Here is an 87,572-nt window from a genome sequence, read left to right on the forward strand (position 1 = left end):
TTTTTTTTTTTTTTTTTGGGGTGGGGTGGTTTTTTTTTTTTTTATATGACCCCGGCTCCACCCCCCACTCTTACCGGGGGGGGGGCCACCCCCGGCCCCCCCCACCCCCACCACCAGGGACCACCACCATGACCAGCACCGCCCCCACCGACCCCGCCACCTCGATCCCCGGCTTCACCGGCCACTTCGCCTGGGTCGACCCGTACGACCTGATCGTCGACCCCTACAACCACCGCCGCCACCACGAGGAAGGCCAGGCAGACGGCACCGAACCGGACCCGGACCTCATCGCGTCCGTCGAAGAGGTCGGCGTGCAGTCCCTTCTGCTGCTGCGCCCCCAGACCGGCGACAACGAAGGCCGTCTCGGCATCGTCTTCGGGCAGCGCCGCAACAGGGCCGCCGTCCTCGCCGCGGACAAGGCCAAGGCCGAAGGCCGCCCCTACCGGCTGGTCCCCGCCCTCATCCGCGACGACCTCACCGGGGTCGACGACCAGGCCCTGACCCTGTCCGTCCTGGAGAACAAGCACCGCCAGGACGCACACGCCCGCGACTACATCGACGCCGCCCGCCAGCTCTCCCTCATGGACCTCCCGCCGGCCGTACGCGACAAGCACGCCCGCACCATCGGCATCACCACCGCACAGATGGCCGCCGCCGACAAGGCCGCCCAGCTCACCGACGCCCGTCTGAAGGAGGGCATCAACGCCGACTTCGACCTCCTGGAGCTGGCCGACTTCCAGGAAGTGGAGACCGTCGCCGAAGCCCACCGCAAGCTCACCCTCGCCAAGCGCCGCGATCAGGCCGACGGCTGGGCCGGGGGGAACTGGGCGCACACCATGGCCGAGCTGCGCGAGCGCAAGGCCGAGACGGCACGCCGGGTACAGCTCCTCGCCGAACTCACCGCGTCCGGGGTCACGCTCCTGGACTGGAAGTGGAGCTGGCGCGACAGCCCCGCCCGCCCCCTGGAAGACCTCCTCTCCCAGCTCGGCACACCCCTCACCGCCGACGTCCACGCCCGCTGCCCCGGCCACGCCGCCGCCCTCCACCCCCGCGAGCCGGACGTGACGTGGCTGTGCGCCGACTACAAGAAGCACCAGCACGAACTTCCCGGCGCCGACGGCACTACCGACGCCAAGGCCAAGGAACTCGCGAAGGAAGCCCGCCGCAAGGTCATCCGCTACAACAAGGCGTGGCGCTCGGCCCGAGAGGTCCGCCAGGAGTTCATCACCGCCCTGTGCGACAAGCCCGGCGACGCCCCGGACGACATGTGGGCGCTGATCCTCGACGTCATCACCGGCACCTCACACGAATACTCCCGCTACCTCACCCGCCACCGCACCGACCTGATGTCCCGCTTCCTCAAGGTCGAGGACCCCAACCACGACCTCACCCAGTGGAACCGGGTGTCCAAGCCATTCCAGCCGCTCATCAACCGCACCGGCAGGACGAGGCGTTGGCGGCTGCTCTTCGCCCAGGTCGCGGCGATGTTCGAGCACGAACACATGAGTGACCGGCACTGGGACATCCCCGACCGGGCCACCGCCGTGTGGCTCGAACTCCTGAAGAACCACGGCTACGCGCTCAGTGAGATCGAAACCGAAATCCTCGCCAAGCGCCGGGAGATGGACGACGCAGCCCGCAAGGCCGAGGACGAACGAAGCGCCACAGCCACCGAAGCCGAAGCCGCCTGACCTTCACCTCGCCACCGGGGCGGCCCCGCGCACGACGCCGGGCCGCCCCTCACCACCACCGGAGAACAGCGCCATGCACCAGCCCACCCGCACCGACATTCTGAACGTCCTCACCGCCCACGACCACCCCATGCAGCGGTTCGACCTCGCCCTGCGCACCCTGTGGACCACCGGCTACGACCCGCAGGCCTACCAGCACATCCGCGACATCAACACCGCCCACGTGTCCGCCACCACCCGCCTCATCGACACCATGCGCGCCGAAGGCACCCTGGTCCTCCAGACCGCCAACACGTGGCGCTCACTCCTGGGAACAAAGCACTTCACCACTACTTCCCTGCATCACCGCAGCGGCTACTACTGGTACGCCACCCCCAAGCAGTACGCCCTCTGGGGTGGGCAGGCCGACGAGAACCGGGCCCGCATCGACCGCATCCGTGCCCGCCTGAGCGCAGCAGCTCTGCCCACCCTGTTTACCGATTCCGTCACCTGGGACGAGACCGGCAACGAGGTCGAGGACACCAGCCCGCAGGCGGTGCGGACGCACCACAGCATCGTCACCGCAGAAGGCCTCGTCGTAGCCGAAGTCGACTGCAACCACGACCCCGAGGAATGCGTGGACCAGGCGCAGGCCGACGAGGACCGAAGGCTCGGAGCTGCCGCGGCTGCACTGCTCACCGAAGCCGCCTCCGACCTCGCCTTCCTCCTGTCCCTCCTGGACAACCAGAACGCGGCGGACGCGAAGTGACGAACAGCACCCACGGCACGGGGACCTGGCTCCGCCCGGAGTTCATCGGTCGCGAGAACGAGCTGATCCACCTCAGCGCAGCCGCGAAACTCATAGGCGTCGTCCGTGCCACCGTCTCCAACTGGGCAGCCCGGCACGAGGACTTCCCGAAGATCGCGTTGCTGACCGGGACTCACGCGAAGCCGGTGAAGTTCGTTCCCCGGCAAGAGTTCCTGGACTTCGCCGCCGAGCGGATGAAGCCCCGACAGTACGGGCCGGCGGCCGGGCGGGAGCGGAGGCCGCGAGCGGAGATCAGGGCGGCCCAGGTGGAACACCATCGGCGTCAGGTGGAACGGCTGACCGCACTGAGGACGGTGCAGGCCAAGCAGCTCGCCAAGACCACGAAGGCCCTGAAGGTCTCCCGGGCCAGGCTGGAGGCGGCGCAGGCGGGGTTGGCCGCCGAGGTGGAGGCGGTGCGGTCCGCAGTCGCACGAGGGCTGTACGACTGACCTGGTGAAAGGCATCGGGGAGGTTGACCCTCCCCGCACCCCTAGTAGAATGTAGATAACAAGGGAGGGGGCACCACCCCCTCCCACCCCACCCACAGAAAGAACCCCATGCCCCAGCCCCAGGAACGCACCATCACCGCCGGCGGCACCGCTCACCATCCGCACCACCAACCGCACCACCCTCGACCTCTACGTCACCGCACAAGCCGACGTCGTCGTACGAGCCCCCCACGGCACCACCGACACCGAAGCCATCGACCTCGCCAAACGCCGACGCGCCTGGATCTACCGCCGCCTCACCCACATAGCCGAAACCACCCCCGCGAACCCGACCCTCCACCTCGCACAAGGTGAGACCTTCCACCTCTTCGGCCACCCCCACAAGCTCCGCATCATCCCCGACAGCCCCGACAGCAAGCCCGCCACCAGATTCCACTTCACCCCCAACCGCAGCGAGATCCACCTCCACCGCAGCCACGCCCTCAACCCCGACAAAGCACGACGAACCCTCACACGCTTCTACGCCGAACAAGGCCAAAAATGGCTGAAAAATCACGGAGCACACATCACCCGTATCACCCAAAACCCTGCAATAAAGCTCACCACCTCAACTCGCCTCCGCACCACCTGGACCACCCGCCACCCCACCCACGGCGTCACCCTCCACTGGGCAACCGCCCAACTCTCCACCCCCCTCCTCCGCGAACTCATCCACCGCACCCTCGGCCTCCACACCATCGCCGACACCCAAGAACTGGACCATTCCCTCATCAACCTGTGGACCGGCAGCCTCACCACAGCCACACCCATCCCCACCCCCGCCACGCCCGGCGACCACTGCCCCGACTGCCTGACACCACCCCACACCTTCCACGCCGACCACTGCGACATAGCCCGCTGCGCCCTCACCGGGGGGCAGCGGTACAACTGCCACCCCGACTGCAACACCATCTGGACCGGCAAGTACCCCGGCCAGGAAGAATGCGAGGAGTACGGCTTCTACTGGCGCATGGGCCCCAACGGATACGAACAGTGCAACGCCGACGACCCCGGCGCCGACCACGACTTCAACCGCCTCTACGCGCTGTGCACCTGGGACATCGCCACACAGCGGATGTTCCTCCCCGCCTGAGCAGCACACGCCCCCGTCCCAGGCCGCCAGACGGGGCCAGCCGTCCTCCGCTGGGACGACTTTGCGCGACCGCCTGACAGCGGAGCGGCTGTCCCGGTAAATCTGTCCCCGTGACTGACTCCGCAGAGGACGGCGAGACCGCCTCCCCCACCGCCGAGACCGCCCCGGCCACCGCGGGCATAAAGAGCCGCTACGAGAAACACAAGCCGAAGATCCGCGCCGTCGGCGGAGTCCTCATCACCATCGGCGGAGCGATCCTTACCGTCATGGCACGTGAAGCCCTCGCCAGGGAGGCCAACCGCGTCGAAGAACCGGCCCTCAACGAGGGCCAGTGGCCCACCGGCCTCGACGCCTCCCCGGAACCCACGCAGGCCGAAGACCCCCAGCCAGCCGGGGACGAGAAGCGTAAGTCCCCCGTCAGGCACACGGTCAGACAGTTCGAGAGGACACTCAGGGACGGTCGCGTCATCACCATTCCGGAGCACGAGCGGGGCAGCGAGGAAGCGGCCTGAACCCGGAAGAAGTACCGCGCTCCTGCCAACTGTCCGGTTTCGTAGGCGCTGCATAGGCACCGCTTAGCCCTGACGAGAACGAAGTGATTGCGGCACTCCTCGAAACGTTTCGCCGGCATGACCAGCACGTCTGTTGCCGATGGGGCATAGCTCCCGAGCTCGGACCCTCTGCGGGGGACGAGCGGGGGACGGAGGGGGACGCGGGGGACAGGCGGGGGACAGAAGGGCGCAGACGGATCAGGGAAGCTCGGGACAGGAAGGGCCAGGGGAGGGCTGCCGCGATTGCCTCATCGAGGTCACGCAACGTCCCTGACCTGCTATTTCACGCGGCTTCCGGTCTCGACCGGACACGTCTCCCACGCTGATCCCGCAGGGCCGAAAGCCCTCCTGGAAGGGTGAAACCATACATGGATGGGCCGTGTGCCCTGAGGGTCGCTCTCCTAAAGCTGGTGTCGCAGGTTCGAATCCTGCCGGGGGCACGGACGCGAAGCCCCCCGGACGTGATCGTCCGGGGGGCTTCGTGGTGTCCGGGGGGTGCGGTGCGCGCGGGGTCAGGAGGCCCTGCGCACCGCCGCCGCCTTGCGGGCCGCTGCCAGCTCCGCCGACTCGCGGCGGCCCCGGGAGGGGGCCGGGGAGCGGCGGGCCCGGGCGGGGCGGCTGCGGGACTCGGTGTCGGCGGCGGCCTTGGGAGCGCGGAGCGGCACGCCCGAGGGGGCCTGGGCGCCGGTGATGCGGGAGAGTTCGGCGTCGCCGGAGCGGACCGAGGCCGTCTGCGGGGTGACACCGGCCTCGCGCAGCAGCCGGGAGAAGTCGCGGCGCTGGCCGGGGGTGACCAGGGTGACGACGCGGCCGGACTCGCCGGCCCGGGCGGTACGGCCGCCGCGGTGGAGGTAGTCCTTGGGGTCGGTGGGGGGGTCCACGTTGACCACGAGGTCGAGATTGTCGATGTGGATGCCGCGGGCGGCGACGTTGGTGGCGACCAGGACGGTGACTTCGCCGGTCTTGAAGCGGTCGAGCGTACGGGTGCGCAGCGGCTGCGACTTGCCGCCGTGCAGGGCCGCCGCGCGGACGCCGCTGGCGAGCAGGTCGGTGGTGAGGCGGTCCACCGCGTGCTTGGTGTCCAGGAACATCAGGACACGCCCGTCGCGGGCCGCGATCTCGATGGTGGTGGCGTGCTTGTCGGCGCCGTGCACCTCGAGGACGTGGTGCTCCATGGTGACGACCGCGCCGGCGGAGGGGTCGACGGAGTGGACGACCGGGTCGGACAGGAACGTGCGCACCAGTTTGTCGACATTGCGGTCGAGGGTGGCGGAGAAGAGCATTGTCTGGCCGTCGGGGCGGACCTGCTGCAGGAGTTCGTTGACGTCGGGCATGAAGCCCATGTCGCCCATCTGGTCCGCCTCGTCGAGCACGGTGATGCGGACCTGGTCGAGGCGGCAGTCGCGGCGTTCGATGAGGTCCTTGAGGCGGCCGGGGGTGGCGACGACGATGTCCGCGCCGCGTCGCAGCGCCGAGGACTGCCGGCCGATGGACATGCCGCCGACGACGGTGGCCGTGCTCAGCCGCAGGGCCGTCGCGTACGGCGCGAGTGCGTCCGTCACCTGCTGCGCGAGTTCACGCGTCGGTACGAGGACCATGGCGAGCGGCGCCTTGGGCTGTGCCCTGCGTCCGTACGCCGCCGTACGCACGAGCATCGCGAGCCCGAAGGCGAGGGTCTTGCCGGAGCCGGTGCGTCCACGGCCCAGTACGTCGCGCCCGGCGAGGGAGTTGGGGAGCGTCGCGGCCTGGATCGGGAACGGCTCGGTGACGCCCTGGGTGACCAGCGCCCGCTGCACGCTCTCCGGCATGTCCAGCTCGGTGAAGGCCGTGACCGGGGGCAGGGCGGGGGTGACGGTGACCGGGAGGGCGAATTCGCCCTTCAGGGCTACCGGGCGGCGCGAACGCCCTCCGGTGCCGGAACCGGAGCGGTTGCCCGAGGTGGAGCCGGAGCGGTTGCCGCCGGCGTATCCGCCACCCGTACGGCCGCCGGAGCCGCGCTGGGCGGAGCCGCTACCACTTCCACTGCCATTTCCACGCTTTCCGGCACTGGTGTCGCGATTTCCACCGAAGCGGGCATAGTTCGTACTCAGGGGATTCCTCCTCGATACCGGCACGTATCGAGGAAATCCCGGACCCGCAGAGGGGCCGCATTTCAAGAACGAGCCGAAATGAATGAAACGCAAAGATGGCCCGGGAACTCGGGCCGTACTCGTTGTAACAACGAGCGGCCCCGGTTCATTCCCGGGCGCAAAAACGGGCTGGGACCTGCACCCGAGGTGCAGGTCCCAGCCGCGCTGTCACCGCTGATCAGGCACGGAGCCGATGATCAGGCGGGGACGATGTTCTCCGCCTGCGGGCCCTTCTGGCCCTGCGTGACGTCGAAGTTCACCTTCTGGCCTTCCTGGAGCTCACGGAAGCCAGAGGTGGCGATGTTCGAGTAGTGGGCGAAGACGTCGGCGCCGCCGCCGTCCTGCTCAATGAAGCCGAAGCCCTTTTCCGAGTTGAACCACTTCACGGTACCAGTAGCCATGTCAAATCTCCTTCGGGGTAAAAACCCGGAGAACACACACTGTGCGTGTTCCACGTCGCGCGATGATGACCCCGTCCGGGAGAAAAGCACCGGAAATACAAAAGAAAAGTGCGCCCACCGGAAAACGCTCGTATTCCGAGGAGAGCACTTGTAAGTCTTTTCGGGAACCACAACTGCAACTGCGAATAACCGTAGCATGCCGAGGGCATTCCGGCACGGCGAGTATTCACCTGACTCCGCTCGGGTCGCTCCGGCGCGTGCGCACCGGGGCTCCGGGGTGGAGTGCGGTGGGAAGGTACCCCGGTGATCCGGGCGGTAACCGCCTCCGCCCGAAAATTTTCCCGGTACGGCGTGGCGCGGCGCAACCCCCGGCGTGGCGCGGCGCAGCACGACCCGGCGTGGCGCGGCCTGGCGTGCCGTAACGCGCCCCCGCTCGGCGCGGCCCGGCGCGGCACGACCCGGCGCGGCGTGGCGTAACACGACCAGCTCGGCGCGGTTCGGCCCGGCGTGGCGCGGCCCGAGGCGCCGGGAAGCGGGGACGCCGGGCGGGCCGGTGGTCCGGCCCGCCCGGCGTGCCGCACCGGATCCCCTGCTCCCGCCACCGGCCGCTCCCACCGGCGGCGTACCCGGCCTCAGCCCAGCCGCTGGAGCTTCGCGCCGAAGCCCGGTTCCACCAGGTCGGACTTGAGCGCCACCGGTGCCTGGACCTGGCCGGGGCCGGTGCCGACGGTGACCTGACCGACCACGTCCCCGGCCTTCGCCGTGTGCGGCACCGTCTTGCCCGCCGCGGGGCCGGCCGCCAGGTCCACCTTGAGGCCGGGCCAGCCGACCGCCTTGAGGTCCTGCGTCGCGACGACCGGGGTCCGTCCGCCGAGCCCGTCGTCCACGTACCCGACGACATCGCCCTTCTTGACCACCTGCGCCGAGGTCACGACCTCCTGCGCCTTCTTGATCAGCTTCAGGCTGTCGAAGATCGCCTTGTCCAGCTTGTCGTTGAGGATGGCGCCGGTGGTCTGGTTCATCACCGCGCCGATGATCCGGCGTTCCTTGCCGTCGATGATCGTGCTCGCCGTAAACAGCAGGTTGCCGCCCGCCGGGGTCGTCGAGCCCGTCTTGATGCCGTTCACGCCCGGGCTCAGCAAGATCTTGTTGTTGTTGTAGATCTTGCCCGGCAGCCCCGGGATCTCGACCTCCGGCATGTCCACGATCTCGCGGAACACGTCGTTCTTCATCACTGCCCGGCCCAGCTTGATCTGGTCGACCGGCGTGCTCACCGTGCCCTTGTCGAAGCCGCTGGAGTCGGTGTACTTGGTGTTGGTCATGCCGAGGTCCTTGGCGGCGGCGTTCATCTTCTCGAGGAACTTCTCCTCGGAACCCGCGTCCCAACGCCCCAGCAGCCGCGCCACGTTGTTGCCCGACGGGATCATGAGCATCATCAGCATCTGGCGCTGCGTGAACTCCTGACCCTTCTTGATCTTCGCCGTGGACTCGTCGCCCTTCTTGCCGTCATCCTCGGCAGGCTGGTCGACGGTGATCTTCGGGCCGTTCTCCTTGCCCTTGATCGGGTGGTCCTTGAGGATCACGTACGCCGTCATGGCCTTGGCCATGCTCGCGATCGGCTTGGGCTGCTGCGCGCCCTCCGTGCCCATGCTGCCGACGCCCTCGACCTCGATCGCCGACTGGCCCTCGCCGGGCCACGGCATCTTGAGGCTGCCGCCCTCGAAGGTGTACGAGGGCGAAGCGGTGAGCGCGACCCTCGGATCGGGCAGCGGGCGGAACATCTGAACGGCCGCGAAGACCACCAGCAGGAGCAGGACCAGCGGGGTCCAGATCTTGAACCGGCGCACCGTCGTCCGTACCGGGGTCTCCGGCGGGGCGGGCTTGTTGGTCAGCTCGGCGAGCAGGTCGAGCGGCGGCTTGGGCGGCAGCGGCTGCTGCTTGGTCCGCTCCGCCTCCGGAATCCCGCCGGTGGCGGCGGCCTGTGCCCCCGCGGCACTCCCCGTACCGGCCCCGGCCTGGGGCAGCGGCGCACCGGGGCGCCCCTGCTGCGCGCCCGTCGCCCCGCTCGTCCCCGTCGCACCGGGCCGGCGCGGCGGAGCGGGCGGCCGTACGCCGTCGGGCTTGAGCGGTACGAAGGTGCTGGTGCGCTCCGTGTCCGACTCGGGCCTGGCCACCTTGGAACTCGGGCCGCCCTTGGGCGCCCTGGGCGCCTGCGGGTCGGTGGGCGGCAGCTTGAGCATCGCCGTCGGCTGGTCGACCTCGGACGCGGAGGGACGCACGGTCGTGAAGACGGCGGTGGCCTGGTCGATGCCCTTGCCGTCGCTGCCTCCGTCGCCCTCGTCCGAGGCCTTGCCACTGGTCCCGCTCCGCGCACCGGCGGGCTTGGCTCCGGCAGGCTTGGGCTCTGCGGACTTCGGGGCCACGACCTCCGGGGCCGCAGCCTTCGGGCCCGCGGCCTTCGGACCCGCGGCCTTCGGGCCAGCGGACTCGGCCTCTGCGGCATCCTCGTCATCGGGTACGGGGTCGCCGGCGGCAGCCGCGGCCGACGGCTGGGCGTCGGCGGGGCTGCCGCTGCTGCCGGAGGGGTTGGCTCCGGCGTTCTTCGTCCCCTTGGCGCCTGCCACCTCGGAGGAACGGTCCTGCTCGCCTCCGTCGGCCTCACGGACCGCACGGGCGGCGCGGGCGCCCGAGAACGCGGCAGCGGCGATGGCGGCGGATGTCGCCGCGCTGGACTCCCCCTCGGCTGACTCCGAGTCCGAGTCCGAGTCCGAGTCCGAGGCCGAGGCCGAGTCCGAGGCCGAGCGCGAGTTCAGGCCCGAGTCCGCATCGGCGTCGGTGCCTGCGTCCGCGTCCGACTTCGCGTTCCGCTTGCGGGATTCCGGGGTGCTCGGAGCGTCCGCGGGCCCGCGGCCCCCGGCACCGTCCGTGCCCTCGGGGTCCGTACCGGTTCCGGTCTCCGCCTCGGGGTCGTCCGTCGTGGCGACCCAGGCAGCGACGGCCTCACGCAGCCGGGAGTCGCCCGGCTCGGAGCCCTCGGAGCCCTCGGAGACCCCGGAGCCCCCGGAGCCCTCGGAGACCCCAGAGCCCTCGGCGGCCGCGGCCGCCGGCCCGGATTCCGGCCCGTCGTCGTCCTGGGAGCGGGATTCCGTTTCGGGCTCGGGCAGTTCGTCGGCACCGGGAGCGGTCCCGGATTCCGGCACCCCGCCCGATTCCGCTTCCGCCCCGGAGTCCGATCGCGATGCCGCCCCGGAGTCCGGTGCCGGTTCGGTGGCGTCCTTCGCCCCGGCCTCCCGCTCGCCGGCGGGCCCCTCCGCGGCCCTCGGCCGGGTTCTGAAGATGCCGGTCGGCTGGTCCACCCGCTGGGTGTCCCGGCCGGCGGTGTCGGCGGATTCCGCGTCCGCCGCCCCGTGGGAAACCTCGTCGGGGGCGCCGTCGGCCGACCCCCCGGACGCGTCCGGCTTCGCCTCCGGTGCAACCGGCTTCGACGCCTGGGGCGTCCTCTCACGGAACACCGCGAGCCGGGGATCTCGTTCGCCCGCCGTCTCCCCCGACGACTTCCGCTGCTCCGACCTGCCGGGGGACTCGCCCGCCACCGATGCCTCCTCAACGCGTACGTCTACGCCACCACACCGCAACGGGGCCCGCCCCCGTTGTCCGATCCATGAACCAGTGTCCTGCTACGAGCACCGGACCCACGTGCTAGACGAGAACGACATACCTACTGGTTCCCGCTCAAAGCACCCAGGCACCCTCGACAGATGAATGTGAGAGGGGTCACCCTGTCATTCATCCACGCGGGGAGGCATGGATGGGCAGGAGCCGAAGAACAATTCCGGAGGAGCTTCTGTTGCTCGCTCTGGACCCGGCAACGGGTACCACAGCGCAGCCGCAGTCGCTCGACCTCGGCCTGGCCGGGGCACAGCTAGTGGAGCTGGCTCTGGCAGGACGGATAGCCCCTGACGGGGATCGTATCGCCGTGGTGATGCCACGGCCGACCGGAGATCCGACACTGGACTCCGCACTGGAACTGCTGCGCCGTCGCGGCAGCCCGGTCCGGGCCGTCCACTGGATCGGCGGGCCCCGGCTGGGGCTGCGCCAGATCTACCTCGCGCACCTGGAGCGGTGCGGCATGGTGCATGCCGTATCGGGTCAGATGTGCGGGGTGCTGCCGACGACTCGCTACCAAGCGACGGAAACGGCAATCAGCCGGGACATCCGTGCCCGGCTGGACAGTGCGATCCGCACCGGCGTACCGCCGGACCCGCGGACCGCGGCGCTCGCCGCGCTGGCCCACGCGGTCGGACTCGGCAAGCACCTGTACCCCGGCAACGAGGGCCGGTCGTCCAGATCCCGCCTGCGGGACCTGATTCGGCACGACCCCATGGGCGGACTCGTGGCACACGCCGTGATGGACGTCCAGAACGGCGTGGCCGCCGCGCCGCGCCGTGCCGCACCCGGCACCTCCGCCGCTCCGGGCACCCCGGGGCCCGGCGGGGGCGGCGGAGCACGGCATGCCACTTCGGTGCCCGTGCAGCCGCACCGCGGCAGCATGGCCCGGGCCGCGGCGCACTGAAACACGCACGCGCACGGAAACACGCATTCCCACAGAAACACGCACCACAGGCAGAAACACGCACCACAGGATCGCCGCACCGAAGTCCCCAAGACCCGGTTCGGGAGCCGCAGCACACGCGCGGGGCAGTGGACCGGCCGTCGGGACGAGGGCCGGGCCGCCGCCCCGCGCGTCTTTCCCCCACCGGCATGCCAGGGGCCGCAGCCCGTACCGGCTGCCGTCGCGGGCGTGTCGTACGCGTGCCCGTCGCACCACCCTGTGTGGCCGTTTACCCGCGCGGCCAGGCCAGTTGGTGGCAGTCTGCTGAACAGTAGACAAGCGCAGCACGCAGCCGGAGGTGCAGTTTCCGTGGCGTCCCCCAATGTCAATCCCACCGTCAGGCGACGCCGACTTGGCCAGGAGTTGCGTCGCCTCCGAGAGCTCAAAGGCATGACGGCGGAAGGCGTCGCCGAGCGGCTCCTGGTCTCCCAGTCCAAGATCAGCCGGCTGGAGAACGGCCGTCGCAGCATCAGCCCCCGCGACGTGCGGGACCTGTGCGGGGTCTACGAGGTGGAGGACCCGAGGGTCGTTGAGTCGCTGATGCAGATGGCCAAGGACTCACGCCAGCAGGGCTGGTGGCACGCCTTCGGCGACATCCCGTACAGCGTCTACATCGGTCTGGAGACCGACGCCGACAACCTGCGCGTGTACGAGCCCCAGGTCGTGCCCGGGCTGCTCCAGACGCCGCAGTACGCGGAGGCGGTCATCGCCGGCGCGCTGCCCGAGAACCCGCCCGAGGAGTGGGCGAAGCGGGTGGGCGTCCGGTTGCGCCGGCAGGAGCGCATCACCACCAGCACCTCCCCGCTGCGCCTGTGGGCGGTGATCGACGAGGCGGCACTGCGCCGGGTCGTCGGCGACCGGCACCTCATGCTGGCGCAGCTGGAGCACCTTCAGGAGCTGGCCCGGCTGCCCCATGTGACCATCCAGGTGCTGCCGTTCAGGGCGGGTGCCCACACCGGGCTCAGCGGGCACTACGCGATCCTGGAGTTCCCCGAGACGACCGACTCCAGCGTGGTCTACATCGAGGGCGTGACGAGCGACCTCTATCTGGAGAAGACGCCCGACGTGCAGAAGTACACCGGCATGTACGAGCACCTGCGCGCGAAGGCACTGAGCGTCGAGGACTCGCACCTCTTCATCGAGAAGATCGCCAAGGAGTACGCAAGCGCCGAACACGAAGGCTGAAACCGGCACCGTGCACGAGGAACGAGAGCGCCCTCCGCGAGGGACGGCGACGCGACATCGGCCCCGTCCGGCTGAGGCCGCGCACCGTACACCCTCTGCATGCGCTGGTGGAAGACCCACCGGTATATGCCATCCGGTCGAGTGAACGCCCGCTGTGGGCAGTCGAGTTCCGGCGTAGCGTCGATCACGCCAAGCAAGAACGTTGGCAGCTCACAACGACTGGTGAAGGCGGAACGGACATGGCAATTCTCAAGGGCGCGACGGCCGAGTGGACGAAGTCCTCGTACTCCGGCGGAAACGGCGCGTGTGTCGAAGTGAAGTCTCCGGTACTGCACGCCATCGACGTACGGGACTCCAAGGCACCGGAGGGTCCCTCGATCTCCTTCGTCCCGGGGTCGTGGACGTCGTTCATCGCCGAGGTCGGCCAGGGAACCTTCGGCCGCTGAGACCGTGTGCGTCGCGCCCGCGGACCCCGCGCACGTCGCGCACGCCCAAGCACCACCCCGGAGCCCTCTCGACCGGCCCGCCGTCCTGGCCGAGGGGGCTTTCTCCACGCCCCGGCGCGACCTCCGGCCGCCACTCGTCGGCCGGAGCTTCCCTGGCCCACTCCGGTCGCCTCCGGTCGCCTCCGCCTAGCGCAGTTCGTCGACGTACCGGTCCGTCCCCACCACGGTGGGGATGAACGGGGCCAGCAGTTCCATCCGGCCGAGCCCCGCGACCGCCACGGCGTCGCCGAGCCCGCCGAAGCGTTCCTCCCACCGCTCGCGCGGGTCCTCCTCCAGGAACCACAGCAGCGTCAGCCGGGTGCCGACTCCTTCGACCTGCTTGACGTACGTCATCCGGTCTCCGGGCAGCGGGGTCGGGCGGAAGACGGTGACCATCGCCGTGGTCGACCCGGCGAGCTGCTCGGGCAGGTGCGAGGAGCGCAGCCACTCGGCCAGTTCGTCCCGCTGCCCGGGGCTCCGCGCGTCGATGACCTCCAGTACCAGTCCGCGGTACGGGTGGTCCAGGGCGTGGAAGTCGCGGGGCCCCGCCGCCCCGTCGCGGTAGACGGTCATCACGTGGTCCTGGAACGCGGTGAAGACATGGGTGCGGGCCTGGTGGACGCGGCCGTCCCGGTTGAGCCGCTTGTTGATGCCGACGGTCCACTTCATGTGCTCGTCGTAGCGGCCCTCGGTGATCCAGTACGTACTGAGGTAGCACCCGGCGGTGACCGGGTCCGCGACGGCCGAGGCGGCGGGTCTGCGCAGCAGTTGGAGGTCGCGGGTGGCCACCCAGCGGCGTCCCGCGTACATCCAGGGCATGGCCATGGCGCCCGCCATGAAGTGGTCGTCCTCGTACCAGCGGTTGTAGGCGTACTCCTGGCCGGGGTGCGGTTCGACCATGGTGATCAGCGCGTGTCCCGGCCGCACCCCGTACGGTCCGACGGCCGCCAGCTCCGCGTACACCTCGCTCCGGGTGTCCTCGCTCACGACGCCACCTCCCTTCCGTGTCACGGACGATGCCCCTACTCTGACGCCCCGTCAGACATTCGGCCAGGGTCCGGAGGCAACCGCATGGGGCTCCTCGAGGGAAAGACCGTCGTCGTGTCGGGGGTCGGTGCGGGGCTCGGTAGGCAGGTGGCCGCCGCGGTGCTGCGCGACGGCGGGAACGCCGTGCTCGGCGCCCGGTCGCAGGCCCGGCTCGCCAAGACCGCCGCCGAGCTCGACCCGGACGGCGCCCGCACCGCCCATCTGCCGGCCGACATCACCGACGAGCGGAGCTGCGAGCGGCTGGCGGCGCTGGCCGTGGAGCGGTTCGGCCGTCTCGACTCGATCGTGCACGTCGCGGCGTACGACACCCACTTCGGCGGGCTGCGGGACGCCGACTTCGACGCCTGGCAGCAGGTCCTGGACGTCAATCTGCTCGGCACGCTGCGGATGACCCGTGCCTGTCTGCCCGCCCTGAAGGAGCGCGGCGGCTCCGTCGTGTGCATCGGTACGCAGTCGGCGATCGCCAGCCCGAGCGAGGTCGAACAGGCGGCGTACGCGGCGTCGAAGGGGGCGCTGACCTCGGCGATGTACTCGTTGGCGCGCGAGCTGGGCCCGTTCCGGATCCGGGTCAACACGGTGCTGCCCGGCTGGATGTGGGGCCCGCCTGTACAGGGGTTCGTGGCGTACGCGGCGCAGGCCGAGGGCGTGCCGGAGGCGCGGGTACGGGAGCGGCTCGACGCGCGGATGGCGCTGCCGGAGATGGCGACGGACGGGGACGTCGCCGACGCGGTGGTCTTCTTCGCCTCGGACCGGGCGCGCTCGATCACGGGGCAGCAGCTGCTGGTGAACGCGGGCGAGCTGATGCGCTGAGCGGTACGGGCCGGGAGACCGCCGGGGTCCTCGTACGGCACCCGGAGCGCTGCCGGCTCCCGGACCGCTGCCGGGTCAGGCGCGCGGGTCCTCGGCGGGCACCCGGAGCACTGCCTGCTCCCGGACCGCTGCCGGGTCAGGCGCGCGGGTCCTCGGCGGGCACCCGGACCGCTGCCCCGTCAGGCGCGCGGGTATCTGGCCAGCCAGCCCGGTGCGCTCGCGGTGGGGCCGTGCAGGGCGGGACCCTGGGTCATCTCCATCGCGAAGTCGTCGGCGAGTGCGAGCACGGTCGGCCGGCCCTCCACTTCCACGACCCAGCCGGGCGGCAGCGCCGTCTCGCCGTGCAGGGCGCCGAGCAGGGCCCCGCACAGGGCGCCGGTGGTGGCGGACGCCCCGTCGTGGTTGACGGCGAGGCGCAGCCCGTGCCGGATGTCCTCGCCGACGAGCGCGCAGTACAGGGCCACCGCGAGCACCCCCTCGGGGGTGCGGGCGTCGCCGAGCGCGGCCACCCGCTCAGGGGTCGGTGTGCCTTGCCGTACGGCGTCCAGCGCGGCGTGCAGGGCGTCGGTGACGGGCTGGTGGCCGGGGCGGGCGGCCAGCAGGGCGAGGGCGCGCTGGACGGCGGCGGCGGGGCCCTCGCCCCTGGCCAGTCCGTGCACGAGGACGGCGAGCGCTCCGGCGGCGAGGGTGGAGGCGGGGCTTCCGTGGGTCTGAGCGGCGCATTCCGTCGCGAGCTGGAGAACGAGCTGCGGCTCCCAGCCGACGAGCAGGCCGAAGGGGGCGGAGCGGGCGACGGCGGCCGGGTCGGTGGAGTCCGGGTTCTTCGGGTGGTCGAGGGTGCCCATCACCGGGTCGCGGAGGGCGAGCAGGCATTCACGGCCGGGTGACCTGCGGACGTACAGCCACTCCTCGCGGGCCAGCCAGCCGTCCTCGGCGCGGCGTTCGTCGGGGCCCCAGTCGTGCTGGGTGGCGGACCAGCGCAGATGGGCGCGGTGGACGTCGGTGGGCGGGTGCCAGGCACCGGTGTCGCGGCGGACCTGGGCCCGTATGAGCCCGTCGACGGTGAAGAGGGTGAGCTGGGTGACGGCGGTGACCGCGCCCCTCCTGCCGTGGGCGGGTGCCAGGTCGAGCACTCCGGCGGACCCGTACGTCGCGCGTACGTCGCTCAGCGTCAGCTGGTCGACCGGGGCGCCGAGCGCGTCCCCGATGGCTCCGCCGAGCAGTGCGCCGCGGACCCGGCTGCGGAAGTCCTGCTGCTCGGCGCGGCCCCAGAGGGGTGTCGCGGAGCCGGCAGTGTCGGCGGGGGCGGCTGTACTGCTCATGGCGCGACACGCTACTCGATGGGCATCCGAACGACTTGTGGCTCCTCAGGTCCCTTACAGGTCCCAAAGAGCCACAAGTGGGTCGGCTATGGACATTTACGGTCGATCGGTCGGGCCACCAGTCGGCCCACCGCCCGGGGCAGCCGATCAGTCGGCCGTCCGGTCGGTCCGTGACCGGGATCCGGCCGTCCGGTCGGTCCGTGGCCGGATCCGCCCCTCCGGTCAGGCCGTGACCCGGATCCGGCCGTCCGGTCAGTCCGTGACCGGGATCTGGCCGTTCGGCGTGCCCGCGGCGGCGGGCTGCCCGGGCACCCGGGGGCCGCTCTGCCCCTTGGCGGCGATTCCCTTCAGCAGCTCCGCGAGGTCGACGCCGGTGGTGGAGCTGAGCAGCTCCAAGCCCTGGGCCACGTTGTCGGTGACCGTGCGGGAGAGCTGGGAGGCCCCGTCCGTGGAGATCACCGTCATCTTGTCGATGGCGCTGAGCGGTTCGGCCGCCTTGGCGACCACCTGCGGCAGTGCCTCGACGAGCATCTGGATCACGGCCGCGTCGCCGTACTGCGCGAACGCGTCCGCCTTCTTGCGCATCGCCTCCGCCTCCGCCGCACCCTTGGCGGCGATCGCGGCGGCCTCGGACTCGCCCTCGATACGGACGGCCGCGGCGAGTGCGGCACGGCGCAGCTTCTCGCCCTCACCGGTGAGCCGGGAGCGCTCGGCGTCCGCCTCGGCCTCCTTGACCTGGCTGACCTTGCGCGCTTCTGCCTCCTGTTCGGCCTGGTAGCGGGCGGCGTCGGCGGGCTTGCGGACCTTGGTGTCGAGTTCGCGGTCGGTCAGGGCGGCCTGCCGCTGGGCGACCTTCTCCTGCTCGGCGAGCACTTCCTGCTGGCGGGCGGCGTCGGCGAGCGGGCCGGCGGCGTTCGCCTTGGCGGCGGCGGCCTCGGTCTCGACGCGGATCTCGGCCTGCTTCAGATAGAACGTCCGTTCCGCGATGGCGATCTCCTCGGCCGCCTTCAGCCGGGCCTGCTCGGAGGCCCGCTTGGCGATGGCCTCGGCGATGTCGGCCTCCTGGCGGGCGCGGGCGGCCTCGGGCCGGCCCAGGTCCTCCAGGTAGGAGCCCTCGGTGGTGATGTCCTGGATCTGGAAGGCGTCCAGGATCAGGCCCTGCCCGGAGAGGCTGGCCTCGGCCTCCTCGGCGACCTGCCCGGCGAACGCGGCCCGGTCCCTGATGATGTCCTCGACCGACATCCGGCCCACGATGGCGCGCAGCGCACCCGAGAGCACTTCCTGGGTGAAGCCGACGATGCCGCTCTGCTGCTTGAGGAAGCGCTGGGCGGCGGCCCTGATCGCGTCCTCGTTGCCGCCGACCTTGACGATGGCGACGCCTTCGAGGTTGGCCTTCACCCCGCGCAGGGTGACCGCGCCGCGCACGGCGATCGGGATGTGCCTGCTGGACAGGTCGAGGGTGAACTTCTGCTGGACGAACGGGACGACGAAGACGCCGCCGCCCACCACGACCTTCTGGCCGCTGTTGTCGGTCATGGTCCGGCCGGTGACCGGATCGGTGGACTTCTTGCCGCGCCGGCCGGTGATGATGAACGCCTCGCTCGGCCCGGCGACCTTGTAGCGGGTGACGACGACGAGGCCGAGCAGGACGAGGAGTACGACGACTCCGGCGACCGCGAGGACAACTGGGCTCATGGGCAAATCCCTCAGGGTGGTGGTGCGGTGGTGTGCGTGAAGGAGGGGTTGGTGGGAAAAGCGCCGCGCCGGGGAGCGTGCGGTCCTTCGGGGGCGCGACTCAGCGTTCGACGGGGCGTACGGAGACCGAGGTGGACGACAGCGTCGCCTCCACCCACACCTCCGCGCCCCGGGCCACCGGGGTCTCGCTCTTCGCCGCGTACTTCACCGGCTGGCCGGCCAGGCGCACCAGCACTTCGCCGTACCCGCCGGCCGGGATGGCGGTGACGACCGACGCCGACGTGCCGACGAGGTCTTCCCCGCGCGGGGTCGCATCGGTCTGGTCCCGCATCAGTGCGCGGGTGAACTTCCAGGTCAGCCAGGCAGCACCGACCCCGGTCACGGCGCCGACCCCCGTCGCGGCGCCGGCACCGAGGCCGGTGGTACCCAGCGTGATCGCACCGCCGAAACCGAGCATCGCGAGGAATCCGGCGACGACCGGCAGGGAGATCAGCCCGTCGAACAGCCCCTCCAGTGCGGAGAAGCCGCCGAACAGTCCCTCCAGCAGCCCGTCGAGGACCAGCGCGAGGACCAGGAGCACCAGACCCGCGATGCCGAGCCCGAGGAACAGTGACATTCCCACTCCTTCCCCCGTGTGCGCCCGCCCGTCGACGTACCGGAAGAGTCGCACACCGCACTGACATTCGTCATTGCCGGACTCCGGCAGTCTTTACGCGTTCTTGATGCCGGGCGTCCGTGCTCTGCGGCAGACCGAAGGGGCGTCGCCGCACCTGCGACGACGCCCCTTTCCCTGCCGTTGGTTCCGCCGGGGTGACGGCCTTTCAGTCGCCCAGCACGGGGAGCAGTTCCGGAAGATGCCCGTCCGAGGCGCGCGCGGTGGCGACGCGCTCCTCGGGCACGTCCTCGTACAGCGTCGTACGGGGGCGGGAGGGCCGGCCCGCCGCTTCGGCGATCGCGATCAGGTCCTGGATGGAGCGGTAGGAGCCGTAACTCGATCCGGCCATCCGGGAGATGGTCTCCTCCATCAGCGTGCCGCCGAGGTCGTTGGCCCCGGAGCGCAGCATCTCGGCGGCGCCCTCGGCCCCCAGCTTGACCCAGCTGGTCTGGATGTTGGTGATGTAAGGGTGGAGCAGCAGGCGGGCCATGGCGGTGACGGCCCGGTTGTCGCGGACCGTCGGACCCGGGCGGGCGATCCCGGCCAGGTACACGGGCGCGTTGGTGTGGATGAAGGGCAGCGTCACGAACTCCGTGAAGCCGGCCACGTTGTTGGCCAGGGCGGCCTGCTGGATGCGCACCAGCGTGCGCAGGTGGCCGAGCCAGTGGCGGGGCTGGTCCACATGCCCGTACATCATCGTGGACGAGGACCGCAGTCCGACCTCGTGCGCGGTCTGGATGACGTCGGTCCACTCGGCCGTCGGCAGCTTGCCCTTGGTAAGGATCCAGCGGACCTCGTCGTCGAGGATCTCGGCGGCGGTGCCGGGAATCGACCCGAGTCCGGCCTCCTTGGCGGCGAGGAGCCACTCGCGGAACGAAAGCCCGGTCCTGGTCGCCCCGTTGACGACCTCCATGGGCGAGAAGGCGTGCACGTGCATGTCCGGCACCCGCTCCTTCACCGCGCGTGCGATGTCGAAGTAGGCGGTGCCCGGCAGGTCGGGGTGGATGCCGCCCTGCATGCACACCTCGACGGCGCCGACGTCCCAGGCCTGGGCGGCCCGGTCGGCGACCTGGTCCAGCGAGAGGGTGTAGGCGTCGGCGTCGGTGCGCCGCTGGGCGAAGGCGCAGAACCGGCAGCCGGTGTAGCAGACGTTGGTGAAGTTGATGTTCCTGGTGACGATGTAGGTGACGTCGTCACCGACCACGTCCCTGCGCAGGGCGTCGGCGATCCGGCAGAGCGCGTCGAGCGCGGGTCCTTCCGCGTGCAGCAGCGTCAGCGCCTGCGCGTCCGTGAGCTTCGTCGGGTCGTCGGCCGCCTGCGTCAGCGCCGCCTTCACCTCGCCGTCGATGCGGCTGATGTCGCCGACGATCTGCGAGGGCACCATCCCGGGCGCCGCCGCCTCGCGCAGCGCCTCCCAGTCGCCGTACACCGCGTCGAAGTCCTCGCGGCGGTCGCCGGTGCGTCCCTGGGTGTCGATGGTGCGGTGCAGGTCGGTGCGCCCGGCTGCCGTGAACGCCTCGTCGGGCTCCTGCCAGGGCAGGCCGGCGGGGGTGGCGTCCTCGCGGGCGAGCCCGGTGGCGGGGTCCGCGAGCGCGGTCACGTGCGGCAGCAGCCGGGGGTCCAGCCACGGCTCGCCCCGCTGGATGAACTCGGGGTAGATGGTGAGCCGTTCGCGCAGGTCGAAGCCCGCGGCGCGGGTCCGCTCGGCGAGCTGGTCGATGTGCGGCCAGGGGCGCTCGGGGTTGACGTGGTCCGGGGTGAGCGGGGAGACACCGCCCCAGTCGTCGATGCCCGCGCCGATGATCAGCGCGTACTCCTCGTCGACGAGGTTCGGCGGGGCCTGGATGCGGGCGGACGGGCCGAGGATGTGCCGGGCGACGGCGATGGCCGCGGCCAGCTCCTCCAGTTCGGCGTCCGGCATCCGGCCCATCGCGGTGCCGGGCTTGGCACGGAAGTTCTGGACGATGACTTCCTGGATGCCGTGGTACGCCCTGGCTGTCCTGCGCAGCGCGAACAGGGAGTCGGCGCGCTCCTCGTAGTTCTCGCCGATGCCGATGAGGATGCCGGTGGTGAAGGGGACGTTGGAGCGTCCCGCGTCCTCGATGGCCCGCAGCCGGACCGCGGGCTCCTTGTCCGGGGAGCCGTGGTGCGGGCCGCCGGGCTCGCTCCACAGCCGGGTCGCGGTCGTCTCCAGCATCATGCCCATCGAGGGCGCGACCGGCTTGAGCCGCTGGAGCTCGGTCCACGTCATGACGCCGGGGTTGAGGTGCGGCAGCAGACCGGTCTCCTCGAGGACCCGGATCGCCATGGCCCGCACGTAGGCGAGGGTGTCGTCGTACCCCTCCGCCTCCAGCCACTCACGGGCCTCGGGCCACCGCTCCTCGGGCCGGTCGCCGAGCGTGAACAGTGCTTCCTTGCAGCCCATTTCCGCACCGGCGCGGGCGATCTCCAGCACCTCGTCCGGCGACAGGTACATGCCGTGCCCGGCCCGGCGCAGCTTCCCGGGCACGGTGACGAAGGTGCAGTAGTGGCACTTGTCGCGGCAGAGCCGGGTGAGCGGGATGAAGACCTTCTTGGAGTACGTGATGACGCCCGGCCGCCCCACGGCTTCGAGTCCCGCGTCGCGCACGCGTGCCGCCGACGCGCAGAGGTCGGTGAGCTGCTCGCCGCGTGCCTGGAGGAGGACGGCGGCCTCGCCGGCGTCGAGGGCGACGCCGTCCCGGGCACGTTTGAGGGCGCGGCGCATGGAGTTCTCGGTCGGGGGCGTGCCGGCAGGTCCGGTGGGCTGCGCTGCGGAGCTCGTCATCCCCCGAGGATACGTTCGAGGTGCGCGTGACATTCGGGGCGCGGGGGCGTTAGACGGGCCACACCCCCCACCCCGCAGGAGCCTCGCATGCCCGGTCGTTTCGCCACCGCCGTCCTTCCGCTGCTGGCCGTGCTCGGCACGGTGTCGCCCGCCGGTCCGCCCGCCGACTCCGGTGGGGGCGGGGAGGATCGCCTCACCCTGACCGTCGCGCGGACCGGAGTCCCCGGCCGGGACGGCACGTACGAGCTGCGCTGCCACCCGTCGGGCGGCAGCCACCGCGAGCCGGGGCGCGCCTGCGCGCACCTGGACGGGGCGACGGTGTGGGGCAGGGGCCCGTTCGCCCCGGTGCCGCCGGACTCGGTCTGCACGGGTCAGTACGGCGGTCCGGCGACCGCCCACGTCACGGGCACGTGGGCGGGCCGCCCGGTGGACGCGCGCTTCAGCCGGACGGACGGCTGCGAGATGGCCCGCTGGGACGCACTGGTGCCGTTCCTGCCGGCGACGGCGGGCGCGTACGCGGGTCCGGTGATGTAGCCGACAGGGGGCGCGTACGCGGGACCGGTGAGGTAGCGGGCCCGCGGTACCCCTGCGGGCGCCTCAGAGGTACGGCACCCCCTGCGGCCGCCTCAGAGGTACGGCGCGTACGCGTCCAGTGTGCGCAGTACCTCGTCCTCCCCGGCGGGCGGCAGCTGGAGCACCACCTCTTCGATGCCCAACTGCGCGTAGTGCGCCAGCTTGCCGGGGCTCGGCAGTACCGCGTACGGCACGACCTGGAGGTCCTTGGGGTCGCGCCCCGCCTCCTCCCACACCCCGCGCAGCACCGGGACGGCTTCGCCCAGACCGCGCCCGCCGATGGGCAGCCAGCCGTCCGCGTAGTCCGTGATGTGGTCGAACAGCTTGGGCCCCGCGGCCCCGCCGACGAGCACGCGCGGAGCGCCGCCCTTCGGCTTGGGGTGTGCCTCGCTGGCCTCGACCGACCCGAACTCGCCCTCGTACGCGGTCGGCTGCTCGCTCCACAGGGCGCGCATCAGCGCGATCCGCTCGCGCGCCCGCTCACGCCTGGTGGTCCACTGCACGCCGTGGTCGGCGGCCTCCTCCCGGTTCCAGCCGAAGCCGACGCCGAGGGTGAACCGGCCGCCGGACAGGTGGTCGAGAGTGGCGATCTGCTTGGCCAGGTCGATCGGGTCGTGCTGGGCGACCAGCGTGATCCCGGTGCCGAGGCCGAGCCGTTCGGTGACGGCCGCCGCCTGGCCGAGTGCCACGAACGGGTCGAGGGTCCGTCCGTACTCGCGCGGCAGGTCACCGCCCGCCGGGTAGGGCGAGTGGCGGCTGACCGGGATGTGGGTGTGTTCGGGCAGGTAGAGCCCGGCGAAACCGCGCTGTTCCAGCTCCTTCGCCAGCCGTACCGGGGTGATCGTCTCGTCCGTCAGGAAGACGGTGACCGCGATCCGCATACAACCTCCTGTGTCGGGTGCCTGTCGGCCGTCACACGCTAGGGCGTACGGTGCCGAAAGCCGAGAGGTCCACGGGGGCCCGGCACGGACGGGGAAGGGCGCGACACCATGCGCATGAGTACCAGGACCACCACATTCCTGCTGGCGGGCACGCTGCTCCTTGGAGCGCCGGCGATGTCACTGTCCTCGGCCGCGGCGGCGACGCCCCGGTCGGTGACGGTGAGCGCGGCCGGTGCGTCCGGGGCGTCGACGGCGGTGCTGACGGCGGCCGGTGTCGGCAGCGGTGTCGCCGCCGCCGGCGCGCAGGCGCAGACGGGCGCCGCCGAGACCGCCGTCACCTCGAAGTCCAAGCCCAAGAAGAAGAAAAAGAAGAAGGGCTTCGGTATCGGGCTCATCATCGGTCTGGTCTTCGGTGTGCTCGCACTGATCGTGCTGGTGCTGGTCATCCTGTGGCTGGTCCGCCGCAACCGCCGCACCACCTAGGAGCGGCAGAGTCCCGGGCCATGACGCGATCCGATGTCCCGGCCGAGTCCGCCGCTCCCGGTCCGACGAGCCGCCGCGCCCTGTTCACGGCGGGTGCGGCGGCCGCGCTCACGCTCGGGACGGTGAGCTTCGCGCGGGCGGAGGCGGGGAGCGGTCCGGGCGGTGCCGCTTCGGGTGGCTCCTCCGTCGGCCCCTCCGGCGCCCCTTCCGACGCCTCTTCCGGCGCCCCGATGAGCCGGACGGTGACCGGGACGCTGCCGCCGGGGGCACCGGACTTCGTCCACCTGCCCTTCGAAGTACCGCGCGGGATCCGCGAGCTGCGCGTCTCCTACGGTTACGCACGTCCGCCCGCCCCGCCGGGGACGCCGGGCAACGCCCTCGACCTCGGGGTCTTCGACGAGCGGGGCACGGCGCTGGGCGGCCGGGGGTTCAGGGGCTGGTCGGGCGGGGCGCGCACGGAGTTCTTCATCCGGGGCGACGCGGCGACCCCCGGTTACTTGCCGGGCCCGGTCCGCCCCGGCACCTGGCACGTGGCGCTGGCGCCGTACACGGTGGCGCCCGAGGGCCTGCCGTACACCGTGACGATCACGCTCGTACCGGGGCCGACGGCGCCCACGCCGCGGCCGGTGTACCCGCCGGAGCGGGCGGCGGGCAGGGGGCGGGCCTGGTACCGCGGCGACTGCCACCTCCACTCCGTGCACTCGGGCGGCAAGCGCACTCCGGCCGAGATCGCCGCTCTGGCGCGGGAGGCGGGGCTGGACTTCCTCGCCACGACCGAGCACAACACTCCCTCCTCGCACGCGCACTGGGCCGGACTGGGAGGTGACGACCTGCTGGTCCTGACCGGCGAGGAGGTCACCACCCGCAACGGCCACGTCCTGGCGCTCGGCACCGCGCCAGGAACGCACATCGACTGGCGGTACCGGGCCGGGGACAACCGCTTCGGGCGGTTCGCCCGGGAGATCCGGCGGGCGGGCGGCCTGGTGGTACCAGCCCATCCGCATGCCTCGTGTCTGGGCTGCGGCTGGCAGTTCGGCTTCGCCGAAGCGGACGCGGTGGAGGTGTGGAACGGGCCGTACACGCCGGACGACGAGGTGTCCTTGCAGGCGTGGGACAAGACGCTGGGCGCGGGCGGGCGGTGGGTGCCCGCCATGGGCAGCAGCGACGCGCACCGGGACCCGGACCGGGTGGGGCACCCGCAGACGGTCGTCCTGGCGGACGATCTGTCGCGGACGGCGGTACTGGCGGGAATCCGGGCCGGCCGGTCGTACGTCGCCGCGTCCTCGGCGGTGTCGCTCTCGCTGAGTGTGACCGGGCCGCGGGGGGAGTCGGCCACGCTCGGCGGGCGGCTGGCGGTGGCGGACGACGCCGTGGTGACGGTCCGGCTGTCCGTCACCGGTGCGGCGGCGGACGCGACCACGCACCTGGTGACGGACCAGGGGACGGTGCGTACGGGGGCGGGGGACGGGGTGTCCTGGGTGACGAGGGCGTCGTACGTGAGGTATGTGCGGGCGGAGGTGCGGGGGGCGGTGGGGGGCCAGGGGGGTCAGGGGATGCCGGGGGCTCTGGTGGCCTTCACCAATCCGGTGTTCGTGGGGGTGGGGCGGTAGGGCCGGGGGGGTACGGAGGTGCAGGTGGGGCGGGGTGCATTGTGCGGCATCGCCGGGGGCCGCCCCCTTGCCCGCCCGTTCCGCCCCCGGGGGGCGGCCCCGCCGCCCAAGGGGGCTGGGGGGTGGGGTGCGGGCGGCCCCGCCGCCTCACGGGACGGGGTATTCAGGGCGGCCCCGCCGGCCGAGGGGGCTGGGTCAGTCCTGGACCGTCAGGGGCGGGGTGTCCTTCTTGAGGATTTCGCCGCGGAAGAAGGCGGGGCTGCGGCGTTGCATGGCCAGCATGATCAGGAAGCCGACCAGGAGCAGGCCTACGCCGATCACGAAGACCGAGCCGACGCCGAAGACGGAGGAGCCGCTGCCGTAGGCCGGGTCCCACATGTCGAAGAGGGTCTTGCCGAAGACGGCGGTCAGGAGCGCCCCGCCGAGGAGCGGGAAGACGCCCTTGAAGAAGGCGTCGCGCACCGACTTCGTGAGGTCGCGCCGGAAGTACCAGGCGCAGGCGAAGGACGTCAGCGCGTAGTAGAAGCAGATCATGAGCCCGAGCGCGTAGATCGTGTCGACCAGGACGTGCTCGCTGACCAGGGTCATCACCGTGTAGAAGATGCCGGTCGCCACGCCCGCGTGGACGGTCGCGCGGCCCGGGCTCTTGAAGCGGGGGTGCACGCGGGAGTACGAGGACGGCAGGGCCTCGTACGCGGCCATCGCCAGGACCGTACGGGCGACCGGGATGAAGGTGGTCTGGAGGCTGGCGGTGGCGGAGGCGAGGACGGCGACGAAGAGCAGGATGCCGAGGACGGGGCCCATGACGGGACCCGCGAGGGCGGCGAAGACGTTGTCGGAGGTCTCAGGGTTGCCGAGGCCCAGGCCCTTGTCGCCGGAGCCGACGGCCATCTGGGCGGCGACGGCGGTGGCCAGGTAGGAGCCGACGAGGACGACCATCGCGATGAGGGCGGCCCGGCCGGGCGTCTTCTCGCTGCCGGAGGTCTCCTCGTTGGCGGTCAGGCAGGCGTCCCAGCCCCAGTACATGAAGATCGACAGCGAGAGGCCCGCGGTGAAGGCGGCGAAGGAGCCGACCGAGAACGGGTTGAACCAGGACCAGGAGAAGTCGAGGCCGCCCGCGAACTCGGGCAGGCCGCTGCCCGCTTTACCGAACGCCATCACGACGAACAGCGCGAGCACGACGAGCTGGAGGCCGACGAGGGCGTACTGGACGCCCTTGGTGGCGGTCATGCCCCGGTAGCTGACCAGGGTCGCCAGGGCGATCAGGGCGAGGCAGGTCAGGATGTGGACCGGTTTGCTGTCGTCGAGTGCGGCGATCGCCTCGTTGCCGGTGAGCTCGCCCGCCAGGAGCCAGAAGTACGAGGTGGCGACGCCGGCCAGATTCGACAGGACGATGATCGTCGCCACCACCAGGCCCCAGCCGCACATCCAGCCGAGCCGGGGCCCGAAGGCCTTCACCGTCCAGGTGAAGGAGGTGCCGCAGTCCGGCATCACCCTGTTGAGCTCCCGGTACGCGAAGGCGACCAGCAGCATCGGCAGGAACCCGGCGAGGAAGATCGCGGGCATCTGCAACCCGACCTCGCCGGCCGTGGAGCCGAGCGTGGAGGTCAGGCAGTAGACGGGGGCGACGGTGGAGATGCCGATGACGGCGCTGCCGAACAGACCGACGGAATTACCGCCAAGGCCCTTACTGCGTACGCCTTCGCCGGACGTGTGAAGGCCAGCCCCCTCGGGGACGCGCCTTACCGGGTCTCCGGCCTGCGGCTTCGTTTCCACCTGAGTCATGAACAGGACGTTAAGTCCTGCGGTTTCCACATCCGGAGGGAGAAAGTCCGGTTCTGACTCCTTGAGTTGAAGGGGACAAATCCCTCACTGACCAAGGAAGTTCAGGTGAAGTGGGAGCGTACACCTTCCGAACATCGAGAAACTCGCCTTCACTGCACTGTGCGCAAACCGCAGGTCCGTCCGTTTTGCCCCGGTTCTAAATTTTCCCGTCCGGGTCCGGGCGCATGCGTCGGGGAGCCGCCCCGAGGGTGCCTATCCCGCCCACACCACCGCCTGCACCTCGCTGTACGCCCGCAGCGCGTAGGAGCCGACGTCCCGGCCCACACCGCTCTGTTTGAAGCCGCCGAACGGGGCCTCCATGTTGCGCCCGATGCTGTTGATGCCGACGCCGCCCGCGCGCAGCCGCCGTGCGACCCGGAAGGCGCGGGCCACGTCTCCGGACCAGACGTAGTCGATCAGCCCGTACTCGCTGTCGTTGGCGAGCGCGATGCCTTCCTCCTCGTCGTCGAAGGGCACGACCACGACCACCGGGCCGAAGATCTCCTCGCGGACGATCCGCATGTCGGGCGTGCAGTCGGCGAAGAGGGTGGGCGCGACGTAGAAGCCGGTGGGCGGACCTGCCGGGCGCTGACCGCCCGCGACCAGCCGGGCGCCCTCCTTCTTCCCCAGCTCGATGTACGACTCGACCCGGTCGCGGTGCGCGGCCGAGATCAGCGGTCCGACGACGGTGGCGGGGTCCCTCGGGTCCCCCACCGGCAGGTACCCGACGTACGCCCGCAGCTTGTCCAGCAGGGCCTCGTACACCGGCCGCTGTACGAGAGCCCTGGTCGGTGCCGTGCAGATCTGGCCGCTGTAGAAGGAGAACGTGGTGCCGATCCCCCGCACCGCCGAGTCCAGGTCCGCGTCCTCGAAGACGAGCGCGGCCCCTTTTCCGCCGAGCTCCATCAGCTGCCGTTTCATGCCGCGCCCGCAGACCTCCGCGATGCGCCGGCCCACCTGCGTACTGCCGGTGAAGCTGACCATGTCGACGGAAGGCGAGTCGACGGCCGCCTCGCCGACCTCGGCCGCCGCCCCGTTGACCACATTGACCACCCCCGGCGGAACGCCCGCCTCCAGCAGCGCCTCGGCCATCCGGAAGACGGACAGCGGATCCTGCGGGGCCGGTTTGACCAGGACGGTGTTGCCCATGGCGAGCGCGGGCGCGATCTTGCCGGAGGGGTTGGCCCAGGGGTTGTTGTACGAGGTGATGCAGGTGACCACGCCGACCGGCTGGCGCACCTCCAGCGCGCCGAACACGCCGGCCTTCCCCATCGGGCCCGCCTCGTTGATCTGCGGCGGAATCGCGGTCTCCGTCGGCTCCAGGGCGCCCTTGGCGTACCGCCTGAAGCGCGCTTCGCCGACCGCGACCTGCATGCCGCGCGCCGTGCCGGTGGTGGCGCCGGTCTCGGCCTGGGCGAGCAGGGCGTACGGGGCGGCCTCGCGCCGGATGATGTCGGCGGCCCGGTCGAGCAGGGCCGCACGCTCCTCGGGCCGGGTCCTGGACCAGCCTGCGAAGGCGTCCCGGGCGGCGTCGGCGGCGTCGTACACCTGCTGCCTGCTCGCTTCGGGGGCGAGTCCGACGACCTCTTCGGTGGCGGGGTCGATCACCTCGTAGTGGCCCCCGGCGGGCTCGACCCACTCGCCGCCGATCAGCAGTTTCTGGGTGCTTCTCATGCGGTGCTCACCGTCCTGGTCCTCTGGGTGCCGCTCATGCGGTGCTCACCGTCCTGGTGTCGCGGCCCGAGCGCAGCACCGTGCCCGGCACGGCTCCCGTCACCCGGTCCTCGCGTATCGTCTCGACGCCGTTGACGCGGACGCTCACGATGCCGAGCGCCTTGGAGTCGAGGCGGGGGCTGTCGCCGGGCAGGTCGTGGACAAGGGTGGCGGGAGCCGCGCCGATCCGCTCCGGGTCGAAGAGGACGAGGTCGGCGTGGAAGCCCTCCTCGATGCGCCCCCGCTCGCGCAGCCCGAACAGCTGGGCGGGGTCGTCGGTCAGCATCTTCACCGCCGCCTCGACCCCCACCAGCTTGCGTCCGCGCAGGCAGTCGCCGAGGAAGCGGGTGGTGTACGGGGCCCCGCACATCCGGTCCAGGTGGGCGCCCGCGTCGGAGCCGCCCAGCAGGACGTCCTCGTGGGCCCAGGTCTCGCGGCGCAGGGCCCAGGAGGCGGGGTCGTTGTCGGTCGGCATGGGCCACAGGACGGTGCGCAGGTCGTCGTGGGCACAGATCTCGACGAGGCAGGCGAACGGGTCCTGGCCGCGCTCGGCCGCGATGTCGTTGACGACGCGTCCGCCGACGCCCTCGTTCTCCTTGCTGTACGTGTCGCCGATGACGTACCGCCCGAAGTCGGCGAGGCGGCGGAAGACCCCGGCCTCCTTCGAGTCGGCGCGCCGCAGCATCTCGGTGCGGACGCCGGGGTCGCGGAGTTTCGCGATCCGCTCGGGGACGGGGAGGGAGAGGATCTCGCCCCAGCCGGGGATGAGGTTGAGGGCGCAGAAGGTTCCCAGCGACATGTTCATGGGGGTGAGGATCGGCATGGTGAGCGCGACGATCCGGCCCCCTGCCTTGCGGGCGCGCTCGCTGGCGGCGAGCTGGCGGGGCACGCGTTCGGGGACGGCGGCGTCGATGGTGAGGACGTTCCAGTTGAGGGGGCGTCCTGCGGCCGCACTCATCTCCACGAGCAGCTCGATCTCGTCGTCGTCGAACTGGTCGAGGCAGCCCGCGACGATGGCCTCGATCTGGGTGCCTTCGTGCGCGCCGACGGCCTTGCTGAGGGCGAGGAGTTCGGAGGGCGGCGCGTGCCGGGAGGCGACGGGCCTGCCGTCGCCGTCGGAGTGCGTGGAGGACTGGGTGGTGGAGAACCCCCAGGCCCCGGCGTCCATGGCTTCGTGCAACAGCCTTACGATCTCGCCGAGTTCGGCGTCGGTGGGCGCACGCCCCGAGACTGCGTCGGCACCCATGACGTAACGGCGCAGCGCGCAATGCCCCACCATGAAGCCCGCGTTGACGGCGGTCCGCCCCTCGAGGGCGTCGAGGTACTCGCCGAACGAGGACCAGTTCCAGGGCGCCCCTTCCTCAAGGGCGATCAGGGACATCCCCTCCACCTTGGACATCATGCGGCGGGTGTAGTCGGCGTCCTCGGGTCGGCCGGGGTGCAGCGGCGCGAGGGTGAACCCGCAGTTGCCGCCCGCGACGGTGGTGACGCCGTGATTGAGGGAGGGGGTGGCGTACGGGTCCCAGAAGAGCTGGGCGTCGTAGTGGGTGTGCGGGTCGACGAAACCGGGAGCGAGCACGAGGCCGGTGGCGTCCTCACTGGTCACGGCGGCCTCGGTAACGGTCCCCGGCTCGGCGACGACAGCGATGCGCCCGTCCCGGATGCCGAGGTCGGCGGGGCGGGAGGGGGTGCCGGTGCCGTCGATGAGGGTGGCGTTGCGGATGAGGTGATCGAGCATGGCGGTCCCTTCTGGGGGCGGGTTTCGTTCCCTCGCGCGAGGGGGGGTGCGGTGGGGCGGGGTGCAGGAAGCGAAGCAGGGGTGCTGCGCCCCGGGGCGTACGAGGCGGGGGCTCCGCCCCGGGCCCCGGGTGGCAGCCCGGCCACGGCCGGAGGTTCTCCGCAGACCCGATGTAGCTGGCCGCGCCCGCGCGGCGGAGCCGCACAGTGACACAGCCCCGCGCCCCTTGAGTACTCAGGGGCGCGGGGAACTGCGCGAGCAACCACCCACGCACCCGCAGGCAAAACACCAGCCCCGCGGCAAGCGGTTCAGGGAAGGGGCGGGGAGGGGCAACAGCCCGCCGCAGGCGCGGCACGCCGAATCAGCACAGCCCGCCGCAGGCACGGCAAGCCGCCCCGGCCCGTGCCGCCCGCACCTTCGGCGCCCCGGACAGGCGCCCCGGACACCCCGCCCCGTGGGAATCGGGAACTCACCCCCGGCGGGGGCCAGGGGGCCCCGCAAGGGCCCCCTCAAGCCACCTGTCCCCGCATCCGCGAAGTCCTGTGCACCGGATCCGTGTCGATCCGAGGAATCACATGCTCCCCGATCAGCCGAATCGTGTTCATGGTGTCCTCGGGCGACACCCCGATCGGCAGCCCGAAGGAGAGCTGGTCCGCCCCCGCCTGGTCCCACCTCTTGCACTGTGTCAGCACCTCGTCCGGGTCACCGCAGATCATCAGCTCCTCCGCGATGAGCAGCTCGATGATCTCCTCGGTGTACTCCGGCAGCAGTTCGGGCCACTGCGGGATGCCCTCCGGGCGGGGGAAGGTGTCGTGGTAGCGGAACAGCAGCGACTGCAGGTAGTTGAGCCCGCCGCTCACCGCCACCTGCACCGCCTTCTCGTGCGTCTCCGCGCAGATGGCCGTCGACGTCACCATGACGTTGTCGTTGACGAACGCCCCGACAGGCTCCGCGTCCTTCACCGCGTTCTTGTACGACTCGACGACCCACTCCATGTCGGAGACCTTCTGGACGCTGAAGCCCAGCACCCCGAGCCCCTTCTGCCCCGCCATCGCGTACGAGGACGGCGAGCCGGCCGCGTACCACATGGCCGGGTGCCCCTTCCCGTACGGCTTGGGCAGGATCTTGCGCGGCGGCAGCGACCAGTGCTTGCCCTGGAAGCCGACGTACTCGTCCTGCAGCCACATCTTGGGGAACTCGGCGATCGTCTCCTCCCAGATCTCCTTGGTGTGGTTCATGTCGGTGATGCCCGGCATGAAGCCGAGGATCTCGTGCGATCCGGCGCCCCGCCCGCTCCCGAACTCGAAGCGTCCGCCGCTGAGGTGGTCCAGCATGGCGACCTTCTCGGCCACCTTCACCGGGTGGTTCACCGGGGCCAGGGGGTTGAAGATGCCCGAGCCGAGGTGGATGCGTTCCGTCGCGTGCGCCAGGTAGCCGAGGAACACGTCGTTCGCGGACAGGTGCGAGTACTCCTCCAGGAAGTGGTGCTCGGAGGCCCAGGCGTACTTGAACCCCGACTTGTCCGCCTGGATGACGTACTCGGTCTCCTCGATCAGAGCCTTGTGCTCTGCCTCGGGGTCGACCTTGGCGCGCGCGGCGGGCACGTAACCCTGTACGAAGAGACCGAACTCCACGGAACTTCACCGTCCTTGGGGTGTCGAGTGGTGCACCACTCTGCTTCTGACGCATCGTCAGATTCGGATAGGGCCGACTGTTCCACCGGCGCGGTACGCCGTCAATGCCTGATGCCCCGTCAGATATGGCTACCCGGGGCTACGGCTGCCCGGAGCTCCCCGGCGCGCTCCGGACTCAGACGACGCTCACGCCCGCCAGCCACCCGCCGTCGATCACGAAGGGCTGTCCGGTGATGTACGAGGAGTCGTCCCCGGTCAGGAAGAGGACCAGTTTGGCGACCTCCTCGGGCAGGCCGATCCGGCCGAGCGGAACCAGCTTCTTGTAGAGCCCGGCGACGGCGGCCCGCGACTCCTCCGGGTCCACGCCCGGGTCGAGCACGGACGGGTTGGTCATGGGGGTGTCGACGGCCCCGGGACACACGGCGTTGACGCGGATACCCTTCGCTGCAAGCTCCATCGCGGCGACACGGGTCAGGCCGAGGATGGCGTGCTTGGTGGCGGCGTACGCGCCCACGTAGGCCATGCCGGTGAGTGCCGTGTAGGAGGCCGTGTTGACGATGGTGCCGCCGCCGGCCGCCTCGATCTCCGGGGCGAGGGTGCGGATGCCGAGGAAGGCGCCCACCTGGTTGACCTGGATGATCTGCTGGAACTCCTCCAGCGGGGTGTTCACGAGCTCGTTGAAGCGCAGGATGCCCGCGTTGTTGACCAGCCCGTCGATCTTCCCGAAGGTGTCCGTGGCGACGGTCACGGCGGCCGCCCAGTCCTCCTCGCGGCTCACATCGAGACGGACGTAGCGGGCCACGTCCTCGCCGAGCTCCTTCGCCAGCGCCTCTCCCTGGTCGTCCAGCACGTCACCGAGCACGACCTTCGCGCCCTCCGCGGCGAACAGCCTGGCCTCCTGCTCGCCCTGTCCGCGCGCGGCTCCGGTGATGACGACGACGCGTCCGTCGAGCTTGCCCATGAGCGGGTACCTCCTACGAGTCGGCTACTGGTCGAGGTGCGGGGCATCACAGGGCGTGCGTGATCACTACTGGTCGAGGTGCGGGGCCATCACAGGGAACGCGTGCTCACTACTGATCGAGGTGCGGGGCCACTTCCGCGGCGAAGGCCGTCATCTGGTCGATGAGTTCGTCGCGGCTGCGGCTGCGGAACCGCACCTGGACCTGGTGCACACCCATCGCCCCGTACGCGCGCAGCGACTCGGCGAGGGCCTCGGGCTTGCCACTGAGAGTGCGCCGCCCGACGTCCCAGCCCGCGTCGCCGACGTACAGGGGCTCGACGATGGCACCGATCTCGATGGGCTCCTCCACCCCGGCCTCCTCGCGCAGCCGCAGCAACTTGGCTATTTGCGCCGGAAGTTGCTCGCGCGGGTCGCCCTGGGGCAGCCAGCCGTCACCCCGTACGGCGGCCCGGCGCACGGCGGCGGGAGAGGACCCGCCGACCCACACCGGCACCCGCTCCCGCGCCGGGCGGGGCAGCTGTCCGAGCCCGCTGAAGGCGTACCGCTCCCCCGCGAACTCGGGGAACTCCTCAGGACCGAGCGCGGCGCGCAGTGCGTCGATCGACTCGTTGAGCACCGCCCCCCGCCCGGGGAAGTCGGCGCCGAGCACGTCGAACTCCTCGCGTACGTGACCGGCGCCGACCCCCAGGATCAGCCGCCCGCCGCTGAGGTGGTCGAGGGTGGCGTACTGCTTGGCCAGCGCGAGAGGATGCCGCAACCCCAACACAGCTACGTGCGTGAGGAGTTGCACCCGTTCCGTGGCGGCAGCGAGGTAGGCCAGGGTCGCCACCGGGTCGTGCCAGACCGTACTCATGCCCGCCGCGAGCCGGCGCGGTATCGCGACGTGGTCGCAGCAGGCGAGGTACGCGAACCCGTTCCGGTCGGCGGCCCCGGCCACCTCCACCAGGTCGGCGGGACCGGCCCCGGCCTCCCACTCCTCGGCGTAGATGCGGCTCTGCGACTGGACAGGAAGCTGCATCCCGTACGACAGCCGCCCTTCGGGCAGGACTCGAACCATGGGGACCCCTCGCCGGGTGTCGTCCGACACGAGATGACGCCCGGTCATACTCGTACCTGACGACCCGTCAGGCAAGGGGCCCGGGGGTGCCGGCTGTTTCCACGTCCGCCGGCACGGGGCCCGGGGGTGCCGGCTGTTTCCACGTCCGCCGGCACGGCGGTGATCGCCCACCCGCTACTTGCGGAGCTGCTTCTCCGGCCACTCGTCCGGCTGCCGCTCCAGCGTCCTGTCGCGCCGCCCGGGCCGCACGCCCGCCTTCTCTGCCGCCGTCTGGAGTGACTGGAGGACAAGCAGCATGATGCCGATGTCGTCCAGATAGACGGGGTCGGGGATCAGGTCGACCGGGCTGAGCAGGTAGATCAGCGCACCCCAGAACACGAACTTGTTCTCCACCGGGATTCCGGCATCGGTGAGCAGCTTGCGCGCCTTCACCATCTTCACCAGGACCACCACGGCTCCCACGATGGTCGCGAGGGCGAGCACCCCCACCACGATCAGCAGGATCGTCATCCCGTCACTCATGTCGCACTCCTTGCGTCGGCGGACGGCACCCCTCTGCTACCCGTGTACCCGAACGGAGCCGTCGCTCCCCGTCCACACGCCGGACAAAACGAGACACAACTCACGAATCTCTACCGCGCAGACCTCCTCGCCCCCGCCCCTCCGCGCGAGGACCTCGCACTCCAGCCCACCCACCTCGAGGTAACCACCCACTATTTAGTGCGTACTTGAGGCGCTCCGGCATCGATACGAAGCTGAAGGCAGCCCACTCGGGCACTTACTTCGCCCACTCGGGCACTTACTTCGCCCGCTCGGGCACTTATCCTCAAGGAGCACCTGTGAGCAGCAAGGCACCCGTGACCGTTCTCGGCCTCGGTCTGATGGGTTCGGCCCTGGCGGACGCGCTCGTCACGGCCGGGCACCCGGTCACCGTGTGGAACCGCACCCCCTCGAAGGCGGACGCGCTGGTGGCGCGCGGGGCGGTACGCGCGGACTCGGTTCGCGAGGCGATCGAGGCGAGCCCGCTGGTGATCGCCTGTCTCCTCGACTACGACACGCAGCGCGCCCTGCTCGATCCCGTCGCGGGCGCCCTGCACGGTCGCACCCTGGTCAGTCTCACCAACGGTTCGCCCGCCCAGGCCCGCGACACCGAGGCGTGGGCGCGGGCGCTCGGCGCGTCGTACCTGGACGGCGGCATCATGGCGATCCCGTCGATGATCGCGGGCCCGGGGGCGTTCATCCTCTACAGCGGCGCCCAGGACCCCTTCGACGCGCACCGCCCGACGCTGGAGGCGCTGGCCGAGGCGAAGTACCTGGGCACGGACGTGGGCACGGCTGCGCTGTACGACCTGGCACTGCTCGGCGGCATGGACATGATGTTCGCGGGCTTCTTCCACTCGGTGGCGGTGGCCACCTCCCACAAGGGCACGACGGCGTCCGGCTTCACGGAGCTCTTCGTGAGCTGGCTGACGAGCATGGTCGCCGCCACGCCCATGATGGCCGCCGACATCGACTCCGACGGCCCCCCGGCCTACGAGCAGACCCTCGACCTGGTCCTTTCGGCCGCCCGCAACATGGGAGCCGCGTCCCGCGAGGCGGGTGTGCGCACGGACTGGTTCGACGGCCAGGTGGCGGAACTGGAGTCCCGCATCGCGGCGGGCCACACGACCTACACGGCGAAGGAAGCGGTGCGGCTGCTGCGGGTGACGGAGGAGGGGTGAGGGGGCTCCTCCGGCGTTCGGCCCGACGAACGGGGCGGGCGGCTCCCGAGGGAGCCGCCCGCACAGCGAACCCCCCTCCCGCGTAGTAACTTGTACTACATGGAAACCACGGCTCGGGAGTTCAACCAGAAAGCGTCGCAGATACTCGCTGCGGCGGCACGAGGCGAGACCGTTACGGTCACGAAGAACGGCGTTGCCGTTGCGCGGGTCGTCCCCATCGACGAGGAGCCCGTCCCGCCCTACCCCACCGACCCCATGGGCGACCTCCTCCTCCCCGACCTCGGGCTGCCGGACCTCGGCGACGACGAGATCGAGGACACACTCAGGGGGATGGGGGCGCCCTCGTGATTGCCATCGCCGACACCAATGCCCTCTACCGCCTCCTTGACCCTCGTCTCACGGGGCACGAAGCACACAGGAGAGGGCTGGCTGAAGTCAGCCACCTCATCGTTTCACCGATGGTCCTGGCCGAGCTGGACTACCTGATCTCGACTCGGGCCGGAGTCGAGAAGGCTCTGGCGGCGGCTCGATTCATCGAGCGCTACACAGCTACCCGACGGTTCGAGGTACCGCCGGTCGCTACGCATCTGTCAGCCGCCATCGCGGTGGCCGAAGGCTACGCGGATGCCGACGGGGGCAAAGGCATTGGCCTGACGGATGCGATGAACGTGGCGTTGGCGGCCGCCTACGGCACCGACGTCATGTTCACCACGGACCGGCACTTCCGCATGGTCCGGCCGCTGACCGGCCACAAGGCGTTCCGGCTGCTGCCGGACGACCTGTAAGCGGCACCGGTACCCGTCCCACGGTGCCCCGTCAGCCCGTCCGTCGCGACGACACCATCCCTCGGCTGGCGGGGGCGAGCCCGCGGTAGGCGGTCACAAGCCCTTACTTCCGGTCCGCCATCCGTGCCATCCCCAGGTTCTGGCAGATGCGGGCGTCATCGCCGGGGAAGACCATGGCCCGTCCTTCGCGTACGCAGGCGACGAGCGGGGGAACTTTGCCCTCCCCGGGGCGGGCGACGGGGATGACCACCGGCTGCTTCGGCAAATCGGGGCCGGCCGGCCCCGCCGGGGTGATCAGCCCCGCCTCCCACAGGCTGGCACACCCTCGCAGGGCGGAATCGACGGTGAGCGTGGACGTTCGTCGCGATCCCCAGCAGCCAGGGCCGCACGCTCTCACCCTCGTCACGCAGCTTCTCGCGCCGCCGCCACGCCTCCAGGAAGGTCAGCGACACCACGTCCTGGGCCAGGGACCAGTCCCCGCACGACCGGACGGCATGGCGGTACACCAGCTGGGCGTGGTCGCGGAACAGCTCCCGGAACACCTCGGGGTCTCCCGCTCTGACGCGGTCGTGCACAGAAGACGTCACGTCAGGGGTTGTCCGCCCGCCGGGCGGGAGTTCCCGTGACCCGCGTCACACGGAGCAGCTCCGACGGTCCGGTCGGCCGCCCGATTGCTTGCGGTACTCACCGGGTGGCCACGGCACCCACGGCCGGGCCCGGCCCATTGCTCACCCCACCCGCCGCTCCAGCACCATTCCCGGCCAGCTTCCGACCGTGAACGGGGTGGTGGCGGTGAAGCCGTTGCGTGTGTAGAAGGCGACCAGTTCGCCTCCGCCACCCGCCCAGCAGTCGACCCGCAACAGGTCCACGCCCGCCCGGCGGGTCTCCTGCACGGCGTGGGCGAGCAGGGCCGCTCCGATGCCCTGCCCCGCGTGCTTGCGGTCGGTGACCAGGAGGCGGACGTACCGCTCGGGTTCTTCGGCCGTGGGGATGGCGGGGACCTGGGGGTTGGGGCCCGTGGCAAGTACGAGGGTGCCGACGGGGGTGCCGTCGAGTTCCGCGAGGTGCGGGGCGTTTTCGGTGGTGTAGCGCTGGACGCGCTCCACTCCGCCGGGCTTCTGGGAGTACGGCGTCGTCCCCCACTGTTCGGTGTTGCCGCGTGCGTTCATCCACGCCACCGCGCCGTCGAGCATGTCCAGGATGGCGGGCACGTCCGCCGGGGTGCCGGGGCGGATGTGGATGCCGGGTCTGCTGTCGTTCATGGCGGGCAGTTTAGGGGCGGCGGGGCGGTTCCGCCGGGGACGTCGCTCTGCCTCCAGGGGCGGCCGACCTGAGCAACCGGACATGAGTGACCGACAGTTGGGGCGGACGCGGCCGCTGTGATCCACGGTGGACGTCTCTACTCACAGCATGCTGTTCGCGCGACGGGTGGCGGGCCTCAACGGGGAGCGTGGAGCGGCACATGGTGTGGGGAGTGGGCGGTGCGGAGCTGCCCCAGCGCACCGGCCGGTACGTCGTGGAGCGGGAGCTCGGCGCGGGCGGCATGGGCACGGGTGTCTCGCGCGCTCCCGTGGCGGACGCATCACCTCAAGGGCGGCGGTGCTCTGCCTGTGGAGGCTGGCCAGCTGCCGGTGCAGGATGAGGCCCCGGGCCGGTGGGCCCAGTACTGCCGGGACGCTGGCCGATCGCGGCGAGCACGCGGGTCAGGACTTCCTGGACCTGGCCGAGGGCCGAGATCGTGGTCACCAGACCCTGGGGCCGGTAATGGTCGATGACCGGCGCCGTCTCGCTGCGATACACCTCCAGTCGCTTGCGAACGGTTGCCTCGCGGTCGTCGTCGCGCTGGTACAGCTCACCGCCACAGACGTCGCAGACTCCCGCCACGTCCGGCGGGCGGAAGTCGACGTGGAAGATGTGTTCGCGGTCCTGACGGCACAGCCGTCGTCCAGCGATCCGCCTGACAGCCTGGTCCTCGGAGATCTCCAGGGTGAGCACGGCGTCCAGTCGCGACTTCGAGTCGGCCAGGATGCCGTCCAGCGCCTTGGCCTGGGCAAGATTGCGAGGGAAGCCGTCCAGCAGGAATCCGTGTGCGGTGTCCGCACGGGCAAGGCGTTCTTCGATCACCCCGATCGTGACCGCGTCCGGTGCCAGAAGGCCGACGCCCATGTGCGTGCGGGCCTTCTGCCCGAGCTCGGTGCCCCGGTCGATGTGCTCACGAAACAGGTCACCGGTGGAGAGGTGCTCGATCGACAGGTGCGCGGCGAGGCGCACTGCTTGCGTGCCCTTGCCGGCTCCGGGCGGCCCGATCAGGAGGATGCGCATCGATGAGGTGTCCCTTCGTCGTGCGTGGCCGTCAAGTCGCCCCGGACACAGGATCGCCGCGCACCGACGGCATCGCCCATCCGGCAGGCCGCCCCATGGGGGGTGGGGACAACCCAACCATGCGACCTCGCCGCGGTGAAGTTGATATGCGTCCGGCTCGTCCCGATCCTGCGCCACCGCGGCCGTCCGACGGACGGCCGTGTTCGAGCAGCCGCTCTTTACGGGCCGATCCGTACGCGCACGGTCTTGCCGCAGTGCTCCCGCAGGCACCAGGTGATCTCGCCGCCGAGGGCCCGAACGAGGCGCAGTCCCCGCCCGGCCTCGGCATCTCCAGCACGTCCTGGCCAGCCGACGCGCTCGGCGACTACTGGACCGGTTCGGGTGAACATTCCCAAACGGGCACACCGCGTGGCTAGTTGATGTACTACCGTCATCGCGTCATCACCCTCCGCGTGCGGTACGGCGCGTAGGGCGGCCCCCGTCGGTGCTACCAACACCAAGCGAGGGCCTCACCACAGACGCTCAGGCAAGGAGCTCCCGCGATGTTTCTGCATGCTATCCCGCCCTCCCGGGCCTTCACCAAGGTGCCCAACGCGCTTTTCCTGCGCACCACCCTGGACATCGAGGCCCGCTTTCTCCTCGCGTACCTGGGCGGACTCAAGCCCGCCGAGCAGCATGCGCCCTTGCAGGTGCTCGCCACCAAGCTCGGCATGAAGGGCACCGTCTTCAAGCGGGTCAAGAAGCAGCTCATCCAGCACGGATACGTGTACGACCACCGCGCTCAGGGCGCGAAGGGGCTGTGGTTCACCGAGCAGTGGGTGAGCACCGTCCCCCTGACCAAGGGCGAGTTCCACGCCCTGCGGTCCGAGCAGGCCTCTCCGGGTGTCCGGTATCCGACCGTCGGTGAGCCGGGGGGTCCGTCCGTCGGCCGCTCTACCGGTACTTCCCAGACCAACAGCAACAACACTTCCCCCACCCGCCCACCCCAAGACCCGGCGGGGATGGCGGAAACGGCAGGAGCGGCTGCGCCGACCGCTCGCGGGGCGAGCACCCCGCAGGGCGCGTCCGGGGGCGCGGACCCCGAGCCCCACTTCGCCCTCGCGGAACGCATCCTCAGAGACCTGCGTACCGTCCGCGGCGACCTCGTACTCAGCTTCCGCAACATCCGCTATCTCGCGGGCACCGTCGCCGAACAGCTTCAACAAGGGCTCCCCGCCTGGGAGATCCACCACGCCCTCACCCACGCGCTCCCCGGTGACCCGATCCTGAACGCCGCAGGATTCGTCACCCACCGCCTCCGAAAGAACGTCCCCGACCCGGCCGGGCTCGCCGCCTCAGCCGACGGGGCCGGAGGACAGTCCGCGGTGGCACCCGCACCCGAACCCGCACCCGCCCCGGTCCGCCGGGCCATCGTCGAGTGCCGGGGGCCGGGACGCCCCGGCGAGCACGTCTTCCGGCCCGTCGCCGAGGAGACCTTCTGCGAGCCGTGCCGCCGCGCCCACCCCCGCCTCGCCGCCTTCGCGGAACAGGAACACGGCGGCCACTGGGCCCCACTGTCCAGCCCGAGCGCTACGGAGCCTCCGTTCTGAGCGGGGCCACCCCCTACCCGCGGCCACCCCCGGCCCCCCGCCACAGCCCCTCCCCCGTCAGGTCCAGCAGCTCGATCGCGTTGCCGCGCACGATCGCTTCGACCACCGACGGTTCCAGGTGGCCCATCTGGGACTCGCCGACCTCCTTCGACTTCGGCCACGTCGAGTCCGAGTGCGGGTAGTCCGTTTCGTACAGGACGTTGCCGACGCCTATCGAGTCCAGGTTCTTCAGGCCGAACGCGTCGTCGAAGAAGCAGCCGAAGACGTGGTCGGTGAAGAGTTCGGACGGGGGGCGGTGGACCTTGTCCGCCACGCCGCCCCAGCCCCTGTTCTCCTCCCACACCACGTCCGCGCGTTCCAGGATGTACGGGATCCAGCCGATCTGCCCCTCCGCGTACATGATCCGCAGGCCGGGGAAGCGCTCGAACTTGCCGCTCATCAGCCAGTCGACCATCGAGAAGCAGCAGTTGGCGAAGGTGATGGTGGAGCCGACGGCGGGCGGGGCGTCCGCCGAGGTGGACGGCATCTTGGAGGACGAGCCGATGTGCATGGCGATGACCGTGCCCGTCTCCGAGCAGGCCTCCAGGAACGGGTCCCACTCGTCGGTGTGGATGGACGGCAGGCCCAGGTGCGGCGGGATCTCCGAGAACGCGACCGCCCGCACGCCCCTCTCCGCGTTGCGGCGTACCTCCGCCGCCGCCAGGTGGGCGTCCCAGAGCGGGACGAGGGTCAGGGGGATCAGCCGGCCCCGCGCTTCGGGACCGCACCACTCCTCCACCATCCAGTCGTTGTACGCCCGCACGCCCAGCAGGCCCAGTTCGCGGTCCTTGGCCTCGGTGAACGTCTGGCCGCAGAAGCGCGGGAAGGTGGGGAAGCAGACCGCCGACTGGACGTGGTTGACGTCCATGTCGGCCAGGCGGTCAGGGACCGAGAAGGACCCCGGGCGCATCTGCTCGTACGTGATGACTTCGAGCTTGATCTCGTCCCTGGAGTAGCCGACGGCCGTATCCAGCCGGGTGAGCGGGCGGTGCAGGTCCTCGTACACCCACCAGTCGCCGACGGGGCCGTCGTCACCCTTCTCCCCCATGACCGGGGCGAACTTGCCGCCGAGGAACGTCATTTCCTTCAGAGGGGCGCGGACGATGCGCGGACCCACGTCGCGGTACTTGCGCGGGAGCCGGTCCTGCCAGACGCCGGGAGGCTCCACCGTGTGGTCGTCCACCGAGATGATCTTCGGGAAGCTGTCCATGTGTGTCTCCACCCATCTCCGTCAGCAACGTCCGCCAGCAACGCCCGTCACGCTACCGCCGATCTGACGATCCGTCAGGTGGGGGTGGCTGCACTTTCTGCGCACGGGGCGCACGGGGCGCACACCGAATGCTTCCGCTCGGCCCCGAATATTGAGCTTCCTCTGAGGTTTGCGTACTGACGCGCCCCGCATGCGCAAGGCAGACTGACCGGTGCTGACCGGTTCCGCACACATGCGACAAGGGGCGGTACGGGGCTCGGAGGAAATGGTTCCGTACGGCGGTTCGGCAAAGGTCCGGCGGTGTTCGGCAAGGTCCGGATGCGCCCGGCAACGGTTCGGCGGGGTCCGGCACACGCCGGACAGGGCGGCTCGGCAAGGGCGAGGGGGAGTGCGATGGACGACGGCATGTCGGAGGGTTCCGGGGGGACCGGAGGGGCTGGACCCGAGGCCGTGGCGGCTTCCGGGGGGAGCGGGGCCGCAGTGGCTTCCGGCAGGCCTGAGGCCACAGTGCCTTCCGGCAGGCCCGGGGCCGCAGTGGCTTCCGGGGGCGCGGTGGCTTCCGGGGGCGCGGCGCCCGCCACCGCCCCGCCCGCCGGGGTCCGCTTCAGCCTGCTCGGGCCCGTCCGCGCCTGGCGGGACGGCGAACCCGTGGCCGCCGGATCGCCCCAGCAGCGCGCCCTGCTCGCCCTGCTCCTGCTGCGCGACGGGCGCACCGCCACCGCCGCCGAGCTCATCGACGGGATCTGGGGCGACGAGCCGCCCTCGCAGGCGCTGTCCGCGTTGCGCACGTACGCCTCCCGGCTGCGCAAGGCGCTCGGCGCAGACGTCCTGGTGAGCGAGTCGGGCGGGTACGCGATCCGGCCCGTCGCCGGCGCGCTGGACCTGGGGGTGGCCCAGGAACTGGCCGCCGACGCCGAGAAGGCGCGGGCGTCGGGGGACCGCTGCCTGGCGCGGACCCTGTACGGCAAGGCCCTCGGGCTGTGGGACGGCGAGGCGCTGGCCTCCGTACCCGGGCCCTACGCGGAGTCGCAGCGGGTCCGGCTCGAGGAATGGTTCCTCCAGCTCACCGAGGTGCGGCTCGACCTGGATCTGGAGGTCGGCTGCCACTCCGAGGCCGTACCGGAGCTGACCGCCCTGACCGCAGCCCACCCGCTGCGCGAACGGCTGCGGGAGCTCCTGATGCTCGCGCTCTACCGGTGCGGGCGGCAGGCCGAGGCGCTGGCCGTCTACACCGACACCCGGCGGCTGCTCGCCGACGAGCTGGGGGTCGATCCGAGGGCGGAGCTGTCCCGGCTCCAGCAGCGGATCCTGGCGGCCGACGCGGAGCTGGCCCAGCCCGCCGAGCCGGCCACCACGGCCGCACCCGCGACCGTACGCCCCGCCCAACTCCCGGCTTCTATACCGGACTTCACGGGCCGGGCCGCGTTCGTACGGGAGCTGAGCGAGCGGCTCGCCCACGCCGGGACCAGCGTGATGGCGGTCTCCGCGCTGGCCGGCATCGGCGGGGTCGGCAAGACGACCCTCGCGGTGCACGTGGCGCACGCGGCGCGGCCGCACTTCCCGGACGGGCAGCTGTACGTGGACCTCCAGGGGGCGGGCGGGCGCCCCGCCGAGCCCGAGACGGTGCTGGGCGCGTTCCTCCGCGCCCTGGGCACCCCGGACTCGGCGATACCCGAGTCCCCCGACGAGCGGGCCGCGCTCTACCGCTCGACGCTGGACGGCCGCCGGGTCCTCGTACTCCTCGACAACGCCCGGGACGCCTCCCAGGTCAGACCGCTGCTGCCGGGAACCGAGGGCTGTGCCGCGCTCGTCACCGCGCGGACCCGGATGGTGGACCTGGCAGGGGCGCACCTGGTCGACCTGGACGTGATGTCGCCGGAGGAGGCGCTCCAGCTGTTCACCCGCATAGTGGGCGAGGAGCGGGTACGGGCGGAACGCGAGGCCGTGCTGGACGTGGTCGGCGCGTGCGGGTTCCTGCCGCTGGCCATCCGCATCGCGGCGGCCCGGCTGGCCGCGCGGCGGACCTGGACCGTCTCCGTACTGGCGACGAAGCTGGCGGACGAGCGGCGCCGGCTGGACGAGCTCCAGGCCGGGGACCTGGCGGTGAAGGCCACCTTCGAGCTGGGCTACGGGCAGCTGGAGCCCGCCCAGGCACGGGCGTTCCGGCTGCTGGGGCTCGCGGACGGCCCGGACATCTCGCTGGCGGCGGCGGCCGCCGTGGTGGGGCTGCCGGTGCACGAGACCGAGGACCTGCTGGAGGCGCTGGTCGACACCTCCCTCCTGGAGTCGGCGGCCCCGGGCCGCTACCGCTTCCACGACCTCGTACGCCTCTACGCGCGTGCGTGCGCGGAACGGGACGAACAGCAGCCGGAGGAAAGGCAACTGGCTCTCTCGCGGCTGCTGGACTTCTATCTGGCGACGGCGGCGGGCGTGTACGCGCTGGAACGGCCGGGCGACCGCCTGGTGGACCACCTCGCCGAAACCGCCTACCCGGGTCTGACCTTCGCGGACCGCAGAGCGGGCGAGGACTGGCTCTACGCGGAGGCGGACCCCCTGCTGGCGTGCGCGCGCCAGGCGGCGGGGGCGGAACTGCCCGCGGGGGGCGGGGCGTTGCGGCGGGCCGCCGATCTGCTGTGGGCCGCGCTCGACCTGGGCGAGTCGGGTGCCAACGTCAAGCAGTTCGAGTCCACGGCGCGCGTGCTGCTCGCGGCGACCCGCACGGGCAGGGACCGGCAGGCACAGGCGAGGGCCCTGGTGGCGCTGACGCTCGTCCACCACGCTTCGGGCCGGTTCACCGAGGCGGACGAGGCGGCGGCGGAGGTGGTGCTGCTCTCGCCGGAGGACCAGGACCCGTTGCCCCGCTGCTGGGCCTCCAATGTGCGGGGCATCCTGGCGTACTACCAGAACCGTTTCCCCGACGGGGAAACGCACCTCAATGACGCGATCGCCAGCTTCCGCCGGGTCGGCGACCGGCCGGGCGAGGCCAGTGCCCTGTGCAACCTCTCCCGCAACCACCTCGCGACCGGACGCACGTCCAGCGCCGTCGCGCTCGCACAGCAGGGCATCGACATCTATGTCGGCATGGGGCACTCCCTGCGCGGCGCCAACGCACGCTACGCGCTGGGCATGGCGCTGACGCAGGACGGGCGGCACGACGAGGCGACGGACCAGCTCAACGAGAGCCTGGAGGTGTTCCGCAGCTGCCGGCAGCGGCTGTGGGAGGGCATGACCCTCTTCCGGCTCGCCGAGGTCGACCTCGCGGCCAGGCGGCCCGCCCCGGCGGCGGCGAAGGCCGAACAGGCGCTGTCGGTGCTGTACGACATCGGCGGTGAGTGGCGGCGTGCCAACGTGCTGAGCCTGCTGGGGCGCGCCCTGCACGCCGTGGGCCAGCCCGGCCGGGCCCAGGTGTGCTGGCGCGAGGCACTGAGCATTTTCGAGGCCTCGGGCTCGTCGGAGGCGGCGGAGGTGCACTCCCTGCTCGCCGCCGTCGCACAGTCGTCCTAGTCATTCATCGTTTGTTTATCGCCGTACGGCATCGTCGTTCCTGCCGCATCCGTCGCGTCGGGGGGCAGACGGGCAACGGCGACTCGACCCCACCGCTCGCACACCAATTTTCAGGAGAAGCCATGAGCGACGCCAAGCAGCCCGACGCCACGACGCAGGACCAGCACACCACGACCGAGCCGGTCAAGGTCCAGCGCGACCAGCACACGACGACGGAGCCGGCGAAGACCCAGGGCGACCAGCACACCACCTCGGAGCCGGCCAACTAGGACCGCACCACCGCACGGGGGACCCTCCCGGGGGGGGGGAACGGGGGACCTTCCCCGGGGGGGCACGGGGCACGGGGGTACGGCCGCGGCGGCGCGGAGGGGGAGCCGTCGCGGCCGTCGTGTTTCCCGTGCCCGGGAGCGGCGGGCACGGACCCCGCACCGTGTGACGTACGCGTGCGGATCCGACGCAACCAGGACCACCCTTTCCACCCTCCTCCCGTACGAGACAGCAGGATCAGCGCGCCACGAAACCCCAGGCCACAGGCCCTGGGCGTCAACCCCGGGCTCAGCCAGGGGCCGCCGGACCGCACGTCCCGCAAGACCGGAAGGACCGGAATGACCGCCCCACGACATGCCGCGACCGCCACCGCCCCCAGTGTCACCGAACCGGCGGCCGGCAAGATTTCCGGGCCCGTCTCCGCACCGCTCCTTCCGCGCCCGGACCGCAGCACCGCCGGGCTGCGTGCGGCGGTCGTGCGGCTGGTGCCGCGCCAGCTTCCGGAGATGGAGCGGCAGATGGAGGAGGCCCTGTCCCTCGCGGCCCGGACGGGCAGCCTCGCTCCGCTGACCAGGTTCCTGGAGACCTGGGCGGTCACGGTGGAGATAGCCCGCATACCGTCGGCGGCGGCCCGCCTGCGCGAGGCGGAACAGACGGCCCGCTCCGTCCGCCAGAACGACCCGGCGTGGCGCACGGCCATGGACACCATCGGCAGCCTCCAGTCGGCGGCCCGCGCGGCACTGGAGCTGTGACGGATCCCTTCGACCGGAGAGCGCCTCGGGCGGCGGGGGCACACGTCCGCCAGAGGGGCGCCTCCTCCTACAGCGGCACCACGCGCACCGTGGGCGGGCACAGTTTGGTCATGTCGTCCTCGTCGGAGGTGAAGAGGGCGACCCGGCCCCGCTGACGGCCGGCGATCACCGCGAGGGCCGCGTCGATCGCGTTCTTGTGACCGTGCAGACCGGTCTGGCGCAGCAGCCTGACCGCCTCCTCCGCGATCTCCTTCGTCACCGATTCCACGACGACACGGGACATCGTCCAGGACCAGGCAGGGATGCTGATCCTGTCGTGATAGGCCTCGATGAGGGTCATGGAGCTGGTGAGGACGGGCATCCTCCTCTCGTACGCCTCCGCGAGAATGCCCTTCATCGCGCTGTCGCCCCGAGCCGCCCTGGACAGCGCCTCGCAGTCCAGCACCACGCTGGTAGTGGTCATCAGGCGTCCGCCGATCGGTGATCCGGAGACTGGGGAGCCGGAGACTGTTGGCTCGGGGACTGGCGGTCCGAGGACTGGCGCCCCTCAGCCTCCCGCTCCTCGAACCATCGCTCGATGTCGTCGAACTCGGCCTTCGCCGCCGCCCGGGCCTCCGGCGTCACAGGCCCGTACTCCTTCTCCAGCCACGTCACCAGTTCACCCAACCGGTCGTTGTCCCTCTGCCGCTTCACGGCCTGCGTGACGTACGCGCTGAACGCCCCCGGGCCCACCTCGCTGCGGATCTCCTCCGCCAGCTCCTCGGGCAGGGTGACGGTGTACTTCTTGGTTGCCATACCAGCGACCATACCGCAGAGAACGTGACCCACGCCGCTTCGCAGGTCAGCTCCCCTCCCGCCCCCGCAGCTCCCCCTTCACCACCTTTCCGCTCGCGTTCCTCGGCAGTTCCGGTACGAACGCGACCTCCCTGGGGACCTTGAAGTTCGCCATTTCGCGGCGGGACCACGCGATGACGTCGTCCGCCGTGAGCGGGGTGCCCGGGCGGCGGACCACGAAGGCCTTGCCGACCTCGCCCAGGCGGGGGTCGGGGATGCCGACGACCGCGACGTCCGCGATCTGCGGGTGCAGGCCGAGGAGTTGCTCGATCTCGGCCGGGTACGCGTTGAAGCCGCCGACGATGTACATGTCCTTGATGCGGTCCGTGATGCGGAGGTTGCCCGCCTCGTCGAGGACGCCCACATCGCCCGTGCGGAGCCAGCCGTCGGGGGTGAGGGTGGCCGCGGTGGCCGACGGGTCCTCGTAGTAGCCCCGCATGACGTGGAAGCCGCGGACCAGGACCTCGCCCGGGGTGCCGGGCGGTGCCGGGGTGCCGTCGGGGGCCTCCACGCGTATCTCCGTGCCCGGGATCGCCCGTCCCGAGGTGGTCGCGACGGTCTCGGGGGCGTCGCCGCGGCGACACATGGAGACGATGCCGGAGGCCTCCGAGAGGCCGTACGCGGTGAGGACGGTGGCGATGGCGAGCTCCGAGCGGAGACGTTCGACGAGCTGGAGGGGGACCACCGCCGCCCCCGTGACGACCAGGCGCAGCGCGGAGAGGTCGTGGGCACCGCGGGAGGGGTGGTCCAGGAGTGACTGGTGGAGGGTCGGGGGGCCGGGAAGTACGGAGACGCGCTCGGCGGCGATGTTCGCCAGGACCGTGTCCACGTTGAAGACCGGCTGCGGGATCATCGTCGCACCCCTGGTCAGGCAGGCGATGATGCCCGCCTTGTAGCCGAAGGTGTGGAAGAAGGGGTTGACGATGAGGTAGCGGTCGCCCGCCCGCAGGCCCGCGAGGTCGGCCCAGATGTCGTACGCGCGCAGGGTCTGCTCATGGGTGATCACCGCGCCCTTGGGGCGGCCGGTGGTTCCGGAGGTGTAGATGAGGTCGGAGGGGGTGGAGGGGGAGATCTCGGCCGCCCGTGCGCGCACCGTGGCACCGCTCACCGATTCACCGCCGGCGAGGAAGTCCTTCCAGGTCAGGAAGGTTTCCGGGGCGCCGTCCTCGGCCAGGACCACCACATCGGTGAGGTCGGGCAGGCCGGGAAGGGGGCCGTCGCCGGGGCCCTCCGCAGCGGCCCGGCGCAGGGAGGCGACGTACGACGTGCCGAGGAACGTGCCGGTGACGAAAAGCAGTTTCGCGCGGGAGCTGCGGCAGATGTACGCCGCTTCCGTCCCCTTGAAGCGGGTGTTGAGGGGGACCAGGACCGCGCCCGCCGTGACCGCGCCGAGTGCGCTGACGATCCAGTCGAGGGTGTTGGGGGCCCAGACGGCCACCCGGTCGCCTCGCTCGATCCCGCGGGCGAGACAGGCGGCCGCCGCGCGCTCGACGCGCTCGCCGAGTTCCGCGTAGGAGACACGGGTGCGTCCCTCGACCACCGCCTCGCGCGCCCCGTACTCCGCGGCGGCCCGCCGGACCAGCTCCGGGATGGTGTTCCACCGCATCCGCTTGCCACTTCGCATCGCGAGCACTCCCTACCACCACTAGCTGACTATCCGTCAGATTAGCTGTAGCCTGACGCGCTGTCAGCAGTCAGGACGCTCGCGGAGGTGGCCCCGGACCATGACAGGACTCAAGGACGCGACGGCGATAGTGGGGATCGGGCAGACCGCCTTCGCCAAACAACTCCCGCAGAGCGAGAAGGAGTTGGCCTGCCGCGCGATTCTTGCCGCGCTCGACGACGCGGGGATCGACCCTTCCGAGGTCGACGGACTCGCCTCGTACACGATGGAGGAGACGGACGAGGTCGAGGTGGCGAAATCCTTCGGGGCGGGCGACCTGACCTTCTTCTCCAAGGTGGGCTTCGGGGGCGGCGGCTCGTGCGCGACCGTCGCACACCTCGCGTCCGCCATCGCCACCGGCCAGGCGAGCGTCGGGGTGGCGTGGCGTTCAAGGAAGCGGGGCAGCGGCCCAAGACCGTGGCGCAATACGGCGGTCCAGCTGCCGACCCCCGCCCAGTGGACCCGGCCCTTCGGGCTCCTGCGCCCGGCCGACGAGATCGGCATGCTGGCCCGCCGCTACATGCACGAGTACGGCGCCACCCGCGACCACCTCTTCAATGTGGCCCTGGCCTGCCGGAACCGGGCGAACCAGAATCCGGCCGCGATGATGTACGAACGGCCGCTGACCCGCGAGATGTACATGACCTCCCGCTGGATCAGCGAGCCGCTCTGCCTCTTCGACAACTGCCTGGAGACGGACGGCGCGCTGGCGTGCGTGCTCGTGAGCGCGGAACGCGCCAGGGACTGCCGCCGCAGACCGGTGTACGTGCACTCCGCTGCCCAGGGCCTGCCCGCCCAGCACCACGGGATGGTCAACTACTGGAACGACGACCCCCTCACGGGCCCCGCCTGGACGGCCGCCCGGCAGCTCTGGAAGCAGGCCGACTTCGGGGCCGGGGACGTGGACGTGGCGCAGATCTACGACGCCTTCACCCCGCTCATCCCGCTGTCCCTGGAGGGGTACGGGTTCTGCGGGCGCGGCGAGGGGGCCGCGTTCACCGAGGGCGGCGCGCTGGAGAGCGGCGGCCGGCTGCCGATCAACACCGGCGGCGGCGGGCTCAGCGAGGCGTACGTGCACGGCTTCAACCTCATCAACGAGGGCGTGAAGCAGCTGCGCGGCACGAGCACCGCCCAGGTCCCCGACGCCGCCACCTGCCTGGTCACGGCGGGCGAGGGCGTCCCCACGTCCGCACTGCTGCTGAGGAGCTGACCGCTGATGACCGCTGCCGACGAGGGCCTGCTGAACCCGGTCGCGGGCGAGGGCCTGCCGAGTCCTGTCGGGGGCGAGGGTCCGCCGAGACCTGTCGGGGGCGAGGGCCTGCTGGTTCCTGTCGCGGACGAGGGCCTGCTGGTTCCTGTCGCGGACGGCGACGGCGCCCCCTTCTGGGAGTACGCCGCGCGCCGCGAGCTCCGCGTCCAGTCCTGCGCGGACTGCCAGGAACTCCGCTTCCCGCCCCGGCCCTGCTGCCCGCACTGCCACTCGTTCGACTGCGAGTGGCGGCTGATGAGCGGCCGGGGCACGATCTGGTCGTACGTCGTCCCCCACCCGCCACTGCTGCCCGCGTACGCCGCCCAGGCCCCGTACAACGCGGTGATCGTGGAACTGGCGGAGGCCCCGCGCATCCGGCTCGTCGGGAACGTGGTCAGCGCCCCGGACGCCGCACTGGACTCCGTCGATCCGGGGCGGCTGCGGATCGGGGCGAAGGTGCACGTGACCTTCACACAATTGCCGGACGGCACCACGGTGCCGCGCTGGCTGCTGGAGCGGCCGTGAACGGGGCGGCCGGGAACGGGACGGCCTGGGACGGGATGGCTGGGAGCGCGCCACCCGGGGACGGGACGACCGGGAGCGCGCCGCCCGGGGTGCGGGTGGAGCGGGACAAGGAGAGCGGGGTCGCGGTCGTCACGCTGGACCGCCCGGCGAGGCTGAACGCGATCGACCTGGCCACGGCTGCCGAACTGGCAGCGGTGTGGCGGGAGTTCCGGTACGACGACACCGTACGGGCGGCAGTCCTCACCGGGGCGGGCGGCAAGGCCTTCTGCACCGGCATCGACCGCGACGCCGAGGTGCCGCAGCCGGCGTCCCCGTACTCCGTCGACGATCCGCTGCTGAAGATCGGCCCGAAGGCCAACGACCTCTGGAAGCCGGTGGTCGCGGCGGTGCGCGGGATGGCGTGCGGCGGGGCGTTCTACCTGCTGGGCGAGGCGGAGTTCGTGGTGGCGGGCGAGGGTGCGACCTTCTTCGACCCGCACACCACGTACGGGATGGTCAGCGCCTACGAGACGGCGCTGCTGGCCCAGCGGATGCCGTACGGGGAGATCGCCCGGATGGCGCTGCTCGGCACGGCCGAACGGATGTCGGCACGACGGGCGTACGAGGTCGGCCTCGTCTCCGAACTGACCCCGGACGGCGCCGAGCTGGCCGCCGCACTGCGGTCCGCAGAGGTGATCGCCACACATCCGACGGAGGCCGTACAGGGGACGGTGCGGGCGGTGTGGGCGACGAAGGAGGCGGCCCTGACCCAGGCCTTCGCCCAGGCGCCGCACCTGATCGCACTGGGGAACCTGCCTGCGGAGCGGCAGGCGGAGCTGTTCGACGGACGGAGGCAGGACTTCCGGATCCGCTGAGCACGCGCGCGTGGCGCGCATCGGGCAGGCAGCTCCTTCTCGCGGCGCGGGCCGGGTCGGGCGGGCGGCTCCTACGCGGTAGGTGGCCGCCCGCCTCCGTACTGTGCGTTGATCAGGAGCTGCTGCGGGTCACGTTGTTGACCTCGCAGCGGCCGCCCGCGGACTCGGTCGACTTCTTGACGTACGGGGCGGCGATGTCCCGTGTCTCGTTCTGGCCCGGGGCGACGAGGAGGATGCTCCCGGTGCGGGTGGCGAGGGTGGAGCCGCCCTTCGTGAACTTCACCGTGAACCGGTAGGTGTAGGTCTGCGAGGAGCTGCTGTTGGTGGCGGTGATGCGGGCCACCAGGCCGCGCGACGGGTCGTACTTGCAGTTGTCGATGCGCAGGTCGCGCGAGGCCTTGCCGCTGCCGCCGCCGACGCCGGGGACGGAGCCCGTGGTGGAGCCGCTGGACGAGCTGGAACTGTCGCTGCCGCCCGTGGTCGTGCTGGAACCGAAACCGCCGGTGGACGAGGAGTCGCCACTGGACGAGGAGTCGCCGCCGGAGGAGGAGCTGGAACTGGAGCTGGAGGAGCTGTCGCTGCCTCCGCTGGAGCTGCTGGAGCTGCTGGAACTGCTGCTGCCGCCGCAGCTGCCCCCGTTCGAGCCGCGTGCGCCGGTGAGCGCGACCACCACGACGCCGAAGACGGCCACTGCACGGACATGGCGGAGCTTCATATGTCCAACCCCCGTTGGTTTTGATGCGATGTGGAAAATTTCACCGGGAATAAGGATCCCGTAAGGACGTGTGCATGACACCCTAGCAGCGCCTGTCACCTGGCGGGACCCACGTCCCGCGCGTAGCGTCGAAGGCCCGGGAGCCTCGGCGGAGCGCGTGCGCGGGCCCCCGTAAGACCTCTGTGTGAGGAGCCCCTGATGGTCAGGAACGCCCTGGGTTCGGTCCTCGCCCTCGTGGGCGCGGCGACCGCGGTATGGAGTCCGTTCAACGCCTGGTACGACGGTCGCCACGGGCGCGACTACCGCATCGACGACCTCTTCAACGGGATCACAGACGCCAAGGCGGAGCTGGTCGGTTCCCTGCTGCTGCCGTTCGTTTTCGTGGCGCTGGTGACCGTGGTGGGGGTGCTGCTGCGCTCCCGGCTGCTGGTGGGTCTGGCGGGGCTGGTGGCGCTCGGCTTCACCGTCTTCTGGATGGTGCGGCAGGGGCAGGCCGCCAGCGGTCTGGCCGTCAACGCGGACGGGTCCGGGCTGGGAATGGGGGTCGCCGGCGCGCTGGGCGGCGGGGTGCTGATCCTGCTGGGAGCGGCACTGATGCGGGGGCGGCGGCGCCGGGCGAGGCGTGCGGGTACGCGGCGTGCCGCGCCCTACCCGCAGACGGAGGAGACGTACGCCCCGGACGCCTACCCTCCGGAGCAGGACACCCGGCGGGGGCCGGGGACATACGCGCCGGACGCCTACCCCCCGGAGCAGGACACCCGGCGCGACCCGGGACCGTACACCCCGGACACCTACCCCCCGGAGCAGGACACCCGGCGCGACCCGGGACCGTACACCCCGGACGCCTACCCCCCGGAGCAGGACACCCGGCGGGATACCTGGCGGGACTCGCGGCAGGACCCGCGGCAGGACCCGGGGGCGGAGACCCAGCAGGCCCCGATGCCCCCGCCGGACCACCCGGGACACCGCCCGGGGCACGACAGGCCGCTGTAGCCGGGGCCCGTGGGGCAGGGGGCTGCCCCACGGCCGGGGCCGCGCGCGTTACCTGGCCGTGCGCCCCGTCGCCGTACCCTTCACGGCGTCCAGCGCGTACACGCACCGGTCCTTGCTGCAGGCGTAGACGATGCCCGCCTCCGCCACCGGCGAGCCGGTGATCTCGCCGCCCGTCTTCAGCTTCCAGCGCAGCTGTCCGCCCGCCGCGTCCACCGTGTAGAGGCAGTGGTCGGCGGAGCCGAAGTGGACGCGGCCGTCCGCGACCACGGGGGCGCCGACCACCTCCCCGCCCGCCGCGAACCGCCACTTCGGGGTGCCGGTGACCGCGTCGAGGGTGTAGAGCGCGCTGCCGCTGCCCACGTGCACGTGCCCCGCGGCCACCAGCACCGGTTCGATCGACTGGCGCGACTCGGTGGCGATCCGCCAGCGGTCCTTGCCGGTGGAGGCGTCCAGGGCGTACACGGTGCCGAGGTAGTCGGCGAGGTAGACGCCACCGCCCGTGACCGCCGGCCCGGGGGCGAAGGCGGGGGCGGAGAGGAACACGGCCGGCGCCTCGAAGTGCCAGCGCACGTGCCCGGAGCCCTGGTCGACGGCGAGGACGCGCGTTCCCGCGGAGACGTAGACGTACCCGTCCTCCGCCGAGGTCACCCGGACCGGAACGCCCCCGCAGGACGCGGCGTCGCCGACGGGGTACGACCACCGCTCGATGCCGGAGCGGGCGTCCAGTGCCCGCAGCCGGGCGTCCTGCCACACGTACACCGTGTCGCCGTGCACCGCGGGCCCGGCCTCGGGGGTTTCGAAGTCGGTCTGGCCGCCGGAGACCTCCCACAGCTTCTGCCCGTTGGACGCCTCCCACGCCTGTACGCCGCCGCCGCGCGTGCCCGTGACGACGGTGCCGCGGGCCGCCTTGAGCGAGTACACCCAGGCGTCGGTCTGCAGGCGCCAGCGTTCGGAGCCGTCGGTCGCGTCCAGGGCGTACAGCGTCGGCCCGTCGGAGGCGTGGATGCGTCCGCCGGACACCGCCATGGCCCAGGCCACGTCCCGTGTCTTGAACTGGCGGCGGCCCGAGGCCACGTCCAGTGCGTGCACCTCGAAGGAGGTGACGTAGACGAGGTCACCGGCGACGGCGGGGGTCCCCCACACGTCGTTCGACATCCGGAACCGCCACGGCCGCCAGCCGGTGGGCGCGGGCCCCTCCGGCGGTGGGCCCGGGACGGCGGCGCCGTGCGCGGGGGGCTTGGCCGGTGCGGGTACGCCGTTCAGCCCGCCGGCCGGGCCGCCCGGCGGACGCACCCACCCGGTGGCCGGACCCACCGCCTCCGCCACGGCGGCAGCGGCGGCCGGTCCGCGTCCGTCGGCGACCCGGGGTCCTGGCCCGATCGGCACCTGCGCCCCGGCCAGCCGGACGGGGCCGTCCGCGCGGGACGGCGGGGGCGGCGAAGCGTGCCCGGTGCGGGGGTCGGCGGCCCAGTCGGTGCGCGGCGGCGGGTAGGGCGGCGGGTCCTGCGGGGGCGGCGGGGGCGGCGGTTCACGTCTGGCCGCCACGACGGCGGCGGCGCGTCCGCCGCCCCTGCGCTCCTCGATCATCGCGGTCGCCCGGGTGGGCAGCCAGGCCGACGCGGTGCCGCTGTCGTCGCCGCCGGAGGAGAAGAGGTGCGGGGCCAGCTGCGCCTGGAGGTCGGCCGGACTGGGGCGCAGCGGCGCTTCCATGCCCATGCAGGAGTCGATCAGCGGGCGGAGCTCGTCCGGGAGCCCTTCCAGGTCGGGGCCCTCGCGCAGCAGCATGAAGACGGTCTCGACCGGGTTCGCGCCGTGGAAGGGGGCGTGTCCGGTGGCGGCGAAGACAAGGGTGGAGCCGAGCGAGAAGATGTCGCTCGCCCCGGTGACGCTGCGGGAGTCCCTCGCCTGCTCGGGAGACATGTAGGCGGGGGTGCCGACGGCGACGTTCGTCATGGTCAGGCGGGTGTTGGAGACGCCGGACGCGATGCCGAAGTCGATGACGCGCGGTCCGTCCTCGACGACCAGGACGTTGGAGGGCTTGAGGTCGCGGTGGACCAGGCCGGCGCCGTGGATGGACTGGAGGGCCTCGGCGATGCCCGCCGCCAGCCAGCGCACGGCGTTCGCGGGCATCGGCCCGCACTCGTTCACTATTTCTTCGAGCGAGGGGGCGGGGACGTACGCCGTCGCCAGCCAGGGCACCGCCGCGCGCGGGTCGGCGTCGACCACGGCCGCCGTGTAGAAACCCGAGACCGCGCGGGCGGCCTCGACCTCCCGCGTGAAGCGGACCCGGAACAGCTGGTCCTCGGCGAGCTCCGTGCGTACCGTCTTGATCGCCACCCGGCGCCCGGACGCGGACCGCGCCAGGTAGACGAGCCCCATCCCGCCGGCGCCGAGCCGTCCCAGAACCTCGAACGGGCCGATCCGCCGCGGATCGTGCTGCGTCAGCTGCTCCACTTGCCTGCCACCTCCCCGTACACAGGCCGCAACGCACAGCCCCGTGCAGCGTCTCATCCGCTGGGCACCCCCAGCGGTGCGCTCCCCTGATTCTTGCTGTCTCCGGGCGCGGTGGCTAACCCGGGGGCGGAATGGAATGTTTCCCCCTAATTCACCACTTTCTCCCGATACACGGATTCCGGTCCTCCCCCTCTCGCTCCCGCATCCCGCACGTCCGCGGTGACGTGTTCTCCCGGTGACGTGTTCTCGCGGTGACGCGCTTCCCGGGTGACGCGCTTCCGCGATGACGCCCTCCCCCGGTTACCCCTTCGGCTCGGCGAGTACGGCGAAGACGGCACCCTGGTCATCGGCCGCGATCGCCATCCGCCCGTAGGGGATGTCGAAGGGCGGGTGCGTGACGCGGCCGCCCAGCCGCCGCACCTCGGCCGCGGTCCGGTCGCAGTCCTCGACGGCGAAGTACGAGAGGAAGTGCGGCGGCATCTCGGCGGGGAACGCCCCGCGGATGACGGACCGCCCGCCGATCATGGCCTTCTCGTCGCCGGGATCGCTGCCGGCCGGGGACCAGACCAGGTAGTCCGCCTCTCCGGACTCCTCGGAGAGATCGGTCCCCCGGAAGCCGAGCACCGACTCGTAGAAGGCGTCGACGCGCTCCTTGTCCGGCTCGCGCACGTACGCCTCCGTCCAGCAGAAGGAGCCCGGCTCGGCGGTCTTCTCGAAGCCGGGGTGCGTACCGGCCTGCCAGACGCCGAAGACCGCGCCGCCGGGGTCGGCGATCTGCGCCATGGTGCCGAAGGGGCCGACCTGCATCGCGTCCATGATGATCTGTCCGCCCGCCCTCTTGGCGCGGGCGACGAGCGCGACGGCGTCCGGGGTGGCGAAGTAGACGCCCCAGGCGGTGGGCATCCGGCCGTCGGACTTGGGGGCCAGGGCCGCCACGTTCTTCCGGCCCTCCCCCTCGCCCGAGTACGCCTGCGTGTAGTAGCCGTACTCCTTGTCGGCGGGATCCTCGAAGCTCCAGCCGAAGAGGGCCCCGTAGAAGCGCTTGCCGGCCTCGACATCGGGGAGCGTCGCGTCGATCCAGCAGGGCACGCCTTCTGCGAATGCGGTCATGGACCGATCCTTCCCGCTCACGGACATCCCTGCGCGGAGATATCCACCGATGTTGTCCACAGGCTGTTGATAACACTATTGGGGGATGCCACGGGGTGCCCGTCACGTACCGCCATCCGGTACGGGCCCGCGCCGGGCGCCGCCCGGCGCCCCGCGCACCGCTCACAACCGGCCGGGCGTAGCACCAACTCTGGCCGGAAACCCATTTGCACTCGCCGAATCGCGCTCCGATCACCCCTCGGTAAGCTGACGGCATGACAGGACAAGTACGCACCGTCGACGGCCGCGTGGCCGGTCGACGCGGTCAGGCGACGCGGCAGAAGCTGCTCGACTGCCTCAGTGAAATGCTCAGCTCGTCCCCCTACCGGGACGTCAAAGTCATCGATGTGGCCCGGAGGGCAGGCACTTCGCCCGCGACCTTCTACCAGTACTTCCCCGACGTCGAGGGCGCCGTCCTCGAAATCGCGGAGGAAATGGCAAAGGAGGGTGCCGGGTTGACCGAACTGGTCGCCGGCCGTTCCTGGGTCGGAAGGGCCGGCTGGCAGACCTCCGAGGCCCTGGTGGACGGGTTCCTCGACTTCTGGCGGAAGAACGACGCGATCCTGCGGGTCGTGGACCTCGGCGCCGCGGAGGGCGACAAGCGGTTCTACAAGATCCGCATGAAGATCCTGAACTCCGTCACCAACTCCCTTACGGATTCCGTGAAGGAGCTCCAGGCGAAGGGCAAGGTCGACAAGGACATCAGTCCGGCGGCGATGGCCGGTTCCCTGGTCGCGATGCTCGCGGCCGTGGCCTCGCACCAGAAGGGCTTCACCACCTGGGGCGTCAAGCAGGCCGAACTGCGGCCGAACCTGGCGCAATTGGTCCACTTGGGCATTACCGGCAAGAAGCCCACCAAATAGGTACCCGTACGCAAGGCGCGTCACCGAACGCGCAGGTACACGCGGGTACCCGTACCGGACGAACCCCACCAAGTCCTGTCACCCGATGGCGGATCACGCATGTGGTCCGCCATCGGCGTACCCGGGCACGGACGGGGGCCCTGGGGCGATTTTCGGGGCGGCCCGGCGGGGCGGCCCTCGGGGCGGCTCCGGGAAGGGGCCCAGGCGCGGCTCCGGCGGGGCGGTCCTCAGCGCCGTTCGATCCTGAAGAGGCGGATCTGCCGCTCGATGCGCTGCTGGTACGTGGCGTACGGCGGCCAGAAGGCGAGCACCTCGCGCCACACCAGCGCCCGCTCGTCCCCCGTGAGCAGCCGGGCCCGTACCGGGATGTCCCGGCCCTTCCAGTTGATGTCGGCCTCGGGGTGGGCGAGCAGGTTCGCGGTCCAGGCGGGGTGGCCGGGGCGGCCGAAGTTGGAGCCGATCAGGATCCAGGTCCCCGCTTCCGGTTCCGGCATGCAGGCGAGCGGCGTCACTCTCGGACGTCCGCTCTTCGCCCCGCGCGCCGTGAGGATCACACCGGGCAGCATCCGCGCGCTGAGCAGCACCTTTCCGCCGGTGAGCCGGTGCACGGCGCGGTCCACCAGCGGAATGACGTGCGGGGCGATCCGCGCGAACGTACGGGTGGAGGAAACCTTCCGGATCAGCTTCACGCCGGTGCTCGGTCCGTCGGTCGGTCCGGTGCTGGGTCCACCGCCTGGACCACTGCGCGGGCCGCTGCCCGGTGGGTTGCCCGGTGGGTTGCCCGGTCGGTTGCCCGGTCCGTTGCCCGGTCCGTTCGTCGCGGCCATCAGACGGCCTCCGCCCCTGTGTCGTCGTGGTGGTCGGTCCGCCGGGGAGCGCCGAAGACTCCGGCCCGGTCGGCGGCGTGCCCGCGCAGCCGGTGGACGGGGCCGAAGAGCAGCTCGTCGGCGGCCGCCCGTTTGAAGTAGAGGTGCGCGTCGTGCTCCCAGGTGACGCCGATTCCGCCGTGCAGCTGGATCGCCTCGGACGCGGCGGCGCGCAGTGCATCCAGCCCCTGCGCCAGCGCCAGCGCGCCCCCGCCGGCCGGGTCCCAGGCGGCGTAGTAGGCGGCCGAGCGGGCCGCCGCGACCTGGACGTACACGTCGGCCAGCCGGTGCTTGACCGCCTGGAAGGAGCCGATGGCCCGCCCGAACTGTTCGCGCGCCTTCACGTAGTCGACGGTCCGCTCCAGCGCACTGCTCGCGGCCCCGACGGCCTCGGCTGCGAGCACGGCGGCCGCCCCGCACCCGGCCTGGGCGAGCGCGCCCGGCACATCCGCCGCACTCGCAGCACTCACCGCAGCGGATGCACCCGCCGCACTCGCAGCAGTCGCCGCGCTCACCGCGTCCGCATCCGTGCCACCGAGCAATTCTGCTGGCACGTCCCGCAGTTGCAGAACCGCCTGCGGCCGGGTCTCGTCCAGTGATACCTGCCGCACCCGGGCGAGACCGACCGCGTTCGCCGCCCGTACGACGAAGAGCAGCGTCCGGCTCCGCGCGAAGCCGCCGGTGTGCGCGGCGACCAGCAGCAGGTCCGCGCTATGCCCGTCCAGCACCTGCTCCGCCTGCCCGTACAGCGCCCAGCCGTGCTCCGTGTGCCGCGCCTGCACACCCCCGGAGCGCCCGCCGCCGGCCCAGTCGTGAGTGGTGTTGTCCCCGGTCAGGCCCAGCGCCAGGGACAGTGCCCCGCCGGAGACGGCGAGCGTCGCGGAGGTCCGGCCCGCGGCGATGCCGGGCAGCAGGGCGGCGCGCTGGGCCTCGGTGCCCAGTGCCCGGATCAGCGGTGCGGCGAGCACGGAGGTGGCGAACAGCGGTGAGGGCAGCAGTGCCCGCCCGGTCTCCTCGCAGGCCAGGACGAGGTCCGTGAACGAGGCGCCCGTTCCGCCGCAGTCGGCGGGCAGCGCAAGTCCCGGCAGGCCCAGCTCCTCGGCGAGCTGCCGCCAGAGCCCGCGGTCGTACCCCTCGGCGGTCGCTGCGGCGGCCTTGACCTCGTCGGGCCCGCAGCGCTTGGTGAGCAGTTCGTGCAGGGTGCGGCGGACCTCGTCCTGTTCCGCGGTGAAGGCGGCGTCCATCCGGTGTGCTCCTCCCCTGATCTGACGGGGCGTCATGCTAGGGCGGCGGCTCCTCAATGCCCATAGCAACGCGCGCACTTGACCTTTTCGTGTGACAGATCTGATGTACCGTCAGATTCATGACCGCTGCCGCGCGCACCCCCCGTACCCGCCGACGGGAGTCCCAGGGCCGCAGGGTCGCCGTCGTGGGGGTGGCCCTCTCCGACTGCGGCCGGGTGGACGGGGCGACCCCGTACGCCCTGCACGCCCAGGCGGCCCGCCGCGCACTCGCCGACTCGGGCCTGGACCGGGGGGTGATCGACGGCTTTGCCTCCGCCGGGCTGGGCACGCTCGCCCCCATCGAGGTCGCGGAGTACCTGGGCCTCACGCCCCGCTGGGTGGACTCCACCTCGGTGGGCGGCGCCACCTGGGAGGTGATGGCCGCCCACGCCGCCGACGCCATCGCCGCGGGCCGGGCCAACGCGGTGCTGCTGGTGTACGGGTCGACGGCACGGGCGGACATCAGGGCGGGCCGCCGTACGTCGAACCTCTCCTTCGGCTCGCGCGGCCCCCTGCAGTTCGAGGTCCCGTACGGGCACACACTGGTGGCCAAGTACGCGATGGCCGCGCGCCGGCACATGCACGAGTACGGGACGACGCCGGAGCAGCTCGCCTCGGTGGCGGTGCAGGCGCGGGCGAACGCGGCGACGAACCCGGACGCCATGTTCCGTGAGCCGGTCACCGTGGACGAGGTCCTCGCGGGGCCGATGATCGCGGACCCCTTCACCAAGCTGCACTGCTGCATCCGGAGCGACGGCGGCTGCGCGGTGCTGCTGGTCGCCGAGGACCTCGTACCGGACACCGCGAAGGCGCCGGTGTGGGTGCTGGGCGCGGGTACCTCGGTCTCGCACACCACGATGTCCCAGTGGGCGGACTTCACGGTGTCCCCGGCGGCGGTGAGCGGCCGCATCGCCTACGAACAGGCCGGGCTGACCCCCGCCGACGTGGATGTGGCGGAGATCTACGACGCGTTCACCTATATGACGCTGGTGACGCTGGAGGACCTGGGATTCTGCGCGAAGGGCGAGGGCGGGGCCTTCGTCGAGAAGGGCCGGCTGCTGCGGGACGGCGAGCTGCCGGTGAACACGGACGGGGGCGGCCTGTCCGCCTGCCACCCCGGTATGCGGGGGCTGTTCCTGCTGGTGGAGGCGGTACGGCAGCTACGGGGCGAGGCGGGCGAGGGGCAGGTCCGCAAGGCGGGCGGACGGCTGCCGGAGGTGGCGATCGCCTCGGGGACGGGCGGGTGGTTCTGCTCGTCGGGGACGGTGCTGCTGGGGCGGTGAGGGGCCCCGGGCATGGGGGAGAGCGCGCTGGGGTGGGCAAAGGGCCGCCCGGGGCGGGCCCTACCGGGCACGGCGGCCCGGGGCGGCGGCACAATCGCGGCATGGCAACCCACGACGCATCCGCTGCATCCGACGCATCCGCGACGTCCGCCGATTCCGCTGCATCCGGCGCATCCGCGGCATCCGCCGACTCCGCGGCATCAACCGACTCCGCGACATCGGCCGCATCCGCAGCGGCCGACGAATCCGCAGCGGCCGACGAGTTCCGCGCGCTGTTGCGCACGCTCCGGGTCTGGGACGGCGTACCGCTCCCGGACTTCGACCCGGAATCGGCCCCCGACTCGCCGCTCCCGCTGTTCCGCGCCTGGCTGCGGGAGGCCGCAGCTGCGGGTCAGGTGGAGCCGCACACGATGAGCCTGGCCACCGCCGACCGGGAGGGCCGCCCTTCGGTCCGCACCGTGATGCTGCACAACGCCGATGAGGCCGGCTGGCACTTCGGCACCCACAGCACCAGCCGCAAGGGGCGCGAGCTGGCCGCCCGGCCGGACGCCGCGCTCGGCTTCTACTGGCCCGCGCTGGGCCGCCAGGTCCGCGTCGAGGGCCGGGTCGCCTCCGGCACTCCGCAGGACAGCGCGGCCGACCTGCACGCCCGCTCGACCGGGGCCCTGGCGGCGGCGCTCACGGGACGGATGAGCGAGGTGCTCGGCTCGCGGGAGGAACTGGCCGAGGCTTCGGAAGCCGCCTGGCAGCGGGCCCAGGACGAGCCCACCGCCATCTCGCCGACCTGGACGCTGTACGCCCTGGCCGCCACCGAAGTCGAGTTCTTCCAGGGGGACGCGCGCCGCCAGCACGTACGGCTGCGGTACCGGCGGGCGGACGCCGCGTCCGGCACGTGGGTGCGCGAACTGCTGTGGCCGTAGGCGGCCCCGGGGCGTGGGTGGGCGGCCGGGGGGGCGCGGGGGCGCTGCACGGTCCCAGGCAACTGGTGCGCCGCCCGGTCCCGCTGAGATCCGCTCCGCTACCTGATGCGGAACACCGGCACCGCGTACTGCGAGGCACCGCCCTCCCCCGGCCGGAACGTCACCTTCAGTTCCGCTCCCACCCGCAGTTCCGCCTCCGCGCAGTCGACGATCTCCGTCATCATCCGGGGCCCTTCCGCGAGGTCGACGACGGCGGCGACGTACGGTACGCGCCCGCCGAACGGCGGCAGGTCGTTGCGGTGCACGACGGACCACGTGTAGAGGACCGCGCGCCCGCCGGCCTGCTCCCAGTGCACGTCCTCGCTCCAGCAGTACGGGCAGAACTCGCGCGGATAGTGGTGCGCGCGTGCACAGGCCGCGCACCGGCGCAGCAGGAGCCGCCCGTCGGCCGCGGACTGCCAGTAAGGACGGGTGAAGGCGTCGATGTCGGGGGTGGCGGCGGTCGGGGGGACGGCCGCAGTGGACCCTGCCTCCCCCGGGCCGACCACAGTGGGCCCGGCCGCCCCGGGGGCGGGACCCGTGCGACCGGCCGCCGCGGGCCCGGCCGCTCCCGGGCCGGGAGCCGTAGGACCGTCCGTCGGCTTCGTCATCAGAAGAGTCCGATCGCGTGGTCGAGGGACCAGGTCTGCCAGGACATGGCGAAGAGGGCGACCAGGGAGATCAGCGCCATCATCGCGTTCTGCCCCTGCTCGGCCCAGTCGTGGATCATCAGGACGAGGTAGAGGAGGTTGAGCAGGAGGCCGCCGACGAGGGCGACCGGGGTCAGGAATCCGGCGATCAGGCCGAGCCCCAGGGCGAGTTCGGCGTACACGACGAGGTACGCCATCGGTTTCGGCCGGGGTGCGACGATGCGCTCGAACCCCTTCCGTACCACCGGCCACCTGTGTTTGCCCGCCACGTCGGCCGCCCAGGCAATCCCGGTGCCGCGTTCGAACCAGCCCTTCTTGTCCTTGTGGCGCCAGCTCTCCAGCCACCACAGCCCCAGTCCGATGCGCAGCACGGCGACCCACTCCGCGCCGCCGAGCCAGATGGTCTGCATGGGGACGGCCCCTTCCGATTATTTCTGACGGTACGTCAGTTCAGCGGACGGGAGCGGTGGTACGCAAGGGGGATGCACCGCCGGAGCGCGTCCGCCGGCCCGCCGGCACCCACCGCGATCCCCCCCGGAGGCCACCCTGCGTGATCAATTCGCAACCGATTCCACCCTTGACCGAGACCCATCAAGCGAGTGCGCGGATACGCTCACGACTCATGGCCCCCCACTCCGGCGATCCCGGCATCGCCACCACCAACGACCGTCCCGTGTACGTCATCGGGGCGGGCCCCGGCGGACTGGCCACGGCGGCGGCACTGCGCGCACGGGGCGTACGGGCCGTGATCCTGGAGAAGTCGGACCGGGTCGCCACCTCCTGGCGCAACCACTACGACCGGCTCCACCTGCACACCACCCGCTCCCTGTCCGGCCTCCCGGGGCTGAAGATGCCGCGCTCCTTCGGCCGTTGGGTCTCCCGGGACAACGTGGTGCGCTACCTGGAGAAGTACGCCGAGCACCACGAGCTGGAGATCGTGACGGGCGTCGAGGTGTCCCGCATCGAACCGGCGGCGGACGGCTTGCCGGGCTGGACGCTGCACGCCAGCGGCGGCCGGGTGCTGACCGGTGCGGCGGTGGTGGTGGCCACCGGCTACAACCACACCCCCCGGCTGCCGGAGTGGCCGGGGGCCGACGCGTACCCGGGCACGCTCGTACACGCGGCCTCGTACCGCAATCCGGCACCGTACGCGGGCCAGGACGTGCTGGTCGTCGGCGTCGGCAACACCGGCGCGGAGATCGCGGTCGACCTGGCCGAGGGCGGCGCCTCCCGGGTGCGCCTGGCGGTCCGCACCCCGCCGTACATCCTGCGGCGCTCCACCGCGGGCTGGCCCTCCCAGCGCACCGCCCTGCTGGTCCGCCGGCTGCCGGTGCGCCTGGTCGACCGGGCGGCGGACCTCGTCTGCCGGATCTCGGTCCCCGATCTGTCGGCCCGCGGCCTGCCGCGGCCGACCGCGGGCCTCTACTCGAGGGCGAAACAGGGCGCCATCCCGGTCCAGGACGTGGGGCTGGTCGCCGCCGTCCGGACCGGCCGGGTCGAACCGGTCGCCGCGCTCCACTCCTTCGACCCGGAGTCGGGCGAGGCGGTACTCGCGGACGGCACCAGGATCGCCCCGGACGCCGTCGTCGCCGCCACCGGCTACCGCCGCTCCCTGGAGGACCTGGTCGGGCATCTGGACGTGCTCGATGCCCGGGGCTGCCCCACCGCGCACGGCGCCGCCACTTCCCCGAAGGCCCCCGGCCTGCACTTCACCGGCTTCAGCAACCCCCTCTCCGGGCTGTTCCACGAGATGGCACGGGACGCGGCCCCGATCGCCCGGGCGGTGTCGCGGAACCTCGCCCAGCAGACTCCCTAGCCCCGTTCCGTGGGACGGGAAGGCACAGGAGCGGTCCCGAGTGACGGGGTGACGCCCGGGGAAGAGTAAAGGGGCGGGCTGCCTCCGCCGGAACAGGTCCCTCCCGACCTGTTCCTGATGGGCCGTCAGTTCAGTAATCTGACTGTGCGTCAGTGAATTGCACTCCGGTCAACGGCAGGAGCGGGCTCAGCGATGCTTGGATCAACTCACGGCACCCTCACCTCCGGTCTCCGCGCCCGCGTCGTGGCCTGCGGGGACGAAGCCCGGTCGGCGGCCGTCCACGGCACCACCCCTGAATCCACCAGGAACCCGGGAGCCTCCGGCGTTCCCGGCGGCAGCCTGCCCGGGACCGCCGCCTCGGCCGCGGTCCTCGCCGGTACGCCGTCCCAGGCCGGGGACCTCGACGTCAGCGGCCGGCCGCTGTCCGCGCCGGTCCCCGACCTGGACCGCTTCTTCCGGCCGGAGTCCGTGGCGGTCATCGGCGCCTCCGACACCGAGGGCCGCCCCCACGCCGGCATCACCCGCCAGCTCCTCGCCTGGGCCGAGCGCGTCGGTGCCCGCCTGCACCCGGTGCACCCCACCCGTGCGTCCGTCTTCGGTCTGCCCTGCGCTCCTTCCGTCGCCGATCTGCCCGAGCAGATCGATCTCGCCGTGCTCCTGGTCAAGGACCCCCTGCCGCTGATCGGGGAACTCTCCGACGCGAAGGTCAGGTTCGCGGTGGCCTTCGCCTCCGGGTTCGCCGAGACCGGTGCGGAGGGCGCCGCCGCCCAGGACCGCCTGGCGGCGGCCGTCGCCGCCACCGGCTCCGGGCTGCGCCTCCTCGGCCCGAACACCAACCTCAACGCCTTCGAGGAGTTCCGCGAGGACCTCGAAGGGCCCGCCATCGCCCTGATCACCCAGTCCGGCCATCAGGGCCGGCCCGTCTTCTCCCTCCAGCAGCTCGGTGTGCGGCTCTCGCACTGGGCACCCACCGGCAACGAGGCCGACCTCGAAACCGCGGACTTCATCTCCTACTTCTCCTCCCGTCCCGAGGTCGGCGCGATCGCCGCCTACATCGAGGGCCTCAAGGACGGCCGCTCCTTTCTGCTGGCCGCCGACCGGGCCGCCCGCAACAAGGTCCCCGTCGTGGCCGTCAAGGTCGGCAGGACCGAGACCGGGGCCCGTACCGCCGCCTCGCACACCGGGAAGCTGACCGGGGCTGACGACGTGGTGGACGCCGCGATGCGGCAGTTCGGCGTGATCAGAGTGGACGGTCTCGACGAACTCCAGGACACCGCCGCGCTGCTGGCCCGCGCCCGCGCCCCGCTGGCCGACGGTGTCGCCGTGTATTCGATCTCGGGCGGCACGGGTGCGCACTTCGCGGACCTGGCGACGGCGGCCGGGCTGCGCCTGCCGGCCCTGTCCGCCGCCAAACAGGCGGAGCTGCACGAGTGGATACCCGAGTACCTGGGGGTCGCCAACCCCATCGACAACGGCGGCCACCCGGTCGGCGACTGGCGCGGCCGGAAGATCATCGACGCGATTCTCGCGGACCCGTCCGTCGGTGTCCTGATCTGCCCGATCACCGGGCCCTTCCCGCCGATGAGCGACAAGCTGGCGCAGGACCTGGTGGAGGCCGCGGAGGCCACGGACAAGCTGGTGTGCGTCGTGTGGGGTTCGCCGGTCGGCACCGAGGCCGCCTACCGCGAGACGCTCCTGGGCTCCTCGCGCCTCGCCACCTTCCGTACCTTCGGCAACTGCATCACCGCCGTACGCGCCTACCTGGAGCACCACCGCTTCACCGCCGGATACCGGTCGCCGTTCGACGAGGCGCCGCGCACGCCGTCCCCCTCGTTCCGCAAGGCGCAGGCACTGATGCGTCCGGGAGAGCAGCTCAGCGAGCACGCGGCGAAGCAGTTGCTGCGGGCGTACGGCATCCGCGTACCGCGCGAGCAGCTGGTGACCAGTGCGGCGGCCGCCGTCCGGGCGGCGGCGCAGGTCGGCTACCCGGTCGTCATGAAGGCCTCCGGCCCGCGGCTCGCCCACAAGAGCGAACTCGGCCTGGTCAAGGTCGCGCTGACCTCCGCGAGCCAGGTCCGCGACGCCTACCGCGAGCTGACCGACATCGCCGCGTACGAAGGGGTCGCCCTCGACGGCATCCTGGTCTGCCAGATGATCGAGCGGGGCGTGGAGATGGTCGTCGGGGTGGGCCATGACGCGCTCTTCGGGCCGACGGTCACGGTCGGACTCGGCGGCGTGCTCGTCGAGGTGCTCCGCGACGCGGCGGTGCGGGTCCCGCCGTTCGCCGAGTCCGACGCCCGCGCGATGCTCGCGGAGCTGCGCGGTCACCCTTTGCTGGAGGGGGTCCGGGGGGCGCCCCCCGCAGACGTGGACGCCCTCGTCGAGGTCGTCCTGCGGGTCCAGCGGATGGCCCTGGAACTCGGCGGCACCCTCTCCGAGCTGGACATCAACCCCCTGATGGTCCTCCCCCGCGGGCAGGGGGCGGTGGCGCTCGACGCACTGGCCGTCTGCCGGTGACCTCTGGGCCCCACCACCCGCCGCGCCCCACGTCACGCCTCGCCACTCCGACTGGAGCCGTACTCCCATGACTTCCTCCTCAACAGACTCGACGGGCACGGCCACAGCGAAGGACTGCACACCCCCCACCCCGCCACCACTCTCCGTGACCACATTGATACTCCATGCCACTGACAACGGGGTCTCGTGGATCACCCTCAACCGCCCTCAAGCGATGAACGCCCTCGCCGCTGACCAGCGCGAACGCATCATTTCGCTCCTTTCCGAGGCCTCGGCGGACCCCGGGGTCAGGGCGGTGGTGATCACGGCAACGGGCAGGGGATTCTGCGCGGGCGCCGACCTGCGGGGCGGAAGCGGCGGCACCGGCACCCCCAGCGGCACCTCCACCGACACCGGCACCAGCACCAGCACCAGCACCAGCACCAATGGAGACGGCACCGGCACCTCCATCTCCACCGGCACCAAGGGATCGGCAGCCACTCCCGCCCTCCGGGTGCCCGGCGATGTCGCCCGGCTCATCCGGCTCGGCGCCCAGCGCCTCATCACCGCCGTCCTGGACTGCGAGAAGCCGGTGATCGCGGCCGTCAACGGGACGGCGGCCGGCCTCGGCGCCCATCTCGCGCTCGCCTGCGACCTCGTCATCGCCGCCGAGCAGGCCTCCTTCATTGAGGTATTCGTACGCCGAGGACTGGTGCCGGACGGCGGCGGCGCCTATCTCCTGCCGCGGCTGATCGGCCCGCAGCGGGCGAAGGAGCTCATGTTCTTCGGGGACGCACTGCCGGCCGCCGAAGCGGAACGGCTGGGCCTGGTCAACCGGGTCGTCCCCGCCGACGACCTGGAGAGGACGGCCCGCGCCTGGGCGGAACGCCTGGCCGCCGGCCCCACCCGGGCCCTCGCCCTCACCAAGCAGCTGGTCAACGCCTCCCTCGACACGGACCGTGCCACGGCCCTGACCGCGGAGGCCGCAGCCCAGGAGATCAACATGACGACCGCCGACGCCCAGGAGGGCGTCACCAGCTTCGCGGAACGCCGGACTCCGCGCTATCGAGGGCTGTGAGCGGGCGGGGTCTCTCCCCGCATGGGCATGCCCCCACAGCCGCACAGCCCTTCCCATCTGACGCTCCGTCAGCTTCAATCGTTGGTGTGATGGGACACGCCGGGATGGCCGCCACCGCCGTCCGCTACCTCAGGTCCGTCGGTGCCGCCACGGTTGCCGAGCCGGTCGAACCGCTGCCCCGTCCCGACTTGAGGGCCGTGGGTGCGGATGAACGGCTTCCGCTTGATCCGGGCGAATTCCGGCGCGTGCTGGGGAACTTCGCGAGTGGCGTCACCGTTGTCACTTCACCTGGCACGCCGGGGCCGGACGGTGAGCCGCCCGCCGGGTTCGCCTGCCAGTCCTTCGCGTCCCTGTCGCTGGATCCGCCCCTGGTCGTCTTCATGGTGGCCCGTACGTCGACGACCTGGCCCCGCATCGCCCGCGCCGGGGTCTTCTGCGTCAACATCCTGGGTGCCCACCAGTCCGAGCTGTGCCTCGGCTTCGCGCGCAGCGGAGCGGACAAGTTCGCGGGGGTGGCGTACGACGCGGCGCCCGTGACGGGTTCGCCGCGTCTGGCCGGCGTACCGGCCTGGATCGACTGCACGATCCGGACCGTGCACACCGGGGGTGACCACCTCATCGTCGTCGGCCGCGTGGAAGCCCTGAGCGCCGCCGCCCCGGGTGCGCCGGAAAGCTCACCGCTGCTGTTCCACCGGGGGAGGTTCGGCGGCTTCAGCGGCTGACGTGCTGGAGGTGCCGCTCTCGATCGGGTGAGCCGACTGCCTTTCCTGACCCCCTGCCGCACCCTGCGTGTCCCCCTGTTTCCCCTGGTCAGAGGAGGCTATCCGGTCACCTCGGCCGTTCGGACGGGCTTCCTCCGGATGATCAGGGCCATCAGCGCCGCCACCGCGCACAGCGCCCCCGACGCGTACCAGACCGGGTCGTACGTACCGAAGACGTCACGTGCCAGTCCGCCGAGGAAGGCGACCAGGCCCGCACCCACCTGGTGTGAGGCGAGCACCCAGCCGAAGACGATGGCGCTGTCCTCGCCGAAGTACTCGCGGCACAGAGCGATGGTCGGCGGCACCGTGGCCACCCAGTCCAGGCCGTAGAAGACGATGAAGAAGATCATCGGCGGATGGACGGTGGGGGCGAGCAGCATGGGGAGGAAGAGGAGCGAGATGCCACGGAGCGCGTAGTAGACGGCGAGCAGGCGGCGGGCCTCGAAGCGGTCGGTGAACCAGCCCGACGCGATCGTGCCGATGACGTCGAAGACGCCGATGACCGCGAGCAGGCCGGCCGCTGCCGTGACCGGCATGCCGTGGTCGTGCGAGGCGGGGATGAAGTGGGTTTTGACCAGGCCGTTCGTCGAAGCACCGCAGATCGCGAAGGTACCGGCCAGCAGCCAGAAGGGGCCGGTGCGGGCTGCCGAGAACAGCACCCTGACCGCCCGCCGGGCCGCACCCGGGACCGGAGCCGGCTTCGGCACGAAGGCGTCCGCACCGTACGGGGCCAGCCCCACGTCCGCCGGATGGTCCCGCAGCAGCAGCCATACGAAGGGCACGACGGCGAGCGCGGTGAGCGCCACCGTGACCGACGCGAACTCCCACCTGTAGCGCTCCACCAGCCAGGAGAGGAGCGGGAGGAACACCAGCTGGCCGGAGGCACCCGCCGCCGTCAGGATGCCGGTGACCAGGCCGCGGCGGGCCACGAACCACCTGTTGGTGACCGTGGCAGCGAAGGCCAGGGCCATCGATCCACTGCCCAGGCCGACCAGCACACCCCAGAACAGGAACAGTTGCCAGGCCTCGGTCATCACGACGGTGAGCCCGGAGCCCACGGCTATCACCGTCAGCGCGACCGCGACCACCTTCCGGATGCCGAACCGGTCCATCAGCGCGGCGGCGAAGGGCGCGGTCAGTCCGTACAGCGCGAGGTTGATCGACACCGCGAAGCCGATGGTGCCGCGGGACCAGCCGAACTCCCTGTTCAGCGGCTCGATCAGCAGCCCGGGCAGGGAAGCGAAGGCGGCGGCACCGATGATCGTCACGAAGGCGACCGCAGCCACGAACCAGGCCCGGTGGACTCGGGTCGCCTTCGCAGGCGCACGCACCTCCGGGGGCGCCACGGGGGCTGCCCCGGGTACGGGCGGTACGGGTGCATCCTGCACGGGTACGTCGTCCCGCACCGGTGCTCCCGCCTGCGCGGGCACCGCATCCGGCACGGACACTTCAGCCGGCTCCGGCTGTACGGGAGGGGGTATCTGCTTCACGTCCCCCAGCATCCGGGCAGCGATCATCTCGAACGAGTGGCCCGAAGGACAGCATTCGCTACGATCGGGCCATGAGCTCAGATCCGAAGCCCGGCCGCACCAGGACACCTCACCGGGTCGCCGTCCTCGCTCTCCCCGAAGTCATCCCCTTCGAGCTCGGCATCCCGCACCGCATCTTCGGCCGCGCCTACGGCCCCGACGGCGCCCCTCTCTACGAGGTCACCACCTTCGGCACCGCCCCCGGTCAACTCATCCCCACCCAGGCCGACTTCTCCCTCCACGTCGAGCACGGCCCGGAGGTACTCGCGGACGCCGACACGCTCATGGTCCCGGCCGCGTACGAGCCCGCCTCCCTCTTCGAGGAGGGCGTGCTTCCGCCCACGATCGCCGACGTCTTCCGTCACGTGCGCCCCGGCACCCGCATGGCCTCCATCTGCACCGGTGGTTTCGTCCTCGCGGCGGCCGGCTGTCTCGACGGCCGCCCGGCCACCACCCACTGGCACTGGGCGGACCGTTTCCAGCGCCTCTTCCCGTCCGTCCGGGTCGACCCCGAGGTGCTGTACGTCGACGACGGTGACGTGCTCACCTCTGCGGGCGTCGCCGCGGGCATCGACCTGTGCGTGCACATGGTGCGCCGCGACTTCGGGGCGGCCGTCGCCAACGACGTGGCGCGCCGCAGTGTCGTACCCCCGCACCGGGACGGCGGGCAGTCCCAGTACATCCAACGCCCGGTACCTGAACCTCAGTTGGCGACCACGACGACAGCCCGCGCCTGGGCTCTCGGTCACCTCCACGAGCCGATCCAGCTCCGCGACATGGCCGAGCAGGAGTCGATGTCGGTGCGGACCTTCACCCGCCGGTTCCGTGAGGAAGCGGGCATCAGCCCCGGTCAGTGGCTGGCCCAGCAGCGGGTGGAGCGGGCCAGGCAGCTGCTGGAGTCCAGCGACCTTTCCATCGACCAGGTCGCCCACGAGTCCGGTTTCGGCACGGCGCAGTCGATGCGTCAGCACCTGCAGGCCGCGCTCGGCGTCCCGCCCACGGTCTACCGCCGCACCTTCCGCACGCACCTCGCCGACAACGGTTCGGGCCCCGGGACCTGAACCCGCGCCCGCACCTGTACCCGCACCGGCACCGGAGTCCGAACGGGAACAGGTACCGCCCCCCGCTCAGAAGGTCAGCACCCCCCGCGCCACCCTCCCCCGGTGTGCGTCGTCCGCCGCCTTCGCGAAGTCCTCGACCGGGTACGTCTTCGTCACCAGCTCGTCCAGCAGCAGCCGTCCCTGCCGGTACAGCTCCGCATACAGCGGCACGTCGCGCTGCGGCCTGGAGGATCCGTACCGGCAGCCCAGGATCGACTTGTCCAGGAACATCGCGGCGGGCAGGAAGCTCACCTCGTCCGTCGGCGCCGTCATGCCGAGCAGGACGGCCTGCCCGTGCCGGTCGAGCAGCTCGATCGCCTTGCGGATCAGGGCGGTCCGGCCCACGCACTCGAAGACGTGGTCCGCACCGGTGGGCAGGACGTCGCGCACCTCGTCCACCGAGGGCAGGAAGTGGGTGGCTCCGAACCGGCGCGCCGCCGCCTCCTTCGCCACGTTCGTGTCGACCGCGACGATCACCGAGGCACCCGCGATGCGCGCGCCCTGGATGACGTTGAGGCCGATGCCGCCGGTGCCGATCACGACGACACTCTCGCCGAGTCCGACCCTGGCCCGGTTGAGGACGGCGCCGACGCCCGTGAGGACTCCGCAGCCGATGAGCGCGGCGGAGGTGAGCGGGATGTCGGACGGGATCTTCACCGCCTGGACGGCCTTGACCAGCGTACGTTCTGCGAATGCCGAGTTGGAGGCGAACTGGTAGAGCGGGGTTCCGCCGCGCGAGAAGGGCTGCCCGGGCATGCCGATGGCCTTGCGGCACATGGTCGGCCGCCCCCGGTCGCACTCCGCGCACACCCCGCAGCCCGCCAGTGTGGAGAGGGCCACGTGGTCGCCCGGCACCACGTGGCGCACCCCCGCGCCGACCGCCTCCACCACCCCCGCGCCCTCGTGGCCGAGGACGACGGGCACGGGGAACGGAATGGTTCCGTCGATCACCGACAGGTCGCTGTGGCAGAGCCCGGCCGCGCCGATCCCCACCAGCACCTCCCCCGGCCCCGGGTCCCGTATCTCCAGGTCGTCGGCCACCTCGACCTGCTTCCCGTCGAAGACGACACCCCTCATCGCGATCCCCTCGCTTCTCTCGGCAGGCCGAGCACGCGCTCGGCGATGATGTTGCGCTGGATTTCGTCGGAGCCGCCGTAGAGGGTGTCGGCGCGCGAGAAGAGGAACAGCCGCTGGGTACGGTCCAGCGGGTACGAGGGGTCCCATGCGACCACCCCACCGACCGCACCCACCGCCACCGCCGAGTCCCCCGCACCCGCCACCCCCGCCGAACCCCCCGTGCCCGGAGCAGACCCTGCGCCCCCCGTGCCCGCAGCAGGCCCCGTGCCCCCCGCCACCGTCGCTTCCGCCCCCCGCACCCGCATCGCCAGCTCGCCGAGGCGCTGGTGCCAGCTCCCCCAGAGCAGCTTGGCAACGCTCGGGGCGCCGGGGTCGTCGGCCGCGGAAGTACCCAGGGTGCGCATGGCGTTCCAGCGCATCACGCGCAGCTCGCTCCACTGCCGTACGAGGGCATCCCGCAATACCGGGTCGTCCGTCCCCACCGCCAGGACATCCGCCAACTCCTGCTCGAAACCCACTTGTTGGGCGAGCGTGGAGACTCCGCGCTCCAGACCGAGCAGGCTCGTGGCGACGGCCCAGCCCCTCCCCTCGCCGCCGACCACCTCCCCGGCGTACGCCCCGTCGAAGAAGACCTCGTTGAACTCGGCCGTCCCGGACATCTGCCGGATCGGCCGCACCTCCACCCCCTCCTGCCGCATCGGTACGAGGAGGAAGGACAGGCCGCGCTGCCGGGCCGACCCCGCTTCCGTACGGGCGAGGACGAAGCACCAGTCGGCCTCGTGGGCGAGCGAGGTCCACACCTTCTGCCCGGTCACCCGGTGACCTTCGCCGTCCCGCACCGCGGCGGTCCGCACGGCCGCCAGATCGGAGCCCGCGCCGGGCTCGCTGTACCCCTGGCACCACAGCTCCTCGCCGCGCGCGATGCCGGGCAGGAACCGGCGCCGCTGGGCCTCGGTGCCGTAGGCGAGGAGTGTGGGGGCGAGCAGGTTCTCCCCGATGTGGCCGATCCTGGCAGGGGCCCGGGAGCGGGCGTACTCCTCGGCCCAGATCACCTGCTGGACGAGGGTGGCCTGCCTGCGGGCGTACGGGGGCGAATCCCAGCCGAGCCCGATCCAGCCCGCCGCACCCAGTTCCCGCTCCCAGTCGCGCCGGGCGGCCATGGCCTCGTGCTCGCGCCCGGGCCCGCCCGCACCCAGGGCGTCCGCGAAGGGCACCAGAGCAGCGTCGAGCCACTCCCGCACCTCGCCCCGGAAGGCCGAGTCGTCCGTACCGAACGCGAAGTCCATTGCCACTCCGAGAAGTTGAGTATCAGCAGCGAAGGGCGTACAGCCGGGGCTACTCACCCCGCCGCGTTCGGCCGCTCCCCCTTGTCCGCCGCCTCCCGCATCGCCGCCAGCTGGGCCAGCATCGGCATCGGGTCCGTACCGACCGTCCCCGGCAGGAAGTCCGCGAGTGCCTGCGGCGTCCAGGAGCCGGAGGCCGCGTACGCCGCGCGCAGTTCCCTGGGCTGCGCCCACACCGCGATCTTCGGCCCCGCCACCGTGTAGACCTGCCCGGTGACGCCCTCGGCCCTGGCCCGTTCGGAGAGCAGGTACACGACCAGCGCGGCGACGTCCTCCGGCTCGCCGATCTCCTTCAGCTCCATGGGTACGCCCGCCGACATGCGGGTGCGCGCGACGGGGGCCACCGCGTTCGCCGTCACCCCGTACTTGTGCAGGCCGAGGGCCGCGCTGCGGACCAGGGAGATGATGCCGCCCTTGGCCGCGCTGTAGTTGGCCTGGGCGACGCTGCCCTGGTGGTTGCCGCTGGTGAAGCCGACGAGGGTGCCGGTGCCCTGGCGGCGCATGACCGCGGAGGCGGCCCGGAAGAGGGTGAAGGTGCCCTTGAGGTGGGTGGCGACGACCGCGTCCCATTCTTCCTCGGACATGTTGAACAGCATCCGCTCGCGCAGGATGCCGGCCACGCAGACGACGCCGTCGACGCGTCCGTATTCGCTCAGCGCGGTGTCGACGACCCGCTGCCCGCCCGCCATGGTGGAGATGTCGTCGGCCACCGCGACCGCCGTACCGCCCGCCGCCTCGATCTCCTTGACGACACCGGCCGCGACCTCGCTGGTGGGTTCGGCGCCCGCCATGGAGACCCCGTAGTCGTTGACCACCACCCGTGCGCCCTCCGCCGCGCACGCCAGCGCCACCGCCCGCCCGATCCCGCGCCCCGCTCCGGTCACCGCTATGACCTTGCCGGCCAAGAAGTTACCCATCACCACGCCTTCCCAAGGTTTCTGACGGACCGTTAGATTCTAGGACCACCCCGCCGCTCCGGCACAAGACCCGGGAGGACCCGCAAATGTCCCTGCCTGCCGAGTTCCACGACATCGCCAAACGCGTGAACAACTGGGGCCGCTGGGGCGCCGACGACGAGATCGGCACGCTGAACCTGATCACGGACGAGGTGGTGCGGGCCGCCGCACGGACCGTACGCAGCGGGCGCCGCGTCCCGCTGGCACTGCCGCTCCAGCAGGACGGCGTACAGACCGGGATGATCCCGGGGCGGGTCAATCCGCTGCACTCGATGGTGCAGCTCAACCAGGAGCTGTTCGGCCCGGGAACGGTCGCCACCAGCGACGACGCGGTGACGATGGGGCTCCAGGCCGGCACCCACTGGGACGCGCTGACCCATGCCTCGCACTCCGGCCGGATCTGGAACGGGCGCTCCGCCGACACCATCACCGCGCACGGCCGCTCCGCCTTCAGCGGCATCGACAAGGCCCGGCACGTGGTCTCGCGCGGGGTCCTGCTGGACGTGGCACGGGCGCGTGGGGCCGAGCGGCTGGAAGGGGGTCACGCGGTCACGCCCGAGGACCTGGACGCGGCCGAGGAACTGGCGGGGCTCAGAGTGGCGGCGGGCGACATCGTGCTGGTGCGGACCGGGCAGGTGCGGGTGTACCTGGGCGGGGACAAGCACGGCTACGGCTATCCGTCCCCCGGGCTCTCGGTGCGGACCCCGGAGTGGTTCCACGCGCGGGACGTGGCCGCGGTCGCGAACGACACCCTGACCTTCGAGATCTTCCCGCCGGAGATCGAGAACCTGTGGCTGCCGGTGCACGCGCTCCATCTGGTCGAGATGGGGATGCTGCAGGGGCAGAACTGGAACCTGGAGGAGCTGTCGGTGGCGTGCGCGGAGGAGGGACGGTACGGGTTCCTGCTGTCGGCGATGCCGGAGCCCTTTGTCGGCGGGACGGGGACACCGGTGGCGCCGGTTGCCGTCCTCTGAGCCGCAGCCGTAGCCATGGTCACGGTCACAGCCACAGCCACAGCCACAGCCACAGCCATGGTCACAGCCACCGTCATGGTCACAGCCGAAACCCCACGCACCCGCATGCGCACCCCGGGCCACCGGGGACGGATCCGTATGCGGGTGGTGGCCGTCGGCATGCCGCGCCGGCCACCACCCCACCGACCCGCATTCGCCGAGGACGGCCCGGCGCCCTCGGCGTCCCCTCGCAACGAATCGCCTTCACAAGGGTGAGCAGCCGCCCATCTGGCGTCAACACCGACCCGGTGAGATGTCCGCTATGCCAGATTGGTGACGGCGCGCGACGGCTCGTACCTCACCGTTTCGGGGCGCTCTCCGCACGCCCCCGCGGGCCGTGCGACCTGCCGGTCCACCTCGCACCAGATCCGCTTGCCGGAACCCTCGGCCTGCCAGCCCCACCGGTCGGCGAGTCCGTCGACAAGCTCCAGGCCACGGCCGTTGGTGTCGTCGCCCTCCGCGTGGCGCGGCCGTGGAGGCCGGGCGCTGACGTCGGCCACCTCCACCCGGACCATGCCACAGCCGGACACACCGGGTGCGGTGCCCTCACCCGGACCGCCGGGGTCCGGCGCGCCGGACCCGGCACCGCTGCCGGTCCCGCGGCCGTCCGCCCCCTCGCCCCCGGGGAACAGCATCCGCAGCACGGCCGGACAGCCCGTGTGCACGACGGCGTTGGTGACCAGCTCCGAAATGAGCAGCACCAACGTCTCGGCGACCGGCTCGTCGGCGTCGATTCCGCAGCCGACCAGCCTGGACCGTGCCCACCTGCGGGCCCGCCCCACTTCCGCGGGATCGGCCCCGACCTCCAATTGCACCTGAAGCACCTGCACCGCTCACACCATCCGAACCGGCGGACACAACGCCTCGCGTCTCCACAGGGTCACGGAACGTGATTCCCTTGTGGCACAGCATGGTTGACGTACAGTCACCGCAACAAGCGCTTCAGGCATATTCCAGCGCGAAGGAGTACGCGTCCTGCATACTGTGCGACGCACGTTGCGGAGAGTCGAACGTGAGCGCTTGTGGCGCCTTCGCCCGACGCGAGGGACGGTGGCTTCGACGCACGTCGCCCGGTCCGGAGCCGCCATACAGGCCGCACCGGGAATCCCGTGCTCCACCACCACTCGCATCTGACGGAGCGTACCGGAGCCCGGAGCCGACTCCGGCCCGTGACGGCCCTCCGGAAGGACACAACCCGATATCGACACAGGGTGACCTCTTCTGCTTGAACCGTGATCCATTGTGCCGCAGCTCCGCCCCGATCCGTCCGTTTACTCCCGATCACACCTGATCAGCGGGGTCGTCGACGGCGACCATCAACAGTTCCCGGGCCAGTTCCTCCTCCAATTCCGCCCGGGAAGGACCCCGCGCGGCCCGCACCCACGCTCGCTTCAGGTGCAGGTGTACGTCGGATTCCCAGGTGAAGCCCATACCGCCGCACACCTGGAGGCAGTCCCTGGCGTTGCGCTCGGCCGCTTCGTCGGCGAGCAGCTTGGCCGCTGCGATGTCGGGGGACGCCGCGGTGACGGCTGCCGCGTAGACGGCGGTACGGGCCATCTCGGAGCGCACCAGCATCTGTGCGCACAGGTGTTTCACGGCCTGGAACGCGCCGACCGGCCGGCCGAACTGAACGCGCCGGGAAGCGTGTTGCACGGCGAGCTCGACCGTTCTGGCCGCACTGCCCGACTGTTCGGCAGCCGTGAGAAGAATCGATTCAGGTGACCGGTGTGCGGCGGGCGCCCGGTCCCCTGCGGGCTCAACGCGTCGGGACCGGCCTGCCGGTTTATCCGGTCCGTCCAGTCCGTTAGGTCCGTCCAGTCCGTCCGGTCCGTCCAGTCCGTCCAGTCCGTCCGGCAGCCTGTGCAGCGGCGTGAGGGGGTCCACCGAACGCACCGGCAGCACCACCTCCGCCAGTGCGGCCCGGTCCCGGCCCCGTACGACGTCCGCGTCCGCGAAGTGCGCGATCAGCGCTCCCGCCGGGGCGGTGACGATCACCTCGCCCTCGGCGGCGCCCTTCACCGCGCCGGCCGCAAGATGGGTGTCCACCAGTGGTCCCGGCAGGAGGGCGCGGCCCGCTTCCTCGAAGAGCAGCGCAGCCTCGGGGAGGCCGAGGCCGACGCCGCCCTCGGATTCGGGCAGCCGGAGCGCAAAGAGGCCCGTGTCGCCGAGCGCCCGCCACAGGGCTCTGTCGAGGGTGCCCCGCTCCAGCGTTGCGCGCAGTTCCTCGCGCGGGAAGCGCCGGGCGAGGAGGTCCCGCATACCGGTGCGCAACGCCCGTTGGTCGGCGGTCGGTTGGAAGTCCACGGGCGCCTCTCACCGGCCTTTCGGGAGGCCGAGGATGCGCTCGGCGACGATGTTCTGCTGGATCTGGGAGGTGCCGGCGGCGATCGTGTAGGAGAGCGCGGAGAGCCGGTCGAGGTTCCAGCCGTGCGGGTCGTCGAGGTCGAGGGCGGCCGCGGGGCCGAGGACGTCCGCGGCGGTGTCGTACAGCTGCTGGCGGGCGTGCGAGTAGCGGAGCTTGAAGACGGAGCCGCCGACGCCGGGCACGCCGTGGGCACGGGCTTCGCTGACGTTCCACTGGGTGAGCCGCCACAGGACGGCGAACTCGGCGTTCAGCCGCCCGAGTTGGCGTCGCAGCGACGGGTCGTCCCAGCGGCCGTTGGCCACGGCCTCGCGGGCGAGCAGGGTCAGCGTGCGGCGGCAGGCGACCACCTCGCCGACGAAGGCCGTGCCGCGCTCGAAGGAGAGCGTGACCATGGTGACCCGCCAGCCGTCGTTCTCGGCGCCGACCCGGTGGGCCACCGGGACGCGCACCTCGTCGAGGAACATCTCCGCGAACTCGGCCGACCCGGCGAGCGTGCGCAGCGGCCGCACCGTCACCCCGGGGGCGTCCATCGGCATCGCCAGCCAGGTGATGCCCTTGTGCTTCGGGGTTTCCGGGGTGACGGGCGAGGTGCGGACGAGGAGCTCGCACCAGTCGGCGACCTCCGCGTGCGAGGTCCATATCTTGGACCCGGTGACGACGTAGGAGTTCCCGTCGCGCACCGCCCTCGTGCGGAGCGAGGCCAGGTCGGAGCCCGCGTCCGGCTCGCTGAAGCCCTGGCACCAGACCTCGTCGCCGCGCAGGATCGGCGGCAGCCAGCGCTCCCGCTGCTGCGGGGTGCCTTCGGCGGCGATGGTCGGACCCGCGTGCAGCAGCCCGACGAAGTTGGCGCCGACGTAGGGGGCGCCGGCCCGTTCGGTCTCCTCCAGGAAGATCAGGTGCTGGGTGGGGGCGGCCTCGTGCGGCAGACCCGCGTACCCGGCGTCGTACAGCATCCGCTGCCAGCCGGTGTCGTACGCCCTTCTGCCCGGCCAGTCACCGGGGTCGGGGCGGGGCGGCAGCGTGGGCAGCACCCGCCGCAGCCACCCCCTCAGCCGGGCCCGGAATTCCTCCTCCTCGGGCGTGTACGTCAGGTCCATCAGCGACGCAGGTCCCGGTCGGGGTGCTGCCGGTCCCGGTCGGGGCGCTGCCGGTCCCGGTCCGAGCGCCGGCGGTCCCGGTCGAGGTCCAGGCCGAGCATCCGGATCGCGTTGCCGCGCATCAGTTTGTAGACCGTCTCGTCGTCGAGGCCCTTGACGTGGTCGAGGGCGACGTCCTTGGTGTGCGGGAAGGTGGAGTCGACGTGCGGGTAGTCGGTCTCGAAGGTGGCGTTGTCGCGGCCGACGACGTCGAGCGAGGCGATGCCGTGCTTGTCGCGGAAGAAGCAGCAGAAGATCTGCCGGTAGTAGTACGTGGACGGGGGCTCGGGGATCAGGTCCTTGACGCCGCCCCAGGCCCGGTGCTCCTGCCAGACGTCGTCGGCGCGCTCCAGGGCGTACGGGATCCAGCCCATCTGGCCCTCGCTGTAGGCGAGCTTGAGCTGCGGGAACTTCACCAGGACGCCGGAGAAGAGGAAGTCCATCATCGAGGCCATCGCGTTGTTGAAGGAGAGCGCGGCCTGGACGGCGGGCGGGGCGTCGGGGGATGCGGCGGGCATCTGGGAGCTGCTGCCGATGTGCATGTTGACGACCGTCCCGGTCTCCTCGCAGACCGCGAAGAAGGGGTCCCAGTAACCGGAGTGGATGGAGGGGAGGCCGAGGTGGGTGGGTATCTCGGAGAAGGTGACCGCCCGTACCCCACGGGCCGCGTTGCGGCGGATCTCGGCCACCGCGAGGCCGATGTCCCAGAGCGGGACGATGCACAGCGGGATGAGCCGGCCGCCGCTGTCGCCGCACCACTCCTCGACCATCCAGTCGTTGTAAGCGCGCACGCAGGCGAGCGCGACCTCCTTGTCGTGGGCCTCGGCGAAGGTCTGGCCGCAGAAGCGCGGAAAGGTGGGGAAGCAGAGGGAGCCCTCGACGTGGTTGAGGTCCATGTCCTTGAGCCGCTCTGCCGGGTCCCAGCAGCCCTTGCGCATCTCGGCGCGGGTGATGCCCTCCAGGGTCATGTCGTCGCGGTCGAAGCCGACGGCGGCGATGTTCCGCTTGTACGGGAACTTCAGGTCCTCGTAGATCCACCAGTCGGTGGGCGGGCCCTCGGGATCCATGGAGATGACGTACTTGCCGCCGGTGTAGGCGAGTTCACCGATTCCCGCGGTCAGCGGCTGCGGGCCGCGCTCCCGGTACTTGGCCGGTAGCCAGGTGGAGAAGAGGTGCGGGGGCTCGATCACGTGGTCGTCGACGCTGATGATGCGAGGCAGTTCGGTGTGGCCCATCCGGCAGTCCCCTTAGCGGTATCTGATGACCCGTCAGAATTCAGGCTAGCGGCGCACCCCTGGACCGACAAGGCGCGGAGCCCTACGCTCACGGCTGTTCCTGACGAGGCGTCAGTTCCCGGGAGGGCGTAGTGACCTCACCGCACACCGCACCCGAATCCGAATCCGCACCAGCACCAGCACCAGCACCAGCAACCGAGTCCGCAGCCGCACACGCATTCGCACCCGAAGCCGCACCCGATGCCGAATCGGAGCGGATCGCGCACGAGCTGGGCGAGTCCCGGACCCTCTGGGAGCTGGTCCGCCGCCGGGCCGGTCTCACCCCCGGCCGGCCGGTGCTGCTCCAGGAGGAGCACACCCTCACCTTCGGCGGGCTGCACGAGCACGCCGAGCGCGTCGCCGCCGGGCTGTACGGCCTCGGGGTGCGGCCGGGCTCCGTGGTCGCCTGGCAGCTGCCGACCCGGATCCGGACGGTGCTGCTCTCGCTCGCGCTGGCCCGCCTGGGCGCGGTGCAGTCCCCGGTGATCCCCTTCTACCGGGACCGCGAGGTGGGCTTCGCGCTGCGCGAGTCGAAGGCGGACTTCTTCGTGGTGCCCGGCGAGTGGCGGGGATTCGACCACGCGTCGATGGCGCACCGGCTGGCCCGGGGGCTGCCGCGCCCGCTGGTCGTCCTCACCACGTACGACGACCTGCCCGACGGGGACCCGGCCGTCCTGCCGCCACCGCCCGCCGAGGGCACCGAGGTGCGCTGGATCTACTGGACCTCCGGCACCACCGCGGACCCGCGCGGCGTGCTGCACACCGACCGCTCGCTCGTCGCGGCCGGTTCCTGCCTGGCGCACGCGCTGCGGCCCGTCCCCTCGGACGTGGGCTCGGTCGCCTTCCCGTTCGCCCACATCGGGGGCCCCGACTATCTGGTGATGCTGCTGCTGTACGGGTTCCCCGCCGTGCTCTTCGAACAGTTCGCGCTGCCCGCGGCTTTGGCCGAATATCGCCGTCACGGGGTGACCGTGGCGGGCGGCTCGACGGCCTTCTACACGATGTTCCTCGCCGAGCAGCGCAAGGACCCCTCGGTGCCGCTGATCCCGACGCTGCGGCTGATGGCGGGCGGCGGGGCGCCGAAGCCACCCGAGATCTACCACGCGGTCGTGCGCGAATTGGGCTGCCAACTCACCCACGGGTACGGGATGACCGAGGTGCCCATGATCACCATGGGGGCGCCCGACGACTCCCCCGAGAACCTGGCGACGACCGAGGGCAGACCTCCGCGAGGGATGTCGGTGACGGTCACGGACACCGGGGGGAAGCCGGTGCCCGCCGGGGTGGACGGTGAGATCCGGCTGCGCGGGGAGGCGGTCTGCCAGGGGTATCTGGACCCGGCCGCGACGGCGTCGGCGTTCGACGACGAGGGTCGCCTGATCACCGGTGACCTGGGGCATCTGACCACTTCCGGCCATCTGGTGCTGACCGGGAGGCTCAAGGACGTCATCATCCGCAAGGGCGAGAACATCTCGGCGAAGGAGATCGAGGACCTGCTGCACCAGCACCCGGCGGTCGCCGATGCGGCGGTCGTCGGACTGCCGGACGCGGAGCGCGGCGAGCGGGTCTGCGCGGTGGTGGAACTGAGGGCCGGCCGGCCCGGCCTGGCGCTCGCGGACGTCGTCGCGTACCTCGGGAAGGCCGGGCTGGCCACGCACAAGCTGCCGGAGCAGCTGGAGGTGGTGGCGGAGATGCCGCGCAACGAGACGCTGCGCAAGGTCCTCAAGTACAAGCTGAGGGAGCGGTTCACGGACCGCGGCGCGGGTGCCGGGATCTGACCGCGGGTCCACCACCCCGGGACCGGACCCCGGCTCCGGCTCCAGCTCCTGAGGCCGGGTTGTGGGCCCGGGGTTGTGGGCCCGGGGTCGTGGGCCCGGGGTCGTGGGCCCGGGGTCGTGGGCCCGGGGTCGTGGGCCCGGGGTCGTGGGCCCGGGGTCGTGGGCCCGGGGTCGTGGGAGCGAGCCCCCGGTCGCTGTTCCGGTTCCGGTTCCCGGCAGCTGGTGAACCGCCCCCCGGGGGCCGTTACTGCGGGTCGGGGCCGTCCAGCGTGTAGTAGTGGGCGAAGGCGGAAAGGGTCTCTTCCTCGGTGATGCGGCCGTCGCCGTCCGCGTCCAGTGCGCCCGCCACCTGCTCGGCGGCCTGGGCGTCCGCGCCCAGTACCCGCAGCAGCCGGGTGGCCGCCGCGACCGTCAAGCCCTCCCCCTCCCCGTCCGCGGCCGCCGCGATCTCGATCGCGGCGTGCAGGAAGGGGCGGGCGATCTCGGCGAACCTCTTCGGGTTGTCGCGCAGGCGCTTGACCGCACCTGTCACGAACTCGTCGCGGGTGACCCGTTGGTCGCCGTCCACGTCGGCGATTCCGGCCATTCCCTGCCAGAACGCCTCGGCGCCACTGTAGAGGGCCTGTCCCTTGTCGCAACGGGCTGTGGTGCTGAATTCGGCAAGGATCGCGGCAGCCGCGGCACTGAAGTCCTCGCGGTCGATGTAGCCGTTGCCGTCCTGGTCGAAGGAGGCGAAACGGGCCGCTGTCTTGCGCTCGTACTCTGCGCTGTCCATGCAGGTGAGCGTACGACGTGGTCGCGCGGACCAGGCGGGTTATGCAGGGAAATCATCCGCGGGAGGGGCGGTTGGACCCCGGCTGCGGCAGCCGGCGGGCCCGGTGGCGGGTCCCGTCAGGCGGACAGGGACTGGGCCGTGTCGTCCACGGCCGTCGGCACGTCGGGGAACACCTCGAACAGGCGCCGCACGCCCAGGGCAGCGAGCACCCGGTTGACGTGGCTGCCGTCCACCGCCCCGCGGGCGGGCAGGATCAGCCGCAGGCTGCCCTGGCAGGAGCGCATCAGCCGGCGGGCGGCGATCAGCACGCCGACCCCGCTGGAGTCGCAGAACAGGACGTCGGAGAGGTCGAGCACCAACCGGTGGCGGCCGTCCGCGACGGCGTGGTGGACGTGCTGGCGCACGGCGGGCGAGGTCACCAGGTCCAGTTCGCCGGAGATGTGCAGCACGGCCCAGCCGTCGTGCTCTGCCTCTGTCACCTTCAGCGCCACGTCGGACCTTTCAACTAACCGGAAGTCAACCTTCCTCATCGCGGCTTCCCTACCGCCCTCCCCATGAAACACCGCCCGCCTGTGAGGTCCGTACGCAGGAGGTACGTAATGACCGGATCACTACCATCCCGGACCACCCCCGGGGGCGCACTTGTCGCAAAGGAGCGTGCGCCGTCCGGTCCCCGCACTACATTCGAAAGCGCACGGGTTTCATGGCGGGGTACGTCGTGCTGGGGGGGGTGGGAGCCGGATGCCGAAGGACGCACCGCCGCGCTGGGACCGCAGGATGCAGCAGCGGCTGGCGCGGGGCGAGGCGGCCGCGCTCGGCGAGCTGTACGACCGGTTCGCCTCGCTGGTGCACAGCCTCGCCCACCGCGTGCTGGACGACGAGGACGCGGCCGACCAGATCACCCGTGACGTCTTCGGGCACGTCTGGGAGAACCCGCACGCGTACGACCCCAAGGAAGGCTCCATGCGGGCCTGGATCGCCCGGCTCACCAACCGGCGGGCCGTGCACCGGCTGCGCCAGTCCGAGTCGGCGGCGCTCGCCGAGGGCGAGGGCACCGCCGAGGAGCTGGAACTGAAGGTGCGCAGGGCGGCGGCCGTGGCCCGCGCCGACTACATCGTCACCTCGATGCCCACGCCGCTGCGCGAGGCCCTGGAACTGGCGTACTTCCAGCGGCGCGACTACCGCCAGACGGCCCGCCAGCTCGGCGTCACCGAGGACGAGGCCCGTCGCAGGCTCCGGCTCGGCCTCCAGCTCCTGTCCACGGCCAACACGGCCCACCCCTCGTACCCGGGCGGCGTCCGCGGCGAGTACGGCGACCACGGGAGCTCCCGGTGAGCCCCACCCCGGAGGGCTCCGGAGCCGACGGCGACGGCACGTACGACAGGGACGACGGCCACGGCACGCCCGGCGGTCACGGCGGTCACGGCGGTCACGGCGGTCACGACAGTCACGGAGGAAACGGCAGCCACGGCGCGCCCGGTGACCTCTCCCAGCACCGCACCCTGAAGTCACTGCTCGGTGCCTGGGCGCTGGCGGCCTGCTCGGGCGAGGAGACCCGGGCCGTGGAGGAGCACCTCACCGAGTGCGCCCCCTGCGCGGACGAGGCGCTGCGGCTGCGGGACGCCGTCGGGCTGCTCCAGGCCGAGCGCGGCCTCGACCTCGACCCGCAGCTCCGCTCCCGGGTCCTGGACACCTGTCTGCTCCGCCGCCCCGCCCTCATCCCGGTGCCCGGCTGGGCGCGGCCCTACGACGCGGAGACGGCCCGGCTCGACGCCCTGCTCTCGGACATCGACCCGGGCGAGTGGCACGCCCCGGTGCAGCTGCGCTGGTTCGAGGAGGAGCAGCCGGTGCGCCGCAAGGCGACCGTCGCCGCGGTCATCGGACACCTGATGGCCGTCGACGGACTCGTGGCCAGGGCGCTGGGCCTGGACGACCCCTTCGTCCTCCCGGACGGCACGGGCCCCGACCCCACCAGCCGTACGGAGGCGTACTGGCAGGGCTCCCACCAGCCGCCCACCCGCGCGGTCCGCACCCCGTGGCGCGAGCAGAGCCACACCCTGCTGCGCACCGCGTCCTTCGCGGGCAGCGGGGCGGCCGAGCTCGACGTGGACTACGGGGCGTTCGCGCTGCCCCTGAAGGACGCGCTGCTGGAGCGGGCCTTCGAGTGCTGGGTGCACGCGGAGGACATCGCGCGGGCGGTGGACTACCCGTACGAACCGCCGTCCGGCGCCCATCTGCACCAGCTGATCGACCTGGCGGCCCGGTTACTGCCCGGCACGCTCGCCGCGCGCCGCCGCTCCGGTCTCGCGCCGCCCGCGCAGGGCCTGGTCACCGCGGGGTCCCCGGGCCGGACCCTGCACCTGGAAGTGGAGGGTCCGGGCGGCGGCGACTGGTGGATCGCGCTCGACTCCCCCGCGGCCGTCGGCTCACCCGACCGCAAGGTGGCGCACATCGCTCTGGACGGCGTCGAGTTCTGCCGGCTCGCGGCCGGACACGTACCGCCGCAGGAGGCGGCGGCCGGGCAGCTGGGCGACAAGGGGGCGGTGCGGGACGTGCTGTTCGCGGCGGCCTCGCTGTCCCGCCTGTGACCCGCACCGCGCCCTCGGCCCCCGCGGACCCCTCGGGGCACGCCGCGCAACGGTGGGGCTAGTCGAAGACGACCGTGCGGTGCCCGTTGAGCAGCACCCGGTGCTCGCTGTGCCACTTCACCGCGCGGGCAAGGGCCTGGCACTCCACGTCGCGGCCGACGGCCACCAGCTGCTCCGGGGTGACCTCGTGGCCGACGCGCTCGACCTCCTGCTCGATGATCGGGCCCTCGTCGAGGTCGGCCGTCACGTAGTGCGCGGTCGCGCCGATCAGCTTCACTCCGCGCGCGTGCGCCTGGTGGTAGGGCTTGGCGCCCTTGAAGCTCGGCAGGAAGGAGTGGTGGATGTTGATGATGCGCCCGCTGAGCTGCTTGCAGATGTGGTCGGAGAGGACCTGCATGTAGCGGGCCAGCACCACGAGCTCGACGTGCTCGGCGGCGACCAGGTCGAGCACCTGCTGCTCGGCCTCGGCCTTGGTCTCCTTCGTCACCGGAATGTGATGGAAGGGGACGTCGTACGAGCCGACCAGCTCGCGGAAGTCCGGGTGGTTGGAGACGACGGCGGCGATCTCGACCGGCAGCGCGCCGATCCGCGACCGGAACAGCAGGTCGTTCAGGCAGTGCCCGAACTTGCTGACCATCAGGACGATCCGCATCTTGTCCTCGGCCCGGTGGATCTCCCAGTCCATCCGGAAGGAGTCCCCGACGGCGGCGAAGCTGGCCCGCAGCTTCTCCACGGTGACCGGCGCCTCGGCGGCGAAGGCGACCCGCATGAAGAACAGTCCGGTGTCGTGGTCCCCGAACTGCCGGCTGTCCTCGATGTTGCAGCCGGTCATGAACAGATAACTGGACACCGCGTGCACGATGCCCTGTTTGTCCGGGCAGGACAGGGTCAGCACGTACTGGTCGGAGGCTGCGGGCGCGGGCTTGGGGTCGTCTCTCATGACCCAAGAGGATCGCACACCAGGACGGATCCCTAGGCCGGGTTCGTGAGAATGCGGATGAGCTCCAGCGAGCGCGGAGCGGTGTCCGGGTCGTCCCCGTCGGCCTGCGCCATCCGTACGTGCGCCTCGCGGGCCGCCCGTACCGCTTCCGGCCAGCCGTGGTGGGCCATGTACGCGGAGACGGGGGCGTCGGCGCCGACCTGGTGCATGATCCGCAGGACCCGGAGCACGGCGACGTCCACGACGGCGGCCTCGCCCGAGTCCCGGAAGATGGTGCCGACGTACTTCTCGGCGGACCAGTTGTCGAGCCAGGTGTCCTCGACGAGGCGGTAGACGGCGTCGGTGATGTCCCCGTACCCGTCGAGCCCGGCCAGCCAGCACTCCTGGTGGAAGACGGGGTCGGAGAGCATGTGCAGCGCGGAACGCACCTGAGTGCGCCAGCGCCACCACGGCATGTCATTCAGCGGCATGCCGCCCATGGTGGTGGAGCGACGGCCGCGACGGGAAGGGTTCGGGGAAGCCAGCACGGTTGTCGATCGTACGGGGGTACGAATTCGACGCGGACAAGCCCCCGCGCCCGGTGCGAGCGCACCCCGGCGCCGAGCAGGGGCAAACCCGCACGTCCCGCGAGGACAAACCCCCGCGATCCGCCCTTTTTCGGCGAGTGCGCGAGGGGTGCCGCCCCGGCGCCCCGATCGCCGCCGGTCGCCGCCGCCCCCCCCCCGCTGACGCAACACACCTACGGCGGGGGGCGGCGCGGGGCTCCACGGGGCGGCGGCTCAGGGGC

78 protein-coding genes and 1 pseudogene are annotated in these 87,572 nt (G+C 71.7%); 36 read left to right on the forward strand and 43 right to left on the reverse strand.

Annotation, left to right across the window (positions count from 1 at the left end):
• Window positions 1–128: 128 nt before the first annotated feature.
• The 6 genes and pseudogenes from ACFWVV_RS02455 to ACFWVV_RS02480 all read left to right on the forward strand — a co-directional run bounded on the left by ACFWVV_RS02455 (window position 129) and on the right by ACFWVV_RS02480 (window position 4,571).
• Window positions 129–1,691 (forward strand): ParB/RepB/Spo0J family partition protein, encoded by a 1,563-nt coding sequence (locus tag ACFWVV_RS02455; RefSeq protein WP_384342450.1) that lies wholly within the window; start codon window positions 129–131, stop codon window positions 1,689–1,691.
• 73 nt (window positions 1,692–1,764) lie between these two features.
• Window positions 1,765–2,439 (forward strand): hypothetical protein, encoded by a 675-nt coding sequence (locus ACFWVV_RS02460; RefSeq protein ID WP_384342448.1) that lies wholly within the window; start codon window positions 1,765–1,767, stop codon window positions 2,437–2,439.
• Complete coding sequence (locus tag ACFWVV_RS02465; protein WP_384342446.1) at window positions 2,436–2,927, forward strand: hypothetical protein; 492 nt, start codon at window positions 2,436–2,438, stop codon at window positions 2,925–2,927. The genes ACFWVV_RS02460 and ACFWVV_RS02465 overlap by 4 nt, the downstream gene beginning before the upstream one ends.
• A gap of 157 nt (window positions 2,928–3,084) precedes the next feature.
• A pseudogene (locus tag ACFWVV_RS02470) lies at window positions 3,085–3,567 on the forward strand (YgjP-like metallopeptidase domain-containing protein); the annotation flags it as partial.
• Between the two features lie 369 nt (window positions 3,568–3,936).
• A complete protein-coding gene (locus tag ACFWVV_RS02475) occupies window positions 3,937–4,059 on the forward strand; it encodes a hypothetical protein (protein WP_384342444.1) in 123 nt (40 codons plus the stop codon).
• 110 nt (window positions 4,060–4,169) lie between these two features.
• Window positions 4,170–4,571 carry a hypothetical protein gene (locus ACFWVV_RS02480; protein WP_384342442.1) on the forward strand — a complete coding sequence of 134 codons (402 nt, stop codon included), beginning with the start codon at window positions 4,170–4,172 and terminating at the stop codon, window positions 4,569–4,571.
• Between the two features lie 551 nt (window positions 4,572–5,122).
• Here the strand turns inward: ACFWVV_RS02480 and ACFWVV_RS02485 are convergent.
• The 3 genes from ACFWVV_RS02485 to ACFWVV_RS02495 all read right to left on the reverse strand — a co-directional run bounded on the left by ACFWVV_RS02485 (window position 5,123) and on the right by ACFWVV_RS02495 (window position 10,733).
• Window positions 5,123–6,724: a DEAD/DEAH box helicase gene (locus ACFWVV_RS02485; RefSeq protein ID WP_384342440.1), complete on the reverse strand. Its 1,602-nt coding sequence runs from the start codon at window positions 6,722–6,724 to the stop codon at window positions 5,123–5,125.
• 212 nt (window positions 6,725–6,936) lie between these two features.
• Entirely contained in the window at window positions 6,937–7,140 is a 204-nt protein-coding gene (locus ACFWVV_RS02490; protein ID WP_189825182.1) for a cold-shock protein, read from the reverse strand.
• A gap of 632 nt (window positions 7,141–7,772) precedes the next feature.
• Window positions 7,773–10,733, reverse strand: coding sequence for a D-alanyl-D-alanine carboxypeptidase (locus ACFWVV_RS02495; RefSeq protein ID WP_384342438.1), 2,961 nt, complete (start codon window positions 10,731–10,733; stop codon window positions 7,773–7,775).
• A 215-nt stretch (window positions 10,734–10,948) separates the two neighbouring features.
• On the opposite strand from ACFWVV_RS02495, the gene ACFWVV_RS02500 reads away from it, so the two are divergent.
• The 3 genes from ACFWVV_RS02500 (at window position 10,949) to ACFWVV_RS02510 (ending at window position 13,383) form a co-directional block, all read left to right on the forward strand.
• Complete coding sequence (locus ACFWVV_RS02500) at window positions 10,949–11,713, forward strand: GPP34 family phosphoprotein (RefSeq protein ID WP_384342436.1); 765 nt, start codon at window positions 10,949–10,951, stop codon at window positions 11,711–11,713.
• A 348-nt stretch (window positions 11,714–12,061) separates the two neighbouring features.
• Window positions 12,062–12,937, forward strand: coding sequence for a helix-turn-helix domain-containing protein (locus ACFWVV_RS02505; protein ID WP_384342434.1), 876 nt, complete (start codon window positions 12,062–12,064; stop codon window positions 12,935–12,937).
• Window positions 12,938–13,176: 239 nt separating this feature from the next.
• Window positions 13,177–13,383, forward strand: a complete 207-nt coding sequence (locus tag ACFWVV_RS02510; protein WP_384342432.1) for a DUF397 domain-containing protein — start codon at window positions 13,177–13,179, stop codon at window positions 13,381–13,383.
• A 186-nt stretch (window positions 13,384–13,569) separates the two neighbouring features.
• Here the strand turns inward: ACFWVV_RS02510 and ACFWVV_RS02515 are convergent, their stop codons facing one another.
• Window positions 13,570–14,409: a hypothetical protein gene (locus ACFWVV_RS02515; protein ID WP_384342430.1), complete on the reverse strand. Its 840-nt coding sequence runs from the start codon at window positions 14,407–14,409 to the stop codon at window positions 13,570–13,572.
• Window positions 14,410–14,493: 84 nt separating this feature from the next.
• Between ACFWVV_RS02515 and ACFWVV_RS02520 the strand changes: the two genes are divergently transcribed.
• Window positions 14,494–15,279 (forward strand): SDR family oxidoreductase, encoded by a 786-nt coding sequence (locus tag ACFWVV_RS02520; protein WP_384342428.1) that lies wholly within the window; start codon window positions 14,494–14,496, stop codon window positions 15,277–15,279.
• Between the two features lie 179 nt (window positions 15,280–15,458).
• Here the strand turns inward: ACFWVV_RS02520 and ACFWVV_RS02525 are convergent, their stop codons facing one another.
• The 4 genes from ACFWVV_RS02525 to ACFWVV_RS02540 all read right to left on the reverse strand — a co-directional run bounded on the left by ACFWVV_RS02525 (window position 15,459) and on the right by ACFWVV_RS02540 (window position 21,757).
• Window positions 15,459–16,601: an ADP-ribosylglycohydrolase family protein gene (locus tag ACFWVV_RS02525; RefSeq protein WP_384342426.1), complete on the reverse strand. Its 1,143-nt coding sequence runs from the start codon at window positions 16,599–16,601 to the stop codon at window positions 15,459–15,461.
• Window positions 16,602–16,853: 252 nt separating this feature from the next.
• Window positions 16,854–18,296 carry a flotillin family protein gene (locus ACFWVV_RS02530; protein WP_384342424.1) on the reverse strand — a complete coding sequence of 481 codons (1,443 nt, stop codon included), beginning with the start codon at window positions 18,294–18,296 and terminating at the stop codon, window positions 16,854–16,856.
• Between the two features lie 100 nt (window positions 18,297–18,396).
• Window positions 18,397–18,912 carry a hypothetical protein gene (locus tag ACFWVV_RS02535; protein WP_384342422.1) on the reverse strand — a complete coding sequence of 172 codons (516 nt, stop codon included), beginning with the start codon at window positions 18,910–18,912 and terminating at the stop codon, window positions 18,397–18,399.
• Between the two features lie 205 nt (window positions 18,913–19,117).
• A complete protein-coding gene (locus ACFWVV_RS02540) occupies window positions 19,118–21,757 on the reverse strand; it encodes a bifunctional FO biosynthesis protein CofGH (protein ID WP_384342420.1) in 2,640 nt (879 codons plus the stop codon).
• Window positions 21,758–21,844: 87 nt separating this feature from the next.
• On the opposite strand from ACFWVV_RS02540, the gene ACFWVV_RS02545 reads away from it, so the two are divergent.
• On the forward strand, window positions 21,845–22,291 hold the full coding sequence (locus ACFWVV_RS02545) for an SSI family serine proteinase inhibitor (protein ID WP_384342418.1): 447 nt from the start codon (window positions 21,845–21,847) through the stop codon (window positions 22,289–22,291).
• Between the two features lie 92 nt (window positions 22,292–22,383).
• Here ACFWVV_RS02545 and ACFWVV_RS02550 read toward each other — a convergent pair whose 3' ends face one another.
• On the reverse strand, window positions 22,384–23,211 hold the full coding sequence (locus ACFWVV_RS02550) for a TIGR03619 family F420-dependent LLM class oxidoreductase (protein ID WP_384342416.1): 828 nt from the start codon (window positions 23,209–23,211) through the stop codon (window positions 22,384–22,386).
• A gap of 114 nt (window positions 23,212–23,325) precedes the next feature.
• Between ACFWVV_RS02550 and ACFWVV_RS02555 the strand changes: the two genes are divergently transcribed.
• On the forward strand, window positions 23,326–23,694 hold the full coding sequence (locus ACFWVV_RS02555; RefSeq protein ID WP_384342414.1) for a hypothetical protein: 369 nt from the start codon (window positions 23,326–23,328) through the stop codon (window positions 23,692–23,694).
• Between the two features lie 20 nt (window positions 23,695–23,714).
• Window positions 23,715–25,304: a CehA/McbA family metallohydrolase gene (locus tag ACFWVV_RS02560; protein ID WP_384342412.1), complete on the forward strand. Its 1,590-nt coding sequence runs from the start codon at window positions 23,715–23,717 to the stop codon at window positions 25,302–25,304.
• Window positions 25,305–25,499: 195 nt separating this feature from the next.
• Here the strand turns inward: ACFWVV_RS02560 and ACFWVV_RS02565 are convergent, their stop codons facing one another.
• From ACFWVV_RS02565 to ACFWVV_RS02595, 7 genes are all read right to left on the reverse strand, one after another.
• On the reverse strand, window positions 25,500–27,089 hold the full coding sequence (locus ACFWVV_RS02565; RefSeq protein WP_384342410.1) for an APC family permease: 1,590 nt from the start codon (window positions 27,087–27,089) through the stop codon (window positions 25,500–25,502).
• A gap of 252 nt (window positions 27,090–27,341) precedes the next feature.
• Window positions 27,342–28,802 carry an aldehyde dehydrogenase family protein gene (locus ACFWVV_RS02570; RefSeq protein ID WP_384342408.1) on the reverse strand — a complete coding sequence of 487 codons (1,461 nt, stop codon included), beginning with the start codon at window positions 28,800–28,802 and terminating at the stop codon, window positions 27,342–27,344.
• Between the two features lie 34 nt (window positions 28,803–28,836).
• A complete protein-coding gene (locus ACFWVV_RS02575; RefSeq protein WP_384342406.1) occupies window positions 28,837–30,579 on the reverse strand; it encodes an amidohydrolase family protein in 1,743 nt (580 codons plus the stop codon).
• A 509-nt stretch (window positions 30,580–31,088) separates the two neighbouring features.
• Entirely contained in the window at window positions 31,089–32,213 is a 1,125-nt protein-coding gene (locus ACFWVV_RS02580) for an LLM class flavin-dependent oxidoreductase (RefSeq protein ID WP_384342404.1), read from the reverse strand.
• A 175-nt stretch (window positions 32,214–32,388) separates the two neighbouring features.
• Complete coding sequence (locus ACFWVV_RS02585; protein ID WP_384342402.1) at window positions 32,389–33,174, reverse strand: SDR family NAD(P)-dependent oxidoreductase; 786 nt, start codon at window positions 33,172–33,174, stop codon at window positions 32,389–32,391.
• A 109-nt stretch (window positions 33,175–33,283) separates the two neighbouring features.
• A complete protein-coding gene (locus ACFWVV_RS02590) occupies window positions 33,284–34,231 on the reverse strand; it encodes a TIGR03619 family F420-dependent LLM class oxidoreductase (protein WP_384342400.1) in 948 nt (315 codons plus the stop codon).
• A 174-nt stretch (window positions 34,232–34,405) separates the two neighbouring features.
• Window positions 34,406–34,753, reverse strand: a complete 348-nt coding sequence (locus ACFWVV_RS02595) for a YkvA family protein (protein ID WP_384342399.1) — start codon at window positions 34,751–34,753, stop codon at window positions 34,406–34,408.
• A 317-nt stretch (window positions 34,754–35,070) separates the two neighbouring features.
• On the opposite strand from ACFWVV_RS02595, the gene ACFWVV_RS02600 reads away from it, so the two are divergent.
• The 3 genes from ACFWVV_RS02600 to ACFWVV_RS02610 all read left to right on the forward strand — a co-directional run bounded on the left by ACFWVV_RS02600 (window position 35,071) and on the right by ACFWVV_RS02610 (window position 36,737).
• Window positions 35,071–35,952, forward strand: a complete 882-nt coding sequence (locus tag ACFWVV_RS02600) for an NAD(P)-dependent oxidoreductase (protein WP_384342397.1) — start codon at window positions 35,071–35,073, stop codon at window positions 35,950–35,952.
• Window positions 35,953–36,051: 99 nt separating this feature from the next.
• The gene (locus ACFWVV_RS02605; RefSeq protein WP_384342395.1) at window positions 36,052–36,300 is read left to right on the forward strand and encodes a type II toxin-antitoxin system Phd/YefM family antitoxin; all 249 of its coding nucleotides are present in this window, start codon (window positions 36,052–36,054) and stop codon (window positions 36,298–36,300) included.
• A complete protein-coding gene (locus ACFWVV_RS02610; protein WP_384342394.1) occupies window positions 36,297–36,737 on the forward strand; it encodes a PIN domain-containing protein in 441 nt (146 codons plus the stop codon). Before ACFWVV_RS02605 ends, ACFWVV_RS02610 begins: the two co-directional genes overlap by 4 nt.
• Window positions 36,738–36,892: 155 nt before the next feature.
• On the opposite strand, the gene ACFWVV_RS02615 is transcribed toward ACFWVV_RS02610, so the two are convergent.
• From ACFWVV_RS02615 to ACFWVV_RS02630, 4 genes are all read right to left on the reverse strand, one after another.
• Window positions 36,893–37,324 (reverse strand): RNA polymerase sigma factor, encoded by a 432-nt coding sequence (locus ACFWVV_RS02615; RefSeq protein ID WP_384422592.1) that lies wholly within the window; start codon window positions 37,322–37,324, stop codon window positions 36,893–36,895.
• A gap of 141 nt (window positions 37,325–37,465) precedes the next feature.
• The gene (locus ACFWVV_RS02620; RefSeq protein ID WP_384342392.1) at window positions 37,466–37,999 is read right to left on the reverse strand and encodes a GNAT family N-acetyltransferase; all 534 of its coding nucleotides are present in this window, start codon (window positions 37,997–37,999) and stop codon (window positions 37,466–37,468) included.
• Window positions 38,000–38,324: 325 nt separating this feature from the next.
• Complete coding sequence (locus ACFWVV_RS02625) at window positions 38,325–39,059, reverse strand: adenylate kinase (protein WP_384342391.1); 735 nt, start codon at window positions 39,057–39,059, stop codon at window positions 38,325–38,327.
• A 218-nt stretch (window positions 39,060–39,277) separates the two neighbouring features.
• Window positions 39,278–39,448 (reverse strand): hypothetical protein, encoded by a 171-nt coding sequence (locus tag ACFWVV_RS02630; protein WP_384342389.1) that lies wholly within the window; start codon window positions 39,446–39,448, stop codon window positions 39,278–39,280.
• 153 nt (window positions 39,449–39,601) lie between these two features.
• On the opposite strand from ACFWVV_RS02630, the gene ACFWVV_RS02635 reads away from it, so the two are divergent.
• The gene (locus tag ACFWVV_RS02635) at window positions 39,602–40,648 is read left to right on the forward strand and encodes a hypothetical protein (RefSeq protein WP_384342387.1); all 1,047 of its coding nucleotides are present in this window, start codon (window positions 39,602–39,604) and stop codon (window positions 40,646–40,648) included.
• 13 nt (window positions 40,649–40,661) lie between these two features.
• Here ACFWVV_RS02635 and ACFWVV_RS02640 read toward each other — a convergent pair whose 3' ends face one another.
• Entirely contained in the window at window positions 40,662–41,897 is a 1,236-nt protein-coding gene (locus ACFWVV_RS02640) for an amidohydrolase family protein (RefSeq protein ID WP_384342385.1), read from the reverse strand.
• A gap of 405 nt (window positions 41,898–42,302) precedes the next feature.
• On the opposite strand from ACFWVV_RS02640, the gene ACFWVV_RS02645 reads away from it, so the two are divergent.
• The 3 genes from ACFWVV_RS02645 to ACFWVV_RS02655 all read left to right on the forward strand — a co-directional run bounded on the left by ACFWVV_RS02645 (window position 42,303) and on the right by ACFWVV_RS02655 (window position 46,420).
• Entirely contained in the window at window positions 42,303–45,401 is a 3,099-nt protein-coding gene (locus tag ACFWVV_RS02645; RefSeq protein WP_384342884.1) for a BTAD domain-containing putative transcriptional regulator, read from the forward strand.
• 122 nt (window positions 45,402–45,523) lie between these two features.
• A complete protein-coding gene (locus tag ACFWVV_RS02650; RefSeq protein ID WP_384342383.1) occupies window positions 45,524–45,670 on the forward strand; it encodes a hypothetical protein in 147 nt (48 codons plus the stop codon).
• A 336-nt stretch (window positions 45,671–46,006) separates the two neighbouring features.
• Complete coding sequence (locus ACFWVV_RS02655) at window positions 46,007–46,420, forward strand: DUF6247 family protein (RefSeq protein ID WP_384342381.1); 414 nt, start codon at window positions 46,007–46,009, stop codon at window positions 46,418–46,420.
• Window positions 46,421–46,487: 67 nt separating this feature from the next.
• On the opposite strand, the gene ACFWVV_RS02660 is transcribed toward ACFWVV_RS02655, so the two are convergent.
• From ACFWVV_RS02660 to ACFWVV_RS02670, 3 genes are read right to left on the reverse strand one after another with little or no spacing between them, the layout of a single operon-like run.
• Window positions 46,488–46,883 carry a hypothetical protein gene (locus ACFWVV_RS02660; protein ID WP_384342379.1) on the reverse strand — a complete coding sequence of 132 codons (396 nt, stop codon included), beginning with the start codon at window positions 46,881–46,883 and terminating at the stop codon, window positions 46,488–46,490.
• Window positions 46,883–47,215, reverse strand: coding sequence for a hypothetical protein (locus ACFWVV_RS02665; protein WP_384342377.1), 333 nt, complete (start codon window positions 47,213–47,215; stop codon window positions 46,883–46,885). Before ACFWVV_RS02665 ends, ACFWVV_RS02660 begins: the two co-directional genes overlap by 1 nt.
• 46 nt (window positions 47,216–47,261) lie before the next feature.
• A complete protein-coding gene (locus tag ACFWVV_RS02670; protein WP_384342376.1) occupies window positions 47,262–48,878 on the reverse strand; it encodes a FadD3 family acyl-CoA ligase in 1,617 nt (538 codons plus the stop codon).
• A gap of 100 nt (window positions 48,879–48,978) precedes the next feature.
• Here ACFWVV_RS02670 and ACFWVV_RS02675 point away from each other — a divergent pair, with 100 nt between their 5' ends.
• From ACFWVV_RS02675 to ACFWVV_RS02685, 3 genes are read left to right on the forward strand one after another with little or no spacing between them, the layout of a single operon-like run.
• Window positions 48,979–50,127 (forward strand): lipid-transfer protein, encoded by a 1,149-nt coding sequence (locus tag ACFWVV_RS02675; RefSeq protein ID WP_384342374.1) that lies wholly within the window; start codon window positions 48,979–48,981, stop codon window positions 50,125–50,127.
• A gap of 6 nt (window positions 50,128–50,133) precedes the next feature.
• Entirely contained in the window at window positions 50,134–50,691 is a 558-nt protein-coding gene (locus tag ACFWVV_RS02680) for a Zn-ribbon domain-containing OB-fold protein (protein WP_384342372.1), read from the forward strand.
• A 35-nt stretch (window positions 50,692–50,726) separates the two neighbouring features.
• Window positions 50,727–51,545 (forward strand): enoyl-CoA hydratase/isomerase family protein, encoded by an 819-nt coding sequence (locus ACFWVV_RS02685; RefSeq protein WP_384342882.1) that lies wholly within the window; start codon window positions 50,727–50,729, stop codon window positions 51,543–51,545.
• A 112-nt stretch (window positions 51,546–51,657) separates the two neighbouring features.
• Here ACFWVV_RS02685 and ACFWVV_RS02690 read toward each other — a convergent pair whose 3' ends face one another.
• The gene (locus ACFWVV_RS02690) at window positions 51,658–52,260 is read right to left on the reverse strand and encodes a hypothetical protein (protein ID WP_384342371.1); all 603 of its coding nucleotides are present in this window, start codon (window positions 52,258–52,260) and stop codon (window positions 51,658–51,660) included.
• A gap of 198 nt (window positions 52,261–52,458) precedes the next feature.
• Between ACFWVV_RS02690 and ACFWVV_RS02695 the strand changes: the two genes are divergently transcribed.
• Window positions 52,459–53,253 carry a hypothetical protein gene (locus ACFWVV_RS02695; protein WP_384422595.1) on the forward strand — a complete coding sequence of 265 codons (795 nt, stop codon included), beginning with the start codon at window positions 52,459–52,461 and terminating at the stop codon, window positions 53,251–53,253.
• A 48-nt stretch (window positions 53,254–53,301) separates the two neighbouring features.
• Here ACFWVV_RS02695 and ACFWVV_RS02700 read toward each other — a convergent pair whose 3' ends face one another.
• Complete coding sequence (locus tag ACFWVV_RS02700; protein ID WP_384342368.1) at window positions 53,302–55,707, reverse strand: PQQ-binding-like beta-propeller repeat protein; 2,406 nt, start codon at window positions 55,705–55,707, stop codon at window positions 53,302–53,304.
• 300 nt (window positions 55,708–56,007) lie between these two features.
• Complete coding sequence (locus tag ACFWVV_RS02705; RefSeq protein ID WP_384342366.1) at window positions 56,008–56,817, reverse strand: VOC family protein; 810 nt, start codon at window positions 56,815–56,817, stop codon at window positions 56,008–56,010.
• A 254-nt stretch (window positions 56,818–57,071) separates the two neighbouring features.
• On the opposite strand from ACFWVV_RS02705, the gene ACFWVV_RS02710 reads away from it, so the two are divergent.
• Window positions 57,072–57,719 carry a TetR family transcriptional regulator gene (locus ACFWVV_RS02710; RefSeq protein WP_384342364.1) on the forward strand — a complete coding sequence of 216 codons (648 nt, stop codon included), beginning with the start codon at window positions 57,072–57,074 and terminating at the stop codon, window positions 57,717–57,719.
• A 227-nt stretch (window positions 57,720–57,946) separates the two neighbouring features.
• On the opposite strand, the gene ACFWVV_RS02715 is transcribed toward ACFWVV_RS02710, so the two are convergent.
• Both ACFWVV_RS02715 and ACFWVV_RS02720 read right to left on the reverse strand, forming a co-directional pair.
• Window positions 57,947–58,408, reverse strand: a complete 462-nt coding sequence (locus tag ACFWVV_RS02715) for a nitroreductase family deazaflavin-dependent oxidoreductase (protein ID WP_384342362.1) — start codon at window positions 58,406–58,408, stop codon at window positions 57,947–57,949.
• Between the two features lie 137 nt (window positions 58,409–58,545).
• On the reverse strand, window positions 58,546–59,829 hold the full coding sequence (locus tag ACFWVV_RS02720; RefSeq protein ID WP_384342880.1) for an acyl-CoA dehydrogenase family protein: 1,284 nt from the start codon (window positions 59,827–59,829) through the stop codon (window positions 58,546–58,548).
• A gap of 119 nt (window positions 59,830–59,948) precedes the next feature.
• Here ACFWVV_RS02720 and ACFWVV_RS02725 point away from each other — a divergent pair, with 119 nt between their 5' ends.
• On the forward strand, window positions 59,949–61,151 hold the full coding sequence (locus ACFWVV_RS02725; RefSeq protein WP_384342360.1) for an acetyl-CoA acetyltransferase: 1,203 nt from the start codon (window positions 59,949–59,951) through the stop codon (window positions 61,149–61,151).
• 101 nt (window positions 61,152–61,252) lie between these two features.
• Complete coding sequence (locus ACFWVV_RS02730) at window positions 61,253–62,071, forward strand: pyridoxal 5'-phosphate synthase (RefSeq protein WP_384342358.1); 819 nt, start codon at window positions 61,253–61,255, stop codon at window positions 62,069–62,071.
• Window positions 62,072–62,169: 98 nt separating this feature from the next.
• Here ACFWVV_RS02730 and ACFWVV_RS02735 read toward each other — a convergent pair whose 3' ends face one another.
• Together ACFWVV_RS02735 and ACFWVV_RS02740 are read right to left on the reverse strand one after the other, a co-directional pair.
• Window positions 62,170–62,619: a Zn-ribbon domain-containing OB-fold protein gene (locus tag ACFWVV_RS02735; RefSeq protein ID WP_384342878.1), complete on the reverse strand. Its 450-nt coding sequence runs from the start codon at window positions 62,617–62,619 to the stop codon at window positions 62,170–62,172.
• Window positions 62,620–62,720: 101 nt separating this feature from the next.
• Complete coding sequence (locus ACFWVV_RS02740) at window positions 62,721–63,170, reverse strand: DoxX family protein (RefSeq protein ID WP_384342357.1); 450 nt, start codon at window positions 63,168–63,170, stop codon at window positions 62,721–62,723.
• A gap of 212 nt (window positions 63,171–63,382) precedes the next feature.
• On the opposite strand from ACFWVV_RS02740, the gene ACFWVV_RS02745 reads away from it, so the two are divergent.
• From ACFWVV_RS02745 to ACFWVV_RS02760, 4 genes are all read left to right on the forward strand, one after another.
• A complete protein-coding gene (locus ACFWVV_RS02745; protein ID WP_384342355.1) occupies window positions 63,383–64,576 on the forward strand; it encodes a flavin-containing monooxygenase in 1,194 nt (397 codons plus the stop codon).
• 192 nt (window positions 64,577–64,768) lie between these two features.
• Entirely contained in the window at window positions 64,769–67,093 is a 2,325-nt protein-coding gene (locus ACFWVV_RS02750) for an acetate--CoA ligase family protein (RefSeq protein ID WP_384342353.1), read from the forward strand.
• Window positions 67,094–67,247: 154 nt separating this feature from the next.
• Complete coding sequence (locus tag ACFWVV_RS02755) at window positions 67,248–68,150, forward strand: enoyl-CoA hydratase/isomerase family protein (RefSeq protein ID WP_384342876.1); 903 nt, start codon at window positions 67,248–67,250, stop codon at window positions 68,148–68,150.
• Window positions 68,151–68,239: 89 nt separating this feature from the next.
• Complete coding sequence (locus ACFWVV_RS02760) at window positions 68,240–68,872, forward strand: flavin reductase family protein (RefSeq protein ID WP_384342352.1); 633 nt, start codon at window positions 68,240–68,242, stop codon at window positions 68,870–68,872.
• Between the two features lie 98 nt (window positions 68,873–68,970).
• On the opposite strand, the gene ACFWVV_RS02765 is transcribed toward ACFWVV_RS02760, so the two are convergent.
• Window positions 68,971–70,428 carry an MFS transporter gene (locus ACFWVV_RS02765; RefSeq protein WP_384342350.1) on the reverse strand — a complete coding sequence of 486 codons (1,458 nt, stop codon included), beginning with the start codon at window positions 70,426–70,428 and terminating at the stop codon, window positions 68,971–68,973.
• Between the two features lie 44 nt (window positions 70,429–70,472).
• Here ACFWVV_RS02765 and ACFWVV_RS02770 point away from each other — a divergent pair, with 44 nt between their 5' ends.
• Entirely contained in the window at window positions 70,473–71,501 is a 1,029-nt protein-coding gene (locus ACFWVV_RS02770; protein ID WP_384342348.1) for a GlxA family transcriptional regulator, read from the forward strand.
• A 66-nt stretch (window positions 71,502–71,567) separates the two neighbouring features.
• On the opposite strand, the gene ACFWVV_RS02775 is transcribed toward ACFWVV_RS02770, so the two are convergent.
• Genes ACFWVV_RS02775 through ACFWVV_RS02785 form a run of 3 tightly spaced genes read right to left on the reverse strand, consistent with a single transcriptional unit; the run spans window position 71,568 to window position 74,877 of the window.
• Complete coding sequence (locus tag ACFWVV_RS02775) at window positions 71,568–72,617, reverse strand: Zn-dependent alcohol dehydrogenase (protein WP_384342347.1); 1,050 nt, start codon at window positions 72,615–72,617, stop codon at window positions 71,568–71,570.
• Window positions 72,614–73,903, reverse strand: coding sequence for an acyl-CoA dehydrogenase family protein (locus ACFWVV_RS02780; protein ID WP_384342346.1), 1,290 nt, complete (start codon window positions 73,901–73,903; stop codon window positions 72,614–72,616). The genes ACFWVV_RS02775 and ACFWVV_RS02780 overlap by 4 nt, the downstream gene beginning before the upstream one ends.
• Before the next feature lie 53 nt (window positions 73,904–73,956).
• Window positions 73,957–74,877 (reverse strand): SDR family oxidoreductase, encoded by a 921-nt coding sequence (locus ACFWVV_RS02785; protein ID WP_384342344.1) that lies wholly within the window; start codon window positions 74,875–74,877, stop codon window positions 73,957–73,959.
• Window positions 74,878–74,963: 86 nt separating this feature from the next.
• On the opposite strand from ACFWVV_RS02785, the gene ACFWVV_RS02790 reads away from it, so the two are divergent.
• A complete protein-coding gene (locus ACFWVV_RS02790) occupies window positions 74,964–75,890 on the forward strand; it encodes a cyclase family protein (protein ID WP_384342343.1) in 927 nt (308 codons plus the stop codon).
• Between the two features lie 299 nt (window positions 75,891–76,189).
• Here the strand turns inward: ACFWVV_RS02790 and ACFWVV_RS02795 are convergent, their stop codons facing one another.
• The 4 genes from ACFWVV_RS02795 to ACFWVV_RS02810 all read right to left on the reverse strand — a co-directional run bounded on the left by ACFWVV_RS02795 (window position 76,190) and on the right by ACFWVV_RS02810 (window position 80,665).
• Complete coding sequence (locus ACFWVV_RS02795) at window positions 76,190–76,759, reverse strand: ATP-binding protein (protein ID WP_384342342.1); 570 nt, start codon at window positions 76,757–76,759, stop codon at window positions 76,190–76,192.
• A 451-nt stretch (window positions 76,760–77,210) separates the two neighbouring features.
• Window positions 77,211–78,233 carry an acyl-CoA dehydrogenase family protein gene (locus ACFWVV_RS02800; RefSeq protein WP_384342340.1) on the reverse strand — a complete coding sequence of 341 codons (1,023 nt, stop codon included), beginning with the start codon at window positions 78,231–78,233 and terminating at the stop codon, window positions 77,211–77,213.
• Window positions 78,234–78,242: 9 nt separating this feature from the next.
• Complete coding sequence (locus ACFWVV_RS02805) at window positions 78,243–79,391, reverse strand: acyl-CoA dehydrogenase family protein (protein ID WP_384342338.1); 1,149 nt, start codon at window positions 79,389–79,391, stop codon at window positions 78,243–78,245.
• A complete protein-coding gene (locus tag ACFWVV_RS02810; RefSeq protein ID WP_384342336.1) occupies window positions 79,391–80,665 on the reverse strand; it encodes an amidohydrolase family protein in 1,275 nt (424 codons plus the stop codon). Before ACFWVV_RS02810 ends, ACFWVV_RS02805 begins: the two co-directional genes overlap by 1 nt.
• 257 nt (window positions 80,666–80,922) lie before the next feature.
• Between ACFWVV_RS02810 and ACFWVV_RS02815 the strand changes: the two genes are divergently transcribed.
• Complete coding sequence (locus ACFWVV_RS02815) at window positions 80,923–82,482, forward strand: class I adenylate-forming enzyme family protein (RefSeq protein WP_384342875.1); 1,560 nt, start codon at window positions 80,923–80,925, stop codon at window positions 82,480–82,482.
• Window positions 82,483–82,726: 244 nt separating this feature from the next.
• On the opposite strand, the gene ACFWVV_RS02820 is transcribed toward ACFWVV_RS02815, so the two are convergent.
• Both ACFWVV_RS02820 and ACFWVV_RS02825 read right to left on the reverse strand, forming a co-directional pair.
• Window positions 82,727–83,257: an EF-hand domain-containing protein gene (locus tag ACFWVV_RS02820; RefSeq protein ID WP_384342334.1), complete on the reverse strand. Its 531-nt coding sequence runs from the start codon at window positions 83,255–83,257 to the stop codon at window positions 82,727–82,729.
• A gap of 116 nt (window positions 83,258–83,373) precedes the next feature.
• Window positions 83,374–83,787, reverse strand: coding sequence for an STAS domain-containing protein (locus ACFWVV_RS02825; protein WP_384342333.1), 414 nt, complete (start codon window positions 83,785–83,787; stop codon window positions 83,374–83,376).
• A 211-nt stretch (window positions 83,788–83,998) separates the two neighbouring features.
• Between ACFWVV_RS02825 and ACFWVV_RS02830 the strand changes: the two genes are divergently transcribed.
• Entirely contained in the window at window positions 83,999–84,592 is a 594-nt protein-coding gene (locus ACFWVV_RS02830; RefSeq protein ID WP_384342331.1) for a sigma-70 family RNA polymerase sigma factor, read from the forward strand.
• The gene (locus tag ACFWVV_RS02835) at window positions 84,589–85,845 is read left to right on the forward strand and encodes a zf-HC2 domain-containing protein (protein ID WP_384342330.1); all 1,257 of its coding nucleotides are present in this window, start codon (window positions 84,589–84,591) and stop codon (window positions 85,843–85,845) included. Before ACFWVV_RS02830 ends, ACFWVV_RS02835 begins: the two co-directional genes overlap by 4 nt.
• A gap of 58 nt (window positions 85,846–85,903) precedes the next feature.
• Here ACFWVV_RS02835 and purU read toward each other — a convergent pair whose 3' ends face one another.
• Together purU and ACFWVV_RS02845 are read right to left on the reverse strand one after the other, a co-directional pair.
• Window positions 85,904–86,785 carry a formyltetrahydrofolate deformylase gene (gene purU, locus ACFWVV_RS02840; protein ID WP_384342328.1) on the reverse strand — a complete coding sequence of 294 codons (882 nt, stop codon included), beginning with the start codon at window positions 86,783–86,785 and terminating at the stop codon, window positions 85,904–85,906.
• 32 nt (window positions 86,786–86,817) lie between these two features.
• Window positions 86,818–87,264, reverse strand: a complete 447-nt coding sequence (locus tag ACFWVV_RS02845) for a hypothetical protein (RefSeq protein ID WP_384342873.1) — start codon at window positions 87,262–87,264, stop codon at window positions 86,818–86,820.
• Window positions 87,265–87,572: the final 308 nt, after the last annotated feature.

Source organism: Streptomyces sp. NPDC058663 (genome assembly GCF_042716745.1).
GTDB lineage: Bacteria > Actinomycetota > Actinomycetes > Streptomycetales > Streptomycetaceae > Streptomyces.

What these genes read in the sequence shown, in the direction of transcription:
- ACFWVV_RS02455 (WP_384342450.1), top strand. Translation starts at nt 129, where the DNA reads ATGACCAGCACCGCCCCCACCGACCCCGCCACCTCGATCCCCGGCTTC.
- ACFWVV_RS02460 (WP_384342448.1), top strand. Translation starts at nt 1,765, where the DNA reads ATGCACCAGCCCACCCGCACCGACATTCTGAACGTCCTCACCGCCCAC.
- ACFWVV_RS02475 (WP_384342444.1), top strand. Translation starts at nt 3,937, where the DNA reads ATGGGCCCCAACGGATACGAACAGTGCAACGCCGACGACCCCGGCGCC.
- ACFWVV_RS02490 (WP_189825182.1), bottom strand. Translation starts at nt 7,140, where the DNA reads ATGGCTACTGGTACCGTGAAGTGGTTCAACTCGGAAAAGGGCTTCGGC.
- ACFWVV_RS02500 (WP_384342436.1), top strand. Translation starts at nt 10,949, where the DNA reads ATGGGCAGGAGCCGAAGAACAATTCCGGAGGAGCTTCTGTTGCTCGCT.
- ACFWVV_RS02510 (WP_384342432.1), top strand. Translation starts at nt 13,177, where the DNA reads ATGGCAATTCTCAAGGGCGCGACGGCCGAGTGGACGAAGTCCTCGTAC.
- ACFWVV_RS02520 (WP_384342428.1), top strand. Translation starts at nt 14,494, where the DNA reads ATGGGGCTCCTCGAGGGAAAGACCGTCGTCGTGTCGGGGGTCGGTGCG.
- ACFWVV_RS02525 (WP_384342426.1), bottom strand. Translation starts at nt 16,601, where the DNA reads ATGAGCAGTACAGCCGCCCCCGCCGACACTGCCGGCTCCGCGACACCC.
- ACFWVV_RS02530 (WP_384342424.1), bottom strand. Translation starts at nt 18,296, where the DNA reads ATGAGCCCAGTTGTCCTCGCGGTCGCCGGAGTCGTCGTACTCCTCGTC.
- ACFWVV_RS02535 (WP_384342422.1), bottom strand. Translation starts at nt 18,912, where the DNA reads ATGTCACTGTTCCTCGGGCTCGGCATCGCGGGTCTGGTGCTCCTGGTC.
- ACFWVV_RS02540 (WP_384342420.1), bottom strand. Translation starts at nt 21,757, where the DNA reads ATGACGAGCTCCGCAGCGCAGCCCACCGGACCTGCCGGCACGCCCCCG.
- ACFWVV_RS02545 (WP_384342418.1), top strand. Translation starts at nt 21,845, where the DNA reads ATGCCCGGTCGTTTCGCCACCGCCGTCCTTCCGCTGCTGGCCGTGCTC.
- ACFWVV_RS02550 (WP_384342416.1), bottom strand. Translation starts at nt 23,211, where the DNA reads ATGCGGATCGCGGTCACCGTCTTCCTGACGGACGAGACGATCACCCCG.
- ACFWVV_RS02555 (WP_384342414.1), top strand. Translation starts at nt 23,326, where the DNA reads ATGAGTACCAGGACCACCACATTCCTGCTGGCGGGCACGCTGCTCCTT.
- ACFWVV_RS02560 (WP_384342412.1), top strand. Translation starts at nt 23,715, where the DNA reads ATGACGCGATCCGATGTCCCGGCCGAGTCCGCCGCTCCCGGTCCGACG.
- ACFWVV_RS02565 (WP_384342410.1), bottom strand. Translation starts at nt 27,089, where the DNA reads ATGACTCAGGTGGAAACGAAGCCGCAGGCCGGAGACCCGGTAAGGCGC.
- ACFWVV_RS02570 (WP_384342408.1), bottom strand. Translation starts at nt 28,802, where the DNA reads ATGAGAAGCACCCAGAAACTGCTGATCGGCGGCGAGTGGGTCGAGCCC.
- ACFWVV_RS02575 (WP_384342406.1), bottom strand. Translation starts at nt 30,579, where the DNA reads ATGCTCGATCACCTCATCCGCAACGCCACCCTCATCGACGGCACCGGC.
- ACFWVV_RS02585 (WP_384342402.1), bottom strand. Translation starts at nt 33,174, where the DNA reads ATGGGCAAGCTCGACGGACGCGTCGTCGTCATCACCGGAGCCGCGCGC.
- ACFWVV_RS02590 (WP_384342400.1), bottom strand. Translation starts at nt 34,231, where the DNA reads ATGGTTCGAGTCCTGCCCGAAGGGCGGCTGTCGTACGGGATGCAGCTT.
- ACFWVV_RS02595 (WP_384342399.1), bottom strand. Translation starts at nt 34,753, where the DNA reads ATGAGTGACGGGATGACGATCCTGCTGATCGTGGTGGGGGTGCTCGCC.
- ACFWVV_RS02605 (WP_384342395.1), top strand. Translation starts at nt 36,052, where the DNA reads ATGGAAACCACGGCTCGGGAGTTCAACCAGAAAGCGTCGCAGATACTC.
- ACFWVV_RS02620 (WP_384342392.1), bottom strand. Translation starts at nt 37,999, where the DNA reads ATGAACGACAGCAGACCCGGCATCCACATCCGCCCCGGCACCCCGGCG.
- ACFWVV_RS02625 (WP_384342391.1), bottom strand. Translation starts at nt 39,059, where the DNA reads ATGCGCATCCTCCTGATCGGGCCGCCCGGAGCCGGCAAGGGCACGCAA.
- ACFWVV_RS02630 (WP_384342389.1), bottom strand. Translation starts at nt 39,448, where the DNA reads ATGTTCACCCGAACCGGTCCAGTAGTCGCCGAGCGCGTCGGCTGGCCA.
- ACFWVV_RS02635 (WP_384342387.1), top strand. Translation starts at nt 39,602, where the DNA reads ATGTTTCTGCATGCTATCCCGCCCTCCCGGGCCTTCACCAAGGTGCCC.
- ACFWVV_RS02640 (WP_384342385.1), bottom strand. Translation starts at nt 41,897, where the DNA reads ATGGACAGCTTCCCGAAGATCATCTCGGTGGACGACCACACGGTGGAG.
- ACFWVV_RS02645 (WP_384342884.1), top strand. Translation starts at nt 42,303, where the DNA reads ATGTCGGAGGGTTCCGGGGGGACCGGAGGGGCTGGACCCGAGGCCGTG.
- ACFWVV_RS02650 (WP_384342383.1), top strand. Translation starts at nt 45,524, where the DNA reads ATGAGCGACGCCAAGCAGCCCGACGCCACGACGCAGGACCAGCACACC.
- ACFWVV_RS02655 (WP_384342381.1), top strand. Translation starts at nt 46,007, where the DNA reads ATGACCGCCCCACGACATGCCGCGACCGCCACCGCCCCCAGTGTCACC.
- ACFWVV_RS02660 (WP_384342379.1), bottom strand. Translation starts at nt 46,883, where the DNA reads ATGACCACTACCAGCGTGGTGCTGGACTGCGAGGCGCTGTCCAGGGCG.
- ACFWVV_RS02665 (WP_384342377.1), bottom strand. Translation starts at nt 47,215, where the DNA reads ATGGCAACCAAGAAGTACACCGTCACCCTGCCCGAGGAGCTGGCGGAG.
- ACFWVV_RS02670 (WP_384342376.1), bottom strand. Translation starts at nt 48,878, where the DNA reads ATGCGAAGTGGCAAGCGGATGCGGTGGAACACCATCCCGGAGCTGGTC.
- ACFWVV_RS02675 (WP_384342374.1), top strand. Translation starts at nt 48,979, where the DNA reads ATGACAGGACTCAAGGACGCGACGGCGATAGTGGGGATCGGGCAGACC.
- ACFWVV_RS02680 (WP_384342372.1), top strand. Translation starts at nt 50,134, where the DNA reads ATGACCGCTGCCGACGAGGGCCTGCTGAACCCGGTCGCGGGCGAGGGC.
- ACFWVV_RS02685 (WP_384342882.1), top strand. Translation starts at nt 50,727, where the DNA reads ATGGCTGGGAGCGCGCCACCCGGGGACGGGACGACCGGGAGCGCGCCG.
- ACFWVV_RS02690 (WP_384342371.1), bottom strand. Translation starts at nt 52,260, where the DNA reads ATGAAGCTCCGCCATGTCCGTGCAGTGGCCGTCTTCGGCGTCGTGGTG.
- ACFWVV_RS02695 (WP_384422595.1), top strand. Translation starts at nt 52,459, where the DNA reads ATGGTCAGGAACGCCCTGGGTTCGGTCCTCGCCCTCGTGGGCGCGGCG.
- ACFWVV_RS02705 (WP_384342366.1), bottom strand. Translation starts at nt 56,817, where the DNA reads ATGACCGCATTCGCAGAAGGCGTGCCCTGCTGGATCGACGCGACGCTC.
- ACFWVV_RS02710 (WP_384342364.1), top strand. Translation starts at nt 57,072, where the DNA reads ATGACAGGACAAGTACGCACCGTCGACGGCCGCGTGGCCGGTCGACGC.
- ACFWVV_RS02720 (WP_384342880.1), bottom strand. Translation starts at nt 59,829, where the DNA reads ATGGACGCCGCCTTCACCGCGGAACAGGACGAGGTCCGCCGCACCCTG.
- ACFWVV_RS02725 (WP_384342360.1), top strand. Translation starts at nt 59,949, where the DNA reads ATGACCGCTGCCGCGCGCACCCCCCGTACCCGCCGACGGGAGTCCCAG.
- ACFWVV_RS02730 (WP_384342358.1), top strand. Translation starts at nt 61,253, where the DNA reads ATGGCAACCCACGACGCATCCGCTGCATCCGACGCATCCGCGACGTCC.
- ACFWVV_RS02740 (WP_384342357.1), bottom strand. Translation starts at nt 63,170, where the DNA reads ATGCAGACCATCTGGCTCGGCGGCGCGGAGTGGGTCGCCGTGCTGCGC.
- ACFWVV_RS02745 (WP_384342355.1), top strand. Translation starts at nt 63,383, where the DNA reads ATGGCCCCCCACTCCGGCGATCCCGGCATCGCCACCACCAACGACCGT.
- ACFWVV_RS02750 (WP_384342353.1), top strand. Translation starts at nt 64,769, where the DNA reads ATGCTTGGATCAACTCACGGCACCCTCACCTCCGGTCTCCGCGCCCGC.
- ACFWVV_RS02760 (WP_384342352.1), top strand. Translation starts at nt 68,240, where the DNA reads ATGGGACACGCCGGGATGGCCGCCACCGCCGTCCGCTACCTCAGGTCC.
- ACFWVV_RS02765 (WP_384342350.1), bottom strand. Translation starts at nt 70,428, where the DNA reads ATGATCGCTGCCCGGATGCTGGGGGACGTGAAGCAGATACCCCCTCCC.
- ACFWVV_RS02770 (WP_384342348.1), top strand. Translation starts at nt 70,473, where the DNA reads ATGAGCTCAGATCCGAAGCCCGGCCGCACCAGGACACCTCACCGGGTC.
- ACFWVV_RS02775 (WP_384342347.1), bottom strand. Translation starts at nt 72,617, where the DNA reads ATGAGGGGTGTCGTCTTCGACGGGAAGCAGGTCGAGGTGGCCGACGAC.
- ACFWVV_RS02780 (WP_384342346.1), bottom strand. Translation starts at nt 73,903, where the DNA reads ATGGACTTCGCGTTCGGTACGGACGACTCGGCCTTCCGGGGCGAGGTG.
- ACFWVV_RS02785 (WP_384342344.1), bottom strand. Translation starts at nt 74,877, where the DNA reads ATGGGTAACTTCTTGGCCGGCAAGGTCATAGCGGTGACCGGAGCGGGG.
- ACFWVV_RS02790 (WP_384342343.1), top strand. Translation starts at nt 74,964, where the DNA reads ATGTCCCTGCCTGCCGAGTTCCACGACATCGCCAAACGCGTGAACAAC.
- ACFWVV_RS02805 (WP_384342338.1), bottom strand. Translation starts at nt 79,391, where the DNA reads ATGGACCTGACGTACACGCCCGAGGAGGAGGAATTCCGGGCCCGGCTG.
- ACFWVV_RS02810 (WP_384342336.1), bottom strand. Translation starts at nt 80,665, where the DNA reads ATGGGCCACACCGAACTGCCTCGCATCATCAGCGTCGACGACCACGTG.
- ACFWVV_RS02820 (WP_384342334.1), bottom strand. Translation starts at nt 83,257, where the DNA reads ATGGACAGCGCAGAGTACGAGCGCAAGACAGCGGCCCGTTTCGCCTCC.
- ACFWVV_RS02825 (WP_384342333.1), bottom strand. Translation starts at nt 83,787, where the DNA reads ATGAGGAAGGTTGACTTCCGGTTAGTTGAAAGGTCCGACGTGGCGCTG.
- ACFWVV_RS02830 (WP_384342331.1), top strand. Translation starts at nt 83,999, where the DNA reads ATGCCGAAGGACGCACCGCCGCGCTGGGACCGCAGGATGCAGCAGCGG.
- purU (WP_384342328.1), bottom strand. Translation starts at nt 86,785, where the DNA reads ATGAGAGACGACCCCAAGCCCGCGCCCGCAGCCTCCGACCAGTACGTG.
- ACFWVV_RS02845 (WP_384342873.1), bottom strand. Translation starts at nt 87,264, where the DNA reads ATGGGCGGCATGCCGCTGAATGACATGCCGTGGTGGCGCTGGCGCACT.